Below are 115,343 nucleotides of genomic sequence, written 5' to 3' on the forward strand. Positions count from 1 at the left end.
CCCGGGTGGTGAAATTGGTAGACACAAGGGATTTAAAATCCCTCGCTGGTAACAGCGTGCCGGTTCAAGTCCGGCCCCGGGCACCATCTCAAAAATATTTTTAGTTTGTTACACTTCGGCTATTGCTTTCCGCCACACTCAGCGCAATATAAAAGACTAGTTAACAGTGAATAGTTAACAGTGATTAGTCAACAGTGCACCCTAAAACATCACGATCTTTTCTGTTCACTGTTCGCTATTAACCATTCACTTTTCCGAGTTGAGGGTTTGATGCGTTGGTTGCGCTTTAGTTTATTGGTTCTGATCCCGGGGTTACTCCTCGGCGCTGCGCATGCCTCCACGTTGACCCCGCAGGGTGATGGTTACCTCCAACAATCGGCAGCAAGCACTGCATCCTGTCAAAGCCAAACGAATGCCGACGATTCCGATGTTGCCATTATTGTATCGCGTCAAGCCACTGTGGCGCTGCCAGACTGTTTGGTTGCTGCACCTTGTGCTAGCGCTGATGCGCCAATCTATTCAACTTCCCAAGCGCGAGCGCCCCCTATTTTTCTCTAATCGAATTCCGCGCCAACGCGCATCATCATTGTTCGAATAGAGAGGAAGTTATGTCTGAGTTTCATCAATTGACGTGGACCAAGCCGTCCTCGTTACAACGCTTAGCTGTTGCACCCGCAAAGGCCAAAAATCTTATTGATTGGCATGAGCCTGCGTTAAAAGTCGCCGAGCCGTTTGCGGAAATGGCGCCGCTACAACTATCCCAATCGTTAACCTTACCCGAGGTTGAACGCGAAATGCATGAGCATGGCGTACGTTTCGCATGTATCCATGATGCTCAAGGAGAGTGGGTAGGCATCATGCAAGCACGCGAATTGCATAGCCGCCACAGCACAGCGGTAGCTGGACTGCTTCAATTGAGGTGGAGTGAGTTACCGGTGCAATATGTCATGCAGCCGATTAAAGCGCTACCGGTGTTAACCTATCAGCAGGTGAAAACTGCTCAAATAGGCGATATTGCGGCAACCTTGCAAGCCGCTGGGCGTGATTTTGCCTTAATTGAAAAGTCAGGAGAACTATGGGGCTTATTATCGTCCATGACGATATTACAACGAACCGGCGAGTCGATTCGGTTGTATCCCAAAGCAACCACCTTCGTTGAAGTATTCAGTGCGTTACGTCACCCCGAAATAGCTGACAATTAATATCTGTCAGCGTACAGTAGCCCTATAAGGAATTGCTTATAGGGCTATTTTTATGACAGTTGACCAGTCTACGATATTCATCATTTTACAATGGCTCGTGAGTCTTTTTGTCCTCGCAATGATGCTGGGCGTTCTGTGTGTATTGGTTATGTATGTGGTTGATAAAACGCAAACTAAGCATACTATTCGCCATAATTTTCCAGTTATTGGCCGGTTTCGCTACGTTTTTGAGAATCTCGGCGAGTTTTTTCGTCAGTATTTCTTTGCGATGGATCGAGAGGAAATGCCGTTTAATCGAGCGCAGCGCAGTTGGGTTTATCGTGCTGCCAAAAATGCCGATCGAAACTTAGCCTTTGGGTCTACTCGCGATTTGACCAAGCAAGGCACCATCATTTTTGCGAACAGCCCGTATCCCCCGCAAGAAGAGGAACAAACCAAACCTGAGCCGCTCACAATTGGCCCTCATTGCAGCCAACCTTATGCGCCGCGGTCCTATTTTCATATCTCGGGTATGAGTTATGGTTCGCTGTCACCGGTAGCCTTAAAAGCGCTGTCGAACGGCGCGCAGCAAGCGGGTTGTTGGTTAAATACAGGCGAAGGTGGTTTAAGTGCTTACCACTTGGATGGTAACTGCGACATTGTTTTTCAAATCGGCACCGCCAAATATGGCGTGCGCGACAAAGACGGTAATCTGAACGAATTGCGGTTACAAGAACTCGCTAATGATCAACGCATCAAAATGTTTGAAGTGAAACTGAGCCAAGGTGCCAAACCCGGCAAGGGTGGTATTTTGCCAGCTATTAAGGTGAATAAAGAAATAGCTGAAATCCGCGGCATTCCCGAGGGACAAGACTCAATCAGTCCGAATCGACATCGTGATATTAGTAATAACGCAGAGCTGCTCGACTTTATTCATCGTGTGCGGTCTATTACTGGCAAACCTGTGGGTGTGAAGTTTGTGCTGGGCGACCCTAATTCACTGGATGATCTGATCTCAACGGTCCTTGAGCGAGGTCAAGAATCGGCACCAGATTTTATTACCTTAGACAGTGCTGATGGTGGTACTGGATCTGCTCCGCAACCACTGATGGATTATGTCGGGTTGAAGCTCACTGAGAGTCTACCAATATTGATTGATAAACTTACGGCGGCGGGCTTAAAGGAACGTATTCGCGTCATCGCCTCGGGTAAAATGATCACGCCTGCTGACGTGGCTTGGGCTATTGCAATTGGTGCTGATTTTGTGGTTTCTGCACGTGGTTTTATGTTCGCACTGGGCTGCATTCAAGCGATGCAATGTAACAAAAATACTTGTCCGACCGGTGTAACGACCCACGATCCAAAGTTGCAACGTGGGCTAAACCCAATTGATAAAGCGACGCGGGTAGCCAATTACCACAAGTATCTCGAGTATGGCGTCAATATTATCGCGCATTCGTGTGGTGTTTCCGATCCTCGTCAACTCAATCGTCAGCATGCACGAGTTGTCACCAATACCGGCGATACGGTGAGTTTAGCTCAACGTTATCCGCTCCCGCAGCCACCACAGAAGTAATGGCTTAGGCGCGCTGAATACGAGCTTCAAGCCATTTAATAAAGGCGACGAGGGCGACAGGTTGACGTTGACGCGAGCGGATCGACGCAATAACAGGTTGCGGTAATTGCACTTGTTGGCTGGCCAATTGACTGACTTCACGCAACGATGGATGACTCAAGAACAAGCGGTCTAAGAGGGTTATTTGGCTGTTTCCGGTCAACAAATCAACCGCAATATTGCTGTTCGACACTGGAATCGTGGCGAGCTGTTTCGTCATCTCCACATGCGCTTCACTAAATGCTCGCCAGTACGGGCTCTCAAGATCAACCAGCCAAGGCTGCTGTTGGGCATGCATTTCGTCGATAGGTTGCATACAGATTGGCACATAAGTGGGCTGGTAAAGCGGGGTTTGCCGCACTGATTTTTCCCGTAACTTGCCGTAATGGATCGCAAGGTCGAGTGTTTCATGCTGCAACTGAGTCGCAATATCCGCGCGTTCATGACTATCTGGAAATAATGAATGCGTGCTAAAGTACAGCCGTATGTGCGGGTAAACACTATAAAAATCAGGGAGTCGCGAGGCTAACCACCACCGTAAAAAACTCTCTGGAACAGCAATTCGAAGCGTCGTTAGTTCATCATCTCCGACCGTTCGACTGCGATTGACCACACGATCCAATTCGCGAAAAATACGCTGTAGTTCCGGTGCCAGGACCAAACCAGAGGGTGTCAGTGCATGCACGCGATTATCGCGTTGAAAGAGTCGCGTACCGAGTTGTTCTTCGAGGTTTTGAATTTGCCGTGTAATTGCCGACTGCGAAACCCCAAGTTGTTGTGCCGCAGCCTTAAAAGAGTGGGCTTGCGCTGCAACGGTAAAAACACGTAATGCATTTAGAGACGGTGATTTAGCAGACATATGAACTCACAATTTAGAATTTGAATTAACTAAAAGTAAACTTAGTCAAAAGTAAACCCAGAGGGCAATGAACGCAAATGATTTTAACTGAATTTTTAACCATTGCCGTGCTGCATTTTTTAGCCGTGGTAAGTCCAGGTCCTGATTACGCTGTTGTCACTCGCTACAGTATCAGTGAAGGGCGTCGAGTCGGCCGTTGGGTAGCCGTAGGTATTGGTTGCGGCATTTTGCTGCATGTCGCTTATTCCTTGTTGGGGGTGACACTGATTATTCACCGCTACACTTCAGTGTATCTGACGTTATTGGCGGTCGGTGCTGCTTATTTGGGTTGGTTAGGCTGGGGAGCGATTCAAGCGCGAGCGCGCGAACCTTTGCCGATTGATGCTGCGCCGCCAGAGGGTGATACGTCGCCGCGTAAAGCTTTCTGGATTGGCTTTATGACGAATGGCCTTAATGTCAAAGCAACGTTGTTCTTTCTGGCTATCTTTTCAACAGTGATTGCACCGCAAACAGCTACCTTAGTCAAAGCTGGTTATGGCCTTTACATGGCTGTAGCAACGGGAGTGTGGTTCGTTACACTGGCAACGTTAATCACCTGGCAGCCTTTTTACCGCTGGCTATGGCGTTTTAGTCATTGGATTGATCGTGCTATGGGGCTTGCGTTACTGGCATTTAGTGCACATTTAATCTGGACACTCCTACAAATTTTAACCGGTTCAGAAAGCACCCCAGTCGTTTCTTAGCGGGTCTAAATTGGTGTATACTAGCGCGCTAATCCCCGCGGTGGGTAAGTTAAGGATTCGAGTATTCGCATGCAGTTATTTGTCAATGATTTGACCGTGATCGATTTTTCATATTTATGTCCCGAACGAGGCATCGTCGGGGAAAGTTGGATCGTCGATATTATTTTGGATGGTTCGTTAAACGAGCAATCGATGGTTTTGGACTTCGGTCGTGTTAAAAAGCAAATCAAGCGAATCATCGACGGAGCCGTTGATCATAAACTCGCGGTACCTGCTGAACATGCTTATACCCAAGTAACACATGATGCCGACGACACCTGTTATTGGGTTGATTTTATGCGCCCAAACCAGAAATCAATTCACTTATTTTGTCCAGCAGACGCCTTCGCATTTATTGATGCTGATGCCGTGACCATCGCAACAGTGACAGACTATCTGCGCGCCGTTATCCAGCGCGAGTTACCGGATAATGTCGATGGTTTGACGTTACTGCTCAGAGCAGAAGACATTCCTGGAGCTTTCTACCATTACACCCACGGTCTGAAAAAGCACGATGGCAATTGTCAGCGCATTGCTCATGGGCACCGTTCACGACTCTACATTGCGCTTGATGATACACGTCAACCGCAGCTTGAAGCAGAGTGGGCACAGCGTTGGCAAGACATCTATTTGGGCTCGCAAGAGGATGTAAAGCCCATCAGCGCGCTCCAACGTTCTGCTGCAGCGACGAACTGCAATGACAAAACACATGTTGGCTACAGTTATGTGGCGGATCAGGGGCTATTTGAACTGTTAGTTCCAGAATCTGAAAATTACGTCATTCCGACAGACTCGACGGTTGAATGCATTGCAGAGTATTTGGCGCAACAGGTTAAGTCTGCGCACCCGCTGGCAAAAGTGACCGTAACTGGCTTTGAAGGCGTCGGGAAAGGAGCGATTGGTTATGCTTAAGCGCTTGTTTTTAATTGGTTTATTGGTGGTTAGTCCCTCGCTGCTTGCACAATCCATTGAGTTACGCGGCGCAGCAGCACCAGGTGGCTTGATGATTGGCAAAGTTGATGCGGATACTCAGGTGTTCTTCAAGGAACAAGAGCTCCCCAAAACTCCGGCTGGTTTTGTGGTGTTTGGATTCGGGCGCGACGACACTGGCGTTCACAAACTGAGACTTCTCAGCAAAGACGGCGAAGAACGAATCGAGCGAATCACGCTTGCAGCGCGTGAGTATAAGATCGACCGTGTCGAAGGTGTTCCGCAAGAAACGGTCACGCCTGATCCTAAGCAGGTGCAACGAGCTCGAGAAGAGGCGGAACGGGTGTGGTTGGCGCGCAATAAAACCAGCACGAGGACGGACTTTTTGACGCCATTAATCATGCCAGCAGAAGGCCGAATCAGCGGTGTCTACGGCAGCCAACGCATCTTCAACGGTACGCCGCGGAACCCGCATTTCGGACTTGATATTGCAGCACCTACAGGGTCACCGGTCAACGCACCTTGGTCGGGTAAGGTGGTTTTTGCTGATCCTGACTTGTTCTACTCAGGTGGTACGCTCATCTTAGATCACGGGTATGGTGTAACAAGTACCTACATTCACCTGCACAAACTTCACGTTGAAGTTGGACAAGAAGTTGAGCAGGGTGAGTTTATAGCGGAAATTGGTGCAACGGGTCGTGTAACTGGGCCACACTTAGATTGGCGTATAAATTGGGGCCATGAGCGCCTGGATCCGGCGCTCGCCCTCGAACATTTTAAGTAATTCGTAACCAGGTTTTGGCTTTGCCAGCATCGGTCACTTTTAAGATCCGATTGTTGGCTTTTGGCGCTTGGAAACACAGCTCCAACTGCAGTAGCTCATCTCTTCTGAACGCATGAACAGTGACCGTTTGTTCAGGTTTAAAGCGTTCCAACACCTCACGAACCGTTGTATCCGTAACCTGCAGATAATCGATCGCGATGATCCGATCCAAAGCGCTTAAGCCCGCTTGATGAGCGGCTTCGTCATTATAGACCACTTGCAGCTCAAGACCGTTTCCAGACGCTTTATATTTGGCACCCAGAGCGACCGGGAGCTTTTGTGGGCTAGCTTTACCGCCGAACGTATTGTCATCTGCCGCAATTTCAGCACTTAAAGTGACACCAAAACTGGCTAATAGCTCGTCAATGGGAAGTGGTTCAGTTGTATTTAAAGCGCGCTCTAAAAAGCTGTGCACATTGACGTTGTATTGCTCCTTTAGGAATGCGACCAACGTTGATTCTTCTGTACCTACGCCCGTTTTGCCATAGCGCAACCAGAGTTCACGCATCACGTCCGCAAACGTCACTCGCAGGTCTGTTTGCTGACGAATCAACAAATCCAAACAGAGCGTGATCAGCGCGCCTTTGGTGTAGTAACTCACTATAGCGTTCGGTGAATTCTCGTCCTGCTTGTAGTATTTGGTCCACGCATGTAACGACGAGTCTGTGACGGTTTGTCGCTCGACACCTTTGCCACGATGAACGCGCGCAATCGTATCACCTAACAGACCGAGGTAGGTGGGAGCATCAATGAGTCCAGCTTGATGAAGAACATAATCATCATAGTAGGAGGTGACACCCTCATAAAACCATAATTGCCGTGTGTAATTTTCATGCTCCAACTGATAAGGAATGAACTCTTTGGGTTTCAAAGATTTCACGTTCCAGCTATGGAAATACTCATGGCTACACAAACTCAAAAAGGTTCGATAATCGTTATCTATCAATGTTTTGCCCGGAGCGGGGAGATCTTTGCGACTACAAACCAATGCGGTTGAATTGCGATGCTCTAAACCACCAAAGCCCTTGCCAACCACCATGGTCATGAATAGGTAGTGTTGGAACGGTGGTTCATTGCCAAACAGTTTGATTTGGTATTCGCAAATGCGCGCCAAATCGCCACAAATGCGTTCCATATCTGCATACTGCCGACCAGCAAACACGAGACTGTGCTTCACACCACCCGCAATAAACTCGCCAATGGCTAAATCGCCCATTAAAACGGGGTGATCGAGTAATTCGTCATAGGTTTGTGCGGTAAAACGACCTGCCTCAAAAGCTTCGCCTGAGAGTCGTTGTAATCCAGTCGCAATCCGCCACTGCGGATATTGAGGTGGTGTCTCAATTCTGATTTCACAGGGTTTTTCCAGAAAGCCTTCAACACCGAGACATAAACTCGAGTGGTTATAAAAACCAAACTGTTGATCCAAATAGGCGGTTCGGACCGACAGATCGAAAGCATAGACTTGATAGGTTACGGTCAAAACACCCTGATGCGGTGGTAGCTGCCAAGTTTGTTTATCAAGTGCAACGACGGGAACGGACTGACCGTTGCAGCTGGCTTGGATTCCGATCAAGTGCCGTGCAAAATCACGAATCATATAGCTTCCCGGTATCCATGCTGGAAGGCGTAATCGGGTGCCTTCAGGCTGGTCTTGATCGAGTGTCATTGTGACCTCGAACAAATGAGCATGAACATCGCGGGGAACAATATGATACTGCAGCATGAGAACCTCGTATTTGAGCGCCAGTAGACAGACGCACTAACTATCGAAGATGTTATGCTAGCATGTCTCCAACACGCTATATAGCAGTTCGTTTGCGGTAAAGTGCGATGATCCTCATCGGTAAAAGCGTATAATTTGAACTCAAGAAGCCAATATAAATAGGTGGCGAATAGCCAAATCTGAATGATGCAGTGGAAAACTATTTTAGAAGACCGTAATCGCTTTTTCTGGGTCCTTCAGGGCGCCGGCTGGAGTGGTTATGCGTTAGTGCATTACATTGGCTCACTCATGCATGAAATGCGTGATATCTACGCACTGGTGTTGATTCTAGGAGCTTACGCCGGCTTTCTCTTGACGGTACCGTTGCGCTATATGTACCGCCGCATTTGGGATTCACCGCCGTGGTCTTTAATACTTATCGTGCTGGCAGCATCGTACGCCATGGCCGCGTTATGGGCAGTTGTTGACAACGCAACCTACTGGGAAATCTACAAGTTTGGATTCCGACCTGAGAGCAACTGGTTCTATTTCAAAAATACCATTGCCAAGTTCTACATTATGTTGAGCTGGAGCGGCTTGTATTTTGGTATTAAGTATTACCAAATGCTGCAGGACGAAAAACAAAAAGCGTTGATGGCCACCTCGATGGCACACCAAGCACAGTTGAAAATGTTACGGTATCAACTGAATCCACATTTTTTGTTTAATACGCTGAATGCTATTTCAACCCTGATTCTGGTGAAGGAAAACGAATTAGCCAATCGAATGATGTCGAAGCTAAGTCTGTTTCTGCGATTTTCGCTCGATAACGAACCGATTAAAAAGATTCCTTTGGCACGCGAAATTGACGCCCTAATGCTGTATCTGGATATCGAAAAGGTGCGTTTTGATGAGCGTTTGAACGTGACCATTGATTGCTCGAAGGAATCAGAAAGTGCATTAGTGCCTAGTCTATTTCTGCAACCTTTGATCGAAAATTCAATCAAGTACGCGATTGCTCGGCTGGAGCAGGGTGGTGAGATTATAGTCTCGGCAAAGCGCTTTGGTTCCGATCTACTCGTTCGCGTGGAAGACAATGGCCCAGGCTCCAAACTTCCTGTTGATCAATTGGTTGATAGTGGTGGCGTCGGCCTTGCCAATACTCGCGATCGACTTCAAGCCTTGTATGGAAAGAATTACTCATTTACAGTAACCAACAATGAACCCCATGGGTTACGCATCGATATTCGGATCCCCTTCGAACAGGTTGAGACGGCATGAGTAAAACAATTCGGACCTTGGTCGTTGACGACGAGTCGTTAGCGCGTCGTGGTCTTGTTGTACGACTTCAAGATTTTCCAGAAGTTGAGTTAATGGATGAATGTGCGAGTGCACGTCAAGCGCTACAACTTATTGGCGATCTGCAACCAGATTTGGTTTTTTTAGATATCCAAATGCCGGGCATGAATGGTTTCGAGTTACTTCGTGAAGTGCAGGCGCATGGTTATAAGATGCCGCTGATTGTCTTTGTGACTGCTTATGATCAATATGCCATCAAAGCCTTTGAGGTACGCGCGATTGATTACCTTTTGAAACCCGTGGATCACGAACGTCTGGCGACAAGTTTGGCGCGAATTGGAAAAACTCTCGAATTGCGTGAACAAGAATCACAACATGAACGTATCTTAAACTTATTAGCCGATGCGACTGGTGAAGACTGTGAGGAAATCCTCAAACGTCTGGCTAGCGGCGAAGAGATAGGTTCAGCGCGATATCCTGAGCACATTGCAATCAAGGAGAGTGGCGAAATTACTCGGGTAGCTATCAATTCAATCGAATGGGTTGATGCAGCGGGTGATTACATGTGTATCCACGCCAGTAATGAAACTCACATTCTCCGCCGGACGATGAAAGAGCTTGAAGAAGAACTGAATCCGCAACGGTTTCAACGTATTCATCGTTCAGCTATTGTGAATCTCGACCAAGTCGAGAAACTGTGCAGTCGTCAAAATGGCGAATATCATCTTGTCTTACGTAATGGCAAGGAACTTAAAGTGAGCCGTAGCTACAAAGATCGCATCAAGAAACTAATTCTCAATCCGTAAGGATGTCTTTATGCGTAAGTGGTTCGCTGTCGTCGCTGGGTTGGTACTGCTCACTGGTTGTTCGACTCAACTTGGCTATAAGTTTGCAGACACGCTGATTGAGTGGCGACTCTCTGAATATGTCGATTTAACTTCCGAACAAGAACAGCGCATTGATCCTGTGATCGATGAACTCCATCTGTGGCACGCGCGCAGCGAACTTCCTCTTTACCGACAACAATTAATGACATTGCGGCAGCGAATCGCTAACGATGAGCTGGTCGAAGTGGATATGCAACTGCTCCTAAACGACGCTTATAGCCTGTGGGATCGTATTCGCTATCAGATCGAGCCTTATGCCCAAGAGTTTCTGCCCATGCTGTCTGCAGAACAGCGCCAGCAGGTTTACGAAAAACTTGCCGAACAATTGGACGAACGTCGTGAGCGTATCGCCGAACGGACGCAAGAGGAGGCATACGAACGCACACAAGAACGACTCGAAGAAAATGTCGAGAGCTGGCTGGGTTCGATTCGGAGTGGTCAGCGGCGCTATCTTGCTCGTTGGTTACAAGAACGTGATGATATGCGGCTCGATTGGTTAGCATACAATGAGCGTGTGCAAAGCGAATTTCGCGATGTGCTCGAAAACGCAGAAGGGGAAGCCTACCAAGTGCGGTTGCGGGAACTCATCCTAGACCCCCAGCAATTTCGCTCGGAGCAGTTACAACGCCAATTAGTGGTCAATCAGGCCGCAACCGCAACATTGATGTTTGAGCTGTATCAATCGATGGATGACCGGCAACGTCGCCATCTACTGCGAAAAATAGATGGCTACATTGCCGACTTAGATGATTTGATAGCCTACTACGCAGAGAGCGAATAGACCTTATTTCACTTCGATAATTTTGCAGGTGTTGGTGGATCCCACGGTTTCCATCACGTCGCCATGGGTCAAAATCACTAAATCACCCACATTCAAATGACCACGCAACTTAATCTCGTTGATTGCATCATTCACAAGCTGCTCAGGCTTGCTCTTGGTCGAATCAAAAGCGATAGGGTAGACGCCACGATACAAGGCACAGCGAGCGCGACTTTCCGCATGACGCGACAGTGAGAAGATCGGTAACTGTGAGGTGATGCGTGACATTAATTTCGCGGTCGAGCCTGATTCGGTCAACGCGATAATTGCCTTCACGCCAGTCAGATGCGTCGCCGCATACATCGCGGTGATAGCAGTAGCTTCTTGAATATTATTGAAAGTTTCGTCCAAATCATTGCGATCCAGAGCTGTGCTCGGGTGCGTCTCTGCGCCCAAACAGATTTCTGCCATCGCTTTCACGGTCGCAATTGGATGTTTCCCGGCTGCAGTTTCTGCTGACAACATCACCGCATCCGTGCCGTCGAGTACCGCATTGGCTACGTCCATAACTTCCGCCCGCGTTGGCATTGGGCTCTCAATCATCGACTCCATCATCTGCGTGGCTGTAATGACAACTTTATTGCACTGACGTGAGCGCTCGATAATACGTTTCTGCTTACCCACCAACTGGGCATCACCAATTTCAACACCGAGGTCACCCCGGGCCACCATGACCGCATCAGACGCTCGAATAATATCATCCAACGCTTGGTCGGTTGCGACGGCTTCAGCACGCTCGATTTTAGCGCAAATCAATCCTTTACCGCCTGCATCACGCAGCAAACGACGCGCTTCGTGAATATCAGCGCTGGTGCGAGGAAACGATACTGCCAAGTAATCCACACCCATTTCTGCCGCAGTTTTAATATCTGCGAGATCTTTTTCAGTCAGTGCGCCGGCCGACAATCCACCGCCAAGCCGGTTGATTCCTTTATTATTTGACAGCCGTCCACCCACAACCACTGTGGTCGTAATTTGGTTACCCGATACATCTTCGACGACAAGTCGAACACGACCATCGTCCAGTAATAAAATATCACCGGCATTGACATCTTGCGGGAGTTCTTTGTAGTCAATACCGACGCGTTGCTGGTCTCCAGCATCTGTTGCTAGGTCAGCATCCAATACAAATACGTCGCCCTCATCAAGCGTGATGGCATCATTCGTAAATTTTGAAATTCTAATTTTAGGGCCCTGTAGGTCACCTAAGATGGCTACATGAGTCCCTAAACGCTGCGCAATTTCTCGAACTTGCTGCGCGCGTTGAATGTGATCATCAGCCTTACCATGTGAAAAATTCATCCGTACCACATTTGCACCGGCTTTGATCAATGCTTCAAGTACATTGGGGCGGTCAGTTGCGGGGCCTAAGGTAGTGACTATCTTGGTACGGCGTAACATGGATAACTCCTCAAATGAAAGTGCTTACATTATATCACGGTGCGCTCAGGGTTACAGACCTTGTAGCACTACTTGCTGGTTTTCAGTACAATAGCGCCCAATTTTTACAGTTATATTGACCTATCCACTGTTAATAAAGGTAACCGCATGAGTGATCAGCCGCAGGATTTGACTCTAACTAGTTGGCAGGAACGCCAAGAATACGCAGAAATGATGCAACCTTTAATTGGTCGTCTGTACCGTAACTACGGCGTCGAGATACTCGTATACGGTCGTTCACTGCTGAACGTCGATACTATCAACATCATTAAAGCACACCGCTTGATTCGTCGTCATGAGGGCATCAAGCTGCGGTTACGCGAGAGCTTTCCGTTCATCGAAGCCCTGAGCAAAATGAAGCTTGCCCCAGCGCGTGTGGATTTGGGGAAACTTGCGTTTAATTATCTCCATAAAGGCGCCGCCAATGGTGATTCTGTTGAAGCTTATTTACAGCGTGAATTGGTCGATATCATCGATAAAGTAGATGAAATCCCAGCGCAAGACATCGTGCTGTACGGCTTTGGACGTATCGGTCGTTTGTTAGCACGCTTACTCATTGAGCGTAATGGCAGCAATAACAAAATGCGCTTGCGGGCAATTGTCGTTCGCGGCGGTCGTGAAGGTGATTTAGAGAAACGTGCTAGTTTATTACGTCGCGACTCGGTTCACGGTGCCTTCAACGGTTCTATTACAGTTGATTATGAAAACTCGGCAATCCGCGCCAACGGTACCAGCATCAAAGTCATTTACAGCGATGGTCCTGACCAAGTGGACTACACCCAATACGGTATCAATGACGCGATTGTGATTGATAACACGGGTATATGGAAAGACGAAGCGGGCTTGGGCCTGCACCTGAAATCGAAAGGTGTTAAGAAAGTCTTATTAACGGCTCCAGCGAAGGGCGATATCAAGAATATTGTCTACGGCGTCAATCATCAGGATTTATTACCGAACGATTTGATTGTGTGTGCGGCAAGTTGCACCACCAACGCAATCACGCCTGTACTCAAAGTCATCAATGATGAGTACGGTATTCGTAACGGTCATGTTGAAACGGTACATTCCTACACCAACGACCAAAACCTTATCGACAACTATCACAAGGCAGAACGTCGTGGCCGCTCAGCTGCATTGAACATGGTTCTAACCTCTACCGGTGCTGCGAAAGCAGTGGCGAAAGCGCTGCCTGAGCTATCTGGCAAGTTGACTGGTAATGCCATTCGGGTGCCGACCCCCAACGTTTCCATGGCTATCATGAATCTCAACTTAGAAAAGTCGACTAGCAAAGATGAAATTAACGCATTCTTGCGTGATACTGCGCTACATTCGGAATTCCAAGCGCAAATCGATTTCACAGCGTCGACCGAGATCGTTTCAACCGACCTCGTGGGATCTCGCTATGCAGGCGTCGTTGATTCACAAGCGACCATTGTTGATGGCGACCGTGCAGTGCTTTATGTTTGGTATGACAATGAGTTTGGCTACAGCTGCCAAGTGGTTCGCGTTGCCGAGCAAATGGCAGGGCAACAACTCCTGAACCTACCGAAATAACAGTGAAGAAGCGCCATCCGGCGCTTTTTCTCTTTTTAAAGGTTGGACATCGGTTAAAGTTTAAGCACACTACTAAAAATGATTATAAAAGGTAATAGCATGTTGATAACGGCACAATTTGACAGCGGCAACATCGATATTCTCGAAGCTGCTGATCCGGAGAACATCCGCCTCTCGATTCGCAAAGACAACCAATCTGATTTCTATCAATGGTTTCACTTTAAACTTTATGGTGAAGCAGGCGTTGAGCATGTCATGCACATTGAAAATGCAGGGCATTCTGCCTATCCAGATGGCTGGAAAGACTATTATGCGGTGGCCTCCTATGATCGTGACGTCTGGTTCCGAGTGCCAACGGAGTTTGATGGAAAGACCCTAACTATCCGTCATGAACTCGACCAAGAAAGCTGCTACTACGCTTACTTCACGCCATATTCCTATGAGCGTCATCAAGATCTAATCCAATGGGCACAGCAATCCACATTGTGTGAACATGTGTTGTTGGGTCAAACATTAGATGGTCGTGATATGAATTTGCTCGTTATTGGCGAGCAGAGTGAAGAAAAGCAGAAAATTTGGGTTACTGCACGCCAGCATCCAGGTGAGTCGATGGCAGAGTGGTTCATCGAGGGCTTGCTTGGACGATTGCTCGACGATGAAGACGGGGCAGTACGGAAACTACTGCAAAACAACGTGTTCTATGTGGTTCCAAATATGAATCCGGATGGCAGTCTGCGTGGTCATTTGCGTACGAATGCCATAGGTGTCAATTTGAACCGTGAATGGGAGCAGCCATCGCTTGAACAAAGCCCTGAGGTCTATCATGTGCTGAAAGCCATGGACCAAACGGGAGTCGATATGTATTTAGACATTCACGGCGACGAAAATTTACCGTATAACTTTGTAGCGGGTGCAGAGGGTGTACCATCTTACAATGAACAGATGGATGCGCTCGGTAATCGTTTTAAAGCAGCTTTAGTTGCGATTACCCCTGAATTTCAGACCGAGTTTGGCTATGATGTTGATGCGCCGGGTGAGGCCAACATGACCGTAGCAAGTAACGCGGTGGCAGAGCGTTTTCAGTGTCTGGCGTTTACCTTAGAAATGCCATTTAAAGATAACGCGAATTTACCAGACGCCGATTTCGGTTGGTCAGCCAACCGCAGTCAGCAATTAGGTGCTGATGTAATCAGTGCTATCTATGCAGTAGCGGATGACCTGCGTGCTTAAGTACGTCGAGTCATAATAATAACGATAATAAGGCGAGGGGGTCTCCTTGGAAGCCATCAATAACTTCTTACTGCTGCTCGACAGCTATCTTGGATCTGCCGGCTGGTTCCCATATGTTCTTTTGGGTGTCGGTGTGTTTTTTACTTTGTATTTGGGCTTCCCCCAAATTCGATTCTTTAAACATGCGTGGAAAGTAGTCACTGGACGCTTTGATAAGAAAGGTGCGCAAGGTGATACCAGCCATTTCCAAGCATTATCGACAGCGCTATCTGGTACTGTCGGTACTGGTAACATCGGCGGTGTTGCACTCGCTATCTTCTTGGGTGGCCCCGCAGCATTATTCTGGATGTGGATTACCGCATTTTTGGGTATGACCACCAAGTTTGTCGAAGTCACTTTATCGCACAAATACCGCGTGCAAACGGAAGACGGCACGATGGCCGGCGGCCCCATGTATTACATGGATCGTCGATTGAATATGAAATGGCTTGCGGTGATTTTTGCAATTGCGACCATTATTAGTTCATTTGGCACGGGTAATATGCCGCAAATTAATAACATCGCGCAAAGCATGGAAATGAGCTTTGGCTTAGATCCAATGCTAACCGGTGGTGTGCTCGCAATCTTGCTAGCATTGGTCATTATCGGTGGTATTAGTCGGATTGCTGCGGTGACCTCGAAGATCGTACCTATTATGGGTGTGCTCTACATTATCGGCTCACTCAGCGTAATCTTGTTTAATTTAGATCAAATTGGACCGTCATTTGCGGCTATTTTTACAAACGCATTTACCGGTTCTGCTGCCACGGGTGGCTTCCTCGGGGCTACGTTTGCATACGCCTTTAACCGTGGTGTTAACCGTGGCTTGTTCTCGAACGAAGCGGGGCAAGGTTCAGCGCCTATTGCGCACGCGTCAGCGCGGGCGGATGAGCCGGTATCAGAGGGCATGGTTTCTATTCTCGAACCCTTCATCGATACCATAGTGATCTGTACCTTAACTGGTTTGGTTATTCTGTCTTCGGGTGTTTGGTCAGAAAAGCACGAGAATACTTTCTCTCGTACCGATTTAGAGATTGTAGCGGGTGCTTATGTTGATACCAGTGAGGCTGATCGGACGGCGCTATATCATTATCTGAACGGTACTGAAGAAAACACGATTGAGAAGTACACCGGTACTATCGCGGTTGAGAACGGTAAAGCGGTATCGAATGGTTACACGATCTTGCACGCGCGTTCGGTTGCAGAAAACGTACGTTTCATTGTTGCTGGCGAAGACCCTTACACGGGGACGCTGCGCATTGATAACGGGCAACTGCGAAAAGATGACATTGTGATCGTTGGTGATTCGTTAGTTCACTCCGCGGCTTTAACATCATTGGCATTTGGTAAAGGCTTTTTAGGCGACATGGGTGAGTATATTGTACCCATTAGCTTGTTGTTGTTTGCTTTCTCGACAGCCATTGCTTGGTCGTACTATGGTGACCGCGCAGTGGTGTACTTGTTCGGTCAGCGCGGCGTCATGCCATATCGAATCATCTATGTGGCGGGTTTCTTTGTCGCATCGTTCGCCGATACAACCTTGGTCTGGACCTTGTCCTATGTCGCTATCGTATTGATGACATTGCCAAACTTGTTCGGAATTATGCTACTGCGCCGCGAGATGAAGGATACGGTGAAGGCGTATTGGCAAGATTTTGACGCCGAGAAAGCGAAGACGAAAGAGACAAAATAATGACTTGATTTAAAATTGAGTCCTTGTGTAAACCCGCTTTTAGCGGGTTTACTTATTTTCAGATGTTCGCCGGCGAGACTTGAAATATAAAGTGGATCACTTATATTGCCTAGTCTGTAGTCTGTATTTCGAGGAATAGTATGGCGCTGATTGAATGCCCTTCATGCACGAAACGTATCTCTGACAAATCAACTTCTTGTCCATTTTGTGACTTCAAACTGGCTGGCTTGTCGCCGCAAGATCAAGATCGCGAGTGGCAGCGTATACAACAAGAGAAAAAAGACAAACTCCTAAGCCAATCGATGCTCGCATTGATTATTGCAATCGGGGCCTTTGCGTACATGTATCTGGCGCAACCTTATCCCGAAAGTTGGCAAGCGCAAGTGGCATATGGTTTGATCATTGTCTCGGTGATTTGGTTTGTCGCCAATCGTATTCGTTTATTATTTATCAAAAAGAAGCGTCGTTAATGGAATTTGAACAGCTCGTTGCAAGTATAACCCCTGCAACTTTTGAGAAACTTATTCAGGCCGTTGAGACTGGACGTTGGGCTGACGGTGTTCAGCTGAGCGACCAGCAGAAAGAGCACACGGTTCAGCTGGTGCTAGCTTACCAAGCTAAATACCTTCCATCTGATGAACCATTCCGAGTTGGGAAAGACGGTTTGCTGGTTACCAAAAGCAAACGTGAAATGCGTGACTCTATTCAGCCCAATCAAACGATTGCCACTTTTAACTTAGCTTCTGGTGATTAATTTATGCAAACGACGATCGCTTCCGAACCAACATCGACCGGTGAATTTGACTATGCCATGTTGCTCGAGCAAGCACGCGCGATAACTGCCGGTGAACCTGACCTTATCGCAAATTTGAGTAATCTTTCAGCCTTGGTCTACGATCAATTAGCGGATGTGAATTGGGTCGGATTTTATCTGGTCCGTGAACCGGAATTGTTGGTGCTAGGACCGTTTCAAGGCAAGGTTGCCTGTATCCGCATTCCATTTACTCAGGGTGTTTGCGGAGCTGCTGCACGTACCCATGAAACACAATTGGTCCGCGATGTGCATGAATTCCCTGGGCATATTGCCTGTGATGCGGCATCGAATTCAGAAGTTGTAGTGCCACTGATCGTGAATGGACGTGTTGTTGGTGTCTTTGACCTCGACAGCCCCAGTGTGGGTCGCTTTAATGAGCAAGATGCTGCAGGACTGACTCAACTCGGTCGCTTTATCGAAACACTAAATTGGGCCTCGTTATAAATGCTGAGCGATTTCGACATCTATGCGTATTTGGTCTCGCAGCAAGATATGATTTTCTTTGACGAGAATGCAGAGACTGCTACTGACCAACTCAATGAAATGTTACATTACATCACGGATTATAGTGATGCAGATGATACACTGGAACAACTTGAAGAAGTGGTGCGTCGCACCTTGTTTGAGTGGATTGAAAACCCCGAACTTTTAGCTCTTGATAGCGAAGAGATGCAAGTTTATATAATGGACCAACTGGCGGATGTCCGTCAGCAGGACGTGGAAGAAGATGACTGAAGTAAAAAAATTGTCGAACAACAAGGAAGTATTGGCGTATTTGGTGGAAAAATTTCCTGCCTGTTTCTCTATTGCAGGAGAAGCAAAGCCTCTTAAAATCGGAATTTTTGAAGATCTTGCATCACGACTTGAAGACGATGAGGCAGTCAGCAAAACTCGAATTCGAACTGCGTTACGGCACTACACCAACAGTTGGCGTTACTTGCGTGCGGTGAAAGAGGGTGCGATGCGGGTTGACCTTGATGGCGCCGATGCGGGTCTCGTTGAGGCTGATCACCAGCAACATGCTCAGGAAACGCTTGCGCAGTCGAAAGCAGTGGTCGCTGAACGTAAAAAAGAGGCGAAACCGGCCAGTACTGAAAAGTCGACGCGGCCCCCAGCTAAGCGCAAAGAGCAGAGTAAACCGCCACGGCGTGCAAAAACGAAAGCGGCGCCACCAAAACCAAAAATCCAAACTGAACTGGCAACCGAATTCCCAGTTGGGAAAGCTGTGTTTGTGAACGCAGGTAATACCCCGGTTGCAGGTGAAATTATTGAAACAATTGGTAACGATGTTCAAGTGCAACTTCACAATGGCCTCACGGTCAAAGTGAATAAAGCGGCTATATTGGTCGCCAAATAGGAGTTGTTGTTATGAAATATGGGTTATCCAGCCTTGCGTTTGCAGTTGCCGTTGTCTGTCAAAGTGCCGCAGCCATTCCTCCTGCGCATGAGCCGTCCGATTTACCGCTATTAGAGCAAGCGGATCAGCACGCTACGGTGAGTCAGCGGGTAACAACCTATTTCACGCGCTACCATTTCAAGCAAATGGAGCTCAACAACGAGTTATCGAGCGAAATTCTTGACCGCTACTTAGAAATGCTCGACTACAACAAAATGTTCTTGTTACAAGGCGATGTTGAAGCCGCAGCGGAATATGAAAACCTGTTCGATGATATGATTTCGACAGGTAAGTTGAAGCCAGCCTATAGCTTATACAATTCTGCTTTAAAACGACGTTTTGATCGCTATGTTTATGCGTTGTCTCTACTCGATCCTGAGCAGCCATTCGACTTCACGGTTGCCGATGACAAATATCATTACGATCGTGAAGATGCTCAATGGGCAGCGACAGAGGCCGAACTCGACGAATTGTGGCGGCAACGTGTGAAATACGATGCGTTGAATCTCACCATGACCGGAAAAGAGTGGCCAGATGTAGTTGAAACCTTAGAGCAACGATACAACGGTGCCTTGAAACGTCTCACGCAAACCAACAGTGAAGATGTTTTTCAAACTGTTATGAATGCGTTTGCGCGCAGTGTGGAAGCGCATACCAGTTACCTATCACCGGCAAATTCTGAACGCTTTGAGCAAAACATGAATTTGTCGCTGGAAGGCATTGGTGCGGTGTTACAAGCAGATTACGACTACACGGTTATCAGTAGTTTGGTACCAGGTGGACCAGCAGACAAGTCTGGGGAAATTGCTCCTGAAGACAAAATTGTTGCGGTTGCGCAAGGTGATGACGAAGATGCCGACTTCGTCGATGTAGTGGGTTGGCGCTTAGATGAAGTGGTTGAACTCATTAAAGGACCAAAAGGCTCAACGGTTCAGTTGCAAGTCATTAAAGCCAATCAGAGTGTCGGATCACCACCGCAAGTCGTCTCAATTGTACGTGATGAAGTGAAACTAGAAGATCGCGCTGCTAAAGCTGAAGTGAAAACACTCGAATCAGGACCTTATGCAGGTCGGAAGATGGGTGTCATTACTATTCCTGGGTTTTACAATCAACTGACTCGTGATGTGATGGATCTTATTGATGAGATGACCGCAGCCGAAGTGGAAGGCCTGATTGTCGATCTTCGTGGTAACGGCGGTGGCGCTTTAAGTGAAGCAATCACCTTAAGTGGCTTGTTTATCGACAAAGGTCCAGTAGTACAAGTTGCAGATGGCAGCGGTCGTAAAGAAATCAACGGCGACCGAGATAACGTGACCTACTATGACGGTCCACTAGTGGTGATGGTCAATCGTTACAGTGCTTCAGCCTCAGAAATTTTTGCAGCTGCAATGCAGGATTATGGCAGAGCTGTGATTGTCGGCGAAAATACGTATGGGAAAGGAACCGTTCAGCAGCATCGTGGACTGGCACGTCGGTTTGATTTTTTCGACGAGCCATTGGGTAGTGTGCAGTATACTATCGCGAAGTTTTATCGGATTAACGGTGGCAGTACGCAGATGCGTGGCGTCAATCCAGATGTGTCCTTCCCATCATTCCTCAGCGCCGATGAGTTCGGTGAGAGTAGCCAAGATAATGCTTTACCATGGGATCAGCTCGAATCAGCGCGATATGCTCCATTGAAAGAGTTCGAACCAACACGTATTAATCAATGGCAACAGACTGTTGATGAGCGCATTCAGGAAAACCCAGAATTTGTTTATGTGCTTGAAGACATTGAAGAGTTCAAAGCCGATCAAGATCAAGCGTGGATTAGCTTGGTACTAGCCGAGCGTAAGGCCGAGCAAGAGCGCGAAGATGCGAAGAAGCTAGAACGAGCTAACGCGCGTTTGGTGCGACTCGGTAAAGAGCCAGTGGAAAAACTGGAAGACCTACCGAATGAGATTGAAGTTGAAGATCCTTATTTGACTGAAACCATCGCATTAAGTTTTGATATCATTGACGACTTAAAGCTAGCTATGAATTAAAGGTTTGAAGCAAGGGCCGCGTTAAGCGGCCTTTTCTCATTCTATTTACTCATCATCAAAATAATAACGAGAGCTAAGATGCAGCCCGAAAATGCCACGGCACCGCGCCAACCCACAATCTTTCAAGCTTTTATCCCACTGATCGTATTAGTTATTTCACTCGGCACTTCTGTTTATTTATTCGGTGAAGATTCGTCCTACGGCCCCAATCAAATTGCATTGTGGGTTTCAGCAGGCGTTGCGGTGCTTATCGGTTTTTACAATAAGTACAGTTGGGAACAAATAGAGAATGGTATCAAAGAGGGGATCTCAGTCGCGCTTGGTGCGATGTTGATTATCCTCGCTGTAGGTTCTTTGATTGGTACTTGGATGCTCTCAGGCACAGTACCAACCATGATCTATTATGGTCTTGAATTGATTAACCCCAATTTATTTTACGCCGCGACAGCACTAATTTGCGGCATTGTCGCATTGGCGATTGGTAGCTCATGGACAACTGCTGCAACCATTGGTGTCGCGCTGATGGGTGTCGCAGCGGGAATGGATCTATCACTACCCATTGCTGCTGGGGCTGTCGTCTCAGGATCTTATTTTGGTGACAAAATGTCACCACTTTCGGATACGACCAACTTAGCACCGGCTGTTGCAGGCAATGAATTGTTCGCACATATTCGTTACATGAGCTACACCGCCATTCCTGCTTATGTTATCGCGTTAGGTATCTTCCTCATTCTCGGGCTGAATACAGATACCAATGTCAGTTTGATGCAACTTGAGCGCATGCAGCTGGACTTAGCCAACTCGTTTGAAATCAGCTGGTTGATGTTAGTACCACTGGCCGTATTGTTGTACTTAGCAGGGACCCGTAAACCAGCATTGCCAACGGTATTCTTCGGCGCCTTATTGGGCGGCGTCTGGGCGGTATTCTTTCAACCTGAAGTTGTGGTTGGTATGGCTGACGGTGACAGTTCTGCTGTTGCTCAACTGAAAATTGTTTGGTTGGCGTTAACCTCGGGATTTTCGATTGATACTGGCTCAGCGCAATTGAACGATCTATTGAATCGTGGCGGCATGGAAAGCATGATGAACACCATTTGGCTGATCATCAGCGCCATGGCTTTCGGCGCCATTATGGAAAAACTAGGTCTGCTTGAACGTTTATTTATGGGCGTTCTGAAAATGGTGAAAAGCACCGGCAGCCTCATTACAGCAACTCTGTTTACGTGCTTTGGCGCCAACGTATTGACCGCTGATCAATACATGGCCATTGTCATTCCAGGACGTATTTTCCGTGAGGAATATGCGCGTCGTGGGCTAGATTCACGCGTATTATCTCGAACCTTAGAAGATAGTGGTACGCTCACGTCTGCATTGATCCCTTGGAATACCTGTGGGGTATTCATGTTTGGTGCACTTGCCGTGAGCCCATTAGAATATGCACCATTCGCCTTCTTTAATTGGCTAGTACCGTTGATCGCGATTATCTACGCCTATACCGACTTTAGAATTCTGAAGATAGAACCGACTCCAACTACTGCTGTGTGAGATTTGTATGAGTAGTCAAAGCCAAGCACAAGCCAAATTCCGTGAGGATTACCAAGCGCCGCGGTTTCAAATTGAAACCGTGGATCTTCATTTTCGTCTCGACGCGACAACCACTCGCGTCACTAATCGGATGCAGTTGCAGCGGTTAGCTGCAGGACCTCTTGAACTCGATGGTGAACAGCTGGAATTAGAATCGGTTGCTGTCGACGGGATTGAACTTGATGCTTCACGATACGAAGTTTCTCCTTCGAAACTCGTCATTGCAGACCTGCCGGATCGTTGTGAACTGACGGTCATCACGCAAATCAATCCGAGTGCAAATACCGCCTTAGAGGGGTTGTATTTAGCTGCGGATTCATTTTGTACCCAATGTGAGGCCGAAGGCTTCCGCCGTATTACCTACTACCTCGACAGACCTGATGTGCTCGCTATCTTCACGACAACCATTCACGCTCCTCAAGATTATCCCTATTTGTTGAGTAATGGCGATAAGGTCGGCGAGGGAACTGATGGTGACGGTTGGCACTGGGTGAGTTGGCACGATCCACATCCTAAGCCTGCCTACCTTTTTGCCTTGGTAGCGGGTGATTTCGATCGCTTAGAAGATACCTTTGTCACCCGGAGCGGACGTCAGGTTGCGTTAGAACTCTATGTAGACCGCGGCAATAGCAGCCGTGGCACTTATGCCATGGAATCATTGCAACGAGCTATGCGCTGGGATGAGGAAAGGTTTGACCTTGAGTACGACCTTGATACCTACATGGTCGTAGCAGTCGATTTCTTTAATATGGGCGCAATGGAAAATAAAGGCCTGAATGTCTTTAATTCGCGCTACGTGCTAGCCGATCAAGCAACGGCTACCGATACCGATTTCGTCAACATTGAGGCGGTGATTGGACACGAATATTTCCATAACTGGACGGGTAACCGTATTACCTGTCGAGATTGGTTCCAATTAAGCCTGAAAGAGGGATTAACGGTCTTCCGTGACCAAGAATTTAGCTCTGATCTGGGTTCTCGTGCCATTCATCGTATTCAAGCGATCCGAACTATTCGTGGTCGCCAATTTGCTGAAGATGCCAGCCCAATGGCACATCCGATCCGTCCTGACAAAGTAGTGGAAATGAATAATTTCTATACGGTGACGGTCTACGACAAGGGTGCAGAAGTGATTCGGATGCTTCACACTTTGTTGGGTGAAGCCGGTTTCCAGAAGGGCATGAAGCTTTATGTTGAACGGCACGATGGCCAAGCGGTCACCTGTGAAGACTTCGTTGCAGCGATGGAAGACGCTAACGACTTTGATTTGCAGCAATTTCGTCGCTGGTATAGTCAAGCAGGCACGCCTGAGGTTGTGGCACGACTCAACTATTCTAAGACCAACAAAACCGCAACATTAAAACTCACGCAATCGACACCGGCAACACCGGGCCAAAAGAATAAACAACCTATGGTGATACCGATTCGGCTGAGTGCTTATTCAAAAGCGGGGTACAAGCTTGCTTTGCAGTCGAATAACGCGTGCACAGGTTCTGAGTCAGAAGGCTATATGTATACGCTGACGTCTGAAACTGCAGACTTAGTGTTTACTGAGGTACTCGAAGAACCCATTTTTGCACTATTGGAAGATTTTAGTGCGCCCGTGCGCTTCGATTATCCGCAAACGAGTGCGGAACTGACGGTATTGATGGCTGCGGCGGATCGTGAAGTGACGCGTTGGGAAGCTAGCCAAAAGCTGTTTACCCAATACATTCTCACTGCCGTTCGCAAAAATGCAGACATCGCACTCGATTTGCAAACCGTATCGGCACTAGAAGAATTCTTAGCTGCTGACATTGATCCAGCTTTACAAGCGTTGGTTCTGCAACCACCAGAGCTGGAAGAGTTGGCGGAACATTTCGATGCGGGTATTCCACTGGAAGCCTTAGATCGCGCTCGACGTCAATTAATGCAGCAAATAGCGGCCAGTCTAGCACCCCAATTTGAGCGTTTTGTCAGTGATTATCGCGAGCGTCAACCGCACTACACAATAGCAAGTGACGCTATCGCGGAACGGGCTCTAGTGAATTTGGCGCATTATTATTTAGCGCTGCACGAACCTGATCAGTTCGGGCCTTGGGTTGTTGAGCACTTCGAGCGAGCAGATAATATGACAGTGCAGAATAGTGCACTGAATTCGCTCATTCAGCTTGATCTGGAGGGGCGCGAGGACTGTTGTCAGAAATTTAGTCAACAATGGCGAGATACTCCACTAGCTTTAGATAAGTGGTTTGCTGCTGAGGCGTCATCACCACAACCTGATACAGTCGAGCGTGTCACTGCATTGCTGTCGCATCCTGGCTTTTCATTGCAGAACCCCAATCGAGTGTATGCTTTGGTCGCCAGTTTTAGTCGGAATATGCTGCAATTTCATCGGGCGGATGGTGCCGGCTATGCGTTAGTGGCCGACGTCATTCAACGTTTGAACACCAGTAACCCGCAGGTTGCAGCGCGTCTGATTACACCATTCTTGTCGTGGCGACGGTTTGATTCGGAACGTCAGCAACTGATGAAACAGCATCTTGAAGCACTGAGTAAACTACCGCAGCTTGCGCGCGATTTAGATGAAAAAATTTCGAATAGTCTTGCTGCCTAGTGAGCGCTTTTTAGATAAACATGCAAAACCTTCTCATAATCATGTTCAGGCCACGAATTTCGTGGTCTGAACACTTGTTTTTCCTCGTTTAAAGCATTGAATAACAGCGGTGAATGTCCGACAATATCGACACGAATGGTCTATGCTATGAAAGCATAGTCACTTAGACACTACCCTCGATGACAAGGACACCAGCATGACTGCGTTTGGCGATAGCCAGATTCCCGTAATTTTGCAGAAAGTGGCCGATCTGATTCAAAAGCGAGCGACGGATCGACCAGAGATCATCAAAGATTTTGCCTTGAGGTTATTCAAGAACATTTCACCGAATGATCTGGCACTGCGGAATGACAGTGATCTGTACGGTGCCGTAGTAGGGTTGTGGCATAGCTTCAACGAGTACCAACCGAGCGAGAAAGCACTGATTAAAGTGTTTAACCCCGAGGTGGCTCGGCATGGCTGGGAGTCCTCTCATACCATCATCGAAATTATTCAGTCGGATATGCCGTTTATGGTGGATTCGATTCGCATGGCGTTGTCGCGGCTGGGTATTAACTCGCATTTGTTATTGCACCTTCCTATCAGTCACAAACGCAATGACAAGAATGAAATCATTGAATTACTGAAAGCCGGTACGCGCAACGAAGATAACGAAGTTGATACGGTCTTTTTGATCGAGGTGGATCGACAGAACAGTAAAGAAGCTATTGCGTTGCTAAAGCGTGAATTGGCATCGGTGATGGATGAAGTCACATTAGCGGTAGCCGATTGGCAGCCGATGCGCGCGAAACTGGAAGAAATCGCTCATAGCTTGAGTGATATCAAATATCCAGGCCCGAAGCAGAAACTGAAAGAAGCACAAACTTTCCTGAAATGGCTGTCACAAGATAACTTCACCTTGATGGGGTATCGCCGTTACGACCTCGCCGCCATTGAGGGTGATTACGTGATTCGGCAGCAAGCGGAATCAAGCCTTGGTCTGATGCGCAAGTCAGCGATTAATAAAGAGCGTTTGGTCTCATCGTTGCCCGAAGTCGCGCGTGACCTGACCTTTGACGATAACTTATTACTGGTCACGAAAACGAACTCCAAGTCACGAGTTCATCGCCCAGCCTACAGTGATTATATCGGCGTCAAACGCTTTGATAAGAACGGTAAAGTCATTGGCGAAGACCGCTTCATCGGCCTGTATTCGAGCTCGTTCTATAATAATAGCGCGCGCGATGTGCCGCTGGTAGGCGACAAAATTCAGCGCGTCATGGAAGCGTCTGGTTTTGCGCTGAATTCGCACGCAGCAAAAGCATTACTCAATATTCTCGAAACCTATCCGCGTGACGAAATCGTTCAGGCGAGTGAAGAAGAGCTGCTGGACGTGGGCTTAGGAGTGTTGCAAATGCAAGAGCGCGACATGACGCGTTTATTTGTGCGACGTGACATCTTTGGCCGCTTCGCATCTTGCATGGTTTATGTTCCCAAAGAACGTTACAACACGCTGTTACGACAGCGTACACAAGGCATTTTATCCACGTCACTGAAAAGTGATCGTGAAGTGGACTTCACAACTTATTTTTCGGAATCTTCTTTGGCACGGACGCATTACACCGTGCGCATTGGTGACCACGTACAGGACATTGACGTGAAAGAACTTGAACAGAATCTAATTGAAGCAGCACGCACTTGGGAAGATAACTTCGAACGTATTCTTCGTAGCACTTTCGGCGAGGCTCGAGCGAATGGCTTGAACAAGCGTTACGCGAATGCATTCCCGCGTGCTTATAAGGAGGAAGTTCTGCCGTCTATCGCTATTGCAGATATTCAGCAATTGGAAGCGTTGGATGAAGATAACAAACTCGGCATGCTGTTCTATCGACCGCGTGAAGAAAATGAAAATAGTAAGAAAGTTCGCTTAAAATTGTTCCACAAAGACGAACCAATTCACCTGTCTGATGTGCTGCCAATGCTCGAGAACTTCGGTTTGCGAATCATTGGTGAAAGCCCATACCAAATCAAAACTACTGACGGCAAAGTCTATTGGGTACTTGATTTCCAGATGTTGCACAGCAACACCAAACTAGATTTAGAGGCAGCTCGTGACTTGTTCCAAGATGCCTTTGCCAAAGTATGGTCAGGACATTTTGAGGACGACGGTTTCAACCGTTTGGTACTCAGCGCCGGCTTGACGGGGCGCCAAGTCGTCATTTTGCGGATGTTTGCAAAATATATGCGTCAAATTGGCACCACCTTTAGCCAAAGCTACATTGAGAGCACTTTTAGTAAATATCCGTTGATTTCAAAACTGGTGGTGAAGTTGTTCTTTACCAAATTTGAGCCAGGTACGAAGTCACGCGATAAGAAAATTGAAGCGCTCGAAACCCGCATCAACAATGAGCTTGAGAATGTTGCAAACTTAGATGACGACCGCATCATTCGACGTTACGTTGAATTGATTCTGGCCGCGCTGCGCACGAACTTCTTCCAAGCTGATGCGCAAGGAAACGAGAAGTCCTACATATCTGTGAAGTTTCTTCCAGAAATGGTGCCGGAAATGCCGCTACCATTGCCTAAATATGAAATTTTCGTGTATTCACCAGCGGTTGAAGGCGTACATCTACGCGGCGGTAAGGTTGCGCGGGGTGGTTTACGCTGGTCGGATCGTCGCGAAGACTTCCGTACTGAAGTGTTGGGCTTAGTGAAAGCGCAACAAGTGAAGAATACTGTGATTGTTCCCGTTGGCGCGAAAGGTGGTTTCTTCTGTAAACATTTACCAGAAGATCGCGAAGGAATGCTGGAGGAAGGTAAGGAATGTTACCGCACCTTTATCCGTGCATTACTCGACATCACCGATAACATCGTCAATGGTGAAGTGATTCCACCTGAAAATGTAGTTCGTCATGACGAAGACGATACCTATTTGGTAGTCGCCGCTGACAAAGGGACGGCTACATTCTCCGATATCGCCAATAGTATTTCAGCTGAATATAACTTCTGGCTGGGGGATGCGTTCGCGTCGGGTGGTTCTGTTGGTTACGACCATAAGAAGATGGGCATTACCGCACGCGGTGGCTGGGAATCGGTTAAACGACACTTCCGTGAAATAGGCGTGGACTGTCAAACAACTGACTTCACTGCCATTGGCGTGGGTGACATGGCGGGTGACGTATTCGGTAACGGGATGTTGTTGTCGAAACACACGCGCTTAATTGCTGCATTTAACCATATGCACATCTTTATCGACCCAGATCCGCAGGCAGCAAAATCGTTCAAAGAACGTGAGCGCCTGTTCCATCTGCCGCGTTCAGGCTGGGACGACTATGACAAATCACTGATTTCTCAGGGTGGAGGTGTCTTTTTACGGAGCTTAAAAGCCATTGAGCTGACTCCGGAAATGAAGAAGCTGTTCAATACTCAGAAGAAGTCGATGACACCGACTGAGATGATCCGAGCCATTCTAACCATGCCGGTTGATCTGCTTTGGAACGGCGGTATTGGTACCTACGTGAAAGGCTCGAAAGAAACTGACTCAGATGTCGGCGACCGCGCGAATGACGCCTTACGAGTCAACGGTAAAGAGTTGAAAGCCAAAATTGTGGGTGAGGGTGGTAACCTAGGCTTTACCCAATTGGGACGTATTGAATACGCTCGCAATGGTGGCCGAATCAATACCGATGCAATCGATAACGTCGGTGGCGTAGATTGCTCGGATAACGAAGTAAATATCAAAATATTGCTGAACGGGCTAGTTCTGAACGGTGATTTAACGCGTAAGCAACGTGATAAATTACTGTATGACATGACCGAAGAAGTTGCGCAAATTGTCTTAAAAGACTGTCACCGCCAGTCACAATCAATCTCTGTAACCGGATTGCGTGGGCCTGACCAGATCAAAGAAATGCAGCGCTTTATTCATCATCTCGAGCGAGAAGGCCAGTTGAATCGTTCACTCGAATTTTTGCCAGATGACGATGAATTGGCAGAGCGCCAAGCAACGGGTAAAGGACTCACTCGACCTGAGTTAGCCGTGATCACTGCATATGGCAAGATGGTTCTGAAAGAACAATTGCTGGACGATGCGATTATGGCGGATCCTTTCCATGCTCGCTCGTTACTCAATGCATTCCCGAAACCGTTGCAAGAGCACTACGCTGAAGCGATGCAGGCACATCCACTGCGGGCACAGATTATTGCAACACGTCTAGCGAACAATATTGTCAACGACATGGGGCCAAACTTTGTGTTCCGCAAGCAAGATGTGACCGGGGCAACGGTTGCTGAAGTCGCGTCAGCTTATGTGGTTGCGCGTGAGTGCTTTAATTTACGTGGCCTGATGGAGCAAATTGAAGCCGGGAACAACAAGATCCCTGCAGATGTTCAAAACCAAATGCTGTTCCAATTACGTCGGGTCGTGCGTCGAGCGACACGCTGGTTCTTACGGCATCGCAAACCTAACCTAAATACCATCCAAGAGCATCTTGATTTCTATCAGGCGAGCTTCAATGACCTGCGCAAGAATGCATTGGATTATTTAGTGGCAGATGAGCGTAGCCAAATTGAGAAGAATATCGAAAAGTTTGAGGCTCAAGGTGTTCCAGCAGCACTCGCTAAACAGATCGCCTTATTAACCACTGTATTCTCGGCGCTCGATATAGCCGATATTGTCAACGAATCGGGGCGTAAAGTGTCTGTGGTGGCAGAAGCTTACTTCAATCTGGGTGCCAAAGTGTCATTGCATTGGTTCTTGGATCAAATCAATGGTCAACCGGTTGATAACCACTGGCAGGCGCTTGCTCGTGCAGCGTTCCGTGAGGAGCTCGACTGGCAACAGCGTTCATTAACCATGAGCATGTTGAACACGGCAGATAAGAAAATGGATGCTCAAGCAGCTCTTGCGGCTTGGTTGGATCGGAATCAGGTATTCGTAGAGCGTTGGCAGCATATGCTGACTGATTTCAAAACTACCAAGACACACGAGTTTGCGAAGTTCTCAGTGGCACTGCGTGAGTTGATGTTGCTCAATCATAACTGTTTGACGACTGCGCCGGCAGCACCAAACGCATGATGTATGATCTCGCCCGCGCGTTGCTGTTTCGTCTCGACGCAGAGCGCGCGCACGATCTAACTATTGGGATGCTCAGTCGGGGGCAGCGTACCCCGCTAGCATCACTCTGGCGTCAGCAAGTCAGCGGGCGATCGCTACAAGTCATGGGGCTCACATTTCCAAATCCAGTTGGCTTAGCCGCCGGTCTTGATAAAAATGGCGCCTGCATCGATGCTTTTGCGGAGATGGGATTTGGCTTTATTGAAGTGGGCACGGTCACGCCACGCCCGCAGTCCGGCAATCCCAAGCCACGCTTGTTTCGCTTGCCTGCTCATGAGGCGATAATTAACCGTATGGGTTTCAATAACCTCGGTGTTGATGCCTGTGTGGAGAACATCAAAACAATGCGCTTTCGCGGCATTCTGGGCGTGAATATCGGTAAGAATAAAGATACTCCAGATGAACAAGGGGTGGATGACTACCTCTACTGCATGCGTCGGGTATATCCGTACGCTAGTTACATTACTGTGAATATATCATCACCGAATACGCCTGGTTTGCGTGCGTTTCAACACGGCGCGGCATTAGCTGATTTACTGGCGCAGTTAAAAGCAGAGCAAGGAAAACTTCACCAAGAGCACGGACGTTACGTGCCGTTGGCAGTTAAAATAGCTCCAGATTTGTCTACCACTGAAGTGGCGGATTTTGCGGCTGCTTTGCTGTTGCACGACATTGATGCCGTTATTGCTACCAATACGACGTTAGATAGAACCGCAGTAGTTGGGGCAGAGCACGCTAAGGAAGCCGGCGGTTTGAGCGGTAAAGTTCTTTTTGACGCCAGCACTAAAATTGTTGCTGCACTAGCCGAACACTTAGCTGGAAAAATTCCCATTATCGCCGTTGGCGGTATTGATAGTGCTACAACCGCTCAAGCCAAACTGGATGCCGGCGCGTCACTCGTACAGATCTACACAGGCTTTATTTATCACGGCCCTAAACGTATCAAAGAAATTGTTGAGGGCTTGTAAAATGCATGAGAATTCGGTAGCTTACTACCACTTCAAATAACAACAACAGGGACACACTGTGCAGGCTTCGAGTGCATGGCGCTGGGTCTATAACCCAGAGCAGCAACAGCTCAGCATCGAATTGGGAGATGGTCTCAGCCATCTGTGTCCTTATAAAACGTCTCGTTTAGCTCCTCTGTACGCTATGAATGCCGCATTTACTCTGGAAGATGCGCAGGCTTTTCAAACCATTTACGACGCATTACATGCTCTCGACCGTTGGTCACCCACGCTGATTATGCAAGCAGCACTCAACCATTCGATTTTGCAACGGTTTGGTCGACCGCAGATGCCACAAAGTTGGCACTTTCAACAAGCAGAAGAATCGACGTTTGATACCTTTGAAGCTGGAACACCACTGTGTTTGAATTCTGGCTTTGCTAACGCTGAATTTGTACTGTTAGCCGCCGATGACGAATTTGCCGAGTGTATGTTATTAGACGACGCTATGGCGTTATCAGAAATTAAACAGATCCGTCAATTTGATGTCATCAAAGTTCTGCATAATCGTATGCAAGAACATCCGCTCATGCGTTCCTCACAGCAGCTCGATATCGTTCCCAAGCAAGCATGAGCGCTACACTGGGTTACACATACCTTGGAGTGCTTAGCTTAGTTACCATGCTAGCGTCGACATCACCCGCAACAACTCCCATTTCTGCGACCTTGAGACTCATTGAAACGAGTGATGTCCACGGTGAGGTGACAGGCTTTGATTACTTTACCGGTGCAGTTGTTCAACGTGGCTTGGTTCACTCCGCTGCAACCATTCGTGATGCGAAGGCGGAACAACCTAATCATATCTTGATTGACAATGGCGACCTAATTCAAGGCTCGCCGCTGGCAAGTTGGGCGCAGCAACATAGCCCCGATCAAAACCCCATCATTCAGGTACTGAATCATTTGCAGTTTGATGTTGCCAATATTGGCAATCACGAATTCAATTTTGGTCTGGATGCATTGTGGCAAACCTATGCGCAAGCGGATTTTGCGGTGATAAGCGCAAATATAGAGGCACTTGAGTCGGCTTCCACTCGATTTCCAAAGTGGTTGCGTCAAACCGTAGTACTCGATCGTACTCTGCAAGCTTCAGATGGTTCAATGCAGCCAATTAAAATAGGCTTTGTGGGCGTCGTACCGCCACAAATCATGATGTGGGATCAACAACACCTGCAAGGCAAGATTCGTAGTCAGGATATGGTCATAGCAACCGCGCGAGGTGTAGCGGAAGTGCAAGAGCAGGGCGCTGACGTTGTCGTGCTCGTGGCGCACACCGGAATGCCCAAAAATACTGCGCTTCCAACCGATGCCGAGCAAGCGCTGCATCTGATTGCACAAACGCCCGGTATTGATGCCATTTTGTTTGGTCACCAGCATGAAGTGTTCCCCGGTACTCAGGTGTATGATCAATTACCAAACGTTGATAGTGTGAACGGTAAGATACAGGGTATCGCAGCGGTTCAACCTGGGGTTTATGGCTCCCACATTGGAATCATCGATCTTCAGCTACAACATCATGATGGCGAATGGCAGGTACTATCAAGCCACAGCGAAGCGCGGCCGATTTCAGCAGCGAAAGCCAAGGATATCGAAGCATTGGTTGCTGCTGCGCATCAACAAACCTTGGAATACGTCAAACAACCGGTCGGGACTACAGCGATTGACTTGGATCATCGCTATGCTCGGATCCAACCGACAGCATCGCTGCAATTCATTCATGAAGCGCAACTTTGGCATCTACGACAAATCCAAGATCCCGAAATTCGGCAACAGCTCGGCACACTTCCTGTCGTGAGCGCCGCAGCACCTTTCGTGACAGCTCTGAGCGAAGGCGATACCAGCTATACACTTATCGAAGCGGGCGCGGTCACGTTAGGGGATATTGGCGATTTGTATCGCTACCCGAACACGCTGGAGCTCGTTCGCATCAGTGGTCGTGAGTTGAAACTGTGGTTGGAGCGCAGTGCTGAAGGTTTTGTGGCTGGTCAGTCTGAATCGCCCTTTAGTTACATTAACACCAAGATACCAAGCTATAACGTTGATAGTTTTTATGGGCTCGAGTATCAGATAGATCCAACGCAACCCATAGGCGAGCGCATCACTAGTTTACGTTATCAGGGCAAGCCTATAGCCGGTGAGCAACTCATCTTAGTGGCTACCAACAACTATCGTGCGGCTGGTGGGGGTGACTTTGCGGATTTGAACGGCAGTCAATCGATCTATCGCAGTCCCGATGAAATTCAAAAGATTTTGGTCGATTTTGTGCGCCAGTTACCCAATCAAAATTACCAACCTGATTTAATCAAGAATTGGGCGATTGAAGGCTTATCAAGCGAATAGATAGAAGGGTATTCAGAAGACTCAGAAGATTGGTTGCGGGGGCAGGATTTGAACCTACGACCTTCGGGTTATGAGCCCGACGAGCTACCAGACTGCTCCACCCCGCGTCCGAGTGAAGCGCATACTACGGGGTTCATTGATCGAACGCAAGCGCCATTTCACCCAGTTGCCTACTTAATCAACAATAGTGCTGTCAACCGCTGGTTATTTGAGCGTTTTGCTGATTCCAGCCGCAATATTACCGCCATGGCATACAGACGAATCGAATTTCGGTATACTAGCGCCGATTCTCAATTCAGCTAAAATAGTACGTTTTTACGTCTGCTCGCTACAGGAAAGAACTAGCCCTATGTCCCAACACCTGCAACTATTTGCCACCTGTGCTAAAGGTTTCGAACCCTTATTGTTCGATGAATTAATCGAAATAGGCGGTATTGAAGTCAAACAAACACAAGGCGGCTGTTGGTTCCAAGGCACGCAGCGTGAAGCTTACTTAGCCAATCTCTGGAGTCGCTTTGCAAACCGCATCCTCCTGCAGCTAGGCCAATGTCCAATTACACAAGTCAGCGCGATTCCTGCAGAGGTGCAAGCAACCAATTGGAGTCAAGTGTTTGACCCAACCGAGCCCTTTATCGTGGATTTTCATGGGCGTCACCCAGAAATTCGGCACACCCAATTCGGCGCTCAACTGATTAAAGATGGCATTGTCGATTACTTTCGAGCAGAGGGTATTGAGCGCCCATCGGTCGATAAGCATGCCAATGTTCGCATCTATGCACACGTCCACAAAGATACACTGACGTGGTATTTGGATTTGTCGGGTGAAAGCCTGCATGTGCGCGGCTATCGCCAACAACAGGGCAGTGCACCATTACGTGAAACTCTTGCGGCTGCTGTGTTAAAGCGCGCGGGGATGTCAACAACGGTCAATACGGTTTGCGATCCATTTTGCGGCTCCGGCACCTTAGTGATAGAGGCGGCGATGGTAGCGCTCGACCGTGCGCCGGGTCTAACCCGCTCTCATTGGGGTTTCACCAGTTGGCAGCAGCATCAACCAGCGTTATGGCAGTCTTTGCTGACAGAAGCACAAGAGCGCTTTGCGGCGGCCTGTGCACAATCTTCATTCCACGGTTATGGCAGTGATTATGATGCACAAGTGGTCGGAATTGCTCGGACCAATGCGCAACGTGCAGGCGTAGCAGATTTCCTAACCTTTTCGACCCAGGAGATGACCAACGTAGAAGCACCTGCAGAGCAAGGATTGCTCGTGTGTAATCCTCCGTATGGAGAACGATTAGGTGAAGAAGTAGAAACATTGCTGCTGTATCGACGCCTCGGGCAGCTATTAAAGCAGCAATTCCATGGTTGGCAGGCTTCTGTTCTTGCCGGTGATGAGACCTTATTAAAACGTTTAAAATTACGCAGCAAGAAAAAATATAAATTAATGAATGGTGCGTTAGAGACATCATTAGCAAACTTCGATTTGACGGAAGAGCAAGTAGAGTTTACGCAATCGCAATCAAATGATTTAGGCAACAGGCTTAAAAAGAACTATCAAAAGCTCGAGAAATGGGCTGCGAAAGAAGGTGTTAGTGCTTGGCGTCTCTACGATGCGGATTTACCTGAGTACAATGCGGCAGTCGATGTTTATAACGACTATCTGGTGATTCAAGAGTATGCAGCACCGAAAGATATCCCCGAAGCGGTAGCCAAAGACCGGTTATGGCATCTGATTGATACGCTCGCGCAAGAACTGCCGTTTGCAGCAGACAAAATGACGCTAAAAGTACGTCAACGGCAAGCAGGCAAGCAACAGTATCAAAAGCAAGAACCGCGCGGCTTAACGACTGTGGTGCATGAGTACGGTGTCCAGTTTGAAGTGAATTTGAGTGACTATTTAGATACAGGTCTATTTCTTGACCATCGCTGGGCACGCCGTGAGTTGGGACGCTTGAGTCAGGGGCGTCGTGTCTTAAATTTGTTTGCTTACACGTGTAGTGCTTCCGTACATGCTGCATTGAGTGGTGCTGAAGAGGTCGTTTCGGTTGACTTATCCAGAACCTACTTACAATGGGGCGAACGTAACTTTGCACTCAATGGTTTACGTGGTCGGCAGTATGACTTTATTCAAGCCGACTGTATCCAATGGTTGCGTGAACAGCGACCACAGCAACGTTTCGACGTGATCTTTCTCGATCCTCCGACGTTTTCAAATTCCAAACGCATGGATGACGTGCTTGATATCCAGCGAGATCACATTGAGCTGTTGAAGCTGGCAGCGCGCTTACTAAGCAATAATGGGGTCATTCTGTTCTCGAATAACAAGCGTAAATTTAAGTTGGACGAAGTGGGGCTTGCTGAAGCGTTTTTGCAAGCTGAAAACCTCACAGAACGGTCCATTTCAACAGACTTTGCGCGCCACAAGGGTATTCACTATTTGTTTAAGGTTACCCATAGTGAGTGAGTTTTATTTATTAACCGGTGAATCGTGCCCGCTTTGCACACAAGCACTGCAGTTGCTCCATGGCTTGCCATTGGACGAACCGATTCGTCTTCATGTTGTGGCTATTGAGCAACAACCGGAGTTGTTCGAGGAATACCGTTGGTTAATCCCGGTATTAGTGCATGGCGCCACCGACCAAGAATTGCGCTGGCCATTTAGTGCCGAACAAGCACAACAATTTATTGAAGAGTTATAAGATTACATGAGTATTTTACGAATTCAGAATGCCCAGCTCGCGTTCGGTAATGAAGCCATTTTCGCTGGTATCGACCTCGTTATTGAAGCTGGCGAACGGTTGTGTTTAGTCGGCCGTAATGGTGCGGGTAAATCGACATTGCTTAAAGCAATTTCCGGTACCGTGCAGCTAGATGAAGGCAATATTCAGGCTATCAACGACGCCGTTGTCGCAAGGTTACCGCAAGACCCGCCAGCGAATTCGGCTGATTCAGTTTATGATTATGTTGCCGAAGGCTTAGCTGATGTGGGTAAAGCACTCAAGCGTTATCATGCGGTGTCGCAACAACTGAGTAGTGACGTCAGTGATGCGCTCATGCGTGAATTGTCGCAATTACAAAGTGAAATTGAGGCTGCCAACGGTTGGGTGTTGCAAACGCGTATCGAGAATATCCTGACTCAGCTCGAGCTTGATTCGGATATGACCATGCAAAGTTTATCAGGGGGCTGGTTGCGCCGGGTTGCACTGGCGCGGGCCCTCGTTGTCGCACCTGATTTGTTGCTGCTCGATGAGCCGACCAACCACCTCGATGTTGAGATGGTGCAATGGTTAGAACAAACATTGCTTGAGTTCAAGGGAGCGGTGCTCTTTATTAGCCATGACCGTGAATTTATCCGACGCTTGGCGACGCGAATTATCGATCTCGACCGGGGTCATTTAGCGAGCTATCCCGGCAACTATGATCGCTACTTAGAGATGAAGCAGGAAGCGTTGGAAGTTGAAGCCAATCAGGCTGCAGAATTTGATAAGAAGTTAGCGCAAGAGGAAGTTTGGATTCGTCAGGGCGTGAAGGCGCGGCGGACGCGTAATGAAGGTCGGGTGCGCGCATTACAAGCACTGCGCAAGGAACGTGCCAAGCGGCGTGAATTGCAAGGGTCGGCGAAACTGTCCGTGCAAGAAGCTCAGCGTTCCGGCAAGCTGGTGTTTGAAGGGGAGAACTTATCTCTAGCGTTCGCTGGTAAAGTCATTCTCGATGATTTTGGGTTGCAATTGCAGCGCGGCGATAAAATTGCGTTAGTCGGCCCTAATGGTTGCGGCAAAAGTACGCTCATACGCGTCATTTTAGGACAACAGGCTGTTGATGCTGGACAATTAAAATTCGGTACCAATTTAGAAGTTGCTTACTTTGACCAACATCGTGCAACGCTCGATCCCAAGTTATCCGTTGCTGAGAATGTCGGTGACGGTAAGCAGGACGTTACTTATAACGGTCGAACGCGGCATATTCTGAGTTATCTGCAAGACTTTCTCTTTTCTCCTAAACAAGCTCGCACACCGGTTCACGCGTTGTCTGGCGGCGAGCGCAATCGAGCTTTGTTGGCAAAGCTATTTCTGACGCCAAGCAATTTGTTGATTCTCGATGAACCAACCAATGACTTAGATATCGATACGTTGGAGTTGTTGGAACAAATTGTCGCGGAATATCAAGGTACTGTGATTCTGGTTAGCCATGATCGTGAATTCGTCAACAACACTGCAACCAGTGTCTTGCTCTTTGAAGGCGAAGGCATGATTACTGAAATTGTTGGTGGTTTTACTGAAATCAATCATTACCTCGACCGAAAAGCTCAACAAAGCGCGCAAAACCAGGGAACTAAAGCGGTATCAAAGCAGTCAGAATCAGCGAATTTGGGTACACAGGCTTCTTCTCAACCCCGGAAAAAGTTATCCTACAAGTTACAACGTGAGCTTGAACAATTACCGACGCAAATAGAAGCGTTGGAGCGCGAGCAAGAAGAACTCACAGCAATTGTCAGTGAGCCCGAATTTTATTCAAAGCCGCAAGCTGAAACTGGTCCTGTGTTAGACCGCCTAAGCGAACTCGAAGTCATGCTCCTAACTGCACTTGAGCGTTGGGATGAACTTGAAAATTTACAAAAAGAGAGCAGTTAATTCCGCTATGAAATATTTCACGAGATGCACTTTATCGGTAGCCATTTTAATGGCTACAACGCAGTCGGTGAACGCCGATGTTTTCACCGTAACGGAACTCGAAACTCCGAGTAAAGTGCGTAATCTGTTCCCAGTTGCGATCAATGATCAAGGGCAAGTCAATTTGCTCGGCCGCCTGCCTGAAGATATCGAGATTGATCTCGATAGAATTTCTGCCTCTACCCGAAGTCAAACGGGTATCCCGCTTGACATCGAAGATCCTGAAACTTACGAGTTGAGTTACGCGCAATATACAAATCTAGTGACTGCGCTTGAAGACAATCGCAACACTTTTTTGCAAAATCAGCGAATTGGATACAACTATCCAGCTATATATAACGGCCAAGACATCACTTTAGTGACACCCTTCAATGATACTGATCCGGATACTGCGGAGCGTGAGTCTACCAGCGATCATTATTTGTATGGTTTAAATCAGAACAATATTAGTGTCGGAGTAGGAACTGCACCGTATCGAGATCTAGAGCATATCTACACCCCAGATGAAGACGCAGATCCAGCAACGATCCTTTATTCTGAGCGTGATTTTACCGCACGGGCTATTTGGACCGATGGCACCAGCGTAAAAACCTACGAACCTGTTGCTACAGATATACTGGGTGGTGAGTCATTTATGTTCGACATCAATGACACCAACCTTGCGGTAGGTCACATGAGCATGGAGTTATCGCCACTTGCGGTTGAACGTATTGCCGAATGTGAAGAAGAAGCTGCAGACCCAGCGTCACCCGATCCGCTCTATGTCTGCGTTTGGGAATATTGGCATCAGTTACAACGTAGCTCTGCTGCCAACATTGCTCCTAGCCCATTTCAGCCGTCTAGCGTACGTACCAATCAAAGCATCTATGACATGCGTGCAACCTTGTGGCAATTAGATGCAAACGGCAATGTTGTTTCTACGGAAACACTCGGAACCCTAATGGATCGCGTTGAGGAAGTAGACGGTGAAGATGCGGACCTAGGTAACTGGTCTAGTTACGCCTATGCAGTAAACAACAATGGTATTGCTGTCGGGCAAAGCTGGACTTACCTAGATGCCGATGGTGATGTTTCAACACGTCGGATTAAAATGCCTGCCATTTATGTCAATGATGAAGTGATTCCAGTCACCACAGAAAATAAATACTTGTGGGGCAGTGCGGATGATATCAACGATGAGAATATTGCCGTCGGTTTCCTGTTAACGAACATTCAAGGTGTACAGCGCTACGTTGGTTACAGTTTCGATGTAGAAACGGAAACTCTGTCACTCATGCCAGGATTCTTCAATGGCTCGAGCACTATTCCTACTGCTGTTAACAATGCCGGTATTGTAGTTGGTAGTGCCGAAATTGAAGCGTCGTTGTCGACCCAACGCCGCCGTGTCGGTTTTATGTATGATTTGAACAATCCAGACGCTGGATTTATCAACTTAAATGACGCCGTTGCGTGCGAGTCAGGCTATTTTATTGTCTCGGCTGAAGGAATTAATGAGCAGGGTGATGTAGTCGCGACTGTGGTAGAACCGAGTGAATACACTGATGAAGATGGCGAAGTTCAAACTGAACAACTCGCGAAAACTGTCGTGCTGACGAATGTGGGTGGTGAACTGAACAACTGCGATGCTGAAGAGCAACTTGTTGAGCGTCAAGGCGCAAGTTCTTCGCCCTTTGCTTTCTTCGGTATGTTGTTGATTGGTGGTCTTATTACGATTCGTCGGGCTATCGCAAAATAGACGATAAATTGTTCTAAAAAAATCAGCTCATTTAACCAGCGGTATTTCATGGACTTAGTTCCATTCTCGAAATATCGCTGGTTTTTTACATTGAACTCCCGTCCAGAATTGCTATCTATTTAATAGAGCCGACAGAAAAACGTCATGCTCTTGTCATGAACGCAATGTAAGAAAAATCTGGACGAGGAAGTGAACATGAAAAGACAAAAACGCGATCGCCTCGAGCGTGCACATGCACAAGGTTTCAAAGCCGGAGTATCTGGTCGTTCCAAGGAGTTGTGTCCATACCAAAATCAGGACGCGCGGTCCCAGTGGCTAGGCGGTTGGCGCGATGCAATGGAAGCACGCGGCGTAGGGCTTTATCGATAAGAGTCCACACTTCGATACAGCAATAAAACTTACGAAATATCTTCTCTAGAAACTTTAAAGCCCGCTGATTTAGCGGGCTTCTTATATTCGGTCACTCAACAGTTAGAACGTTGATGTATCGGTAAACAAACCAACTTTAAGGTCTTTGGCGATGTAGATAGGTTTGCCATCTACTTCAACGCGTCCATCGCCAATACCCATATATAATGAACGCTTTAATACACGCTTCATATCAATGAAATAACTAACTTTTTTCGCCGTCGGTAGTATTTGACCGGTGAATTTCACTTCACCAACACCGAGGGCGCGACCGCGGCCAGGGCCACCTAAACAGGCCAAAAAGAAACCTGTTAACTGCCACATGGCATCTAAGCCAAGGCAGCCGGGCATGACTGGATCACCTTTAAAGTGGCAGTCAAAAAACCACAAGTCAGGGGTGATATCGAGCTCTGCGTGAATGTAACCTTTGCCGTGGGCACCGCCATCCTCATTGATAGTAAGGATGCGATCCATCATCAACATGTTAGGCAGTGGCAGTTGGCTATTGCCCGGGCCAAACATCTCACCCCGACCACATGCCAAGAGTTCTTCGCGGGTATAACTCGACTGTTTCATAAACACCTTAGATCAGTAACGACAGTAAAAGTGCCGCTAGCTTAGCGAACACTTGTACGCTTAACAAGTCCGACTAGTTTTTAGGAGCCAAACCAGCGTTGCCAAAGAGACGGAGGCGGCTCTTGTGGCTGCAATTCGCGCAATCGCTGTTCGATCTTTTCGTACAAACCTTTTTGATCCGCTTGCGTCAGTAATTCCAAAGCTTCATTCAGATGCTGCACTGCATAGACTGTGAAATCACCGCGTTCAACAGCAGCAATAACGTGCGGCTCTAGATTCAATTGACTCAAGTTCGCTGCGGGAATAATCACTCCTTGTTGACCGGTTAAACCACGCGCCGCACACAACTCGTAAAAGCCTTCAATTTTTTCGTTTACAGCACCAATAGCTTGTACCTGACCAAATTGGTCAACGGCGCCAGTGATTGCTAGACCTTGCTGAATGGGCGCTTCAGCCAACGCCGAGAGTAAACAGCACAGTTCTGCCAAAGAGGCACTATCACCATCAACTTCATGATAGGACTGCTCAAATACAATAGTTGCAGACAAGGCCATGGTCTCATTACGCGCAAAAACGTTGGCAATATACGCAGAGAGAATCATCACGCCCTTGGTGTGAATGTTTCCACTCAGTTCCGATTTGCGATCAATATCAATGATATCGCCATCACCATAGTGAACCGTTGCAGTGATGCGCGACGGCTCACCAAATTCACTGCCACCCGCAGTCACAACGGTTAAACCGTTGATTTGCCCAACTACGGCGCCTTGGGTTTCGATATAAACCTGACCTTCCAAAATCGAACGACGGCTCAATTCGGCAATATAGCCATCCCGTTGCTGGCGTTGCTCGAGCACTTGCGCTAAATGTTGGCCAGATATCGCTTGGTCTTGAGCAGCTGTCGCTATGACGTTCGCTTCACGCAAAAACTGCATCAGCGCGATAGTATCGAGTGATAATTCCGTTTGGTAATCGCTCAGGCGCGAAGCGAACTTTAATACCAGTGGTAGCGCATCGGCTTGCAATGGCAATACATCCGCTTCATGTTGGACGTACGCTAAATAATCAAAGTATGGCTTCAACGGCAGCGTACTCAGCGGATAGTGTGCTGAAAAATCACAGAGGTATGGAAATAAATTATCGAAATCCCGATCGAGTTCACGTAGTTGAGCATAGATATCGCGATCACCGAGCAACAGAATTTTGATTTGAATGGGTACCGGCTCTGGCTGATAGAAAGCAGCAATATTAGCATCACCAGGTTGTGGCCAATGAAACTGACTGGTCTTCAAAATATACTTTAACTTACGCCACAATCCCGGCTGTGACAGGAGTTCTTCGGCATCAATTGCCAATACGCCGCCGTTGGCTTTGAGTAGGGCGCCTGCTTCAATCAAATGTAAATCAGAACTAATGGTTCCTTGTACCGACTGCAAACGGATACTACCAAACAGGCTTGCTTCGGTGACGCGGTCACACAGCACGAACTCTTCCTCATCGTGATGTTCAACAATGATTGTTGCTAATTCATTACCCGGCAAATCGGTAAAGCTCAGTTCAGCTACTTGCGCAAGGTAGGCAGTCAGACGAGGCGTCGAAAATTTGGCCTGAAGTTCTTTTAATGAGTTTTCCCGAGCGTCAACAGGAGCCTCCAAAATAGCCCATAGCTCGGTTAAAAATTCGCTTGCGGTTCCTGCAGGCAAATTTACACAAACGGGCTCGTGCGCTGATTTAGGGTTCGCTAAGTAGACCCAGTCAAAGAGTTGCGCATGTTGCCAACGCTGCTGTTGTTGTAATTCTTTCAAGACGTCATAGGTTCGCAACCCGGCTGGGGTTACAATAAAACCATGTGCATAGCGACCAGCGCTATTCAACGCTTGTTTTACGGCAGTGACCGCACGAGTTTGTCCAATCAGTGCACTCGCATGAGTTTCTGCGTTATGCTCAGCGGCCCAAACATGAATAGGGGGTTGAAGGGCGGTTACAGGTACGCGCATGGAAATCGTTCTCCTTGATTCAGCCTGTCATGATAGCTGATATAGTCAGCGTCTGACTATGACTTATCCGTTTAAACGGTGACTTAGACCCTAGTATTTGAGAGAAGGTGTAACATTGGTGCAGCGTTTTCATTCTAAATTTACTTTGCTGGCAGCTGTTTTATTGACTGCGGTCACATCTACAGCGCATTCGGTCGAAACCGAGCAATCAGCCACTGTCACGCCAGTTATCGTGATTTCCCTTGACGGCTTCCGACACGATTATATTGCTAAGTTCAATCCGCCGCATATAAGTCAACTTGCGGAGCGCGGCACGGTTGCTCACCTTGAACCTGTGTACCCATCCAAGACATTCCCGAATCATATTTCGTTGGCAACCGGTTTGTACCCAAGCCGTCACGGCATTATTGATAATTATTTTTATGATACCGAACGCAATGATTTTTACGGTATGGGTAAAGGTTACGATGACAGCACCTGGCTGGATGGCATTCCGATTTGGAACCTAGCTGAACAACAAGGGCTGCGCGCTGCAACGTATTTTTGGCCGGAATCAGACGCTCGGGTCAATGGCATGTCACCGAGTTATTTTTATCGTTACAGTCACAATGCCAGTCCGAAAAAGCGGATAGAACAAATCATCCGCTGGCTACAACAACCCGATGAATCCAGACCTGCACTCATTATGAGCTATTTCCATCAAATCGATAGCGCAGGGCATCGCCACGGGCCTAATGGCGCAGGGACACGCGCGGCCGTTCATTATATTGATGGATTGATTGGGCAACTGGTCGATGAATTAGCGCGGCTCGAGCTGGAGGCAAATATTATTTTGGTCGCTGATCACGGCATGCTAGAAACTCGTTCTGACGACGCCATTCATGTTGATACGTTGCCGTTACCGGATGGCTTTGAACGGGTTCATAATAGTACTCGAGTAATGTATTACGCCAAAAATGATGCGGCCAAAGCCCAACTGAGTGCGTTGAAGCAGCAACTCGATTCGCTCGAACTGGCGGTCGACATTAATACTATTGATGCAATGAATCGGGCGGGCTACCAGGAGTCGAGTCGCTCGGGTGATCTGATTATCGACGCGCGTCCGCCTGTGACTTTCTCGGGACGTGAAATTAAGCCCGGCCGAGTGAGCGGAACCCATGGCTATAGCGGAATTGCTGAGATGGATGCGGCATTTATTGCAGTTGGTCCGGCATTTTCTCCAGACCGAAAAATCGAGCGGCTGGGTGTTATCGACGTATATCCGTTGATTGCAAAATTGCTTGATCTTCGCGTCGTCGAGCCTATTGATGGAAATGAAAACGCTATTCTGCCGTTATTAGAAACGACAGAATAGCTTTCTTTAACTACTCGATTGTCATTATTCGACCATAGTGACTGAGTAACCGGCGTCGCGCAGCAACTGCAAGACGCCGCGTTCACCGCCTAAGTGACCAGCGCCAACGGCAACAAATGTTGGTGCTGATTGAAATTCCGTTTCCAATTGGTCAATCCAGTTTTCATTGCGCTGATACAGCAACATATCCGTATACTCTTCATATTCAGGTTGATCGACGATCAACTGATGCAATTGCTCAGCGTCTTCTGCTAAATAGGTGTCTTTTAACTTAACCAGCAGATTCTTTGATTTTTCAGGATCTTCTGCCATCTCCCACAGCCATTGCGTTTGTTCGCTGAGTGGAATTTGATCAAAAATACCAAACTGATATTCAACCGTTTCTAAACCGATAATCGGCTTTTCATTCGATACGGCTTGCATGGTCAGAAACAGCTCATAAGAGGCGGTTTGGGCACAATCTAATTGCTGAGTAACCAGCATGCTTGATATCACAAAAGGGCGCATCGCCGCTATTTGCGCAAGCTCAACACCAGCTTCGGCTTGAACGAAATCACCCAAAGTGGTGAGCTGTTCTGGTGATAAATACTGATCAAGGTAAGGACCTTCAGGATTCATAACCATCTGGTTCATCTTTTGTGCGACGCTGGAGTCACTCAAATTAAGCTCCATGACCACTTGCTCAGAGTCGGCGAACGCTTGGAGCAGCGCATCACCGGTTTTAAAGTCCTGCTGACACAACACATGCATAGTGCCAAACACATACGAAGGCTGTTCGAGGTTATTTCCTTCAACCTTGTAGAGTAACGATGCTTGGCTTGTTAATGGGAGCAGCGCGAGAGGACTCAATAAAGTGCTCAGCAGAGCGGCGTTACAAAAGGTCCGTAAAGTTTTGCGATGAGTAGTTTTGTTGACTGACATAACTGTTTCCTTATTGACTGTTACAACACTGTTGTTTACGCAGTGAATCGACTGACTCACCGACAGCGCTCATATTAGGTTGAGCAGGGTGATGAAGTGACGACAGTTTACCGCCTGTCGCCTGTAATGTCGTATGTGTCATGTTTCTGTCGGACGCCGTGTTGTACAAAAAGACACGACAGGTACATGACAGTTGCGACATTTTTTATGACAGACGGTAAACTGTCGTCACAGCAGGTTAAAAATTGGAACTAGAGTAGGTCCTGACAACGAGTTACCCAACTCATTTGCACAAACCATACTCAAGTAAGGAACAATTATGTCACCCAGTAAAAGTATCGATTCTAAAAGTGTCAGTATGATGAACGCTTTACGTCAGGGCTTCTGGTTCTACTGCCACCACAATGGTCATCATATTGCTGCACATGCATCTGGTGTCAGTGGTCGTGAGACCATTTATGTTGATGATACCAAAGTATCCACGAAAGTTTCTTGGCGCTTTATCAGTAGCCAAGAATTCAGCATCGATGGTGTTCAGTATCGGGTTGAATTTCACGTGACCAGTATTTGGCAAGGCCGCATCGTTTGTCGGTTTTATGCTGACGATGTGCTCATTGAAGAAACCGAAAATGCGATGGCCGTTGGTAGCTCGAAGTTAAGTTGGAAAACGTTCGTAATTTTCTTCTTAGCCGGTGCGGTATTTGGCTATGTCTTTGCGAAAGCCATTATTGAGCTCTTCATAGGAGCCTAATGTGGATATTCAAGCTGAACAAGTACGCTATTTGCGTGCACAAAAAGGTTGGACTCAGCAACATCTCGCTGAAGCCTGTGCAGTTAGTTTGCGCACCATTCAACGCGTCGAAAAAGATGGCAATGCCGCGAATGAGACCGTTGCAGCACTCTGCGCTGTTTTTGAAGTCGAGCGCGAAGAGTTATTGGTGGTACCAAGGTTGCAACCCGGTGAACTCAAACCGGCACAGATGCGCGACCAAAACATTAAATTTCTGATCGCGCTCAGCATCGGTTTCGCACTTGGAGTTGCAGTGATGCTTATTGCCAGCTATTAGCTGGCTTTAAGCGTCCATTGCGTATCAAGGTCACGCAACAGATACAATGCGATGCAGGCCGCCCACATTGGCCATGCAGCAAAAAACAACAGATTATTAAATGCATCAAAATAGAGCGGCAATGGAGTGAGGGTCGACACACCATGCAATACCGCGATTAAGCCGTAGGTCGCACGCTTCCAAAGTCCACTAACGAACGCTAATACCAGCGCGAGTTGCAACACTCCTAAGACGATGAACACATTGCCTTCAAGCCCAGGAATTAAATAAAACGTCTCGAATACCGCGGCAGAATGCGCTGGGTTGACGAACTTATCCAGTGTCCACACCAACATCACAATAAACACACCCAATCGCAGTAATAAAAGCGACCAACGAATACGCGGCAAATAAGCATCCAATGATGAGTTAGGGGTCGTCATGTTAATTCTCCTGTGGGGTCCAGCTAAACTTATCGAACGGTTTGTCGAGCGGTGTTTGCGCAATATGATTGGTATAGTTACTCATTACCTTCTGCGCAACTCCCAAAATAATCATTAGCACATGTTTCTGCTCATAACCTGCACCGTAAAACTTCTCTAACTGGTCCTGAGATACCTCGCCACGACCGCGAACTAGAGCCAGCGTGAATTGACGCAGGGCCTCTAACTTACTGTCACCAACAATCTCTTCGTTACGCAAAGCATCAATCAACCCATCATCGACTTCCATTTGCTTAGCAATTCCGGTGTGAGCGGGAACACAATAGTGGCAACGATGTTCAACATTGATGGTCTGCCAAACGACCGTGAGCTCGTCATTGGAAAAACCAGATTGTGCGAATAGCTCGTGCAGTTTTTGATATCCCTCAAGTAACTGAGGCGAAGCCGCCATCACAGCGTGTAAATTTGGAATCATGCCGAAATTTTGCTTCGATTTTGCGAGTAGGGACTTGCTAGCTTCTGGTGCATTTGAATCATCAAATAAAGTAAACGTAGTCATATCAACCTCTTTTTGTTGAGTGTTTGCTCAATTATGGTAAGCAGTGTAGACTTTATTGAGTGATCATTCAAGAAAGAGAAATAATTGTATGCCCAGACCAGCTAAGTTTGTCCGTACAGAGGCAGTCGCGAGAGCGCTGGAGGTCTTCTGGCAGCGCGGCTACCATGCGACCTCGTTGAAAGACCTAGAAACTGCATTAAGTATGCGCCCCGGCAGTATTTATGCCGCCTTTGGAAGCAAAGCAGGGCTTTTTGATGAAGTTTTATCCCATTATGCGGAGCAGTCTTTAGTTTTGTTGCGACAAAAACTGTTAAACCACCCAAGCGCTATGCAAGGGCTTCGAGAATACCTGCATTCACTCGCGAATCTAGGGGTACGTGAACCCGCTGAATGTGCATGCATGCTTGTTAAGACGATGCTTGAGTTAGCGTCGACAGAACCGCAACTGAGCGCACGGGCTGATGATTATTTAGCAGCAATGGAAAACGTATTCTGCGAAGTTTTTATGGCTGCTATGCAACAAAATGAGCTTGAAAAAGATGCAGATCCACGCTTTTTAGCGCAACAACTGCAGGTCGCAATTTTTGGGCTAAGAGTATTTTCACAAAGACAAACAAGTCCAATGCGAGTTCGATTATTAGCGGAACAAATTGCGAATCAGTTTACACAGGTTGATAAAATAGCATGAATAAATACGGTGTTTTCCACCTAATTTACGCGTTTATACTGTCAATTTTGCTACTGGTTTCACCCCGCAGCGCAACAGCAGTAGAGGTGTTTGATCATCAACATAATACGTGGTCTCGAATTCTAGCGGACAACGTAGTTGTGAAGCAAAAGGGCGCTTGGACGCGAGTCAATTATCAGCAACTTGCAGCCAATCCTGAGGCATTAGACGACTATTTGGCTCAGCTTACTGCCGTAGAGGCAGTAACTTTTGAGAAATGGAGCCAAGCTGAACAACTGAGTTTCCTTATTAATGCCTATAATGCATTCACGCTCGAGCTCATTCGCAGCCATTACGACAAATTCGCTGCTGGTAACGCAGACTCCATACGTGATCTTGGGTCATGGTTGACGAGTCCCTGGGAGCGCGAGTTTTTTACGTTGCTCGGTGAACCTCGCACCCTCGATTGGCTTGAACATGATGTCATTCGACCCAATTACGCAGAGCCCAGAATACACGCGGCTTTGGTGTGCGCAGCCGTCAGTTGTCCGCCATTGTTGAACACAGCCTACACAGCAGAGCAATTGGATAGTCAGCTAGAAGGTCAAATGACCGTGTTCCTCAACGACACAGCCAATAACAGCTTTGACGCTGCAACAAACACCTTGTATTTGTCATCAATCTTTAAATGGTACGGTAACGATTTTCTAGAAGATAAATCCTATTCAGCCTTAACTGATGTAGCAGCGCGCTACATTAAAAACCAAGCACTCACACAAGCATTATCTGAATCGAGAGACGTAGCGATACGCTTCAACGACTATAACTGGGATCTCAACAGCACTGATGTCCCAGATTAACTACATTTTGTGATTGCGCATAATGTATATTATGTTAAATCAATTATTGATAAGGTAAAGCCAGCAACAGTGATTGCTCACATTATGCTGGCTTTCTCAGGCGCTTCTACGTTAAATCTGCTGTGTAATCTGTACTCTGGCCCTGCAGAATTTAAATTCTTAATTGGCTTCTACGAATGTTTGCATCGCTCTCATTTGCTGCTGCAAGACATTTGCGACTGGCGCTGCCCACGCTGACAAATCATTCGGCGAATAGCCGCCGACACGATAAGACACTCTGAATGTGACCTGTTGTTCAGTGGTCGATAGAATCTGCCAATCCATCACTCCTGATAATCCTTCACCTTGTAACGGTCCCAAACCGCCAGACAATCGAATCAATTGATTCGGCTCGACCTTCACCACACGCAAATGCTCGGTTTCGCGTCCGTCCGGTGCTATTTCACAAAAACACCCACCAGCTTTCGCTGCGAGCGTCATTTGTGCTGACGAGCCATACCAAGTGTGTGCGGCTAACCACCACTGACCAATATCTTGCGTTAAAGCCTGGTAAACCTGTTCAGGTGTAGCGCTGATGTTCTGTTCAAATTGAAGACTAAAGCCGTTCGATGCGGCATCCACCACAGGGCTTGATGTGGTTTCCGCTGCAAAAACGGTTTGAACACTGAGTGCTGCTGCAATAAAAACGCCGGCAACAGCCAGCGTTTTTGGAGTATTTCTGGGGTTCATCGGCCCGCTTCCTAATACTATTCGTTAATCTGGAAACTCGCTTGCTGATTCCATTTCACGTTCCAAACGTTGTGATTCATCAGCGCGAGGCTTTGTGAATCGTGCTAACGCCAAGTATAGTACAGGTGCTAAGTACAAGGTAAAGAGGATCGCAAATGCGAGGCCGCCAAAGACAACCCAACCGATAGCATTCCGCGCTTCAGCACCTGCACCAATCGAGATAATGAGCGGCACCGAGCCCAGCAACGTTGAAATCAAGGTCATCATAATGGGACGTAAGCGGATTTGAGCCGCCTGCTCTACCGCTTCACGAACCGACTTGCCTTGATCACGTAGTTGATCTGCAAATTCTACTAATAGAATCGAGTTTTTCGCGATGAGACCAATCAACATAACCAAACCAATCTGCGAGAATATATTGATCGACGTGCCTGTTACGTACAATGCAAAGAAGGCTGCTGCAATGCCAAAAGGTACTGTCGCCATGACTACCACAGCTGAATTGACGCTCTCAAATTGCGCCGCCAATACGAGAAACACGATGACGAAAGCAAGCACATAAGTCAGCATGACTTCACGCGCTGTTTCTTCATAGGCTTCTGCTTCGCCTAGCAACACCATACCGACGTTCGATGGAAGCTCTCGATCAGCTATTTCGCGCAATTTCTCAACGGCATCCTCGATTGCCAATTCTTCTGGTAATGCCATATCGATTTCAATAGCACGGCGCTGAGCACGTCGCTCAAGCTCAGCCGCAACACCTTCTTCAGTGATAGAGGCCAACGATGACATCGGCACTAATTCTCCAGAGCTCGAGCCCACATAAAGGTTTGCCAAGTCAGACGGGTCATTAACCTTCTCTCGTGACGCCATTAACATGACGGGTACAGCTTGGTCTCCAATATTTAAATCGGTAATATCGTCACCATTGACTGCAGCACGCAAGGTAGTTGATATGTCACTCAGCGGCACACCAAGCTCTTCAGCTCGCTTCCGGTCGATATTTACCCGCAATTGCGGCTGCGTCGGTTGGAACGAAATCCGTGGGAAGCCAACTTCCGGCATTTCCCGTTGCAAGGCTGCTGAGAACTTCTGCGCGGCCTCAAAGATCTCTTGATAGTCTTCACCAGTTAACGCGACTTCCAGACCACCACCCTGCCCACGCAGATTCAAACTGTTTGAACCAAACGCTCGTGCCGGAGAGCCAGGGATCCGGCTCAGAGGTTCACTTATTTCATCAATAATTTCCTGTTGAGAAATATCACGTTCTTCCCAATCGGTCAGACGAACCGTAATGAACAACATGTTTGGATCCCACTGACCCACTGAAGTACTGATACTCTCTACTGCGCCGCCATCCACATAAGGCAATAGAATATCTTCCATTTTTTGCGCTTGTCGATCCATGAAGTTCAAACCGACGCCATCGGGACCACGAGCAAATATGCGCACCATTCCACGGTCTTCGCTTGGCATAAGCTCATTATCGACCGAGGTGTAAAGATAAGTAGCTGTACCAGCAACCAGCGTGCTGGCGATAAATACCCACCATGCTTTATCCAATGCCACATGGAGTGATTTTCGATAGCCGGCGAGGAATCGCGAACCCACTCGGGTTAAGAACGTTTCTTTGTGCTCTTTGAGGGGCAACCTTGCAGTTAATGCGGGTACTAATGACAATGCCACGAACGATGAGATGATGACCGCAGCCGCTAATACTCCACCAAACTCACGGAATAAGCGCCCCGCTGTCGATGGCAAAAATGCAATCGGTACGAACACAGCAACTAAAACTGCTGTAGTGGCAACTACAGCGAAGAACACTTCTCGCGTACCGATAACAGCAGCGGCACGCGCCCCCATTCCCATCGCACGTCGGCGTTGAATATTTTCCGACACCACAATGGCGTCGTCGACAACAAGTCCAGTGGCCAAGACCAGGGCAAGCAGCGTTAGGATGTTAACTGAGAATCCCATCAGCCAGATTACTGAAATAGTACCAACCAAAGCTACGGGAATAGCCGCGGCAGGGATAATCGTTGCGCGTCCAGATCCGATAAAAATCCACAAGGTCGCGATGACGAGTAGTATGGTCAGACCCAAAGAGGTAATCACTTCTTCAACAGAACTGCGAATAAATTTGGCATCATCGGACGTAACTTCAATGTTGAGGTCTGTAAATTGCTCATCTAGGCGCTTTGCTAATGCCAACACATCATCCGATATCTCAATAGTATTCGAGCGTGCTTGGCGAATAATACCGAGTCCTAGCACAGGCTTACCATCTAAACGTTGATATGAACGAGCATCCGCTGGTGCAAAGTAAACATCGGCAACATCACCGACTCGTGTTGTATCATTGATCATGATATCGGCGACTTGTTGCTCAGTAACTGAGCTCGCATCAGCACGCACAATGACTTGCTGATCGGTCGACTTCAAACTACCAGCAGGCACATCAAACGCAGCTTGACGAAGCACGTTCGAGACATCTGTAACAGCCAAGCCGTAACTGCTTAAACGAAGCGGATCAATCACCACCCGCATCACACGACGGCGATCACCAGTTAACCGCACATCGGCAACACCACTGACGCTAAGAAAATTGGGGGCTAGATCAACCTCTACGCGCTCGGTCAGCGCTTCGAGCTCTATTTCATCACTCCAAATAGAAAGGCTTACCACCGATTCAGCGTCGTTATCAGCTTTAATAACAGCTACGTTTTCTACTTCTTCAGGAAGCTGCCGCTGCACACGACTCACCGATTCACGCGTCTCGTTAGCTGCATTGTCAAGATCGATACCAGGCCTAAACTCCACCACAATACGCGCATTACCTTCTTCACTCGATGCGCGAATGGATTTAACGCCACTAACTCGTGCCACCGCACCTTCTAAATGTCTAGTTACTTCCGTATCGACAGTTTCCGGTGCAGCACCTGGAAAATTAGCGGTAACCGTTATGATCGGTCGGTCAACGTCAGGTAGTTCTCGAACTTCCACGCCATTAATTGCGGCAAGACCCGCTATGATGATCAACAAGTTAAGAACCACAATAAGTACGGGTCGGCGGATAGCCGTAGACGGTAAATCAGTTAGTTGAGTGTTGAACTTCATGGCGTTTGCTCCGCCGATAAGACTTCAATATTTTGGCCTTGACGCAGCTGCTGTACTCCTTCAACAACCAGTTCATCACCAAGCTGAATTTCACCGGCAACTAAAATACGGCCCTGCAAACGTTGCTTAATTTGTACATCAACACGGAATGCTCGGCCATCGCGATTCAGCCACACATAGGCTCCTTCAGCGCCCCACATCAGCGCAGCCTCTGGCACCACAGCATAACTGTCGCCTTCAATCATCAAGTTCACTCGAAAACTCATTCCAGGCCGGAATTGGTCATCAGTATTATTTAGTAGCGCACGCACACCAATGGTTCTGGTCTGAGTGTTTATGCGGGAGTCTACATCAACCAGTCTCGCCTGGTACTCAGCGCTTTGGTCATTCCAAGGCCGTACTGTCAACGTGGGCTCTTGTTGTAATAAGGGTAACGCTACCTCTGGAGCATTAAAGCGAACATACAATTGATCGCGCTGATCTATACTGGTGATCATTGTTTGCATTGTCACTCGATCACCCGGTTCAACCTCAGTCAGCCCGACAATCCCATCGAAAGGCGCACGTACTTTTCTATCCTCTACCTCAACTTCAGCTTCACGTACCGCAACTCTCAACAGATCTCGATTGGTAATTGCATTATCTAATTCACTTTGCGGTATTGCTCCTTGTTCACGACTAGTTCGTAAACGCTCTACCGTTCTTTCTGCATCGGCTAACTGAATTTTTGCCCGTTGTAACGCGGTTTGCTGACGTCGATCATCTAATTGCACCAGCACATCGCCTTCGCTGACCGAATCACCAGGGGCAAAGTTTACAGCTAACACTTCATCACCAACGGCAGGATACAAATCTACCGAACGTAAGGCCTGTGCATAGCCAACAACGTCAACCCGAGTCGTTGTTCGCTCGAAGCCTGCAGGTTGTGTAATCACCAATGCGGCTCGTTCACCTCCCCAACGCTGTGCAACAGCTTGGGGAACTTGCGTAACGACAAACAAACAAAGGCATCCAGCGATAAAACGACCGCTATACTTCATGAATTCAGCTTCCTTTCGGTTTCGATGGGCAACAAAGACAGGCTGCGCACTACTAATTAGGTATGACATCAAGTATGCATATTTCATCAAACTCGATCAAAAAAGACCGCTCGCCTTCGACGAACGGTCTTTTTCATACGTTAGACGTTGTTTTTCTTAACGTCTGATGGAGTTTTTAGCCCTTCGTCGGCGCTTTTTTCAGAACTTCAGTTAGACCTGCGACAGCCCCACCAATATCACTCAGTTGTGCTGGCAAAATCAACGTATTAGTTTCTTTCGCTAAACGGCCAAACTCACGGACGTATTGTTCCGCTACGCGCAAGCTCACCGCAGATTCGCCACCTGGCTCTTGGATAGCTGACGCAATTTCCCGTAAGCCTTGAGCCGTAGCCGTCGCAATCATCTCAATTTCACGAGCCCGACCTTCGGCTTCGTTGATTTGTTTCTGCTTCTCCGCTTCCGACAAGTTGATGATCTCTTGTTTCTGACCTTCTGAAACGTTGATCATTGCCTGCCGCTCACCTTCGGACTTAGCAATGGCTGCGCGACGCTCACGTTCCGCACGCATTTGTTGCTCAAGCGCATCTTTAATCGAGGCAGGCAGCTCAATATCAGAAATTTCGTAACGAAGCACCTTAATGCCCCAAGGTGCAGCAGCTTCATCTAAAGCTTGCACAACCACTTCATTGATTTGTGCGCGTTCCTCAAAAGTTTTATCTAAGTCTGTTTGACCGATAACCGAACGCATGGTGGTTTGTGCGAGTTGCGATGCCGCATAACGATAGTCGTTGATTCCATAAGAAGCCTTGTGGGCATCAACAACTTGAATATACAGCACACCATTAATACCGACCTGGATGTTGTCGCGTGTTACACAAGCTTGCCGTTCAACGTCAATCACTTCCTCTTTCAGAGTGTGTTGATAAGCAACCTTATCGATGAATGGAATCAGTAGGTGAAAACCGGAATCTAAAGTGCGGTTATACCGCCCTAACCGCTCAATTACGAAATTAGAACGCTGCGGCACAATCCGTGCGGTTTTCAGGATGATAATAATTACGGCTAGTGCAAAACCTAGCGCTAAAACGGTACTGACATCAAAGTCAAATGGCATCGAATTTTTCCTCTAGTATATTAAACTTATTCGGCGGCTGGCGGCTGTACACGACTGACAGTTAGCTGTATTCCCTCATTAGATACTACCCACGCGGTTTCACCTGCTTTCAATTCGTCCTCTGAATAGGCAGACCAGCGTACACCGTTCAAAGTGACTCGACCCGTACCATTCACAAAATCGTTAACGACGGTTACGCGAGAACCAATGTCCTTTTGGAAATTAGGTTTTCCTTCGTCATCATCAGCTGTATATCCCATAAACCATTTTTTGATGCGCCCACGAGCCAGCAGCAACAAAATCAAACTAACAATTCCGAAAACTGCAAACTGACTTGCTGAACTGTCAATTAATCCCCAGTTCAACAGAAGTCCCGTAACTATCGCACCAATACCTAAAAATACTGCTATTACACTAGTCAGCAATAATTCAGATAAAATCAGTAGTACTCCAATGATGATCCAAATAAGCGCGACGCTCATGGCAGCTCCTAATTGTTATGCTTATGTAATAAAATGACTATAGCACGTCACTTCCTACAATCGAGAGCGTTAATTGTATCAATTTGCTACTCGTCAACGTCGCCAATATAGGTCATCAAAGGAAAGAAGAGAAACTCTTGGCCATGAGGCGTTTGCAACGGCACGCGCAGTTGCCACTCCATTTGAGGCTCTGCACAAGCACCCACTTGAAACGTGGTATGCCACACTCCGGCGCTATCATCAGCTTCCCACACTACGGGAAGACTTCCCATGTACATGGTGATCGCGACCAACTGACTCGCTTGTGGCTGCCAATCAGCCGGTAACGTCAGTTGAATGGAAATCGGCTGTTCGGGCTGCGGGCGTGCCGGAGTGATCGAAAACTTCACCGCAGCGGTATCCATGTCTGTAGCGTTGTCTAATCCATTCATTTGGCTCGCTTGCTGCCGTTCGGTTGCAGGATCAGAGCAGCCCCCCAAGTAAGTAAGAATGAGAACTGTAATCATTCCACGGAGCCAAATGTTCATTTGTTCAGTTTCCTATACAAATTACTGTCGAATAATTCAGCAAATACTTGCCACCACGAGAAAAACAAGGCTTTTGAACTGTATTTTTTTGTCTTTTCAGCTTAGTATATAAGAGCTTCCTGAACTATGAGTGAAGTACCACTTATTGTCACGTATCACTGTCGCCTTTGAGCGATCAGACGCGGAAACCAATGATGAGTCATACGAGTCCACAACAAATGGAATATAACCTCAAAGTCGTACGGCAGTTTGCTGTAATGACTGTCGTTTGGGGGATTATTGGCATGGGTTTAGGCGTGTTTATCGCAGCCCAGCTAATTTGGCCCGAATTAAATTTTGATACCCCTTGGCTAACCTATTCACGGTTACGCCCGCTACACACGAATGCTGTTATTTTTGCATTCAGTACGTCAGCGCTGATGGGAACGTCTTTTTATATCGTGCAAAAGACCTGTCGGACTAACCTATTCTCCGACAAGTTAGCTGCCTTCGTTTTCTGGTCTTGGCAAACGGTCATCGTACTCGCAGTGATTACCTTGCCACTTGGCTTTACCTCAAGTAAAGAATACGCCGAGTTGGAATGGCCGATTGATATCTTAATCGCCCTCTCCTGGATTGCCTACGTCATCGTATTCTTCGGTACCTTGATGAAGCGCAATACCTCACATATTTATGTCGCGAACTGGTTCTATGGTGGCTTTATTGTCACTATCGCAGTGCTGCACATTGTCAATAGTATGGCGATACCGGTGTCGTTCACTAAGTCGTATAGCCTCTACGCAGGTGCTGTCGATGCTATGGTGCAATGGTGGTACGGTCACAATGCTGTTGGATTCCTGTTGACAGCTGGCTTCTTGGGTATGATGTATTACTTCGTGCCGAAGCAAGCGGAACGGCCAGTGTACTCTTACCGACTGTCGGTTGTGCATTTCTGGGCACTGATTTCGCTCTACATCTGGGCAGGTCCTCACCATCTGCATTACACCGCGCTTCCAGACTGGACTCAGTCGCTAGGCATGGTGATGTCGGTCATTCTCTTCGTGCCCTCTTGGGGCGGTATGATCAACGGTATTATGACCTTGTCAGGTGCCTGGCACAAACTGAAAACCGACCCAATTTTGCGGTTCTTGATCGTCTCCTTGTCGTTCTACGGCATGTCGACGTTCGAAGGCCCAATGATGGCAATCAAGTCGGTGAATGCCTTGTCGCATTATACAGACTGGACCATTGGTCACGTGCACTCAGGCGCACTAGGCTGGGTAGCAATGATTACCATTGGTTCCATGTATTACTTGATTCCACGTTTGTACAATCAAACGTCGATGTACAACGTACGTTGGATCAACACGCACTTCTGGTTACATACCATTGGCGTCGTACTCTATATTGTTGCGCTCTGGATATCCGGCGTTATGCAAGGTTTGATGTGGCGCGCGGTGAATGCCGAAGATGGCACCCTGACCTACAGTTTCATTGAGAGTGTCGAAGCCTCTTATCCGTTCTGGTTCATCCGTTTTGTCGGTGGCCTGTTTATCGTTGCCGGTATGCTCTTGATGGCATACAACACATTCCGGACTATCCGCCAAGGTAGCCCGACGGTGGAGTATGTCGATCTTCCAGCGAAACCAGCTAAACCAGCGGAACAGCCAGCGTAAGGAGTCGAAAGATGAGCAAAAATTGGAAACACGACTTTGTTGAGAAACGCATTGGCTTATTCGCGATTTTGACAATTGTCGCCATCTCAATTGGTGGATTAGTCGAAATCACGCCGCTACTGTTTCAGAAGCAGACCAATGAGCCTGTAATTGGACTGAAACCTTATACAGCGCTGGAGATGGAAGGTCGCGATATCTATATTCGCGAGGGCTGTAATAACTGTCATAGCCAGATGATCCGTCCATTCCGCGCAGAAAGCGAACGGTATGGCCATTATTCACTGGCAGGTGAACATGTATGGGAGCGCCCTTTCTTGTGGGGTTCTAAACGTACTGGTCCTGACTTAGCGCGCGTTGGCGGACGATATTCAGACGAGTGGCATTACGTGCACCTCATGAATCCGCGTGACGTGGTGCCAGAATCCAACATGCCCGGATTTCCGTGGTTAGCAGAAGCAGAGCTGGATGGCGAATTAACCGCTAAGAAATTAGCGACATTCCGCACTTTTGGTGTGCCTTATACCGATGAGGACATCGCCGGCGCTAAAGCTGCTGTACAAGGCAAAACCGAGATGGAAGCCCTGATTGCATATCTGCAAGCCTTGGGTACCGGATTACAACAGCAGGCTAATTAAGATGGACTACATCACTTGGCGTGCGTTTTATACAGTATTAGTTTTTGTTTTGTTTATTGGTGTCGTGTTGTGGGCTTACAGCAAAAGTAGCAAAAAGAACTTTGATGAAGCCGCCCGTTCTATCTTCGAAGAAGATGAGCTGAAAGCTGTGGACCAGAACAAAACTAAACAGGAGTCGAAGAACCATGAGTAGCTTCTGGAGTGCATGGATAATTGTCCTCACCCTCGCCTTTTTAGTGGCCATTATTTGGCTGCTTCGCTGGAATATGAAAAATTATACCGGCATCAAAGAAGGCGAGCTAATGGACCACGAGTTCGATGGCATTGTTGAGTACAACAACCCAATGCCAACCTGGTGGACCTATTTATTCTGGGTTTGTATCGTGTGGGGTTTCCTTTACTTGGCTCTATACCCAGGTTTGGGTAACTTTGCTGGATTGTTAGGCTGGACCAGTTCGAACCAAGAGGTGTTATCACTCGAGGAATCGGAACAAGCGACAGTTGCGGCACGAGAAGCTGGCCTGATTGTTCAATATGACCGTGAAATGCAGCAAGCGGATGAAGTGTTTGGTCCGATCTTCAAAGCTTATGCTGAGCGCCCTATCAAGGAGCTCGCAAAAGACCCCGATGCGTTAAAAATTGGGCAACGTTTATTTTTGCAAAACTGTGCTCAGTGTCACGGCTCGAATGCACAAGGCGGTAACGGATTCCCGAACCTTACCGATGATGATTGGTTGTATGGTGGCGAACCAGAAGACATCGTCTACAGCCTGGTGAACGGTCGTCGCGGTCAAATGCCTGGCTGGAAAGAACAATTTTCAGAAGAGCAGATCACGGAACTTGCTGTTTACGTACTGAGCTTATCAGGTCGTAAAGTCGATCCTGAGCTAGCCAGCGCCGGTAAACAAAATTATGCGGTATGTGCTGCCTGTCATGGCCAAGATGGTAAAGGAAATCAACAGCTTGGAGCGCCGAATCTAACGGATAATATCTGGTTGTATGGCGGTGGTTCACAAGCGTCAATTGAAGAAACCTTACGTAACGGTCGCAACGGTGTGATGCCAGCCTGGGATGAGATTCTCGGTGAGGATAAAATTCACATTATCAGCGCTTATGTCTACGGGCTATCGCAAGAGTAATGCTGAAACCCCGCTCCGGCGGGGTTTTTTCTAATTGATGGAGAATCTATGACAGTCAAACCTTGGTACAAGCAGTTCTGGCCGTGGTTTCTGATGGGTCTGCCCTTTTCGGTCATTATCGCCATGATCATCACCCTGACAATTGCGAGCCAGTATGGTGACAACCCAATGGTGGTCGATGATTACTATAAGAAAGGTCGCGGCATCAATGTGCAAGTTGAGAAGGTCCAAGTTGCGCAGCAATTGAATATCAGTTTTTCTTTTCAGCACACAACCGAGCAATTTACGCTCGCTTATGCGTCTGGCGCTCCAGCTGAACTCACGGCATTACGGGTTAGTTTTTACCACAGCACGTTGTCACAACGTGATTTCGAGCAAGTGGTCACGGCTGATGCTGAAGGCGTCTTTCGCGGTCAGCTGCCAGCAGAGCTCGAGGGGAAATGGACGGTTACCGTTACCCCATTTGACAACGCTTGGCGCCTGTCGCAAAGCATTCAGTTACCCACCGTGAGAGCACTCACGTTAAAGCCTCTGACGTACGGAGTTTAAGATGAGCAAGCAGTTGCCAGCAGTTCCAGTAGGACTGTGTTACCACTGCTTGCAATCCCTCCCGCAAGACGGCGTCATTACGCACTCGTTAGCGGGTCAAACTGTGGAGTTGTGTTGTTACGGCTGTCAGGCTGTTGCCAGTACCATTGAAGAACACAACCTGCTGCACTTCTATCAATTCCGCGATACCTCGAATCCACTGCAAGTCCCATTGCTGCCTGAAGAGTTACAAGAGCTCAAAGCCTACGATGATGAGCGGCTGCAGGAGCAACTCAGCCATGCTATGGACGATGGTCGCGAAATTACGCTCTCGGTCGAAGGGATGACTTGCTCCGCTTGCGCTTGGCTGATTGAGCGTGAACTCGAACATCTCTCTGGGCTGTACTCAGTCCGCGTGAATGCAACGACCGAACGCGTGACAGTTCAATGGTCTCCCGAGCGCGTTCAACTTAGCGAGATCTTACAAACTATCGCTGGACTTGGTTACCGAGCACTCCCGTTTCAAGCTGCACAGCAAGAGTCCGATTTTAAAAAACGCCGTCGCTATTTCGTCAATCGACTCGGCGTGGCGGGCCTTGCAACGATGCAAGTCATGATGATTGCAATCGCGCTCTACTTTGGCGTCGTTAGTGATCTCGACGATTCGCTGCGGCAGTTCATGTGGTGGATTAGTCTATTTTTTGCGACGCCTGTGTTGCTCTACTCGGCACAACCGTTCTACTTGAGCGCATTACGCAGTATTCAAGCACGACAGCCCAACATGGATGTTCCGGTCAGTCTTGCACTACTCGGCGCCTACGGGGCGAGTGCTTATGCCACAGTCACGAATCAGGGCGAGGTCTATTTCGAGTCGGTCAGCATGTTCACCTTTTTCTTGCTTGCGGGAAGGTATTTAGAACTGCTCGCAAAGCAAAAGGCGATGAGCCATGCAGCGAACTTAATTAAGTTACTCCCAGCGATAGCTAACCGAGAACGTGCAAACGGGACTTATGAAACCATACCAGTGCACCAATTAGCACTGGGCGATGTCATTCAAATACCTGCTGGAAATACGATTCCGGTGGATGGTGAGTTGCTCGACGAAACGGCTCAGGTCAACGAAAGTTTGTTGACTGGAGAAAGCCGACTGCAAACTAAATCGACGCACGAAGTCATGCTGGCTGGCAGTATTCCACCGCTGCAAAGTATTCGGATTCGGGTGACCGCGAGTCAACAGCAGACGGTACTTGCCAGTATTATTGCATTGCAAGATACGGCGCTGTCGCGAAAACCAAAATTGGCAGCAACCGCAGAAGCCCTCGCCAATAAATTTGTGATTCGGCTCCTGGTACTGGCAGGGGCGACTTTCTTTGCCTGGTCATTCATTGATCCCCAGCAGGCGTTCTGGATCACCCTCGCGGTGCTAGTTGCGACCTGCCCTTGTGCATTGGCCTTAGCAGCTCCAACTGCTGTGACGGGTGCGATTCACCGACTCAATCGAGCTGGCATTATTGTTCGGAATGCCGACGTCTTTACTCGTGTTGAAGAAGCTAAGACTTTATTAATCGACAAAACCGGTACCCTCACCACAGGTCACTTCCGCGTCGTGAACTGGCACAATCATCAACCCACAGTGTATTCCGATACCGAAATACAGCAGTGCATTCGTGAGCTTGAACGTGATGCTGTACACCCTTATGCACACTGCTTAAAACAGTGGGCAATTGAACACGCTCAAGCATCTGGAGAGCGTCTATGGCAGCGTTTAGAACAAGTGCACGGCGCTGGGGTCTGTACATCAGCTGCGCAGCCTGAACATTGCTATCGACTCGGTTCCTTGAGTTGGATCCAAGAATGGCATCCGGATTTCGTTCCAATGCATCCGCACAGCCAAGTATTTTTAGCCAATCAGCAGGCGGTACTTGCTGAAGTCGAACTACAAGATGAACTGCGACCCGAAATTGAAAGCACTATTGCAGCATTGAAAGCGAGTGGTGTCCAAGTGGTCATGTTAACAGGCGACCGTGATGTCTATGCACAGCCGGTGGCTAATCGCTTAGGCATTGATATCGTTCACGCACAGTGCATGCCTGCTGATAAATTACGTTGGCTCGAACATTATCAATCGCAAGGTGCTGTGATGATGATTGGCGATGGCTTGAATGATGGTCCGGTGCTCGCACAAGCAGATATTGCCATCACCTTCAGTCAGGCTGCAGATTTAGCTCGCATTGCAGCTGATGTCATTCTAATCAACCAAAGTGGTGATGGCATCTCAACGTTTCGCACGACCGCGCTTCGTTGCCGCAGTATCATGAATCAAAATATTCGTTGGGCATTGCTCTATAATGTCATCATTATTCCGGTTGCAGTCGCTGGGTTTCTTACTCCGTACATGGCTGCAATTGGCATGTCCGCCAGTTCGCTGCTGGTCTTATTGAACTCACTCAGGCTCTATCGCTAATGGAAAGTTTGTATATTTTGATTCCAATTGCCCTTTTCTTCGTGGTCTTGGCTGTAGGTATCTTCCTCTGGGCGGTTCGCTCTGATCAGTTTGAAGACTTAGAGCGTAAGGGTATGGACGTCCTGCTCGACGACAAACCAGCGCAGAAAACGCGGCAGGATGACGATGCTAGATAGTTTCGCCGCCTTGCTGATGGGGCTTGCCGGAGCTGGCCATTGCATTATGATGTGTGGTGGTATTGCCGGCGCTTTTGGTCAGTCCGTATCGACCACAACACTCCTCTTCTACAATTTAGGTCGAATTACCTCCTACTGTATTGCTGGTGCACTGGTTGGCTATGCAGCGAGTGTGCTGACTTTATTAATGCCAGATGCGCTTTTGGTACTGCGATTCGTATCCGGACTTTTACTCATATTATTTGGACTTTACTTAGCGGGTTGGTGGCTGGTGTTACGTCGACTTGAGCGTATTGGCATGCCGTTATGGCGTCGCTTACAGCCCTTTGCACAGAGAATCAGACAACGGCAACAACTGCCCGCCATTTTCGGCGCTGGCATGCTTTGGGGCTGGCTACCCTGCGGCTTAGTTTACAGTGCGCTCAGCTGGGCCGCCCTCAGCGGCTCTGCCAGCCAAGGCGCCTGGATGATGCTGATGTTTGGATTCGGTACCTTTCCCGCGATGTTCGCCTTCGGCTGGTTCAGTAAAGCACTGCAAAGTATTCTAAAATCTCAAGGCTTCCGCCAAGCCATGGGTATCATCATGATTCTGTATGGTGCTTGGGTTATTCAAATTGCGTTACGACAAATATCACTTTTCAGTTAGCTTGAACTACACTAGATAATGTTGTGGTTTAGGTTTGGAGGTGAAAAATGAGCTGCGTCAACAATATCTTAGTTGTGCTTGATCCTGAAGGTACTGAACAAAAGGCGCTCAACCGCGCGCTACAACTCGCCCGTATTTCCGGCGCGAAACTCACACTATTACTCTCCATTTATGACTTCTCATACGAAATGACGACCATGTTGGCCGCTGAGGAACGTGATCTCATGCGCGATAGTTTGATCGATGATCGACGCGTGTGGATCCGTGATCTCTTGGAAGATTACAACACTCGCGATCTTCACATCGACATTCAAGTGGTTTGGCACAACCGGCCGTTCGAAGCCATTATTGAAGCTGCCATTGCTGGCAAGCATGACATCATCGTGAAAGGCACGAAGCAACGTGAGGGGCTTGCTGCATTGCTGTTTACTCCAACCGACTGGCATTTGTTACGGAAAGCACCCTGCCTCGTCTTGCTCGTCAAAGAACACGATTGGCCAGAGCGTGGGCAAATTCTGGCCGCAATTCATACCACCGGTGAGAACAATCAGCACCAAGAACTCAACCAACGCATTACCGAACAGGCGCTGCGGTTTGCGCAATGCTTGAGTAGCACGGTGCACCTCGTGAATGCTTACCCTGGAGCACCGTTGACCATTGCCGCAGAAATTCCCGAGTTTGATACCGGTAATTACCGCGAAAGTATCGCTGAAAACCACCGTCAAGCACTGGCAGAGCACGCCACGCCTTTTGCTATCCCTCCAGCTCAACAACACGTGCAAGAAGGTCTCCCCGAGCAAGTCATTCCAGCCTTGGCGAAAGAACTCGACGCAGAGCTTGTGGTCTTGGGAACCATGGGGCGGACAGGATTCAGTGCAGCATTACTGGGCAACACCGCTGAGCATGTTATTGAACAGCTCAATTGTGATTTACTCGCAGTAAAACCTGCGGGATTTCAATCGCCGGTTAAGGTATAATCGCGCCGTTTTTTCATCAAGCGGTAGTGAATATGTCGACACCACAAACAATAGCCAGCTTAGGTCCTACGGCCAAGAAGCAAAAATACGCCTTGAATAAGTTACAAAAACGTCTGCGTCGTGACGTCGGGCGGGCTATTGAAGATTTTAATATGATCGAAGACGGTGACCGTGTGATGGTCTGCCTGTCAGGTGGCAAAGATAGTTATACGCTGCTCGATATTTTACGTTTCCTGCAGCGAATTGCTCCGATCAAATTTGAGATCATTGCGGTGAATCTGGACCAGAAACAACCCGGTTTTCCAGAGCATATTTTACCCGAGTATCTGACCCGTGAGGGCGTCGACTTCCGCATTATTGAAGAAGATACCTATTCAATAGTGAAAGAAAAGATTCCTGAAGGAAAAACCACCTGCTCGCTGTGCTCGCGGTTGCGGCGCGGCATTCTCTATCGTGTCGCCAACGAGCTAGGCGCAACCAAGATTGCACTCGGTCACCATCGCGATGACATGCTGGAAACTTTGTTATTGAATATGTTTTACGGTGGCACCATGAAATCAATGCCGCCTAAGTTGGTCAGCGACAATGGTCAGCATGTGGTGATTCGTCCACTGGCCTACGCCCGCGAGAAAGATATTGCGAAATACTCCGAAGCATGTGAATTCCCTATTATTCCTTGCAACCTCTGTGGCTCGCAGGAGAATTTACAACGCAAAGTTATTAAAGACATGTTGAAACAATGGGATCGCAATCATCCTGGTCGTATCGAAAGTATGTTTTCGGCACTCCAAAACGTCGTCCCATCGCATCTAGCCGACGCAAGTTTGTTTAGGTTTAAGTCGATAACCGCAACTGGGCAAGAGAATCCGGATGGTGATACGGCGTTTGATCACAGCACGCCGACCACCTATCTCAACTTCCGCGACGAAGATGACCAAGCGGAGGACGTTACTCCGATCCAGGTGCTGAATCTAAGTTAGATTCGGCATCCGAGTTCGCGTCAGACTCAATCACATCAACAATAATCGGGCGATTGACCCGAATCATAGAGTTGAGTTCGTCAATATAGTCTTCGCCACGCTCGGAATAACTGAGTAAGCCTGGAGTCAGGTCAAGCGCTCGGATATCAGCACCCTCGAGACGTTTTTGCTCGCGCAACACGCGCAAGTCCAAATAAGCCGGGTGCGTATTGATGTTACGCAAATAACTGCGCACCGACGCATTCACCGTAGCGAACTTCTGTACCTCATGATTCGCCCCTTCTGGACGCGAATCCGGCACAATTCCGCAGCCTTCACTAAAGCACCATTGGCCGAAAAAATTCAACCCATCGCGCGCAAACCGTGACGTACCCCAACCTGATTCATTGGCGGCCTGTACGAGGACCAGAGCCTCTGGCACGACATCGACACGCCGCAATAACAGATCAAACTGTGTACCGAGCGCAACAGAATCAGTTTTGACTCGATAGAGACTCGCTAATTGCTTTAACCACGCCAACTCACCAGTCTTCAGTGCATTGGAATCAACTTTCCAGCGTTCATGTAGACGCAGTAAGCGATCTCTTTGAACCTCAATCCGACTATTTTCGGCCTGAACTAGGGGGGCTAAAAAAGCAAAAAATGCCTGCTTTTTATCTCGAGTGTCTGTGTAGGAAGTAAAGTCTGGAACTTCGGTATGGACAGGTGCTTCCAGCAAGACCACAGGCTCGCCGGGACGTAATGATGGTACGTCTGCCAGCGTGTTGTGCAGTTGGATGGGAAGATAGACGCACACCGCAACCGCGCTGAGCGTCATGACCAATAGACTACCGTGCCAAAATTTTTGACTCTGCATAGATCCTCTATTCGTTGTGAGTTTCATTATTGACGGGTGGAGTTACCTCGTCCTGACCTTCAGTAATGACAGGTTCAGACTCTTGCTGATCATGGTCACCCAACAATGAGATGTAAACCACACCTGTCAGGTTAAACATCATTGGAAGTGTAAAAAGCAAACCTAGAAATAACGGCAACGCACTGATAATCACAATAATGCTCATAATAATGACCAAGCCCAACACCCGCCAGAAGTATCGGCGAAGCACCAGCACTGAGCCCATAATCGATTTAAAAACGCTAGTTTGACGATGCACGACCAAAGGTATCGCCAACATGAATGTAATGTTGATGATAATCAGTGCAATAATCCCAATTGCACCTGCAGCTGACGGACTAAACTGACCAATACTCATAAACGCTAAGAATGTGATGACGGCGGGTAAAGCAATCCTGAAAAAGGTCACAGCCATGACTTGAAATGACCGCTGTAATACAGATAACGCGGCAGAAAACGTTAACTTGTCATCATTCGCATTGAGGATGCCGAGTAAAGTCAGGCCCCCCCATAACGGCGCAAGAATGATTTGCGTGACGATACCGATCCACTCGTTGTCACTTTGCAATTCAGGGTCCAGCATGACCTCAAACATCGTCATGCCTTCTGGAACCGGAAGGAACAAACTGTTCAACACCATCGCAATCAGAAAGTATGCGATCATCAACGGCAGCATGATCGGCAGACTGCGCACCGTAATTTCCCAAGCGCGCTGCAAAACTGCGCCTATAACGAAGGGTTCCTCACCCCGTAATGCTCTGCTGAAATTTCCCTGTCGTTTAACTAGTTTGTCATCACTCATGTCGGTTCCATTCTATTTTTAACTGTTTAATCATCGACATTGTTGCACTGAAATGCCCGAGTCGCTACGAAATAGTTTATCATTGTCGCCGCACGAGCGCACTTGCCGCTGCTCGGCAGAACCTCAGGGTTCTGTGCTATTTATTGGAGAGGAATTATGCCCGCCCCACAACGCCGTCGTTCACGAGTTCGCTCACCGACTAAGGACGCGATGAAAGTTCGTCCAGCCAACCCCAAAATCGTGTTGTTGAACAAACCGTTTGGCGTGTTAACGCAGTTTTCGGGTGACGACAATGAGCAAACATTGAAATCATTCGTGCCGTTCAAAGATGTCTACCCTGCGGGTCGCCTTGATAAGGACAGTGAAGGACTCTTGGTGTTGACCAACGATGGTGTTATTCAGCATAAGATTACGGATCCGAAATATAAAATGCCTAAGCTTTATTGGGCGCAAGTGGAAGGCATCCCGTCCACAGACGTGCTAAAAGCGTTGCGTGATGGCGTTGAATTGAATGATGGCGTAACAGCGCCCGCCGAAGTGTTCCTGATGGACGAACCAGCGGAATTATGGCCACGAGTCCCCCCGATTCGCGAACGGCAAGCCATTCCAACCGCATGGTTATGTTTGCGAATTACCGAAGGCCGCAATCGACAAGTTCGCCGAATGACTGCCGCGGTAGGCTACCCAACACTGCGTTTAATTCGAGCCGGTGTTGGACCGTGGACATTACGCGGAATGCAGCCTGGCGAGTGGCGTGAAGAGCCCTCTGTATGGTAGAATTCGCCGCCAGAAGAGTAAGGGTCAACTGAGTAGTTATGAGCACAGAAAAACACGACAATTCGCACCAAAAAGTCATCGTCGGTATGTCCGGCGGGGTTGATTCATCGGTATCTGCCTACTTACTCATGCAACAAGGCTATCAAGTTGAAGGCTTGTTCATGAAAAACTGGGAAGAAGACGATACTGACGAATATTGTGCGGCCGCAACAGATCTAGCCGATGCTGAAGCCGTCTGTGAAAAGCTCGGAATACCATTGCATACCGTGAATTTTGCGGCGGAATATTGGGACCACGTATTTGAATACTTCCTAGAAGAGTATCGCGCGGGTCGTACGCCAAATCCCGACATCATGTGCAATAAAGAAATCAAATTTAAAGCCTTTCTCGAGTTTGCGGCAGACGCGCTCGCGGCTGACTATATCGCCACTGGACACTACGTACGGCGTCGAGAAGTGGACGGAAAATGCCAATTATTACGTGGTCTGGACGACAACAAAGACCAAAGTTATTTTCTGTATACCCTCAGTCATGAGCACATTGCGCAAACGCTTTTTCCAGTTGGAGAACTCGAAAAGCCGGAAGTTCGCCGAATTGCTGAAGAACAAGGCCTAGTGACTGCAGACAAAAAAGATTCGACCGGCATTTGTTTTATCGGTGAACGTAAATTTAAAGATTTCCTGCAGCAATATTTACCCGCGCGGCCCGGCATCATTGAATCGGTCGATGGCGTCGAATTAGGCCAGCATGAGGGGTTGATGTATCACACCTTGGGCCAGCGTAAAGGCTTGCACATTGGCGGCGTCGCCGCTGCGGGTGATGAGCCTTGGTACGTGGTTGATAAAGACCTCGGGCGGAACGTGTTGATCGTCGCTCAAGGAGCGCAACACCCTCGGTTGATGTCAACCGGTCTTATTGCCGGTCAGTTACATTGGGTCAATCGCACCACACCAGCAGATAGCTTCACCGCAGTGGTAAAGACGCGTTATCGTCAACAGGACATCCCGTGTACGGTGAAACGTCTCGACGATGGTCGCGTCGAAGTTCAGTTTGACGCACCGGTCGCTGCGGTGACCCCAGGCCAGTCTGCTGTTTTTTACCAAGATGAGGTGTGTCTTGGAGGTGGAATCATCGAACAACGCCTAGCGAGTCACCTATCACCCTCCGAGGTACTGCTGTGAGACATGATGAATGGCAACAACGCGTATTATCGCTGGCAGCCATTGCACAAGCCGCAGCAGCGGTTAAACAGATAGCACGTGAAGGGAGCTTGCGAGATCCCGCGCATGGCCAGCCGTTGATTGACAGTGTTCTAAATCAGAGTCCAAGTGGCTTTGATGCGATTTATCCTGAGCCTCGAGCGCTACAATGGGGGCTGGAACAACTCCTCCAACAAATTGGCGCCACCCGTGACAAAGACGTTGAAATCACACGTTATGTTGTTGGTATTCTTGCACTGGCACGAAAATTTCTGCGCACAGAAAAAGCGCAACAGCAATTGGGACAGCGCATCGAGCAACTGTATCGTCAGCAACATGACTTTCATTTCAACACTGACACCGTTATTGCTGGCATGGCGAGTGCCTACAGCGACTGTATATCACCGCTCAGTCAACCATTAAAAATTAATGGTAAACCTGATTATTTAAAGCAAGCGACTGTTCAAAATCAGATTCGCGCATTCTTACTAGCCGGCGTTCGCAACGCCGTGCTGTGGAATCACTTAGGCGGCAAACGTCGTCATTTCTTGTTTTCGCGCCAACGTATGGTGCGTACCGCACAATCCCTTTTACGCACTTTACATGAGCAATCGGAGCCTCAATCATGATGAATTTGTCCGCCCTCACCGCTTTGTCCCCAGTCGATGGCCGCTACGGCAGCAAAGCTGCTGCATTGCGCCCTATGTTTAGCGAGTATGGACTCATTCGCAATCGCGTTGTGGTTGAAGTGCGTTGGCTCCAGCATTTAGCCAGCATTCCAGCCATTGCTGAAGTGCCGGCATTCAGTGCAGCGGCAAACGCGCATTTGGAAGCGCTGGTCGAAAACTTCACGGAAGAACATGCGGAACGGATTAAGACCATTGAGCGCACGACCAATCATGACGTGAAAGCGGTCGAGTATTTCTTGAAAGAATACGTGGCTGACCACGCCGAATTGGCTGCAGTCAGCGAGTTTATCCACTTTGCCTGTACCTCTGAAGACATCAATAACCTATCGCATGCACTGATGTTGCGTGAAGCGCGTGATCAGGTCATGGTGCCGGTCATGACTGAGCTACATAATGCTGTTATGGCGTTGGCAGTAGAACACAAAGCCGTACCTATGATGGCACGTACTCACGGCCAACCCGCTACACCAACCACACTTGGTAAGGAAATGGCTAACGTAGCAGTTCGTCTACAGCGGCAAATCGAGCAGTTCAGTGCTGTGCCATTGCTCGGCAAGCTCAACGGTGCAGTGGGTAATTACAACGCGCACATAGCCGCTTATCCAGAAGTCGATTGGCATCAAGAATCAGAGCGTTTTGTCACGAGTTTAGGTTTGCAGTGGAATGCCTTTACCACGCAAATTGAACCGCATGATTATATTGCGGAAATCTTCGCTGCTGTTGCACGTTTCAACACTATAGTAATCGACTTTGATCGTGATGTTTGGGGCTACATTGCTCTGAATCATTTCAAACAGCGCACGGTTGAAGGCGAAGTTGGTTCATCCACCATGCCGCACAAGGTCAATCCGATTGATTTCGAAAACTCTGAAGGCAATCTGGGCTTGGCGAATGCCATCATGGACCACCTTGGCAACAAATTGCCGGTCAGCCGCTGGCAGCGTGACCTCACTGATTCGACAGTCTTACGTAATTTAGGTGTTGGTTTTGCCTATGCACTGATTGCTTATCAAGCCACCTTGAAAGGCATCAGCAAACTTGAAGTGAACGCAGACAACCTACTCCGCGAGCTGGATCAAAACTGGGAATTGCTGGCAGAGCCTATTCAAACCGTCATGCGCCGTTATGGTATTGAAAAACCATATGAAAAGCTGAAAGACCTCACCCGCGGTAAACGCGTCAACCAACAAGCGATGGCAGTCTTTATAGACAGTCTCGAATTACCTGAAACGGTGAAGGCTGAGCTGAAATTACTGACGCCAGCATCGTACATTGGTCGCGCGATTCAGTTCGTCGATGACTTAGCGAGTTAACATGACTGTACGCCTGAACCTCGATACGAAAGAGTTTTTACAACAGTATTGGCAACGCCAGCCCTTGTTAATTCGTGGTGCGTTTGCGGATTTTAACGATCCCATCGAGCCCGAATTGCTCGCTGGCCTTGCGATGGAAGATGGTGTGGACTCGCGGGTCATCGAGAATCATCAGGGCGAGTGGAACGTTCAGCACGGTCCTTTCACCGACTACGAAGCCTTTGGCGAGAGCGGTTGGACCTTGTTAGTTCAATCCGTGAATGAGTGGTTCCCTGCGGTACAGAGTCTACTCCAACCGTTTCGGTTTTTACCGGATTGGCGCACCGATGATGTCATGGTGAGTTTTGCAACGGAGCACGGTGGTGTTGGCCCTCACTTGGACCAATACGATGTGTTTATTATCCAAGGCACAGGTACCCGTCATTGGCGCGTTGGTGAGCGCGTAACAGCAGCGGCAGAAAACTGCCCGCATCCTGATCTAAAACAACTCCAGACTGATTTTGTCGCCACTATTGATGCGGTTTTGACACCGGGTGATATGCTCTATATTCCGGCTGGCTGTCCGCATGAAGGGATTGCGCTCGAACCGAGCCTGAATTACTCCATAGGTTTTCGAGCACCGAACAGTGCCGAGTTCATTGCTGCACTTGCCGACGTATTGCATCAAACTGAGCAAAACTATCCGCGTTATCGAGATCCAGAAGCACTTCAAGCTGGCAGTGCGTTTCGCGTCGATTCGGACCAATTGAATTCAGTGAAGTCGTTTGTCCAGCGTGGCTTGAGTGAAGCACAACTCGAGGTCGCGCTGCTACAGGTTATGTCACAAAGTAAGCGGCCGTTACCACAGCCCGATGAAGCAATATCTGAAGCGGTATTAGCTCAAGCATTAGTAGCCGAACTGTTGCTCTGCCGTACGCCTGGTTCACGCATTTTGTTGGGACCGCAAGAAGAGGCGCTTTACTTTGCCGGAGAACGCTGGCCACTCGAAACAGTGCAGCGGGAGTTTGTCACGCAACTGGCGGAACAGTGGGAAGATTGTGAGCTCACGGACTACGCCAGCCAGCTCGCTCACGACCACAATCGCGAACTTCTGTGCGAGCTATTGCAAACTGGCGTGTTTTATTTGGTTCAAGAGGAAGATGAGCCTAGCTAACGGGCTCATCTTTCCATAAGTCGTCTTGCTCAGTCATTTCATACAGACTTTCGGCACGACCGACTAAGAAACTCGCATAGCGTTGCTGTTCTGGGTCTTTTGATGCTTCAGGATCCTGAACAATACCCTCAGCGCGCAGTTGCCACTGCAACGCAAAATGTTTCAGCGCATCACGAGCAGTTTCTGCCACTTTCGCACTCACGAAATCACTCGGAACATCACCGTTGATAGCCCAAATTTCTTTCTTATCTTGCGTGGTTAAGCGCCAAACCGCGACCAAAGGTACCAAGTAACGACACCGCTTCGTTAACACACGATCAACGATAATACCCTGCTCTGCCAAATACTTATTTGCTTTCTGAAAGTGCTCGCGGACCCATGCAGAAACATCTGCATCATTCGGCGGCGTAGTTGCTTCAGCCATAGTGAACCTATTTGTTTTAACTGGTCTAGTTACCGTATTGAAAGGCTGCCTCAACGAGGTGCCAAAGGGTCGTTATAGTAACGCGAAAGGCTGATTTGGCAAAGCCCAAAGCGCTGTAAACTTTGGTTGCAAAAGTTGACGTTTACGTAAACGAAATATTTTTTCCAGTTACTAGCGAAAGCAAGAACAAAATGGTAATGTGCGCGCACTTTATTGGGATAAACGAGGACTGATTACTCATGTCTCTATTTGAGCACACAGAGTTCGACCAACACGAGCAAGTCGTGTTTTGTCATGACAAAGAAACTGGTCTTAAAGCCATTATAGCTATCCACGATACTACTCTTGGCCCCTCTCTTGGTGGCACCCGTCTTTGGAATTATGCCTCTTCTGCAGAAGCTCTCACGGACGTTCTACGTTTATCGCGTGGCATGACCTATAAAAGCGCTCTCGCCGGACTGCCTTTAGGCGGCGGCAAAGCGGTTATCATTGGTGATGCAAAAACGATTAAGAGCCCTGAATTGTTCCGCGCTTATGGCCGTTTCATCAACTCACTCAGTGGTCGCTACATTACTGCTGAAGATGTGAACATCCGCACCAGCGACATCGCAATTGTGGCCGAAGAAACCACTTTTGTTGCTGGTACAGCTGAAAAAGCTGGCGACCCATCACCGCACACCGCTCTAGGAACGTATTTAGGTCTGAAAGCTGCGGCTAAACATAAGCTCGGTAACGAGAATTTGCAGGGTGTTAAAATTGCCGTGCAAGGTTTAGGTGCTGTCGGTTATGACTTCGCCGAATATTGCCATAAAGAAGGCGCCGAGCTCTTCGTGACCGATATCAACGAAGAAGCCTGTGAACGCGCAGCGCGTGAACTCGGTGCAACCGTGGTTGGTTTGGATGAGATCTACGGTTTAGACGTCGATGTTTATGCCCCTTGTGCGCTGGGTGCGACCATTAATGATCAAACACTCGCGGTACTGAAAGCAAAAATCATTGCTGGTAGCGCGAATAACCAGTTGGCAACACCTGCACATGACCAGATAGTGATGGATCAAGGCATCTTGTACGCTCCAGACTATGTGATCAATGCCGGTGGTGTCATCCACGTCTGTAGCGAAGCTGCGAACATGTCGCGCGTCGAGACCGATAAACGTGTTCGTGACATCTATGGCACCTTAGATACCATCTTTACTCGTTCTACTGCCGAGAATCGTCCGACCGGTCAAATCGCAGATGAGCTAGCTCGCGAAGTTATCGCCAAAGCCAAAGCCGCGAAGGCAAACGCTTAAGCTTAACTACCGCAGTGGCAATAAAAAAAGCGACGTTTCAACGTCGCTTTTTTGTATCCAGTCTTTCTCTTGTCCTATTCACTATTCACTATTCACTTTCTCTTACACTACTCGACGCGCTAGTATTTGAATAGGATGTTCGACTGCTTGTCCTGCGAATCGCTTCACTTGTGATCGACACGAGAAGCCTGTTGCCACATGCCCGACGTCATCGCGCGCCAACGGCTCTTGCCAACTCATTTCAAACAGCCGTTTGCTCGTGTCTTGATGCGTTTGTTCATGGCCAAAAGTACCCGCCATACCGCAACAACCGGTAGCGGTCACTTCAAGCTCTAAATTCACGCGCTCGAATATATGTTGCCAGTGTTTCGCAGACTCCGGCACCGCTGTTTGCTCAGTACAATGCGACAGTAATTGCCATCGTTTATGGTCAAGTGTGTGATTCTCTGCTGACGATAACTTCTCACCATGTTGCATCAACCACGCTTGCACACCGTTGACAGTAAAGGTGAACGACTGGCCTGCCGGAGCAAACTGCCGATATTCATCTTGAAAGCACAAAGCCGTCGAGGAATCTAAACCCACCAGTGTAACATTAGCATCGGCCAACCGTTGCAACTGTGGTCCCACAGTCGCCACCGTTTTCGAAAATTCGTTCAGAAAACCTTTCACATGCTGAGCCTTACCGTTGCCGATAAAGCGCAACAGTATAGGTACGAAGCCCAGGGCTGCCGCAACTTGTCCAAACGCCTGTACGACCTTCGCATCATAAAAGCTGGTGAACGGATCTTGCACAATGACCACCGACTGCGCTAACTTCTCCGGTGGCTTTGCCAAAATTTCATCGACATCAGCCGTCAACCACTGCCATTGTTGACGCAATGCCGGAGTTGATAACCGCGGCGCATCCACATAACCCACCACCCGTTTTAAAAACCACTCAGTCACCGGATTATGCGTGAGGACGTTGCTCATTCGCGGTAATTTCGCTAGTAACGGTGCTAGACGCTCAACATCGCGAACGAGTTTATCTTTGGTAGGCCGCGCATAGCGCTGGTGATACCAGCTCAAGAACCGAGCTCGGAAATTGGGCACATCAACCTTAACTGGACATTGTGTCGCGCAAGCCTTGCACGCCAAACAGGTATCCATGGCTTGCTTCACTTCATGGTTAAAGTCATTCGGACTGAGGCGCGGTTTGAAACGATTTTCGAGCCAAGTGCGCTGCGGTGGTAAGCCACTCACATCCATGTCTTGCCCGCTATTCAGACGTAACCATTCACGAATTAACGTCGCTCGTCCTTTCGGCGAATATTGACGATTACCCGTTGCTTTGTAGGACGGACACATAGCCGACTCAGGCACATAGTTAAAGCACAATCCATTACCATTACAATTCATTGCCGGTTGATAGGCCTCGCGCATGGTAATCGGAATTTGCCGATCATAATGCCCGCGTAATTCAGCTTGTACGCCCTGCAACGACTCATCGCTGCCATATGGTGTCGCCAACTTACCCGGATTGAGCCGGTTCTCAGGATCAAACGCACGCTTCACTTTCTGAATTTCAGGATACAGCTCACCAAAAAACTTTGGTGCATACTCTGAGCGGTAGCCCTTACCATGCTCGCCCCACATCAGGCCGTGGTATTTAGCTGTTAGCTCAGCCACTTGATCACTAATGGTTCGAACTAGTGCTTCGTCGGTTGGATCAGTCATATCCAGCGCTGGCCGCACATGCAATACACCCGCATCAACGTGGCCAAACATACCGTAATGGAGTTGGTGGCTATCGAGAATGGCGCGAAACTCAAGAATGAAGTCCGCTAAATGTTCCGGTGGAACTGCGGTATCCTCAACAAAAGCAATCGGCTTGCGTTTCCCTTTCGTCGCACCCAATAGCCCTACTGCCTTCTTCCGCATGGCGTAAATGGTTTGAATGCTTGTGGCATCCGCACAAATTTGATAACCAATCAGTCCTTTGGGGTCCGCACTATTCAGCTGCGCATCAAGCGTGGCAATCAGTTCCTCGACCTTATCGTCAAGCAGCGTTGATTCCGTTGCAGTGAACTCAACCATGTTAATGCCGTTCATGGTTTGCCCATCGACATCCTGCAAATGCTCGGCAACCTGATGCCAAATGATATCTTCGCGAGCGAGATTTAAGACATTGCTATCTATGGTTTCTACGGACGTCGCTTGCGCTTTGACCAATGTTGGCGCATGCCGTAATGCGGCTTGGAAATCACTGTATTTAACATTCACTAAAACCTTGCAACGAGGTATGGGGGTCAAATTCAAGGTTGCTTCGGTCACGATCGCCAAGGTGCCCTCAGAGCCTGCAATCAACCGCGACAAATCAATAGTGTCCTGCTGCGGATCATAGCAATGCTTGAGGTCATAACCGGTTAGAAAGCGATTCAGCGGCGGGAACTTAGCGTCAATAGCCGGACGCTGCTCAACACAACTTTCAATGGCCTGTCGATACAGCGCAGCTTCTAGAGAGTCACCGGTTGCACGATTGCGAGCTTCAGACAACGGTACTGGAGCCGTTTGGATAACCTCACCATTGGTTAACACTGCCGTCAAACCGAGGATGTGGTCGCTGGTTTTGCCGTACACTAAGGAGCCCTGCCCGGACGCATCTGTATTGATCATGCCGCCAATAGTCGCGCGATTCGATGTCGATAAATCGGGAGAAAAGAAGAAACCTGATGGCTTTACACGATCATTGAGCTGATCTTTAATCACACCCGCCTGACACACCACTTGTGCGTTCTCGACATCGACCTTCAGCACTTCTCGCATGTGCCGACTGAGATCAATCACTAACCAATGCGTCAGCGATTGCCCGTTAGTGCCAGTTCCACCGCCACGCGGAGCAAACCGAATGGGGCGAAACTCATCCGACTGTGCCAACTGGAAAATGAGCTGAACCGCAGCGGTTGTCCGTGGATAAACAACACCTTGTGGGAGCCGTTGGTAAATACTGTTATCGGTAGCAGCAATCAAACGCTGACCATAAGTATTTTCAATGTCTCCCGCGAAGCCTTGTTGTTCAAGCTCAAGTAAAAAGCGTTGATACAGGCTGTCTGATCGCGTTTCACGGCGATCAGCCGGTGTATGTTCGGGTAACTGCTGAACCACGGACGCCAAGTTGGCTATGCTCCTACAACTGTTTGGCTAAATACAACCAAGTTTCGACAACGGTATCTGGATTCAGTGATACGGAATCAATGCCTTGTTCGACCAACCAAGCAGCAAAATCGGGATGATCAGAAGGACCCTGCCCACAAATACCGACGTATTTGCCTTTCTTCTTCGCTGCCTGAATAGCCATCGATAACATCGCTTTGACGGCTTCATTGCGTTCGTCAAATAAGTGCGCAATCACGCCAGAGTCTCGATCAAGACCCAAGGTGAGCTGCGTTAAATCATTCGAGCCAATTGAAAAACCATCAAAAATATCAAGAAATTGTTCTGCTAGTAAGGCATTCGACGGCAGTTCACACATCATAATCACGCGTAAACCGTTCTCGCCTTGATAAAGACCTTGCTCACGCAACAACTCGATCACTTGACGGCCTTCATCTAAGGTCCGCACAAACGGAATCATTATTTCAATATTGCGCAAACCCATGTCGTTACGAACCCGCTTAATGGCCTCACATTCCATCGCAAAACATTCGCGGAAGTCTTCTGAGATATAGCGTGAAGCACCGCGGAAACCTAGCATTGGGTTTTCTTCATGAGGCTCGTATTGGCGACCGCCTACTAGGTTGGCATACTCGTTCGATTTAAAATCAGACATGCGGACGATGACTCGCTCAGGCGCAAAGGCCGCACCTAACGTTGCAATGCCCTCAGCCAGTTTGCTGACATAATATTCGCGTGGGCTCGAGTAACCCGCCATAAAACCAGAGATTTCTTTCTGTAGTTCGGGTGTTTGTTGATCAAAGTTCAAGAGTGCTTTCGGATGCACACCAATCATTCGATTAATGATGAATTCCAGGCGAGCTAAACCCACACCCGCATGCGGTAAACCTGCAAAATCAAAAGCACGGTCTGGGTTGCCCACGTTCATCATAATTTTTAGCGGCAGATCCGGCATTGCACCAATATCCGATTGCGTCACATCAAACGACAATTCGCCGTCATAGATGAAACCAGTATCGCCCTCAGCACAGGACACCGTGACCGCTTGACCCGCAGCAATTCGCGTGGTCGCGTCGCCACAACCCACCACGGCTGGAATGCCGAGTTCACGTGCAATAATGGCCGCGTGGCAGGTTCGCCCACCACGATTCGTCACAATAGCGGCAGCCCGCTTCATGATCGGTTCCCAATCAGGGTCGGTCATATCGGTGACCAGAACATCACCGGGCTGCACTTGATCCATCTCTGAAATATCGTTCAGCACACGCGCCACACCCGCACCGATGCGTTGACCAATAGCACGACCGGTTGCGACCACTGCGGTCTTTTCTTGTAACGCATAGCGCTCGACTGACTGGCCTGACTTATTCGACTGGACGGTCTCTGGACGTGCTTGAACAATGTATAACTTGCCATCGATGCCGTCTTTCGCCCACTCGATGTCCATAGGGCGACCATAATGCTTCTCAATAATGACCGCTTGTTTCGCTAACTCTTGAACTTCATCATCAGAAATGGAGAAGGTTTGACTTAATGTAGGGTCAATATCGACAATCGCGGTTTGCTGGCCGTGCTCTTGGCTATCGGCATAGATCATTTGGATCTTTTTACTGCCGAGGTTACGGCGTAATACGGCTGGTTTCTTGCGTGCGAGTGTCGGTTTATGGACGTAGAATTCATCTGGGTTTACGGCGCCCTGCACTACCATTTCACCCAACCCGAACGACGAGGTAATGAATACCACATCTTCAAAACCAGATTCGGTATCAATGGTGAAGAGCACACCGGAAGCGGCGATGTCACTTCGGACCATACGCTGGATGCCAGCTGAAAGCGCAACGCCTCTATGGTCATAACCTTGGTGCACTCGATACGAAATCGCTCGATCGTTGAACAGCGATGCAAAAACGTGCTTGATCGCTTCCATAATGGCGTCAATGCCGCGCACATTCAGGAATGTCTCTTGCTGTCCTGCAAACGAGGCGTCCGGCATATCTTCCGCTGTTGCGGAGCTGCGTACCGCAAAACTCACTTCAGCATTGCCGTCGCTGAGTTGTTGATAGGCGTCGCGAATGGCTTGATCTAATGCAGGTTGAAAGGGTGTTTCAATAACCCACTGTCGAATTTGCTTACCAGCTTCTGCCAGTGCTTTGACATCGTTGGTATCAAGTGTATCGAGCAACGCGTAGATGCGATCATTCACACCGCTTTGCTCAAGGAATTCGTTAAATGCATCAGCGGTGGTGGCAAAACCATTTGGAACCGATACGCCGACTCCGGCCAGGTTGCTAATCATCTCACCTAACGATGCGTTTTTTCCACCAACGCGACCGACATCATTCATCCCTAATTGATCGTACCAAAGCACATAATCTTGCACGTTATTCTGCACCGTAAGTTTCCTCGTGAGTTAGACTAGAGTGCGACCTCACTGCGGCCACGTCGTTGGAAAAACTGCGGTTTATTTTACACGTTGCTATGGCACAAGTTAACATCCGAGACGAATTAACTGGGGATACTTTCTATGCGCACGGTATTTTATATTTCAGATGGCACTGCACGAACCGCTGAGGCCTTTGGTAAAGCGATGTTATCGATGTTCCCGTTGAAAGTGGAACATCGAACTCTGGCGTTTATTGATTCACCGGAAAAAGCAGATGCAGCCGTGAAACGTATTAATTCCGCCCATCAACAAAGTGGTGAACGGCCGATTATCTTTCACACCTTTGTGAGTGTGGATATCAAACGTATCATCACCGCCAGCCAAGGCAGCTGTTACGACTTCTTAGATTACTTTGTTGCACCACTAAGCCGTGAATTAGGTATTCCAGCCCAACCTAAGACGCATCGGACTCACGGTATTCAAGAGGACTATGACTTTCGTATTGAGGCCATCAACTACACGCTCGCCAACGATGATGGCAGCAATATTGCCGATTATGATGAGGCCGATATTATTTTGCTGGGCGTCTCACGCACGGGGAAAACACCCACAAGTCTTTATTTAGCCCTGCAATACGGTATTAAAGCGGCCAACTACCCCATTACCGATGATGATGACTTTGAGCATTTGCAATTACCGCGCGCACTGAAGCCGCATCGGCACAAAATTTTTGGTTTGACCTTAGAAGCCCAGCGTTTGCATGAAATTCGGAGTAAACGTCGCGAAGGCAGTAAATATGCGTCAATGCAACAATGCCGCTTTGAATTAAATGCAGTGGAACAGCTCTACCGCCGCGAGGCCATTCCATTTCTGGATAGCACCCGCTTCTCGGTCGAAGAAATTGCAGCGAAAATACTGAACGAAACCAATCTAGAGCGGCATCGCTACTAGCAAGTAACCAGTGAACAGTGAATGGTTAATAGCTAGTAGCGCTTACGATTATTTAGCGTTCGTGCTCTCGAAGATTTTGTCGGCTGAAGCTGCGACGAAACCAGTGTAGAGCTGATTTGGAGCAATTTCATAGCGCTTCGCGAACTCATAGAAGCAACTCGGAATCACTTTTTCCATATCACTGAAACGCACAGCCGTGTGATCAGCCAAGGTTGACGATTGCTCGAGGAATACTTCGCTAGAGCCTTTGATTTCGCCGCCCGAAGTGTTGAGTCGGAAGCCGGCATTCTTCAGTGTTTGGTTCACTTGTTCGAGTGAATCATAATCAGGCAATTCATTCACGTTGACCGTGAAATGGTTCGCACGGAAACCAAACGCAGCCATCCACGCTGCATACTCACTCTCTTCGAGGAGACGCTCATAATCCGTGCTGCTGATTTGCCAATGAGCGCCGGAATACAGGAAGTCTTCTGCTGTAACCGCAGTTGCAGGGACTTGGTCGACCAAGTTCTTGACGATGCGCTGCAGCTCTGGGGAAAAGCTTTCCACCAATAATTCACTGATGAAAATTTTCGGCAGGCGCGGGTCACTGTGCTCGTAATGCTTTGCCACCAAACGCTTTTCTTCAAAAACGTAATCGCCTTTTGCTTCATAGCCCATCGCAATAAAATGCGCGGCCAGAGCCTCTAAACCTACTGGAGCCAGGTTGAAGGTACGGAAGGCAACATGATCATTGATGATGTCGCGCCCTTTCCCTAAAACCTCGTGCACTTTTGCAGCAGAGGGAGTTAACTGAATGTAATCTTGCCAAAGGTTCTCAAAAAACTGCATCACAGATTGTGACATAGACTGCTTTAACCTCGAAACTGTCGACGATAGACTTAACCACGGCCATTGCGTGCATCACGCAAGGAATCCGCTACCAGAAACGCTAACTCAAGAACTTGATCGGCATTCAATCGAGGATCGCACTGTGTTTTGTAACGCTGCGTCAAATCATGTTCACTGATTTGATAAGCTCCGCCCGTACACTCAGTGACATCCTCACCCGTCATTTCGAGATGCACACCGCCCGGGTATGTACCCTCAGCCTGATGCACCGCAAAAAACTCACGTAATTCCGTATGAATCGCATCGAAATTACGCGTTTTCAGGCCGTTCTCAGCTTTGACGGTATTGCCGTGCATCGGGTCGCTCGACCACACCACATGCCGTCCTTCGGCTTTCACACGCCGCAGAATTTTCGGCAAGTTATTGGCCAAATTATTGGCACCCATGCGGGTAATCAGAGTCATTCTTCCCGGCTCGTTGAGCGGGTTTAGAATGTCTAACAAGCGAATGACGTCATCAGGTTCTGTTGTAGGGCCTATTTTAACACCAAGCGGGTTATGAATACCACGCATAAACTCGACGTGAGCGTGGTCAGGTTGCCGTGTCCGCTCACCTATCCACACCATGTGTGCAGAGCAGTCATAAGGTAGACCCGTGAGCGTATCAATACGTGTCAGAGCTTCTTCATAAGACAGCAACAAAGCTTCATGCGATGTGAACAATTGAGTTTCATGAATAGTTGCGTTGGTATCGGAATTGATGCCCAACACTTCCATGAATTGCAACGCCGATTGAATTTGCTCTGCTACCTCTAAATACTTTTCTTTCAGCGGATTAGCAGCCACAAAGCTCATATTCCACTTGTGTACTTTGTGCAAATCAGCCAAACCACCCTGCGCAAACGCCCGCAACAAGTTCAATGTTGCTGCCGAGTGGTGATAGGCTTGAATCATGCGCTGCGGATTAGGCTGACGCGCTGCCGCTGTAAAATCAGAACCATTGATGATGTCACCGCGGTAAATCGGTAGTTCCACCCCATTAATAGTTTCGGTACCACTGGAACGCGGCTTTGCGTATTGTCCCGCCATCCGAGCCACTTTGGTGACCGGACAAGAGCCTGCAAACGTCATGACAATCGCCATTTGTAAAATGACTTTGAACGTATCCCGAATTTTAGGTGCATTAAAATCAGCAAAAGACTCCGCACAATCGCCACCCTGCAGCAAGAAACCCTTGCCTTGACTGACTGCCGCAAGATTTTTACGTAACGCACGAATTTCCTCCGCGAAAACCAGCGGCGGAAATTGTTTCAACTGCTGCTCAACGGCTTGAAGTTCGCTTGGGGAAGCATAGTCGGGTTGTTGTAAAATTGGCTTTTCTCGCCAACTCCGCGAGTTCCAATTCGTCATGCGGTTTTCCTACTGCTTATATGAAAACACCAATGTACCGATTTCAGGCGCTTGTTACAACGCTTTAACGGCTATTTTCAAGCGCTTGAATACGTTTTTCCAACGGCGGATGACTCATAAATAATTCGCTGAACGAACGTTTACTTTGAATCCCAAATGCCATCATGGAGCCATCCAGTGTCGATTCTTGTGAACGCTGCAACCGCCGTAGTGCTGCAATCATCTTCTGCCGACCCACGAGTGTCGCTGCACCAGCATCAGCACGGAATTCACGCTGGCGTGAAAACCACATCACAATAATGCTCGCCAAAATGCCAAACACCACTTCCAATGCCATCACAATCCCAAAATAGGCAAAGCCACCGAGACCCTGACCACCGGACTGATTGCCACGTAACGCGTTATTAATAGCGCCAGCAATCACACGCGCGATGAATATCACGAAGGTGTTCACCACGCCTTGAATAAGCGTCAACGTCACCATATCGCCATTCGCAATATGACTGACTTCGTGAGCTAACACAGCTTCAACTTCGTCTTCACTCATGGCGCGCATCAAACCGGTACTGACGGCCACTAGCGAACTACTCTTGCTAGCGCCAGTGGCAAAGGCATTGGGCTCCGGAGAGTCATAAATTGCCACCTCCGGCATTGGAATGCCGGCCTTGCGGCTTTGTTCTTCAACCTTACGCAGTAACCATGCTTCAGTATTGTTCCGAGGTTGCGTGATGACATGCGCACCCACCGAGCGCTTCGCCAGCCATTTCGACAGAAACAGCGAGACGAACGCACCACCAAAACCAAACAGCGCTGCAAATATCAGCAGCCCTTGATAACCCGAAGGATCCAGGCCAAACGCTGGCATGATCAAATTCATGACCACACCAAAAACCACCAAAATAGCCAAGTTGGTGGCTAAGAATAAAACAATACGCAACATGCTGAGATCCTCATGCAAGACAACCGATACTGGAGATATATATGGCGATCTCGAATCTGCTTTTCAATTCCTTGATAATTATAATTTACGCTGGCATTTCTATTATCGGTTCACTGTTCACTATCAAGTGAACAGTGAATAGTGAACAGATTTATCGGCGAGTAAGGAGTTTGAATAGGTGTGTAGCTAGTGGCTGGAACGCGGTCTGGCTCGCTTCAGGGCATTCTTGGTATGTTATTTCACCGAGCAGTGGCGCGGCAATCGTTGCTTGCAAGGTTGCCAGATTTTCTGTGTAGCGCGCCATCGATTCGGGCTGACAGGTATTCGCCACCCACCCTAACAATGGCACGCCCCGTTGTTCGAGGCTTGCTACCGTGAGTAATGCATGATTAAGGCAGCCGAGGCGCATACCCACCACTAAGACCACAGGGATTTTGTGCTCGGCAATCACGTCTGCTAAGGAATCTTCTTGCAGCGGCAATAACCAACCGCCAGCGCCTTCTACAACCAATAGTCGTTGTTTCGCGATGGCTCGAGCGCGTTGTTCCCTTAGCAAGGTAGTTACCCGCTGAACGGTCAAATCAACGCCCTCTTCTTGCGCCGCAATGTGCGGGGCAATTGCAGCTCGCAGGCAGATAGGATTAACTTCGGTATAACTGGCATCGTCCGTACACGCATTGCGGAGCGCTACGGCATCCTCATTCACCCAACCGTCAGCGGTGTACTCAGCGCCAGCTGCGATCAATTTGCTGACCGCACACGATACTCCTTGGCGCTCTAGTTCACGAACGAGCCCCGTGGTGACGAAAGTCTTACCAATTTCGGTATCTGTACCTGTAACAAAAATAGAATCATACTTGAGTTTTTGTAATTCACTCATTTGTTTTAAATACCTTTATGAGTCCAATATTCCATTCTAACTGAATAAAACCCTGTTCATTTCGATAAGGTTCTAATGCAGCCTCAACTGCCGCTAACCAAGCTCGGGAACGCAAGCCATTCGCATGTCTCGCCGTGTAATTTGCACCGATGCCGCGTAAGTGAGCGAACATATCTCGTGCCGAGGCATAACTGTAATGAAACTCATGTTGGGTCAACTGATGACGCGTCGATTCCAGTGCGCTTAAGGCTCGTTGCACCTCAGCAACTTGCAGAAAGCGATTGCTATGTTGCCCGCCATCAACCAGCCGCATCACCGTTGCTAACGGCTCTAATGACCCAGCGAGTACTGTCGTTGCGAGTACATAACCGCCACTGCGAAGTGTCCGGGTCAATTCCGCTAAGGTTTGCTCAAGATTGGTACACCATTGCAACGTCAAATTACTGTAGATGCAGTCTACCGATTGCTCGGTAATCGGCAGTGCATCGGCATCCGCACAAATGAACTGATTTGCTAGTGCACTATGTTCCAGACGCGCTTGGGCTATCATGCTCGGCGCAATGTCGATACCGAGGTAGTGCTCACACCGATTCGCCAGATATGCGCTCGCGACTCCAGGTCCACAACCAACATCAAGCACTGCGCTGGTTGGCGGGAGTGGCAGTGCCTCAAACTCTTGTTGCAGTAATGCTGCGCAATCACGTTGCAAATGATTGTGTTGCTGATAGCTCTGAGCCGCACGGTTAAAATGCTGGGCGATGCGGCGCTTATCAAATGCGAGGACTGCTTCTGCATCACTCATGACCGCAACTCCACGCGCGCGGCCAAACCATCGATTGCGGCAGCCAACCTATCCACCAAATGCGTCACGTCAGACGGTTGATGCGCGGCAGTTAAGGTAATGCGTAAACGTGCAGTATGCTCCGGGACTGTCGGGGGTCGCATGGCCGTGCACCAAATGCCAGCCTCACGAAGCTGGTCGGCGACCCACAGGGCATCCGCGTCGGCGCCAATAATCACGTGTTGAATCGCAGTACTGCTTGTAGCCACAGGTAAACCACGCTGTTTCGATAAATGCTGAAAGCTTTGAATCGTTTCGGCAAGTCGTTGTCGTAAACGCTGCCCCTCGTCACCCACAATGAGATCCACTGCAGTGTGGATGGCTGCAGCTTGCGCCGCCGGGAATTGAGTGGAATACACAAGCTCACGACAGTAGTTCGTTAAATAGTCAGCCACCTCTTGGCTGGTGGCCACAGCTGCACCAGCAACGCCTACGGCCTTACCGAACGTCAGCGTGAGCAATGGCACTTGCTCCGCACTGAACGTACCGCCAATACTTAATCCATGTTCACCTTGAGTCCCAAAGCCATGGGCATCATCCAGCCACAGGTCGCGCTGGACGCCTTTGGGAATTGTTGCGTTCAGAAGTTCCTGCACCGGCGCTTGATCACCATCCATACTGAATACACTTTCAGACAACACTAAGACCGACGTATTTTGTTGCTGTTGCGCAGAAACCTGACTCAAGCGTTGCTCATAAGCATCCACATCGTTGTGTTGAAATCGCTGCAGTCGCACCCCAGAGAGCCACGAGGCATGCACTAGTTTGTCAGCGAGAATGGCATTGTAATGAGGAGCTAAGGTTTGCAAAACACCGTGATTGGCAGCGAAACCCGAGGAAAATAATAGAACTTGCTCACGGTTTAGGTATTCCGCTAAACAGCGTTGCAAATTCGTGTGGGGTTGCGACAAGCCAGTGACCAAGGGCGACGCTCTACCGCCACTGCCATAGGTTACTACCGCGTCGGCAAACGATCGCTTAACCAACGGATGATCACTGAGCCCCAAATAGTCATTGCTGGCAAAGTTGACAAACCGGCGGCCATCAGCAGTTTCCACGAATCGCGCATCGGCACGAACGAATTGGGGCAACTGCCGCCAGCGTTGCAATTGCTCGCGTTGCTGTCGCGCTTGTTGCAACCGCGCGCGAATGGCGACCATGGCTCAACTCACTTCATAATAACGAACAGGTTGTTCTTGTTCAGCCACCGCATCGGCAATCACCGCCTCTTGCACAGCATCACTGTAATCTTCGTGTTGCAGTGCATGCAGTCCTAACCGCTCAAACAATTGCTGATCTTTGTCGGCTTCAGGGTTCGGCGTAGTCAGTAGCTTCTCACCGTAGAATATGGAATTGGCGCCAGCCATAAAGCACAAGGCTTGTAGCTCATCATTCATGGTCTCGCGCCCAGCGGACAGTCGCACAAACGACTTTGGCATGAGAATACGCGCAACCGCAATAGTACGGACGAATTCAAACGGATCCAGATCGTCTAAATTCTCAAATGGCGTTCCTTTCACCTTAACCAGCATGTTGACGGGAACACTTTCCGGATGTGCCGGTAAGTTAGCCAACTGCTGCAATAATCCAGCTCGATCGCGACGGCTCTCGCCCATACCGACAATACCACCCGCACACACTTTCATTCCCGCCGTTCGCACGTTCTCCAGCGTCTGCAGGCGGTCTTGATAGGTGCGTGTTGTGATCACATCACCATAAAACTCCGGTGACGTATCGAGGTTATGATTGTAGTAATCGAGACCAGCTTCACGCAGCGCTTCCGCTTGATGGGGATTGAGCATACCTAGTGTCATACAGGTTTCGAGTCCTAAAGCTTTCACACCTTTGACCATCTCAATGACATAGGGCATATCGCGGTCTTTTGGATTGCGCCAGGCGGCACCCATACAGAAACGACTGGCACCCTGAGCTTTCGCCGCTTCAGCTTCTTCCAGCACTTTCTCCACTGCAAGCAACCGTTCCCGATCCAAGCCTGTGTTGTAGCGCGCACTTTGTGGACAATATTTACAGTCCTCTGGGCACGCTCCCGTTTTTATCGACAAGAGTGTGCTGACTTGAACCGCGTTTGGATCAAAGGTTTCACGATGAACGCTCTGTGCCCGAAATAACAAATCGTTAAATGGCAACGCGAATAGCGCCTCAATTTCTTGGCTACTCCAGTCGTGACGAACGGCACTGGTCATGGGAACTCCTTGCTACGAAAAGGTGATGCGCTTCAAGCACGATACTGAGTGGACTAGTTTAGGGGCATTACGTACACTGTCAACTTATTGAAAGTCTAAATATAGACATCTGTATATTTTTTAATCTATTTCATGACTAATCGGATCACTTCATGACCATGGACTTAGAATTCGACCGACACCATATCTGGCATCCCTACACCTCTTTCAAGAACCCGCTCCCCGCCTATCCGGTCGTTGCTGCGGCAGGCTGTGAACTCAAGCTCGAAGATGGACGCCAGTTGATTGATGGGATGTCGTCGTGGTGGGCCGCAATTCATGGTTACAATCATCCCGTCCTGAACGCTGCTGCGCATGGTCAAATTGACCAAATGAGCCACGTCATGTTCGGAGGTATTACCCATCAACCTGCTATTGATCTCTGCAAGCAATTAGTCGCCATGACTCCTGCGGAACTCAATCGGGTGTTTTTGGCCGATTCAGGTTCAGTATCCATAGAAGTCGCGATAAAAATGGCCGTGCAATACTGGTTCAGTCGTGATCTTCCGAACAAAAATCGACTCGCAACCATTCGCGGCGGCTATCATGGGGATACCTTCGCAGCCATGTCGGTGTGTGATCCCGTCAATGGTATGCATGCCCTCTTCCAAGGCAGCCTGCGCGAGCAATTGTTTGCGCCCATTCCACAATGCTCACCGACCGACGAGTGGAATCCGAATGACCTCGACGCCCTGCAGCAACTCCTTGAGACGCACCAGCATGAATTGGCTGCATTGATACTCGAGCCCATCGTTCAAGGCGCTGGTGGTATGCGCTTTTATCATCCGCAGTACTTAGCTGGCGCACGAGCCCTTTGCGATCGCTATCAAATACTCCTGATTGCGGATGAGATCGCGACTGGATTTGGTCGAACGGGTCGCCTCTTCGCATGCGAACACGCTGCGATCACGCCTGATATCCTCTGTGTTGGCAAAGCCCTGACCGGCGGCTATCTCACCCAAGCTGCGGTCATTACCACGGATGACGTCGCCCTCACTATTAGTGACGGTCCGGCTGGCGGCACCTTTATGCATGGTCCGACGTTCATGGGAAATCCGCTCGCTTGTGCGATTGCGAGTGCAAATTTGCAGCTGTTAGCCACCGGTGATTGGCAGCAGCAAGTGGCTGCCATTGCAACACAACTCGCACACGAGTTGGCACCTGCACGCTCCTCGAAACGCGTCGCCGATGTGCGAGTCTTTGGCGCTATTGGCGTGATTGAAATGCACGAGCCGGTGGATGTGGCGCAAACGCAACGCCAGGCCGCAGAACTGGGGGTATGGATCCGGCCATTTGGACGACTCATTTATGCAATGCCGCCCTTTGTGATTTCATCGACGCAATTGAGCCAACTTTGTCGCGCGATGGTCGCTGTTTCTGCTTGAGTTGTGCGCAAAGCAAGGTAACATAGCCACTTCATTCGTTTTTTGTCATTTATTCACTATGGAGTTGGTTGGCTAATGTCCTTCGCTACTGTTGTCGATGTGTTATCGGGGAAAGTTGCCGTTGGTGATGAAGTAACCGTGCGTGGCTGGGTCCGTACCCGCCGTGATTCGAAAGCCGGTATTTCATTTATCAATGTGCACGATGGTTCGTGTTTTGATCCTATTCAGGCCGTGGTCCCCAATACCCTGAATAATTACGACAATGAAGTGTTGAAGCTAACCACAGGTTGTAGTGTTGCTATTACCGGTACGGTTAGTGAATCTGCTGGTAAAGGCCAGTCGTTCGAGCTCCAAGCGACCGCAGTGGAAGTGTTTGGGTTTGTTGAAGATCCAGATACCTACCCGATGTCACCAAAACCCCATTCGATGGAGTATTTGCGTGAGTTTGCTCACCTGCGTGCGCGAACTAACGTCACTGGCGCCGTAATGCGAGTGCGTAACTGCCTTGCACAAGCACTGCATCGTTTCTTTCATGAGCGCGGCTATTTGTGGGTGGCAACACCAATCATCACCGCGTCTGATGCTGAAGGCGCCGGTGAGTTATTCCGCGTCTCCACGCTCGACCTCATGAATCTGCCGAAGACGGACAAAAACGAAGTCGATTTTTCGAAAGACTTCTTTGGCAAAGAATCCTACTTAACGGTTTCTGGTCAGCTCAACGTCGAGACTTATGCTTGCGCATTGTCGAAGGTCTATACCTTTGGCCCAACATTCCGCGCAGAAAACTCGAATACCAGTCGCCATTTAGCCGAGTTCTGGATGGTCGAGCCGGAAGTCGCATTCGCGTCACTGGATGACATCGCGTATTTGGCGGAAGATATGTTGAAGTACGCCATTCGCGCTGTGCTTGAAGAACGCGCCGACGATATGGCGTTTTTCCAACAGCGTATCGATAAAGAAGTAATCAACCGTTTGGAACATGTCGCCAATAACAAATTTGTGCACATGGATTACACCGATGCGGTCGAAATCTTGCAAAACTGCGGCAAGAAATTTGAATACCCAGTGTCTTGGGGCACCGATTTACAGTCCGAGCACGAGCGTTATCTCGCTGAAGTGCACGTGGGCGCTCCTGTCGTGCTGAAGAATTACCCGAAAGGTATCAAAGCCTTCTACATGCGCCAAAACGACGATGGCAAAACAGTCGCAGCCATGGATATTTTGGCGCCTGGTATCGGTGAAATCATCGGTGGTAGTGCCCGTGAAGAGCGTTTAGACGTGTTTGATGCACGCCTCGCTGAAATGGGTCTGCCCGTCGAAGAATACAGCTGGTATCGCGACCTGCGTCGCTACGGCACAGTTCCTCATGCCGGCTTCGGCCTCGGTTTTGAGCGTTTGGTGAGCTACGTCACCGGTATGACCAACATCCGCGACGTCATTCCATTCCCACGCGCACCCAAGTCAGCTGACTTTTAGTGGCAGTAAAAGTAAATAGTGAACAGGTAACAGTTACTAGAAAACACGGATCTGCGGTTTTCTAGTAACTAATATCCAATAGCCAGTAACACTTTTGTCTTGTCTATTCCCTGTTCACTATTCACTGTTTACCAGTACCTAATATTGCTAGCGATGTCTTTCATCGGCTTGATGGGCGTCGGCACCGCTGGTGTTCCCACATACAAGAAACCGACTATCGCATCCGGCTCAGCGCATCCCAGTTGTTCTTTGACCCAGTTGTCTTCGGCGAACCAGCCAGTTCGCCAAATGGCGCCTAGATTCTGCGCAAAGGCCGCTTGTTGTAGCAGCAAGGTGGCACAGGCTGCGCTGGCAAACTGTTCATCGCGCGGTACTTTGTCGTGTGGCTGATACGCCATGCTCACCACAATGACTGTCGGGGCGCGCAACGGCAACTGACTTGCTGCCAACTGCTCGTCGTCTGATTTATTGCGACGTTCAGCTGCTTGTCTAAAAATTTCGCCCAATTGCTGTCGCGCTGAGCCAGCAAATATTGCAAACTGGTACGGTGTTAATGCGGCATGATCCGGAGCTCTCGAAGCAGCTTGCAATAACAAGTCGAGCTGTTGTTTAGATGGGCCGGGTTCAATAAGTCGCGGCATGGATGAACGGGTGAGCAGCAATTCAAGTGCTTGCATGAAAACCTCAAAAGAATGAATAAATGACTGCGTCTAGCTTAACAAAGATCACGCTCTGTTACATTGTCGCTCTAGTCTATCGGTTTGTTCTAAAGTATGCTCGCAACGTGTACAAATCTAAATCTCAGGATAGTGGCCATGAGCGGAATTCGTAATGTGTTTGGCAAGTTGTTTGGTTTTATCAATGGCATCAGAAAAGTCATTGTAAACCTTGTGTTTTTTATCGTCCTTTTTGTCTTTGTGGGCTTCCTCATGAGTGGTGAAGAAACCATTGAAGTGCCAACTGACGGTATATTGGTCTTAAACTTAAATGGTTACATCGTTGAGGAAGAAACCTACGTCGATCCAGTCGATGAGTTTTTTAACCAAGCTTTGGGGTCAGGCCCAAGCATTCCAGAAGTCTTGTTGAGCGATGTGATTGACAGTATTGAACAGGCAGCGAGCGACGAGCGCATCAGTGGTATCTACCTCAACTTGTCCAGTTTTATGGGCGCGGGCATGAACAAGCTCGAACTCATCGGTAACGCACTGTCCGAGTTCCGTGACAGTGGTAAACCTATCTACACATACGGTGACTACTTTAGCCAACCTCAATACTATCTTGCTGCACATGCTGATGCGATTTACCTGAATCCTCTCGGTGGCATGATGTTTGACGGTATGGGTGGAAACAACCTGTACTACAAAGACCTATTAGACAAGCTGAAAGTGTCTACCCATGTGTTTAAAGTCGGCGATTATAAGTCAGCTGTAGAACCCTACATACGCAACGACATGTCAGACGAGGCTAAAGAAGCAAACGGCCAACTCTATGGTGAGTTATGGGAAACCTATAAGTCACGTGTCACTGCCCTGCGCAACATCGATCCACGGATGCTGAGCGGAACCATGGCTGACTTCCAAGCTTTGGTTGCTGAAAACAACAACGACCTAGCACAGCTGACCGTCACCACTAACGTGGTCGATGAATTGAAAACGCGTGAAGCGTTTCGCACTCAGATGATCGAGTTAACTGGACTCGATGACGATGAAAAATCGTGGAAGCGCATTAATCACGATGCTTACCTAGAGGCTATCGAGCAAGAATCACTCGTGGCTGAGGAGAATAGCGAAGACAGCAATAGCATCAAGGTTATTGTAGCTCGCGGCATTATTGTCGATGGTTATCAAAAAGCCGGTATGATCGGTGGCGATAGTACTGCTGAATTATTACGCCGTGCGCGTCAAGATGAATCCACCAAAGCAGTAGTATTGCGCATTGATAGCCCCGGTGGCAGCGGTTTTGCGTCGGAAATTATCCGCCAAGAAGTTCTTGAGCTGCAAAAAGCAGGTATTCCAGTCATCGCATCCATGAGCTCTGTTGCAGCGTCAGGCGGCTATTGGATTGCCGCCTCGGCAGATGAGATTTGGGCAGCACCCACCACAATTACTGGCTCTATCGGCGTGTTTGGAACCTTCTTCACCATCGAAGATTCGTTGGCTGAAATTGGTGTCTACAGTGATGGCGTTCGCACGACTGAAATGCCAGTGATGGATATCACTCAGCCACTGGGCGATGATGCGAAGCAAATCATCCAGTTGAGCGTTGAGAAATTCTACACCGACTTCGTCCAAATGGTTGCGGATAGTCGCGAGATGTCTTACGAAGAAGTTCATGCTGTTGCCCAAGGCCGCGTATGGACCGGAACCAAAGCATTAGAGTTTGGATTGGTTGACCAATTGGGTGATTTCGAGGATGCTATTGCCGCTGCTGCTGCAAAAGCAGACTTGACTGAATTCACCGTCGAGACGCTGACCCAAGAATTGTCGCCGCGTCAACAAATGCTGGCTAATTTCTTCGGTACTGCTCAAGCGTGGTTCCCACTGCCTACTGTGGCTGCGAAGAACCCACTGGAAGCAGAGTTAATGCGAGTATGGTCTGACTTACAACTCACAACCAAATTCAATGATCCGAATGGGATCTACGCGTTGTGCGAGTTATGCCCCACGTATTAATGTTCGCGTCTGACCGCAACCGATAAGGTTAGTCGTTTGACCCGCAAAAAGATTTACGTCGCTTATACGGGCGGCACCATAGGAATGCGAAAATCGGCACAGGGCTATGTACCTGTGCCCGGTTTTTTGACCGAGTGTGTGCAGAAAATGCCCGAGTTCTTTCGGGATGAAATGCCTGAATTTACCATCTCAGAATATGACCCACTGATGGATTCATCGGATATGTCGCCACAAGACTGGCAACATATTGCGGAAGATATCCAACACCATTATGACGAGTACGATGGTTTCGTGGTCCTTCACGGCACTGATACCATGGCTTACACCGCGTCAGCGCTGTCCTTCATGTTCGAAAATCTCGGTAAACCGGTCATTATTACCGGCTCGCAGATCCCGCTCGCAGCTTTGCGCTCTGACGGTCAAACCAATCTATTGAATGCACTCTACATTGCAGCCAACTACCCGATTCATGAAGTGGGCCTGTTTTTTAATAATCAGCTGTTCCGTGGTAATCGTGCGACCAAGGCTGACGCCAACGGCTTCGATGCATTTGATTCGCCCAATTTTCCGCCTCTGCTCGAAGCAGGCATTCAAATTCGTCTGCAAGCGGGTGAACTTCAACCGGTCAGTTCAGCCCCTCTGCAGCTCACCTCGGTGACACCACAAGCAATTGGGGTCGTAACACTCTACCCTGGTATTTCATCGGTCATTTTCGATAACCTGCTGCAACAACCCGTCCGCGCGCTCATCATGCAAAGTTATGGTGTGGGGAATGCGCCGCAAGACAAGAAATTGCTCGCCAGTATCGAACGTGGAATAAAAGCCGGAACGACCATTTTGAACTGTACCCAATGTTTTAAAGGGAAAGTAAATATGGGTGGCTACGCGACGGGCAATGCGCTGGCAGAAATGGGTGTGGTGAGTGGTTTTGATATGACCATAGAAGCAGCATTGACTAAGCTTCACTACTTGCTATCCCAAAACTTACCGCAAGCCCAGCTTGAGCACCAACTACAACAGAATTTACGTGGCGAATTAACGCTGTAAATGATGCTATTTTAACCTTCTCTCTATGCGGTACTCACTATGACAGCTACGTCACCAGCATTTTCTTCTCGACTCGGTTTTATCCTCGCCGCCGCCGGTTCCGCGGTAGGTCTCGGTAATATCTGGGGATTTCCCACACAAGCCGCAAGCAATGGCGGTGGTGCCTTTGTCCTCGTCTATTTACTCATGATCTTAGTCCTCGCCTACCCGACTTTGGTGGCTGAACTCACCATTGGCCGGCTGCGTCAACAAAACCCAGTCGCCACTATGCGTACAATGAGTCATAAGCCATTGTGGCGGCGGACAGGCGTTATCGCTGCGGTCGTAGCTCTAGCAACGCTCGGCTTTATTCTTGCTTTTTATGCTATTGTGGCGGGTTGGCTATTAGGCTATTTATTTGCTGCTGTGTTTGAAATCTTTGGCCAACACAGCGTCGCCGAATGGTTTGTCAGCTTCAGTATCGAACGCAACCTGATCATGATGGCTTTGTTTATGGTCATGACCGTCCGTGTGGTCCGCTCCGGCGTAAAAGAAGGTATCGAGCGATGGTCTAAGCGTTTAATGCCGTTGCTGTTCGTGCTGCTCATTGCAATGGCTATCTATGTGCTGACACTCCCGGGTGCATGGCAAGGACTAGTGATGTATGTAACCCCAGATTTCAGTCAAGTAACTGATCCGGAGTTAGTCATTCGCGCCATGGGCCAAGCGTTTTTCAGTCTATCCATTGGCCTTTGTTGCATGATGACGTACGGCGCTTACTTATCTAAGGATGAGAATTTGCCGAAAACAGCAGGTTGGGTTGCTGGGGTCGACAGCGCGGTCGCGTTACTTGCTGGGATGCTGATTTTACCTGCAATGTTCGCAGCGCAAGACATGGGCGTCACCATCTACTCCGAGACTGGCGAACTGTTGTCGGCCGATACACTAGTCTTTACCGTGCTGCCTGCCATGTTTGATTCCATGGGTCCCATTGGCAACTGGATCGCTGTCGCCTTCTTCGTTTTTATGGTGATTGCCGCCATTACCTCTTCGATTTCTATGCTCGAGGCACCGGTGAACACTATTCGTGAAGAACTCAGTATTGAACGTGCGACTGCGGCGCGCGTATTGGGTCTCGTGATCACCGGCATCGCAGCAACGATCATTTATCATTTTGATGCGCTGTTCGGTTTGGTGATTACCGTAACGACCGTGTATATGCAGCCGCTGATGGCGATCATTTTTGGTTTCTTTCTCACCTGGATTTTGCGTCAGCATCTGCTCTTAAAAGCACTGCAAGGTGGCGCACCGAATATCGAGAAGACGTGGTTTTGGAAGCTCTGGCCGGGCTACGTGAAATTTGTCTGTCCGATGTTGATATTACTGGTTATTTTCGTCTAAACAGGGATTCAGCGAGCTTAAAAGCAAGACAAAAAAAAGCTCGGGACGAATCCAGGATGTCCCGAGCTCAGGGGAATGGCTCAAGGGATTGAGCCGTGCGCTAACTCGATATAAGTCGAGGGTAAGATCAAGTGTAGACAATAAATAATTTATTGCTAACCATTTGCACGTTTTTTGTGCATTTTTATCGAGCGCGCTGAAATAACTGGTAAAAATTAGCCGTTGTTTGCTCGGCAACAGCCTCTACCGAGATACCCTTAACCTCAGCCACACAGCGTGCTACATCAGCGACATAAGCCGGTTGATTTTGTTTGCCTCGATGCGGCACGGGCGCCAACCATGGGCTATCCGTTTCAATCAGTAGTTGAGTCAATGGAATCGCTTCAATGACAGAACGCAATTCATCCGCATTACGAAAACTGGCGATACCGGAAATCGAAATGTAGAAACCCAAATCAGCAATCGCGGCCTCAGCCATGGCTAACGACTCGGTAAAGCAATGCAGCACGCCACCGCACTTCTGTGCCTGCCCTTCGCGTAACATAGACAATGTATCTTCACGCGCGTCACGCGTGTGAATGATCAGCGGTTTGTCCAACTCCACGGCAAGATCGATATGTTCGGCAAAGCTGCGTTGCTGAATCGCCTTCGACTCTTTGTCGTAGTAATAATCGAGACCTGTCTCACCAATGGCGACGACATCTGGCAGGCTCGCGTACTCTCTGAGTTGTTCGCTGGCGTAGGGATTTTTGGCAACGTATAAAGGATGAGCTCCGCAGGAAATATTGATTTGCGGATAATTGCGCGTTAATTCACGCATCTGCGGGAAATCTTCCAACGTCACACCAATGCACAACATGCGTTCAACTTGCGCGGCCTCAGCATTGCGCAAGACTTGGCTGAATTGCCCATCAAATTCGGTTAAATCAAGTTTATCTAGATGACAATGTGAATCGACAAACACAACGACTCCAATCTGAAGAGAAAAGAATGGCGAACTACATGGTGGCGGTTGGCAAGCCCGACTCACCTAAATGGCCGAGCAAGGTTTCAATGCGATTTCTTAAATGCGATTTATCATCGATAAATTGTACGCCCACACCTTGCTGGTCGGTTCGACCAGGGCGAGACGGTGCTAACCAGACCACCTTGCCGCGAACTAACGTATCCTCTTGGTCACGCGGTAGGCGCAGCACTAGCTTCATCTCATCGCCTAAGGTATAGGGATCTTCCGTTACAATAAACAAAGCGCCGCCTTTAATAAACGGCATGTACAAGCGTCGTAATTGTTCTTCCGACTCTATCATGATGCGCTTGGTACTCATCCTATCTGCCACTCCGCCCACAAATCTTGTAATAACAATACACCATTTAAGCCACTTTGCTCAGTAGTCCATCGGCGAATAGCATAACATGTTTGCAGCCAATCGTTGAGTTGCTGCTGGTTCAAATGACGCATCTGCAGTTGCCGCCGCAGCTCACTTTGCTGGTCAGGATGATGCAACTGCACCTGCGGTAATTGCAGGTAGATGCGTACTAATTCCTGAATAAAGTATTCGCTGGCGGTGAGCCACAACCGGACTTTGTTTTTATCGACGGTCGGCCATATGCCGGCCCCACAGAACGCTTGAATCAGTTGTTCAACTGCTGCATGCGCGTCGGCCTCAAATGCCGCCGGCGACTGACTGTCGACCTCTCCGCGGAGTTTAGCCAGCAAAGTCAGTGGCGCATGCTCTAAACGTTGCAACCAAGGCTGCTCATCAGCGGTCAATGTACGCCCAAGCTGTTGCTGCAACCAAACCTCGACTTCGGCCCTTGCAGGGCTGCTAACGGTGTGCTTTTGCATACGACTCAGCAACGTCGGTAATAACAGGCGTGGACGGCTTGCTGAGACAATCAGAATAGTTTCTGCGGTTGGCTCTTCCAATGTTTTTAAGAGTGCGTTGGCGGCAGCTACGGTCAATAATTCAGCATCACGTATCCATGCGACCTTACGACCCGCTTGATTGGCTGTTTGTTGAAGACTCATAGTCAGACTGCGCACTGCATCAATGCCAATAGCTTTGCCGTCGTCACTGCTGAGTTCATAAAAATCAGGGTGCGTCTTTGCTTTGCCCAGCAAGCAACTTTTGCATTGTCCGCAAGCGCGTTGGGATGGCTGTAAACACAGCAACATCTCAATCCAGGTTTGAATGAATCGGTCGAGTCCCAATTCCGGTTGCCAGGGAAAACAATGGGCATGGCTCAAACGGCCACTGTGCAGATCTGTGTTGAGTTGCTGCCACAACGGGCGTAACCAAGGTAGGCTCACCGAAATAACTCCGCTTCAACGCAGGCTAATAAATCACGATGCACGGCTTCCATAGCTTGCCCACCGTCGATGACATGGATAGAGCGATCAGCCTCAGCAAGCTCAAGATAGCGCGCACGCGTTCGCTCAAAAAAGCTCAAATCTTCTTGTTCAATCCGATCCAAAGCACCCCGCGTTCGAGCCCGCTCCAAACCGAGTTTGGGCTCAACGTCAATCAACAGTGTGAGATCGGGCCCAAAGGCACCGAGTACTTGGTGTTTCAGGACTTGTAGCTTGTCATCGCCTAACTGGCGTCCACCGCCTTGATAGGCCCGTGACGACAAGTCATGACGATCGGCAATAACCCAGGTGCCTTGCTGCAACGCCGGTTTGATCACATTCTCCACTAGTTGCACCCGACTGGCATACATAATCAGTAGCTCGGTATTCGCATGAACGGGCTCAGCCCAGTCTTGCTTAACCAGTTCGCGCAAAGCTTCTGCTAAGGGAGTACCGCCGGGTTCACGGACAGTCGTTGCGGCAATATTTTTCGCTTGTAGATGCGTGACGATGCTGGCTATCGCTGAGCTCTTCCCTGCTCCTTCGAGCCCTTCAACAACGATAAACTTCCCAGTCATAGTTAATTTATTCCCCGTTGATAGCGATTTACCGCACGGTTGTGTTCAGTTAAAGTTCGAGAAAACACGTGTCCGCCAGAGCCATCGGCCACAAAATACAAGTAATCGGTTGTTTCTGGATTGGCTGCTGCAACTAAACTCGCTGTACTCGGCATGGCAATAGGCGTCGGTGGTAAAGCCGGAATTCGATAGGTGTTATACGGTGTTTCCGCGCGCAAGTGTGCACGTGTTAAATTCCCGTCGAAATTCTCAATGCCGTAAATAGTGGTTGGGTCAGATTGCAACCGCATTCCCAACCGCAGTCGGTTCACAAACACCGAGCTCACTCGGTCTCGCTCCGCCTTGATGCCCGTTTCTTTCTCAATAATGGATGCCATGATAAGTAATTCATACGGCGTTGCATAGGGTAAATCACGGTCGCGATTAGCCCATAACTCTGCCAACTGCGTGTCCATGGCTGCAGCTGCCTTTCGCAACACCGTCGTTGCCGACGTATAGGCTTTATACGTATAGGTTTCGGGGAGTAAGAGCCCCTCCAGCCGAGCGTACTCAGCCAAACCGAGTTCACTCAAAATGTTCGCTTCTGATTGTTCCAGTAAACTGTGGTCGAGATACGGTGCTCGCCGCAAAACTTCTACCCACTGCGACCATGTATGTCCCTCAATTAACGTCACTTGAAACAAGTGCGCACGCCCTGCAGTCACTTGCGACCAGAACTGGGTTAACGAGCTATTGGGTTCAATGGCGTAGACGCCGGCTTGTATGGAATCGGATGGCGTAAAAACCCGCAGCGCATAATAAGCGTGCTGAACGGAGCCCTGCAAATAGCCTTGCTCATGGAGGAGCTGCAACACGGACCGAAGATGTGAACCTGCGGGGATCTCAATCAACGCAGGCTCGTCAGTGCTCATGAGCGCAGCAGGCATTACTAGTGGCTGCTGCAGCGTTTTCTGGGCCCACCAGTAACCGGCCCCTGCCACAATCAACGTGCCACAAACTAAAACGAGAGCGATATTTCGGATTGCCACCACGTACTCACACCTTTTGGTAGTATCGGAGCGCTAAATGGATGCCCCTGGAACTCAGCAACAGGACGCGGGCCCATGACACTGTTGACCAAGAATACTTGATCCGCAGTAAATAGCACATCGGTTCCGGCACGAACAATCTCAACCGTACCGAGAATGTTCTCATTCAACAACTGGGTTCGGGCGACGCCGTTAATTCCAGCATGGACTAAACTGGGCGTAAACCATTGCTCACCGCAACGCCAAAACACATTACTGCTAATGCTCTCAACTACAGCCCCCGATTGATCTGTCACTACCAGTTCATCGCAATCCCGTTGGTTGAGCTCTTGAGTCAACATCACTTGCTCTAACCGATTCAACGTTTTTAAGCCAGCAAACGCGGGTTGTTCAGCTAATTTTAAGCGCGCCAGTTGCATCTTTAACGGCTGTGTGGGCACTTCTGGAATGGGGCTGACACTCGCGTACCAATGGGATTCAGCTTGGCTTTGACGGGCATAGCCGCGACTGGAATCTCCTGCCGTCATCATCAGTTTAACGACACACTGCGGCTGGGTTGATGCAATAGTTTGGAGAAAATCTGTGATTGTAGCTTGCGGGGGAAGCGGTAGTACAAGCTTGTCTGCTGCTTGGCATAATCGTTGCCAGTGGAGAGGCCACCAGAGCACTTGGCCATGGCGAATCGTTAACGTAGTAAAGTGCCCATCGCCGAACTGAAGTCCACGATCAAAGGCAGGTGCCGTTAGCAGTTGGCCATTTTTCCACAGCATCGTCTGAGCAGAACAAAAAAAGGCGGAATAAAAATTCCGCCTTCTTCAATTCATTCGCTTAGTCGTTCGCGTGATTGGTCACGTAATCGATAGCTGATTGAACCGTTTTGATTTTCTCAGCTTCTTCGTCTGGAATTTCAGTTTCAAACTCTTCTTCCAGAGCCATCACCAACTCAACAGTATCCAGAGAGTCTGCACCGAGGTCGTTTTCGAAAGAAGCTTCTGGTTTTACTTCTTCTTCTTTAACACCAAGTTGCTCGATGATGATTTTTTTAACGCGTTCTTCAATAGTACTCATTGTATTAAGTTCCCTTCACTTTAGGTCACGATCTAAAAATTGGGCTTAGTGTAGTGAATGCCGCTTCAATAATAAAGCAATAAATGGTACTACCACTAGCCAGTACACAGTGCCAACTGTTGGCAACTGCGGGTTAAACCATTGCCATGCCGCCATTCACGTGAATAGTCTCGCCGGTAATGTACGCTGCCCCTGGCGACGCAAGAAACGTCACAGCGGCTGCAATTTCTTCAGGCTGCCCGAGTCGGGCCGCTGGGATATTAGCAAAAATGGCTTGTTGTTGGTCTTCTGTCAATGATTTGGTCATATCCGTATCAATAAAACCGGGTGCCACACAATTGACAGTAATACCGCGGGCCGCAATTTCCTTCGCTAACGCCTTGGTAAAGCCAACTAAACCAGCTTTCGCCGCACAGTAATTCGCTTGGCCTGGATTGCCCGTGGTGCCAACCACAGACGAAATATTGATGATACGACCGCTACGTCGTTTCATCATCCCGCGCATTACGCCTTTACTGAGTCGGAAGACCGCTTTGAGATTGGTATCTAAAACGCTATCCCATTCGTCTTCCTTCATACGCATCAATAAATTATCTCGGGTAATACCCGCATTATTGACCAAGATATCCAATTGACCGTAACGCTCATCAATATGCTTGAGCACCGCATCAATACTTTCTGCATCGGTCACATTGAGCGCGACGCCCTCACCTTGGTCAGCTAAGTATGCTGAAATCGCATCAGCACCCTGTTGCGTGGTAGCGGTACCTACCACAGTGACACCTTGAGCAACGAGCGCCTCGGCGATGGCTTTACCAATGCCGCGACTAGCGCCGGTGACTAATGCTACTTGTCCTGCCATTGTCATCATTATACTCCTACTCTGAACTCGCTGAGTTCGTTAAACTGTCCACCCCTGCTGGGGTATTGATGGCATCGACGACTGGATTATTGGCGATGCGTTTAATGAGACCTGTGAGTACTTTGCCAGGGCCAATTTCGAAAAACTCAGTGACCCCTTGTGCGGCCAAAAATTCTACCGTTTCTGTCCAACGCACCGGTGAGTACAACTGTCGGATCAATGCATCTTTAATAGCACCCGCATCAGTCTCGATAGCTACATCCACATTGTTGACCACAGCTAGCGTTGGGGTGTGGAACGTAGTTTGTGCGAGCAATTGCTCGAGTTTTTCTGCCGCTGGACGCATTAACTCACAATGTGACGGCACACTAACTGGGAGCGGTAATGCACGCTTTGCACCGGCGGCTTTACAAGCTTCGCCAGCACGAGTGACGGCTGCTGCATGACCAGCAATGACAACCTGACCTGGCGAATTGTAATTTACCGCCGCGACCACTTCAGAGCCCGCAGCTTCCGCGCAACATGCTCGAACTGCATCATCGTCAAGGCCAATAATAGCGGCCATTCCACCAACGCCAGCAGGCACCGCTGACTGCATAAATTCGCCGCGCTTCGCCACAATAGCGACGGCAGCTTCGAAATCAATCACACCAGCGCACACCAGTGCAGAATATTCACCGAGTGAGTGCCCAGCAAGATACGCTGGCGCAGCTACGCCCTGTTGCTGCAATAACCGATAGATAGCGACGCTGGCCGTTAATAAAGCAGGTTGCGTTCGCTGAGTTTCATTCAGCGCGTCGCTCGGCCCTTGACTTACTAGTTCCCATAAATCGTAACCCAACACGTCACTTGCCGTGGCAAAAGTAGACTGGATCAACGGGTACTGTGCCGCTAACTCCGCCACCATGCCAACACTTTGGGAACCTTGTCCCGGAAAGACCATTGCTCGCATCTGTTGTCCTTAATAATCGATGAGTGCTGAGCCCCAAGCGAATCCACCGCCAAAGGCTTCTAATAAGAGTTTATGACCTCGTTGTATTCTGCCATCACGCACGGCAACATCAAGCGCAATAGGTACTGACGCGGCAGAGGTATTACCGGTATAGCGCAATGTCGTTACCACCTGCGCCATCGGCATTTTCAGCTTCTTCGCGGTCGCGGTAATAATGCGCATATTGGCTTGATGGGGTACTAACCAATCTAACGCATCGGCTTCAAGCGCATGCGCAGCCAATGTTTCTTGTACCAATTCACTGAGTTTTGTCACAGCCACTTTGAATACTTCATTGCCCTTCATGTACATCCAGGCTTCGCTGAGCTCTTCGGCGCGCTCACTCCACTGCCGGTGTGCATGTTTGGCGCCGAGTAAGTCAGCGAACTCACCTGCACTATGTAAATGCGTGGATAGAATTCCCGGTGTTTCGCTCGCTTGCACCACTACGGCACCGGCACCATCACCAAATAAAATGATGGTATTGCGATCATCTGGCCGGCACAGGCGTGACAGCACATCCGTGCCGACCACCAGAACATTCTTGTACATACCACTGCGAATGTATTGATCTGCCACCGACAGCGCGAAAATAAACCCTGAACAGGCGGCCGCTACATCAAATGCGGGAATATTTTGATCGGTTAATGCTGCTTGGATTTCGCAGGCGACGCTTGGGAAGGCATTTTCGCCAGATGTCGTCGCGACCACAATCAAATCGAGCGCGTCAGGCGTGATCCCTGCTGCTTGAAGGGCTTGGCTCGCTGCGGCAGCACCCATAGTCACCGCGCTTTCGGCGGGACCGGCAATGCGCCGTTCGTGAATGCCTGTACGCTCGACAATCCAATCATGAGACGTGTCGACGCGCCGCTCGAGGTCAGCGTTGGTCAGGCACTGGTTCGGTAAATAGTGACCAGTTCCTGCAATTCTTGAATACATGGGTTGTTTTTATTCCTGCTCTAACAGTACTTGCTCAACCCGATCCTTAATTTGGTTCGGGAGCGACCGCTGTGCAGCTTCTATGGCTTGAGCAATGGCGCTTTCAAATGCGCGCGCATTGGCATCACCATGGCTTTTAATCACAACGCCCCGCAATCCTATCAGACTCGCGCCGTTATAGTGGTCGGGCTTCAACCAATCCCACGAACGTTGCAGGCGTTGATAAAACAGTTTGACGAACCATCGGGTCAGCCAATGCGCTTCTATATTCGCGCGTATATTGGATAACAGCAGGTCTGCTAAACCTTCGCAGCTTTTCAGAGCGACATTCCCGACAAAGCCGTCACACACGATGACATCGGCCTTTCCGGCAAACAAATCGTCACCTTCGAGGAAGCCGATATAGTGAATATGCGACGATTGCTGAAATAGTGCGGCCGCCGCTTTCACGACATCATTCCCTTTCGTGTCTTCTTCACCAATATTCAGCAGAGCCACCCGCGGTTGTGCAATGCCCAAAACTTCTTGAGCAGCAACAGAACCCATCACGCCAAACTGAAATAAGGTGTCCGAATCACAGACAGGATTCGCGCCTAAATCAAGAACAAAGGCAGAGCCCCCTTGATGTTGCGGAATCGCCGACATTAATGCCGGACGCAACACGCCTGGAAGGGTTTTCAAAGCAAAATAGGCTTTCGTCATCAAAGCACCGGTATTACCAGCACTCACGCACGCAGCGGCTTGCTCATTAGCAACGAGTTCTAAGGCCACACGCATCGATGAATCAGGTTTAGCACGCAGAGAATAGCCAGGCTTATCCGTCATTTCTACGGTTTGGCTTGCATGTGCGATAGTCACACGAGGATGCTCAGAAAGCTGAGCAGAACTGAGAAGAGATTGAATTTCGGCTTCGTCACCTACCACGATAAACTGAACCGTTGGGTGTGTGGTGAGTGCCTTTTTCAGTGCCTCAATAACAATAGAGGGGCCATTATCGCCCCCCATTGCATCAAGTGCCAGAGTCAGTGTGGCCATAGCCTCACTTCCGCTTCTGGTTTACTTGTTAATTACTTTACGGCCTTTATAAAAACCGTCAGCTGTTACATGGTGACGACGATGCGTCTCACCAGAGGTAGAGTCAACCGACAGTGTAGGGCCGCTCAGGGCATCGTGAGAGCGACGCATATCGCGCTTCGAACGAGTTTTCCGATTCTGTTGTACAGCCATTTACGCTATCTCCTAAATTAGTGACGTAAGTTATTTACGCTTTAATGCTTGCAACACAGCGAACGGGTTATCTTGTTCGCTTGAGGATTCGTCGAGCTCACCCCATTGCATTGCTTTGCTATCGATTTGACATGCTTGCTCATCGTGTTTCACGAACGCAGGCATGGCCAATATTAATTCATCTTCCACGATTCGATGCAGATTTACTTCATTGAGCTCATCTAGCTCAATGGGCTCGTAGTCCTCAGGCATATCGTCGGCGGCTTGGCGTTTCGTTACTGGAGCGTAAATAAACGACGTATCTAACGTAAGCGCCATCGGCTCACCACATCGTTCACACGCAGCAACAACGTCAACAGTTGCAGAACCTTGTAAATACTTCAGTTTTTGTGGGTCAACATCAAACTGCAATTCCACATCAACATCAGGACAAGGTTCAACGAGCATTTCTTGCAATCGCGCAAGCGCATTGCCAGGAACAAGTCCCTGATAGCTCAACTGTTTGCCGGCACTTTTGACCGGATCGACCGAAATCGGAATACGAACCTTCTGCATAGGGCGCGAATGTTAATGGATTCGGGGGTTGAACACAAGTCCTTTGTGGAAATTTAGCTTACTTTTGCGGGCTCTAGTAGTGGGTTTATGCCCCACTCTCGCAACATCTTTAAGAGTGCGATTAATGGTAACCCAATCAGACTATTCGGATCCCGTCCCTCGAGCCGCTCAAACAAACTAATTCCGAGAGCTTCGCTCTTAAAACTTCCTGCACAATTCAGCGGTTGTTCGAGTCGCACATACCCTTCTATTTCGGCCTGTGTTAACGAACGAAAGTGCACCGCGTATGGCTCGACAATGTGTTGCAGAGCACCATCACTACTGCGATACACAGCTAGGCCGGTCAAAAAGGTTACAGTCTTGCCGCTCATTTGTGTGAGTTGTGCCACCGCCCGCTCACTTGTTCCTGGCTTACCGAGAATTTCCCCATCAACAACGGCAACTTGATCAGAGCCAATTAAAATATGCTCGGGGTATTGGCTGGCAAGTGCTTGCGCTTTAGCTCCAGCTAACCGAGTCACTAACTGTTCGCCGGTCTCTCCGGCTAAGGGGGTCTCATCCACTTCGGGCGCCGCAACCGCAAACTGCAATCCGGTTTTTTCCAGTAATGCGCGACGATACGGTGACGTGGAAGCCAAAATAATGGGTAATGAGTACATACTAGGAACCTACAACCTGATGAGTCAAAGACGGATTATATTGAGTCAAGACTGACTGTAATTCGGTCCACGAATCGACTAAACACAGTGCCGTTTCTGCTTGGAGCCGTTCCCGCGGATGCGCACCAAAAGTCACACCAATGGCTGCCATGCCCGCATTGGCTGCCATCCGTAAGTCATGCACGGAATCGCCAATCATAATGGCTTGCTCAGCTTGAAAGCCGCTTTCATTTAATAAGTCATGTAACATTTTCGGATGAGGTTTCGACTCGGCTTCATCGGCACACCGCGAATAATGGAACCAAACATCAAGTCCAGTCTCCGCCCAGACGCGCTCCAGACCATGGCGAGCTTTGCCCGTCGCGACTGCTAATTGAAAACCTTGCGTGTGCAACTGTTGGAGAACAGTTTCAGCATGCGGAAACACCGGAGACGGGGTTTGGTCCGCATCAATGTAATAGTGCCGATAGACCGCAAAAAAGCGTTCTAACTGACTCTTTGACAACGTACCAAACAGACGATCAATGGCTGGCATTAAACTAATGCCGATAATATCCCGCACCGCCAGCGCAGTTGGAATGGGCAAATCTAGATCGCGCGCGGTCAGTTGCATCGAAGAGACAATGCGGCCCACCGAATCCATGACGGTGCCGTCCCAATCGAAAATAATTAAGGGAGTCGTCAGTTGCAAATTCATCGGCGTAAACTTTTTAATACCTGCAGCAATGAAGGTTCCAGCGGCGCAACCACCTGAATCATGTCGCCCGACTGTGGATGTTCGAAGCGTAAACTTTTGGCGTGAAGAAACAACCGTTGTAAGCCGCGTTCACGCATTTGCTGGTTGAACCCTTCATCACCATACTTGGGATCTTGTGCCAATGGATGTCCGGCATGCAGCGCATGTACGCGAATTTGGTGCGTTCGCCCCGTCAACGGCGACGCTTCGACTAAACTGCAATCCTCGAATCGCTCAACTACACGAAACTTGGTTTCAGATGGCTTTCCTTCTGCGTCGACACGAACTACTCGTTCCCCGGACTTCAGCGTATTCTTTAATAGAGGTGCAGCCACTAATTTCACATGATCTTGCCACTGCCCCCGCACCAAGGCCACGTATTGCTTGTCCATGGTTTTATTGCGTAACTGTTCATGCAAATGACGAAGTGCCGAGCGCCGTTTAGAGATCAAGATACAGCCACTGGTCTCGCGATCCAAACGATGCACGAGTTCCAAGTGTTTTGCTTGTGGACGCAACGCGCGTAAGCTCTCAATCAATCCAAATTGCAGCCCAGAACCACCATGCACTGCCATACCTGCAGGCTTGTTCAAGACGATGAGAATATCGTCCTCATAGAGCACCTGCTGGTCGAGGGCTTGCACGCTGCTTAAATTGGCACTGGGTAATGGATTTTGATCCGCCACACGAACCGGTGGAATTCGAATTAAATCGCCGGCTTGTAACCGATATTCGGGTTTCACTCGTTTTTTGTTTACGCGCACTTCGCCCTTACGCAAAATTCGGTACACCAATGACTTGGGCACCCCTTTTAATTGCGCGAGCAAATAGTTGTCGATGCGCTGGTCAGCATAATCCGCTTCAACGGTTTGCCAACTGACGCCTTGATTTGTGGATTGGGTATCTTGCATGGGCGTCAGTTTATCATGAAACTGACGCCCACTGCCGCAGATTTTTCGGCGGTTTGATTAGAAAAGATTAATTCGACGTCTCAGCAGAATATACGAATTCAAGTCCACGCAAACTCAGGTCCAATGTCAACGAGGACACGGTATTCTGTCCCATAAACGACTGCAGCTCCTCTGGGACGGGTTGCCCCTGTGCAGTGAATTGGGCCTCGATCAGCTCGCTGATCTTACCGTTATCCACACTCACGGCTAACAAGCCGCGCTCTTCGATTGACGTTTGGTTCAGTTGCTCTCGATATTGCTGCGCAACAGCATCCATGGTCGCGATGGTTAACTGATGTTCACCGCGTGACATATTAGCGCTAATAGAGACGCCGATACCCATCGCCATCACTGGGGAAATATCAATCGTGTCCCCTATTGCTGGCAAATTAACGCCTGCCAACGGTGGGAATGAAGCTTGCAGCACGCTGTAAAACGATGCGACGTCATTCAAAGAGGTGCTGACCACCACTTGTTGACCGGAAAAATCGCCCTGAGTCAGGCCATTCACATCGATATCGTTGACCAGAACTTGTAATCCGAGCAGGCCATTTGCCATGTTGGTCATGGCAAAAGCACCACCAATAGGCTGCTGTTGCATGCTGACTTGCAGTTCAACCAACGGCGCACAGGAAAAGTCCGCTTGAGCTGTCGCATTCCACAGATCACTTGCCACTGGCCCGAGTTGACTCGCATCGATACCCAGTGCCATAGCAATAGTGACGTCATCCAATGTACGTTGCATGAAGTTTGGCACGACACCGCGTAGCTTCTGTAGCGCACCAACAGTATTTTCATGCACAACAGGTAGAACCATGCGCGCATCGATACGCATGTTGTCTGCATCAACGCTTGTTACTTGCATATCCGAGAAGAAACCTGGGAAACGCTCACTAATGGTTTGCAAGTCAGCCTGACACGCGGCATCAGTCCATTGACTGAGCTCGGGTTCAGCAAAGGCTTCTGGGAAAATCGTGCGCAAATCACGACCGAGTCGATTCGATTGACGATCACTTAACGCATCTGTCAGCACTTCCGATAGCATCCAGCCAACGCTGTCGTACTCCAAGGCATAACGCTCACGGATAGCGTCAAAACTGCCATCCGCAATCACATTTTCAGGCGCGGCTTCGGCACCGATCAGCAACGCATGATCAACAGTTGGTGTTGCGGAGGAATGCACGCTCAATGTCGTCCAGTCATTATTTGTGCTCAACCACACCGACCACTGCTGTTCGCTGCCGGTATCGATGGCATAGGAACGCACAGTTTCACCGGCTACTGTCAGGATGTCTGGCGTCACACTGTATTCATTTTCAAGGCTCTCGATGAAGGTAACAACACGGGCGCTATCGGCGGTCTCCCAACGAATAACTGGAGCAATACCCACCATATACGAAAGAACACGCGTATTTTGCGCGTAACCCATCTGTTCCTCGAGCGATACATCACCACTAATGACCTCGAGCATAGCGTTGGCATAAGCAAACAAAAACTTCAGACGATTGATGTTCGCAGTCGATTCAGCATCAGCGCCCTGTTCCGAATTTTCATGTTCCGAGAGGCTATTCATCAGCTCAGTAAAGTCGCTTTGCAACTGCTCCAGCAGTTCGGGTGTTAAACCGCCCACCTGACGCATGTATGCGACCATATCGATCGGTTCTAAATAGGCTGATAGCACAGCAGTGTCACTCGGCACCGCGCTCAGTGCTGTCGTTAACTTCGAGTCGATACTGGAATCTGTACCCAACCACTGATATCCGGCAACAGCTGCCACCCCAATGACAGCTGCTCCGATGAAAAATTTACGCATGAACCCGTACCTTTGTTTGTTATTTGTAAATGAAGTGTATCGTAGAAATTCTGACGCCAACAGTCTTGACAATATTGTATCTTGTCATGTGAGGGCTATTCGTGGGATAATCCTGTGTCGGAAAAATCCGCACCGACACAACAGAGAGCGGTAGAGACAAAGAATTTACGAGTGATTTGAGCGGTCTGAGTGGTGACAGCGAACGACACTTCCACCTCGGAATACGCACAAATGCGGGCCAATAGCCCCCATCAGCGAGATTTCGACGGCACGGATAAACATCTGCGAAGATGGTCGCAACGAGTACGCGAACCCGCCTTTATTAATCAAATCACGTTTTAAACCATCGCTACGGCATGGTACGAAAGTTTCGTTTACAAGTGCATTTCGGCTTGGTAACCAATTGCAACCTCACGTCGCAAAGCCATTACGACGGGGGGCGTCAGTACACGCTGTGAGAGCGCTATGGCACACTACAATTTGAACTCGAAATCGCGACGGCTGTAAGCCTTTCGTGCCGTGTTGTGGCTAAGTATGTGAAGAGTCACAACTATGAAAAGAATGCTCATTAATGCGACCCAGCAAGAAGAATTGCGGGTTGCGCTCGTTGACGGACAACGTCTATATGACCTCGATATTGAATCGCCAGGTCATGAACAGAAAAAATCCAATATCTATAAAGGTAAAATTACCCGTATCGAGCCCAGCTTAGAGGCTGCGTTCGTTGATTATGGTGCAGAGCGCCACGGCTTTTTACCTCTCAAAGAAATCGCTAAAACGTATTTCCCCTCTGGTTATAGCTTTTCCGGTCGCCCTAATATCAAGGAAGTGATCAAGGAAGGCCAAGAAGTCATCGTCCAAATCGATAAAGAAGAACGCGGCCAAAAAGGCGCTGCGTTAACTACCTTTATTTCACTCGCTGGTAGCTACTTGGTGTTAATGCCAAACAACCCGCGTGCAGGTGGTATTTCACGACGCATCGAAGGTGATGAACGGACCGAATTAAAAGAAACTCTCGACGCGCTCAATATCCCTGACGAAATGGGGTTGATTGTGCGTACCGCGGGCGTTGGCAAATCGACCGAAGAATTAGAATGGGATTTGAACGTACTGAAGCATCATTGGGCGGCTATCGAACAAGCTGCACAATCACGCCCTGCTCCATTTTTGATTCATCAAGAAAGCAATGTTGTATTCCGCGCTATTCGTGACTATTTACGTCGCGACATTGGCGAGGTACTGATTGATAAAACCGAAATATTTGACCAAGTTCGTGACCATGTCCGTCTGATTCGTCCGGACTTCGTGAACAAAGTGAAGATGTATCAAGGCGATGTGCCTTTGTTTAATCACTACCAGATTGAAAGCCAAATTGAATCCGCGTTCCAACGTGAAGTGCGATTACCTTCTGGTGGCTCTATTGTGATCGATCCAACGGAAGCATTGACTTCTATCGATATCAACTCAGCCCGCGCCACCAAAGGCGGCGATATTGAAGAAACCGCGCTACAAACCAACATGGAAGCGGCAGAAGAGATTGCTCGCCAGTTGCGCTTACGTGACGTCGGCGGTTTGGTCGTCATCGACTTCATTGATATGACACCCGTTCGCCATCAGCGTGAAGTTGAAAACCGACTCCGCGATAGTCTGAAACACGACCGCGCTCGTGTTCAAGTAACGCGTATCTCACGTTTCGGTTTGTTAGAAATGTCACGTCAACGCTTACGCCCATCTTTAGGTGAAGCGTCGAATCACGTGTGCCCGCGTTGTAGCGGTCACGGTACGATTCGTTCTGCCGAGTCATTAGCGCTGTCTATTCTGCGTCTAATCGAAGAAGAAGCACTGAAAGACAACACCATTCAAATTCAAGCACAGGTGCCGGTCACGGTTGCTACGTACTTATTGAATGAAAAGCGCCAGTCTATTTTCGATATTGAAAAACGCCACAAAGTATCGGTTCTCGTAATTCCAAACCCTCACCTTGAAACACCACATTTCGACGTACGTCGTTTACGCCAAGATGAAGCGGATGAAGCGAACAGCTTTACGCTCATCGAGAATGCTGAAGAAGCACGTACTGAAATTGTGTTGAATAAAGACAAGCCAAGTTTTGAAGAGCCAGCCTTGAAAGGTTTGCAGGCGCCGCCTGCACCAGCACCAACCCCAGCTGCACCTGTTGCAACACCAACCGCAACTACGCCTTCGCTATTCAGCCGTCTGGGCAGCTGGTTAGCAGGTTTATTTGGTGACTCTGAAGAAGAAACCAAGAAAAAGCAGCAGCAACGCGAGCAAGAGTCGAACAATCGTCGACCGAACCAGCGTCGTGGGAATGGTCGCGGAAATAATCGTCGCCGTAACAACAATCGTCAACGCACCAATCGCGATGATGAGAGCACTTCAGCGGCAACTCCAGCAGCGGATACCAACAAAGATACCTCGAAAGACGAGCGTAACGAGCGTGGCAATTCGCGTCGGGGCGGACGGAATCGCAATCGTAATCGGCAAACCAACGCTGATGACAAAGCGACGACACCAAAAGCTGCTGAAGCTGTTGAAGCAGCGACTGAAGCAAAAGCTGAAACCAAAACAGAAGCGAAAGCAGAGTCGAAACCGTCAACGCCTAAGCCGCGTCGACAACGTCGCAAATTGGAACGTTCAGTCCGTCAAGGCACTGAACTATCGGCAGCGGCCAGCGGCACTGTAACAGACACAACTGGTAGTACCGATAATAAGCCGGTACCAGAAGCATCTGAATCAGCCGCCCCAGCCGTTCAACCTGCAGCAGGGCCAGAACCGGCAGAGACTGCAGTGAAAGCACAGGATCAGGCATCTGAAACTGATGCAGTCGAGTCGAAGCAAGCCAATGCAGCGACCGAGCAAGCCGAAGACAAGCCACAGAAAAATCGTAGCCGTCGTTCTCCACGTCATCAACGTGCTGCTGGCCAACGTCGAAAAGCTGAAGCCGAGGCTGAAACTGCGACGGAAGCTACAGAAAATACAGCGGCCAAAGATGATGCGGAGACGCCAGCAGCGGCTGAATCAACAGCGACCGAAGAATCAGCACCAGTTTCTATTGAGACGGCTACTGATGTTGCGGAAGCTCCAGCAACGCAACCTGAAGAAGCAGTGACTGAGACCAAGTCAGAGCCTGCTGTTGCGTCTGAGTCAAAAGCTGTTGAACCAAAAACTGCTGAGCCAGTTGTCGAAGAGGCTCCTGCTGAGACCAAGCCAGAGGCTAAAGTCGAAGCAGAGCCAGAAACAGTGCCTGAACCTGCAGCAGTGGAAGCACAGCCGGTGAAAACAGCGAAGGCAGAGAAAGCCGACAAAGCTGAAAAGAAAACCAAGACGGCACCAAAGGCCCGTGCAAAGAAATCGCAAGTAGCAGCCACTGCCACTGAAGCTAAGGTGAAGTTTACGACCGCACCTATGGCTAAAGCCAGCGCGGTTGCACGTACGGAAGCATTCCAGCCATTGCCCGTTGCAAGCGGTGAAAGAAAACCGTTGGTGCGCGATGAACGCACGAGCAGTTTAAGCCAAGCTCGCAAGGTCGTGACGTCAGAGATGACAAAGTGCTAACTTACAGCGAACAGTGCCTAGTGAAAAGTAAATAGTGAACTGTGAATAGTAAAATCAAGTACGCAATAAAAAGCCCCTCTCGGGGCTTTTTTGTTGGTCTTAGGGTTTCATCTGTTCCCTGTTCACAGTTCCCTGTTCACCAATCACTTCAGGTTTTCTTCGAACAGCTTGTAGATTCGGCGATATTCGTCCAGCCAGCTCGATGGTTGACGGAAGCCATGTGGCTCGACCGGATAGATAGCCGTTTCAAAGTCCTCTTTCTCGTGTTCGATGAGGCGTTGAACCACACGCACGCTGTCTTGGAAGAAAACATTGTCATCCACCATCGGTGAATTAATCAGTAGCGCATCTTCCAGTCCTTCCGTAAAGTACAACGGTGAACTACGACGGTAGGCAATAGGATCATCATCGGGCAGATTCAAGATATTCGACGTGTAGCCGGTATTGTAATGTGCCCAATCTGATACTGGACGCAATGCAGCGCCCGCTTTGAATAGGCCCGGCTCTTTGAATAACGCCATGAAGGTCAGGAAGCCACCATAAGAACCACCGTAAGTACCTACTCGGTCAGTATCCACATTGGCATTCACACCCGCCCAATTCACCACATCAATCAAATCTTCCACTTCAGGAGTGCCCATTTGACGGTAAATGGCAGTACGCCAGTCACGTCCATAGCCTTTAGATCCTCGATAATCTAAATCTAGAACCACATAGCCTTGTTGCGTTAAGAAGGTGTGGAACATGAATTCACGTTGGTAATTTGACCAGCCGCTATGCGCGTTTTGCAGATAACCAGCACCATGAATAAAGACGACTGCTGGATATTTTTCTGCGCGATCCGCATCGTAGTCGTCCGGGTAGTAAACGCGTGTATAGATCGGATGGTCAACATGACTCGAATCAATCGGGACAATTTCCGGTGCTGACCACGGAAAACTCAAATAGGTGTCGGTAGCGGTGAACGTTAACCGTTCCGCAGTATCAGTGCCAATTGCTTGAACATAGAGCTCAGGCGGGTTCAGTGCATTGGAGTGGGTAATCAACAGCTGATCTTCTGCTGGGCTTAACTCATAATTATTAATGCCGCCCAATTCAGTCAGTTGTTCTAACTCGCCATCTGCCACAGCAACTCGATAAATCTCGTAGTTACCCGGATGTGGCTCGTTTGCACTGAAGTAGATGTGTTGCCCATCAGCGCTCAATTGCGGGTCTTCAGTTACATACTGACCCGACGTTAACTGTCGTGCCTCGCCATCTAACGTCTTGGCGTATAAATGCGCATAACCATCTTCCTCAGACTGATACCAAATGGTGTCTTGAGTACCGGTTACGAAACCGAATTCGTTATGGGTATAGTTAATCCAAGCTTCATCGTGAAGACGGTGTTGATTCACCAATTGCTTACCGGCGAAATCCAACGAGGCGATCCAGCGATCTTTGTTATCCCAAGCTTCGAGCATGACAACTGCTTCGGTACCCTCAGAATTCCAACGAACCGCACCGCTCTGCCAACCCCAATCTTGCATTAAGGTAATCGCACGTGGCTTCTTCTCACTCGTGTAAGTTTTACCTTGGGCTTCATGATTTTCTCGTTTAACGTCTGCCAATACATCTTCATCCCAACCAGGCAACGTATTGTAGGTCAACGTGGTCTGCTCGCCCGACTCCAGGTCCAACATCATCAATTGGTGTTCAACAGGCTTCGCATCAGCCACTCGGCGACGAACATTTTCCGCTTTAACGCGGCCGTCTTCGCCAATGTAATTCGGCATGATGTCACCATCATCGCGCCATGAATTTGGCGCTGAAACCGCGACAATCAATTTGTCACCGGCAGGCGATAAGCTGGCAGCAACAATTTGTTTATTGGTTCCGAGATAAAACGGTTGCGGTGCGAGTGATTCATTCGCCGCCCGAAGTTCTTCTTGCTGGTTGAACCGATCCGCGCGAATTTTGCGTTCATTTTGCACAAACTCAATCAATTCAAGTTGTTCGCGCGCAATGAAATCTTTCGGTTCTTCATTGGCCTTAGGGGCATCGCGCGTCTCGAGACTCGCTAACTGCTCCGTTAAACCTGACGCGGTATCTACTGCAAAGAAGTCATTCCCCTGCCGATACGCAACCCGACCATCGGTCATAAATAGAAGCTGGGATTGTCTCGCCTCATCACGCGTTAGTTGACGAATCTGTCCGGTCGCCATCTCCCGCACGAAGATATTTCCTTCAAAGGTATACGCCAACAATGAACGGTCCACGTTATAAACACCGTCGTTGTGCGCATAACGATGCAAACGATCCAGTGGTATGGTGTGTGCTTCAGAAGGATTTTCTAATGCCAAATGATACCAATCATTGAGTTCACTGTTCTCGCGCTGTTGCTGATAGATCACGCCGCTGCCATCTGCCATCCAATAAGCGTTGCTGGGCGAACGAGCAACCCACTCCTGATCGGCCATGATTTGATTGAGCGTGAGCACGCTATCAGCCGTTGCTTGCGAATTAGCAGCCGTTTGCACAACCGCAGGACGCTCAGTCGTTTCGTTTTGTGCGTACGATTGGGTGCTTGCACACGAGGCTGTCAACAAGGCCGCGGCTATCGCCACCGCTAACTTGGTTTTCATAGTTGATCCTTCCTTTCTGATGAGGCTTTTTAATTAGTCTTCACGCATTAAAGCAAAACGCCCGACAACATGCGAGCCGGGCGTTTCGTGT

At 48.8% G+C, this 115,343-nt stretch carries 102 protein-coding genes and 1 tRNA gene; 57 read left to right on the forward strand and 46 right to left on the reverse strand.

Annotation, left to right across the window (positions count from 1 at the left end):
* Positions 1–270: 270 nt before the first annotated feature.
* From ACN0S4_RS00005 to ACN0S4_RS00015, 3 genes are read left to right on the forward strand one after another with little or no spacing between them, the layout of a single operon-like run.
* Complete coding sequence (locus ACN0S4_RS00005) at positions 271–558, forward strand: hypothetical protein (RefSeq protein WP_417655712.1); 288 nt, start codon at positions 271–273, stop codon at positions 556–558.
* Between the two features lie 50 nt (positions 559–608).
* Positions 609–1,202 (forward strand): hypothetical protein, encoded by a 594-nt coding sequence (locus ACN0S4_RS00010; RefSeq protein WP_417655713.1) that lies wholly within the window; start codon positions 609–611, stop codon positions 1,200–1,202.
* A 52-nt stretch (positions 1,203–1,254) separates the two neighbouring features.
* Complete coding sequence (locus tag ACN0S4_RS00015; RefSeq protein WP_417655714.1) at positions 1,255–2,757, forward strand: FMN-binding glutamate synthase family protein; 1,503 nt, start codon at positions 1,255–1,257, stop codon at positions 2,755–2,757.
* A gap of 4 nt (positions 2,758–2,761) precedes the next feature.
* On the opposite strand, the gene ACN0S4_RS00020 is transcribed toward ACN0S4_RS00015, so the two are convergent.
* A complete protein-coding gene (locus ACN0S4_RS00020; RefSeq protein ID WP_417655715.1) occupies positions 2,762–3,655 on the reverse strand; it encodes a LysR family transcriptional regulator in 894 nt (297 codons plus the stop codon).
* Between the two features lie 77 nt (positions 3,656–3,732).
* Between ACN0S4_RS00020 and ACN0S4_RS00025 the strand changes: the two genes are divergently transcribed.
* The 3 genes from ACN0S4_RS00025 to ACN0S4_RS00035 all read left to right on the forward strand — a co-directional run bounded on the left by ACN0S4_RS00025 (position 3,733) and on the right by ACN0S4_RS00035 (position 6,151).
* Positions 3,733–4,398 carry a LysE family translocator gene (locus ACN0S4_RS00025; RefSeq protein ID WP_417655716.1) on the forward strand — a complete coding sequence of 222 codons (666 nt, stop codon included), beginning with the start codon at positions 3,733–3,735 and terminating at the stop codon, positions 4,396–4,398.
* 69 nt (positions 4,399–4,467) lie between these two features.
* Positions 4,468–5,349, forward strand: coding sequence for a 6-carboxytetrahydropterin synthase (locus ACN0S4_RS00030; RefSeq protein WP_417655717.1), 882 nt, complete (start codon positions 4,468–4,470; stop codon positions 5,347–5,349).
* Positions 5,342–6,151, forward strand: a complete 810-nt coding sequence (locus tag ACN0S4_RS00035) for a M23 family metallopeptidase (protein ID WP_417655718.1) — start codon at positions 5,342–5,344, stop codon at positions 6,149–6,151. Before ACN0S4_RS00030 ends, ACN0S4_RS00035 begins: the two co-directional genes overlap by 8 nt.
* On the opposite strand, the gene ACN0S4_RS00040 is transcribed toward ACN0S4_RS00035, so the two are convergent.
* The gene (locus ACN0S4_RS00040; protein WP_417655719.1) at positions 6,144–7,916 is read right to left on the reverse strand and encodes a M61 family metallopeptidase; all 1,773 of its coding nucleotides are present in this window, start codon (positions 7,914–7,916) and stop codon (positions 6,144–6,146) included. The two genes, ACN0S4_RS00035 and ACN0S4_RS00040, sit on opposite strands and share 8 nt — an antisense overlap.
* A 186-nt stretch (positions 7,917–8,102) precedes the next feature.
* Here ACN0S4_RS00040 and ACN0S4_RS00045 point away from each other — a divergent pair, with 186 nt between their 5' ends.
* The 3 genes from ACN0S4_RS00045 to ACN0S4_RS00055 are packed head-to-tail and all read left to right on the forward strand — an operon-like array spanning position 8,103 to position 10,862.
* A complete protein-coding gene (locus tag ACN0S4_RS00045; protein ID WP_417656535.1) occupies positions 8,103–9,176 on the forward strand; it encodes a sensor histidine kinase in 1,074 nt (357 codons plus the stop codon).
* Positions 9,173–10,000 carry a LytR/AlgR family response regulator transcription factor gene (locus tag ACN0S4_RS00050; protein WP_417655720.1) on the forward strand — a complete coding sequence of 276 codons (828 nt, stop codon included), beginning with the start codon at positions 9,173–9,175 and terminating at the stop codon, positions 9,998–10,000. The genes ACN0S4_RS00045 and ACN0S4_RS00050 overlap by 4 nt, the downstream gene beginning before the upstream one ends.
* 10 nt (positions 10,001–10,010) lie before the next feature.
* Complete coding sequence (locus ACN0S4_RS00055) at positions 10,011–10,862, forward strand: DUF6279 family lipoprotein (protein WP_417655721.1); 852 nt, start codon at positions 10,011–10,013, stop codon at positions 10,860–10,862.
* Between the two features lie 3 nt (positions 10,863–10,865).
* Here the strand turns inward: ACN0S4_RS00055 and pyk are convergent, their stop codons facing one another.
* A complete protein-coding gene (pyk, locus tag ACN0S4_RS00060) occupies positions 10,866–12,302 on the reverse strand; it encodes a pyruvate kinase (RefSeq protein WP_417655722.1) in 1,437 nt (478 codons plus the stop codon).
* Positions 12,303–12,449: 147 nt separating this feature from the next.
* Here pyk and ACN0S4_RS00065 point away from each other — a divergent pair, with 147 nt between their 5' ends.
* From ACN0S4_RS00065 to ACN0S4_RS00135, 15 genes are all read left to right on the forward strand, one after another.
* Positions 12,450–13,895, forward strand: a complete 1,446-nt coding sequence (locus tag ACN0S4_RS00065; RefSeq protein ID WP_417655723.1) for a glyceraldehyde-3-phosphate dehydrogenase — start codon at positions 12,450–12,452, stop codon at positions 13,893–13,895.
* Between the two features lie 99 nt (positions 13,896–13,994).
* Positions 13,995–15,125 carry a M14-type cytosolic carboxypeptidase gene (locus ACN0S4_RS00070; RefSeq protein WP_417655724.1) on the forward strand — a complete coding sequence of 377 codons (1,131 nt, stop codon included), beginning with the start codon at positions 13,995–13,997 and terminating at the stop codon, positions 15,123–15,125.
* A 46-nt stretch (positions 15,126–15,171) separates the two neighbouring features.
* Positions 15,172–16,857, forward strand: coding sequence for an alanine/glycine:cation symporter family protein (locus ACN0S4_RS00075; RefSeq protein ID WP_417655725.1), 1,686 nt, complete (start codon positions 15,172–15,174; stop codon positions 16,855–16,857).
* Positions 16,858–16,997: 140 nt separating this feature from the next.
* On the forward strand, positions 16,998–17,327 hold the full coding sequence (locus ACN0S4_RS00080; protein WP_417655726.1) for a hypothetical protein: 330 nt from the start codon (positions 16,998–17,000) through the stop codon (positions 17,325–17,327).
* Entirely contained in the window at positions 17,327–17,611 is a 285-nt protein-coding gene (locus ACN0S4_RS00085; protein ID WP_417655727.1) for a YeaC family protein, read from the forward strand. Before ACN0S4_RS00080 ends, ACN0S4_RS00085 begins: the two co-directional genes overlap by 1 nt.
* Before the next feature lie 3 nt (positions 17,612–17,614).
* Positions 17,615–18,115, forward strand: coding sequence for a GAF domain-containing protein (locus ACN0S4_RS00090; RefSeq protein WP_417655728.1), 501 nt, complete (start codon positions 17,615–17,617; stop codon positions 18,113–18,115).
* Positions 18,116–18,406: a hypothetical protein gene (locus tag ACN0S4_RS00095; protein WP_417655729.1), complete on the forward strand. Its 291-nt coding sequence runs from the start codon at positions 18,116–18,118 to the stop codon at positions 18,404–18,406.
* Positions 18,399–19,028, forward strand: a complete 630-nt coding sequence (gene proQ / locus ACN0S4_RS00100; protein ID WP_417655730.1) for an RNA chaperone ProQ — start codon at positions 18,399–18,401, stop codon at positions 19,026–19,028. Before ACN0S4_RS00095 ends, proQ begins: the two co-directional genes overlap by 8 nt.
* 11 nt (positions 19,029–19,039) lie before the next feature.
* Complete coding sequence (gene prc / locus ACN0S4_RS00105) at positions 19,040–21,091, forward strand: carboxy terminal-processing peptidase (protein ID WP_417655731.1); 2,052 nt, start codon at positions 19,040–19,042, stop codon at positions 21,089–21,091.
* Between the two features lie 78 nt (positions 21,092–21,169).
* Positions 21,170–22,636, forward strand: a complete 1,467-nt coding sequence (nhaC, locus tag ACN0S4_RS00110; RefSeq protein ID WP_417655732.1) for a Na+/H+ antiporter NhaC — start codon at positions 21,170–21,172, stop codon at positions 22,634–22,636.
* A 7-nt stretch (positions 22,637–22,643) separates the two neighbouring features.
* Complete coding sequence (pepN, locus tag ACN0S4_RS00115) at positions 22,644–25,271, forward strand: aminopeptidase N (RefSeq protein ID WP_417655733.1); 2,628 nt, start codon at positions 22,644–22,646, stop codon at positions 25,269–25,271.
* 196 nt (positions 25,272–25,467) lie between these two features.
* Positions 25,468–30,327, forward strand: a complete 4,860-nt coding sequence (locus ACN0S4_RS00120; RefSeq protein ID WP_417655734.1) for an NAD-glutamate dehydrogenase — start codon at positions 25,468–25,470, stop codon at positions 30,325–30,327.
* Entirely contained in the window at positions 30,327–31,334 is a 1,008-nt protein-coding gene (locus ACN0S4_RS00125) for a quinone-dependent dihydroorotate dehydrogenase (RefSeq protein ID WP_417656536.1), read from the forward strand. Before ACN0S4_RS00120 ends, ACN0S4_RS00125 begins: the two co-directional genes overlap by 1 nt.
* Positions 31,335–31,392: 58 nt before the next feature.
* Positions 31,393–31,947 carry a cell division protein ZapC domain-containing protein gene (locus ACN0S4_RS00130; RefSeq protein WP_417655735.1) on the forward strand — a complete coding sequence of 185 codons (555 nt, stop codon included), beginning with the start codon at positions 31,393–31,395 and terminating at the stop codon, positions 31,945–31,947.
* Positions 31,944–33,713: a bifunctional 2',3'-cyclic-nucleotide 2'-phosphodiesterase/3'-nucleotidase gene (locus ACN0S4_RS00135; protein ID WP_417655736.1), complete on the forward strand. Its 1,770-nt coding sequence runs from the start codon at positions 31,944–31,946 to the stop codon at positions 33,711–33,713. The genes ACN0S4_RS00130 and ACN0S4_RS00135 overlap by 4 nt, the downstream gene beginning before the upstream one ends.
* 30 nt (positions 33,714–33,743) lie before the next feature.
* Here the strand turns inward: ACN0S4_RS00135 and ACN0S4_RS00140 are convergent.
* Positions 33,744–33,820 (reverse strand) — tRNA-Met (locus tag ACN0S4_RS00140).
* Positions 33,821–34,062: 242 nt separating this feature from the next.
* On the opposite strand from ACN0S4_RS00140, the gene rlmKL reads away from it, so the two are divergent.
* The 5 genes from rlmKL to rmf all read left to right on the forward strand — a co-directional run bounded on the left by rlmKL (position 34,063) and on the right by rmf (position 40,487).
* Entirely contained in the window at positions 34,063–36,177 is a 2,115-nt protein-coding gene (rlmKL, locus tag ACN0S4_RS00145; RefSeq protein WP_417655737.1) for a bifunctional 23S rRNA (guanine(2069)-N(7))-methyltransferase RlmK/23S rRNA (guanine(2445)-N(2))-methyltransferase RlmL, read from the forward strand.
* The gene (locus ACN0S4_RS00150) at positions 36,170–36,412 is read left to right on the forward strand and encodes a glutaredoxin family protein (RefSeq protein ID WP_417655738.1); all 243 of its coding nucleotides are present in this window, start codon (positions 36,170–36,172) and stop codon (positions 36,410–36,412) included. The genes rlmKL and ACN0S4_RS00150 overlap by 8 nt, the downstream gene beginning before the upstream one ends.
* A 6-nt stretch (positions 36,413–36,418) precedes the next feature.
* The gene (locus ACN0S4_RS00155; RefSeq protein ID WP_417655739.1) at positions 36,419–38,344 is read left to right on the forward strand and encodes an ABC transporter ATP-binding protein; all 1,926 of its coding nucleotides are present in this window, start codon (positions 36,419–36,421) and stop codon (positions 38,342–38,344) included.
* A 7-nt stretch (positions 38,345–38,351) separates the two neighbouring features.
* Positions 38,352–40,118 carry a DUF3466 family protein gene (locus tag ACN0S4_RS00160; protein WP_417655740.1) on the forward strand — a complete coding sequence of 589 codons (1,767 nt, stop codon included), beginning with the start codon at positions 38,352–38,354 and terminating at the stop codon, positions 40,116–40,118.
* A 195-nt stretch (positions 40,119–40,313) separates the two neighbouring features.
* Positions 40,314–40,487: a ribosome modulation factor gene (rmf, locus tag ACN0S4_RS00165; RefSeq protein ID WP_169929815.1), complete on the forward strand. Its 174-nt coding sequence runs from the start codon at positions 40,314–40,316 to the stop codon at positions 40,485–40,487.
* A 102-nt stretch (positions 40,488–40,589) separates the two neighbouring features.
* On the opposite strand, the gene fabA is transcribed toward rmf, so the two are convergent.
* Positions 40,590–41,102 (reverse strand): 3-hydroxyacyl-[acyl-carrier-protein] dehydratase FabA, encoded by a 513-nt coding sequence (gene fabA / locus ACN0S4_RS00170; protein ID WP_417655741.1) that lies wholly within the window; start codon positions 41,100–41,102, stop codon positions 40,590–40,592.
* An 80-nt stretch (positions 41,103–41,182) separates the two neighbouring features.
* On the reverse strand, positions 41,183–43,099 hold the full coding sequence (locus ACN0S4_RS00175) for an AAA family ATPase (protein WP_417655742.1): 1,917 nt from the start codon (positions 43,097–43,099) through the stop codon (positions 41,183–41,185).
* Positions 43,100–43,217: 118 nt separating this feature from the next.
* Between ACN0S4_RS00175 and ACN0S4_RS00180 the strand changes: the two genes are divergently transcribed.
* A complete protein-coding gene (locus ACN0S4_RS00180) occupies positions 43,218–44,453 on the forward strand; it encodes an ectonucleotide pyrophosphatase/phosphodiesterase (protein ID WP_417655743.1) in 1,236 nt (411 codons plus the stop codon).
* 24 nt (positions 44,454–44,477) lie between these two features.
* On the opposite strand, the gene ACN0S4_RS00185 is transcribed toward ACN0S4_RS00180, so the two are convergent.
* Entirely contained in the window at positions 44,478–45,374 is an 897-nt protein-coding gene (locus tag ACN0S4_RS00185) for a TraB/GumN family protein (protein ID WP_417655744.1), read from the reverse strand.
* A gap of 319 nt (positions 45,375–45,693) precedes the next feature.
* Between ACN0S4_RS00185 and ACN0S4_RS00190 the strand changes: the two genes are divergently transcribed.
* Both ACN0S4_RS00190 and ACN0S4_RS00195 read left to right on the forward strand, forming a co-directional pair.
* Positions 45,694–46,125 (forward strand): hypothetical protein, encoded by a 432-nt coding sequence (locus ACN0S4_RS00190; protein ID WP_417655745.1) that lies wholly within the window; start codon positions 45,694–45,696, stop codon positions 46,123–46,125.
* A gap of 1 nt (position 46,126) precedes the next feature.
* On the forward strand, positions 46,127–46,441 hold the full coding sequence (locus ACN0S4_RS00195) for a helix-turn-helix domain-containing protein (RefSeq protein WP_211618593.1): 315 nt from the start codon (positions 46,127–46,129) through the stop codon (positions 46,439–46,441).
* On the opposite strand, the gene ACN0S4_RS00200 is transcribed toward ACN0S4_RS00195, so the two are convergent.
* Positions 46,438–46,863, reverse strand: a complete 426-nt coding sequence (locus tag ACN0S4_RS00200; protein ID WP_417655746.1) for a hypothetical protein — start codon at positions 46,861–46,863, stop codon at positions 46,438–46,440. The genes ACN0S4_RS00195 and ACN0S4_RS00200 overlap by 4 nt on opposite strands.
* A gap of 1 nt (position 46,864) precedes the next feature.
* Positions 46,865–47,422 (reverse strand): carboxymuconolactone decarboxylase family protein, encoded by a 558-nt coding sequence (locus ACN0S4_RS00205; protein ID WP_417655747.1) that lies wholly within the window; start codon positions 47,420–47,422, stop codon positions 46,865–46,867.
* A gap of 55 nt (positions 47,423–47,477) precedes the next feature.
* On the opposite strand from ACN0S4_RS00205, the gene ACN0S4_RS00210 reads away from it, so the two are divergent.
* Together ACN0S4_RS00210 and ACN0S4_RS00215 are read left to right on the forward strand one after the other, a co-directional pair.
* On the forward strand, positions 47,478–48,110 hold the full coding sequence (locus tag ACN0S4_RS00210; RefSeq protein ID WP_417655748.1) for a TetR/AcrR family transcriptional regulator: 633 nt from the start codon (positions 47,478–47,480) through the stop codon (positions 48,108–48,110).
* Positions 48,111–48,250: 140 nt separating this feature from the next.
* Positions 48,251–48,949 carry a DUF547 domain-containing protein gene (locus ACN0S4_RS00215; RefSeq protein WP_417655749.1) on the forward strand — a complete coding sequence of 233 codons (699 nt, stop codon included), beginning with the start codon at positions 48,251–48,253 and terminating at the stop codon, positions 48,947–48,949.
* Positions 48,950–49,108: 159 nt separating this feature from the next.
* On the opposite strand, the gene ACN0S4_RS00220 is transcribed toward ACN0S4_RS00215, so the two are convergent.
* From ACN0S4_RS00220 to ACN0S4_RS00245, 6 genes are all read right to left on the reverse strand, one after another.
* Positions 49,109–49,678, reverse strand: a complete 570-nt coding sequence (locus ACN0S4_RS00220; RefSeq protein ID WP_417655750.1) for an SRPBCC domain-containing protein — start codon at positions 49,676–49,678, stop codon at positions 49,109–49,111.
* Between the two features lie 24 nt (positions 49,679–49,702).
* Positions 49,703–52,795, reverse strand: a complete 3,093-nt coding sequence (locus ACN0S4_RS00225; RefSeq protein WP_417655751.1) for an efflux RND transporter permease subunit — start codon at positions 52,793–52,795, stop codon at positions 49,703–49,705.
* A complete protein-coding gene (locus ACN0S4_RS00230; protein WP_417655752.1) occupies positions 52,792–53,835 on the reverse strand; it encodes an efflux RND transporter periplasmic adaptor subunit in 1,044 nt (347 codons plus the stop codon). The genes ACN0S4_RS00225 and ACN0S4_RS00230 overlap by 4 nt, the downstream gene beginning before the upstream one ends.
* Before the next feature lie 175 nt (positions 53,836–54,010).
* Complete coding sequence (locus ACN0S4_RS00235) at positions 54,011–54,949, reverse strand: SPFH domain-containing protein (RefSeq protein WP_417655753.1); 939 nt, start codon at positions 54,947–54,949, stop codon at positions 54,011–54,013.
* A 26-nt stretch (positions 54,950–54,975) separates the two neighbouring features.
* The gene (locus ACN0S4_RS00240) at positions 54,976–55,431 is read right to left on the reverse strand and encodes an NfeD family protein (RefSeq protein ID WP_417655754.1); all 456 of its coding nucleotides are present in this window, start codon (positions 55,429–55,431) and stop codon (positions 54,976–54,978) included.
* Between the two features lie 86 nt (positions 55,432–55,517).
* Positions 55,518–55,958: a hypothetical protein gene (locus tag ACN0S4_RS00245; protein WP_417655755.1), complete on the reverse strand. Its 441-nt coding sequence runs from the start codon at positions 55,956–55,958 to the stop codon at positions 55,518–55,520.
* A 194-nt stretch (positions 55,959–56,152) separates the two neighbouring features.
* Here ACN0S4_RS00245 and ccoN point away from each other — a divergent pair, with 194 nt between their 5' ends.
* Genes ccoN through ttcA form a run of 10 tightly spaced genes read left to right on the forward strand, consistent with a single transcriptional unit; the run spans position 56,153 to position 65,158 of the window.
* Positions 56,153–57,613: a cytochrome-c oxidase, cbb3-type subunit I gene (ccoN, locus tag ACN0S4_RS00250; RefSeq protein WP_417656537.1), complete on the forward strand. Its 1,461-nt coding sequence runs from the start codon at positions 56,153–56,155 to the stop codon at positions 57,611–57,613.
* Between the two features lie 11 nt (positions 57,614–57,624).
* Positions 57,625–58,248: a cytochrome-c oxidase, cbb3-type subunit II gene (ccoO, locus tag ACN0S4_RS00255; RefSeq protein ID WP_169929831.1), complete on the forward strand. Its 624-nt coding sequence runs from the start codon at positions 57,625–57,627 to the stop codon at positions 58,246–58,248.
* Between the two features lies 1 nt (position 58,249).
* Positions 58,250–58,441, forward strand: coding sequence for a cbb3-type cytochrome oxidase subunit 3 (locus ACN0S4_RS00260; RefSeq protein WP_417655756.1), 192 nt, complete (start codon positions 58,250–58,252; stop codon positions 58,439–58,441).
* Positions 58,434–59,387 (forward strand): cytochrome-c oxidase, cbb3-type subunit III, encoded by a 954-nt coding sequence (ccoP, locus tag ACN0S4_RS00265; RefSeq protein WP_417655757.1) that lies wholly within the window; start codon positions 58,434–58,436, stop codon positions 59,385–59,387. Before ACN0S4_RS00260 ends, ccoP begins: the two co-directional genes overlap by 8 nt.
* Positions 59,388–59,435: 48 nt before the next feature.
* Positions 59,436–59,936: a FixH family protein gene (locus ACN0S4_RS00270; protein ID WP_417655758.1), complete on the forward strand. Its 501-nt coding sequence runs from the start codon at positions 59,436–59,438 to the stop codon at positions 59,934–59,936.
* Between the two features lies 1 nt (position 59,937).
* The gene (locus tag ACN0S4_RS00275; protein WP_417655759.1) at positions 59,938–62,379 is read left to right on the forward strand and encodes a heavy metal translocating P-type ATPase; all 2,442 of its coding nucleotides are present in this window, start codon (positions 59,938–59,940) and stop codon (positions 62,377–62,379) included.
* Positions 62,379–62,555 (forward strand): cbb3-type cytochrome oxidase assembly protein CcoS, encoded by a 177-nt coding sequence (gene ccoS, locus ACN0S4_RS00280; protein ID WP_417655760.1) that lies wholly within the window; start codon positions 62,379–62,381, stop codon positions 62,553–62,555. Before ACN0S4_RS00275 ends, ccoS begins: the two co-directional genes overlap by 1 nt.
* The gene (locus ACN0S4_RS00285; RefSeq protein WP_417655761.1) at positions 62,545–63,201 is read left to right on the forward strand and encodes a sulfite exporter TauE/SafE family protein; all 657 of its coding nucleotides are present in this window, start codon (positions 62,545–62,547) and stop codon (positions 63,199–63,201) included. Before ccoS ends, ACN0S4_RS00285 begins: the two co-directional genes overlap by 11 nt.
* 47 nt (positions 63,202–63,248) lie before the next feature.
* Positions 63,249–64,178 carry a universal stress protein UspE gene (gene uspE, locus ACN0S4_RS00290; RefSeq protein ID WP_417655762.1) on the forward strand — a complete coding sequence of 310 codons (930 nt, stop codon included), beginning with the start codon at positions 63,249–63,251 and terminating at the stop codon, positions 64,176–64,178.
* Positions 64,179–64,210: 32 nt separating this feature from the next.
* Entirely contained in the window at positions 64,211–65,158 is a 948-nt protein-coding gene (gene ttcA / locus ACN0S4_RS00295) for a tRNA 2-thiocytidine(32) synthetase TtcA (RefSeq protein ID WP_417655763.1), read from the forward strand.
* Here the strand turns inward: ttcA and ACN0S4_RS00300 are convergent.
* Together ACN0S4_RS00300 and ACN0S4_RS00305 are read right to left on the reverse strand one after the other, a co-directional pair.
* Positions 65,127–66,014: a glucosaminidase domain-containing protein gene (locus tag ACN0S4_RS00300; protein ID WP_417655764.1), complete on the reverse strand. Its 888-nt coding sequence runs from the start codon at positions 66,012–66,014 to the stop codon at positions 65,127–65,129. The two genes, ttcA and ACN0S4_RS00300, sit on opposite strands and share 32 nt — an antisense overlap.
* Positions 66,015–66,021: 7 nt before the next feature.
* A complete protein-coding gene (locus ACN0S4_RS00305; protein ID WP_417655765.1) occupies positions 66,022–66,855 on the reverse strand; it encodes a hypothetical protein in 834 nt (277 codons plus the stop codon).
* Positions 66,856–67,011: 156 nt separating this feature from the next.
* Between ACN0S4_RS00305 and ACN0S4_RS00310 the strand changes: the two genes are divergently transcribed.
* From ACN0S4_RS00310 to ACN0S4_RS00330, 5 genes are read left to right on the forward strand one after another with little or no spacing between them, the layout of a single operon-like run.
* Positions 67,012–67,632 (forward strand): pseudouridine synthase, encoded by a 621-nt coding sequence (locus ACN0S4_RS00310; protein WP_417655766.1) that lies wholly within the window; start codon positions 67,012–67,014, stop codon positions 67,630–67,632.
* 38 nt (positions 67,633–67,670) lie between these two features.
* Entirely contained in the window at positions 67,671–68,813 is a 1,143-nt protein-coding gene (gene mnmA / locus ACN0S4_RS00315) for a tRNA 2-thiouridine(34) synthase MnmA (protein WP_417655767.1), read from the forward strand.
* Positions 68,810–69,460 carry a high frequency lysogenization protein HflD gene (gene hflD, locus ACN0S4_RS00320; RefSeq protein ID WP_417655768.1) on the forward strand — a complete coding sequence of 217 codons (651 nt, stop codon included), beginning with the start codon at positions 68,810–68,812 and terminating at the stop codon, positions 69,458–69,460. The genes mnmA and hflD overlap by 4 nt, the downstream gene beginning before the upstream one ends.
* A complete protein-coding gene (gene purB / locus ACN0S4_RS00325) occupies positions 69,460–70,833 on the forward strand; it encodes an adenylosuccinate lyase (protein WP_417656538.1) in 1,374 nt (457 codons plus the stop codon). The genes hflD and purB overlap by 1 nt, the downstream gene beginning before the upstream one ends.
* A 1-nt stretch (position 70,834) precedes the next feature.
* The gene (locus ACN0S4_RS00330) at positions 70,835–71,986 is read left to right on the forward strand and encodes a cupin domain-containing protein (protein WP_417655769.1); all 1,152 of its coding nucleotides are present in this window, start codon (positions 70,835–70,837) and stop codon (positions 71,984–71,986) included.
* On the opposite strand, the gene ACN0S4_RS00335 is transcribed toward ACN0S4_RS00330, so the two are convergent.
* A complete protein-coding gene (locus ACN0S4_RS00335; protein ID WP_417655770.1) occupies positions 71,979–72,410 on the reverse strand; it encodes a DUF4826 family protein in 432 nt (143 codons plus the stop codon). The genes ACN0S4_RS00330 and ACN0S4_RS00335 overlap by 8 nt on opposite strands.
* A 239-nt stretch (positions 72,411–72,649) precedes the next feature.
* Here ACN0S4_RS00335 and ACN0S4_RS00340 point away from each other — a divergent pair, with 239 nt between their 5' ends.
* Positions 72,650–73,702, forward strand: a complete 1,053-nt coding sequence (locus tag ACN0S4_RS00340) for a Glu/Leu/Phe/Val dehydrogenase dimerization domain-containing protein (RefSeq protein WP_417655771.1) — start codon at positions 72,650–72,652, stop codon at positions 73,700–73,702.
* Between the two features lie 102 nt (positions 73,703–73,804).
* Here ACN0S4_RS00340 and ACN0S4_RS00345 read toward each other — a convergent pair whose 3' ends face one another.
* Both ACN0S4_RS00345 and ppsA read right to left on the reverse strand, forming a co-directional pair.
* On the reverse strand, positions 73,805–76,849 hold the full coding sequence (locus ACN0S4_RS00345; protein WP_417656539.1) for an FAD-binding and (Fe-S)-binding domain-containing protein: 3,045 nt from the start codon (positions 76,847–76,849) through the stop codon (positions 73,805–73,807).
* A gap of 22 nt (positions 76,850–76,871) precedes the next feature.
* Positions 76,872–79,238 (reverse strand): phosphoenolpyruvate synthase, encoded by a 2,367-nt coding sequence (ppsA, locus tag ACN0S4_RS00350; RefSeq protein WP_417656540.1) that lies wholly within the window; start codon positions 79,236–79,238, stop codon positions 76,872–76,874.
* A 144-nt stretch (positions 79,239–79,382) separates the two neighbouring features.
* On the opposite strand from ppsA, the gene ACN0S4_RS00355 reads away from it, so the two are divergent.
* Positions 79,383–80,192 carry a pyruvate, water dikinase regulatory protein gene (locus ACN0S4_RS00355; RefSeq protein ID WP_169929848.1) on the forward strand — a complete coding sequence of 270 codons (810 nt, stop codon included), beginning with the start codon at positions 79,383–79,385 and terminating at the stop codon, positions 80,190–80,192.
* Between the two features lie 48 nt (positions 80,193–80,240).
* Here ACN0S4_RS00355 and ACN0S4_RS00360 read toward each other — a convergent pair whose 3' ends face one another.
* From ACN0S4_RS00360 to bioB, 7 genes are all read right to left on the reverse strand, one after another.
* On the reverse strand, positions 80,241–81,038 hold the full coding sequence (locus tag ACN0S4_RS00360) for a DUF1338 domain-containing protein (RefSeq protein WP_417655772.1): 798 nt from the start codon (positions 81,036–81,038) through the stop codon (positions 80,241–80,243).
* 35 nt (positions 81,039–81,073) lie between these two features.
* On the reverse strand, positions 81,074–82,432 hold the full coding sequence (locus ACN0S4_RS00365) for a class II 3-deoxy-7-phosphoheptulonate synthase (protein ID WP_417655773.1): 1,359 nt from the start codon (positions 82,430–82,432) through the stop codon (positions 81,074–81,076).
* Positions 82,433–82,496: 64 nt separating this feature from the next.
* Positions 82,497–83,372 (reverse strand): protease HtpX, encoded by an 876-nt coding sequence (htpX, locus tag ACN0S4_RS00370; RefSeq protein WP_417655774.1) that lies wholly within the window; start codon positions 83,370–83,372, stop codon positions 82,497–82,499.
* A 151-nt stretch (positions 83,373–83,523) separates the two neighbouring features.
* Positions 83,524–84,252: a dethiobiotin synthase gene (bioD, locus tag ACN0S4_RS00375; RefSeq protein ID WP_417655775.1), complete on the reverse strand. Its 729-nt coding sequence runs from the start codon at positions 84,250–84,252 to the stop codon at positions 83,524–83,526.
* The gene (locus ACN0S4_RS00380) at positions 84,245–85,054 is read right to left on the reverse strand and encodes a methyltransferase domain-containing protein (RefSeq protein WP_417655776.1); all 810 of its coding nucleotides are present in this window, start codon (positions 85,052–85,054) and stop codon (positions 84,245–84,247) included. The genes bioD and ACN0S4_RS00380 overlap by 8 nt, the downstream gene beginning before the upstream one ends.
* Positions 85,051–86,253: an aminotransferase class I/II-fold pyridoxal phosphate-dependent enzyme gene (locus ACN0S4_RS00385; RefSeq protein ID WP_417655777.1), complete on the reverse strand. Its 1,203-nt coding sequence runs from the start codon at positions 86,251–86,253 to the stop codon at positions 85,051–85,053. The genes ACN0S4_RS00380 and ACN0S4_RS00385 overlap by 4 nt, the downstream gene beginning before the upstream one ends.
* Positions 86,254–86,256: 3 nt before the next feature.
* A complete protein-coding gene (bioB, locus tag ACN0S4_RS00390) occupies positions 86,257–87,297 on the reverse strand; it encodes a biotin synthase BioB (RefSeq protein WP_417655778.1) in 1,041 nt (346 codons plus the stop codon).
* Between the two features lie 152 nt (positions 87,298–87,449).
* Between bioB and bioA the strand changes: the two genes are divergently transcribed.
* Together bioA and asnS are read left to right on the forward strand one after the other, a co-directional pair.
* On the forward strand, positions 87,450–88,721 hold the full coding sequence (gene bioA, locus ACN0S4_RS00395) for an adenosylmethionine--8-amino-7-oxononanoate transaminase (protein ID WP_417655779.1): 1,272 nt from the start codon (positions 87,450–87,452) through the stop codon (positions 88,719–88,721).
* A 75-nt stretch (positions 88,722–88,796) separates the two neighbouring features.
* Positions 88,797–90,197: an asparagine--tRNA ligase gene (gene asnS, locus ACN0S4_RS00400; protein WP_417655780.1), complete on the forward strand. Its 1,401-nt coding sequence runs from the start codon at positions 88,797–88,799 to the stop codon at positions 90,195–90,197.
* Between the two features lie 128 nt (positions 90,198–90,325).
* Here the strand turns inward: asnS and ACN0S4_RS00405 are convergent, their stop codons facing one another.
* Positions 90,326–90,874, reverse strand: a complete 549-nt coding sequence (locus ACN0S4_RS00405; protein WP_417655781.1) for a nitroreductase family protein — start codon at positions 90,872–90,874, stop codon at positions 90,326–90,328.
* A 138-nt stretch (positions 90,875–91,012) separates the two neighbouring features.
* Between ACN0S4_RS00405 and sppA the strand changes: the two genes are divergently transcribed.
* Genes sppA through ACN0S4_RS00420 form a run of 3 tightly spaced genes read left to right on the forward strand, consistent with a single transcriptional unit; the run spans position 91,013 to position 95,296 of the window.
* Positions 91,013–92,869, forward strand: a complete 1,857-nt coding sequence (gene sppA / locus ACN0S4_RS00410; protein ID WP_417655782.1) for a signal peptide peptidase SppA — start codon at positions 91,013–91,015, stop codon at positions 92,867–92,869.
* Between the two features lie 36 nt (positions 92,870–92,905).
* Positions 92,906–93,916: an asparaginase gene (gene ansA / locus ACN0S4_RS00415; RefSeq protein WP_417655783.1), complete on the forward strand. Its 1,011-nt coding sequence runs from the start codon at positions 92,906–92,908 to the stop codon at positions 93,914–93,916.
* Positions 93,917–93,955: 39 nt separating this feature from the next.
* Positions 93,956–95,296 carry a sodium-dependent transporter gene (locus tag ACN0S4_RS00420; RefSeq protein WP_417655784.1) on the forward strand — a complete coding sequence of 447 codons (1,341 nt, stop codon included), beginning with the start codon at positions 93,956–93,958 and terminating at the stop codon, positions 95,294–95,296.
* A gap of 184 nt (positions 95,297–95,480) precedes the next feature.
* Here ACN0S4_RS00420 and ACN0S4_RS00425 read toward each other — a convergent pair whose 3' ends face one another.
* The 17 genes from ACN0S4_RS00425 to ACN0S4_RS00505 all read right to left on the reverse strand — a co-directional run bounded on the left by ACN0S4_RS00425 (position 95,481) and on the right by ACN0S4_RS00505 (position 109,052).
* A complete protein-coding gene (locus ACN0S4_RS00425; RefSeq protein ID WP_417655785.1) occupies positions 95,481–96,260 on the reverse strand; it encodes a TatD family hydrolase in 780 nt (259 codons plus the stop codon).
* Between the two features lie 34 nt (positions 96,261–96,294).
* The gene (locus tag ACN0S4_RS00430) at positions 96,295–96,621 is read right to left on the reverse strand and encodes a PilZ domain-containing protein (protein WP_211618595.1); all 327 of its coding nucleotides are present in this window, start codon (positions 96,619–96,621) and stop codon (positions 96,295–96,297) included.
* Complete coding sequence (locus ACN0S4_RS00435; protein ID WP_417655786.1) at positions 96,618–97,607, reverse strand: hypothetical protein; 990 nt, start codon at positions 97,605–97,607, stop codon at positions 96,618–96,620. The genes ACN0S4_RS00430 and ACN0S4_RS00435 overlap by 4 nt, the downstream gene beginning before the upstream one ends.
* Complete coding sequence (tmk, locus tag ACN0S4_RS00440; RefSeq protein ID WP_417655787.1) at positions 97,604–98,224, reverse strand: dTMP kinase; 621 nt, start codon at positions 98,222–98,224, stop codon at positions 97,604–97,606. Before tmk ends, ACN0S4_RS00435 begins: the two co-directional genes overlap by 4 nt.
* 2 nt (positions 98,225–98,226) lie before the next feature.
* Entirely contained in the window at positions 98,227–99,255 is a 1,029-nt protein-coding gene (gene mltG, locus ACN0S4_RS00445) for an endolytic transglycosylase MltG (protein ID WP_417655788.1), read from the reverse strand.
* A complete protein-coding gene (pabC, locus tag ACN0S4_RS00450; protein WP_417655789.1) occupies positions 99,222–100,022 on the reverse strand; it encodes an aminodeoxychorismate lyase in 801 nt (266 codons plus the stop codon). The genes mltG and pabC overlap by 34 nt, the downstream gene beginning before the upstream one ends.
* Before the next feature lie 58 nt (positions 100,023–100,080).
* The gene (gene acpP / locus ACN0S4_RS00455; RefSeq protein WP_034774275.1) at positions 100,081–100,320 is read right to left on the reverse strand and encodes an acyl carrier protein; all 240 of its coding nucleotides are present in this window, start codon (positions 100,318–100,320) and stop codon (positions 100,081–100,083) included.
* Between the two features lie 133 nt (positions 100,321–100,453).
* Positions 100,454–101,191, reverse strand: a complete 738-nt coding sequence (fabG, locus tag ACN0S4_RS00460; RefSeq protein WP_417655790.1) for a 3-oxoacyl-ACP reductase FabG — start codon at positions 101,189–101,191, stop codon at positions 100,454–100,456.
* Positions 101,192–101,198: 7 nt separating this feature from the next.
* The gene (fabD, locus tag ACN0S4_RS00465) at positions 101,199–102,134 is read right to left on the reverse strand and encodes an ACP S-malonyltransferase (RefSeq protein WP_417655791.1); all 936 of its coding nucleotides are present in this window, start codon (positions 102,132–102,134) and stop codon (positions 101,199–101,201) included.
* A gap of 9 nt (positions 102,135–102,143) precedes the next feature.
* Positions 102,144–103,112 carry a beta-ketoacyl-ACP synthase III gene (locus ACN0S4_RS00470; protein WP_417655792.1) on the reverse strand — a complete coding sequence of 323 codons (969 nt, stop codon included), beginning with the start codon at positions 103,110–103,112 and terminating at the stop codon, positions 102,144–102,146.
* 9 nt (positions 103,113–103,121) lie between these two features.
* Positions 103,122–104,147: a phosphate acyltransferase PlsX gene (gene plsX, locus ACN0S4_RS00475; RefSeq protein WP_417655793.1), complete on the reverse strand. Its 1,026-nt coding sequence runs from the start codon at positions 104,145–104,147 to the stop codon at positions 103,122–103,124.
* 21 nt (positions 104,148–104,168) lie between these two features.
* Positions 104,169–104,339: a 50S ribosomal protein L32 gene (gene rpmF, locus ACN0S4_RS00480; protein ID WP_169929871.1), complete on the reverse strand. Its 171-nt coding sequence runs from the start codon at positions 104,337–104,339 to the stop codon at positions 104,169–104,171.
* A 30-nt stretch (positions 104,340–104,369) separates the two neighbouring features.
* A complete protein-coding gene (yceD, locus tag ACN0S4_RS00485) occupies positions 104,370–104,894 on the reverse strand; it encodes a 23S rRNA accumulation protein YceD (protein WP_417655794.1) in 525 nt (174 codons plus the stop codon).
* A gap of 53 nt (positions 104,895–104,947) precedes the next feature.
* On the reverse strand, positions 104,948–105,553 hold the full coding sequence (locus ACN0S4_RS00490) for a Maf family protein (protein WP_417655795.1): 606 nt from the start codon (positions 105,551–105,553) through the stop codon (positions 104,948–104,950).
* Between the two features lies 1 nt (position 105,554).
* Positions 105,555–106,250 carry an HAD family hydrolase gene (locus ACN0S4_RS00495; protein WP_417655796.1) on the reverse strand — a complete coding sequence of 232 codons (696 nt, stop codon included), beginning with the start codon at positions 106,248–106,250 and terminating at the stop codon, positions 105,555–105,557.
* The gene (gene rluC, locus ACN0S4_RS00500) at positions 106,247–107,200 is read right to left on the reverse strand and encodes a 23S rRNA pseudouridine(955/2504/2580) synthase RluC (RefSeq protein ID WP_417655797.1); all 954 of its coding nucleotides are present in this window, start codon (positions 107,198–107,200) and stop codon (positions 106,247–106,249) included. Before rluC ends, ACN0S4_RS00495 begins: the two co-directional genes overlap by 4 nt.
* 67 nt (positions 107,201–107,267) lie before the next feature.
* Entirely contained in the window at positions 107,268–109,052 is a 1,785-nt protein-coding gene (locus ACN0S4_RS00505; protein ID WP_417655798.1) for a hypothetical protein, read from the reverse strand.
* 552 nt (positions 109,053–109,604) lie between these two features.
* Here ACN0S4_RS00505 and rne point away from each other — a divergent pair.
* Positions 109,605–112,628, forward strand: coding sequence for a ribonuclease E (gene rne / locus ACN0S4_RS00510; protein WP_417655799.1), 3,024 nt, complete (start codon positions 109,605–109,607; stop codon positions 112,626–112,628).
* A gap of 143 nt (positions 112,629–112,771) precedes the next feature.
* Here the strand turns inward: rne and ACN0S4_RS00515 are convergent, their stop codons facing one another.
* Positions 112,772–115,252, reverse strand: coding sequence for a S9 family peptidase (locus ACN0S4_RS00515; protein ID WP_417655800.1), 2,481 nt, complete (start codon positions 115,250–115,252; stop codon positions 112,772–112,774).
* Positions 115,253–115,343: the final 91 nt, after the last annotated feature.

The sequence above is a fragment of the Pseudidiomarina aestuarii genome (assembly GCF_048263735.1).
Classification (GTDB): Bacteria; Pseudomonadota; Gammaproteobacteria; order Enterobacterales; family Alteromonadaceae; genus Pseudidiomarina; species Pseudidiomarina aestuarii_B.

What these genes read in the sequence shown, in the direction of transcription:
- acpP (WP_034774275.1), bottom strand. Translation starts at nt 100,320, where the DNA reads ATGAGTACTATTGAAGAACGCGTTAAAAAAATCATCATCGAGCAACTT.
- ACN0S4_RS00070 (WP_417655724.1), top strand. Translation starts at nt 13,995, where the DNA reads ATGTTGATAACGGCACAATTTGACAGCGGCAACATCGATATTCTCGAA.
- ACN0S4_RS00430 (WP_211618595.1), bottom strand. Translation starts at nt 96,621, where the DNA reads ATGAGTACCAAGCGCATCATGATAGAGTCGGAAGAACAATTACGACGC.
- ACN0S4_RS00495 (WP_417655796.1), bottom strand. Translation starts at nt 106,250, where the DNA reads ATGAATTTGCAACTGACGACTCCCTTAATTATTTTCGATTGGGACGGC.
- ACN0S4_RS00125 (WP_417656536.1), top strand. Translation starts at nt 30,327, where the DNA reads ATGTATGATCTCGCCCGCGCGTTGCTGTTTCGTCTCGACGCAGAGCGC.
- ACN0S4_RS00365 (WP_417655773.1), bottom strand. Translation starts at nt 82,432, where the DNA reads ATGACGAATTGGAACTCGCGGAGTTGGCGAGAAAAGCCAATTTTACAA.
- ACN0S4_RS00080 (WP_417655726.1), top strand. Translation starts at nt 16,998, where the DNA reads ATGGCGCTGATTGAATGCCCTTCATGCACGAAACGTATCTCTGACAAA.
- ACN0S4_RS00300 (WP_417655764.1), bottom strand. Translation starts at nt 66,014, where the DNA reads ATGCAGAGTCAAAAATTTTGGCACGGTAGTCTATTGGTCATGACGCTC.
- yceD (WP_417655794.1), bottom strand. Translation starts at nt 104,894, where the DNA reads ATGCAGAAGGTTCGTATTCCGATTTCGGTCGATCCGGTCAAAAGTGCC.
- ccoN (WP_417656537.1), top strand. Translation starts at nt 56,153, where the DNA reads ATGAGTCATACGAGTCCACAACAAATGGAATATAACCTCAAAGTCGTA.
- ACN0S4_RS00285 (WP_417655761.1), top strand. Translation starts at nt 62,545, where the DNA reads ATGCTAGATAGTTTCGCCGCCTTGCTGATGGGGCTTGCCGGAGCTGGC.
- ACN0S4_RS00305 (WP_417655765.1), bottom strand. Translation starts at nt 66,855, where the DNA reads ATGAGTGATGACAAACTAGTTAAACGACAGGGAAATTTCAGCAGAGCA.
- ACN0S4_RS00120 (WP_417655734.1), top strand. Translation starts at nt 25,468, where the DNA reads ATGACTGCGTTTGGCGATAGCCAGATTCCCGTAATTTTGCAGAAAGTG.
- ACN0S4_RS00240 (WP_417655754.1), bottom strand. Translation starts at nt 55,431, where the DNA reads ATGAGCGTCGCGCTTATTTGGATCATCATTGGAGTACTACTGATTTTA.
- ACN0S4_RS00355 (WP_169929848.1), top strand. Translation starts at nt 79,383, where the DNA reads ATGCGCACGGTATTTTATATTTCAGATGGCACTGCACGAACCGCTGAG.
- ACN0S4_RS00330 (WP_417655769.1), top strand. Translation starts at nt 70,835, where the DNA reads ATGACTGTACGCCTGAACCTCGATACGAAAGAGTTTTTACAACAGTAT.
- fabD (WP_417655791.1), bottom strand. Translation starts at nt 102,134, where the DNA reads ATGCGAGCAATGGTCTTTCCGGGACAAGGTTCCCAAAGTGTTGGCATG.
- ccoS (WP_417655760.1), top strand. Translation starts at nt 62,379, where the DNA reads ATGGAAAGTTTGTATATTTTGATTCCAATTGCCCTTTTCTTCGTGGTC.
- ACN0S4_RS00045 (WP_417656535.1), top strand. Translation starts at nt 8,103, where the DNA reads ATGCAGTGGAAAACTATTTTAGAAGACCGTAATCGCTTTTTCTGGGTC.
- ACN0S4_RS00505 (WP_417655798.1), bottom strand. Translation starts at nt 109,052, where the DNA reads ATGCGTAAATTTTTCATCGGAGCAGCTGTCATTGGGGTGGCAGCTGTT.
- prc (WP_417655731.1), top strand. Translation starts at nt 19,040, where the DNA reads ATGAAATATGGGTTATCCAGCCTTGCGTTTGCAGTTGCCGTTGTCTGT.
- ccoO (WP_169929831.1), top strand. Translation starts at nt 57,625, where the DNA reads ATGAGCAAAAATTGGAAACACGACTTTGTTGAGAAACGCATTGGCTTA.
- tmk (WP_417655787.1), bottom strand. Translation starts at nt 98,224, where the DNA reads ATGACTGGGAAGTTTATCGTTGTTGAAGGGCTCGAAGGAGCAGGGAAG.
- rne (WP_417655799.1), top strand. Translation starts at nt 109,605, where the DNA reads ATGAAAAGAATGCTCATTAATGCGACCCAGCAAGAAGAATTGCGGGTT.
- ACN0S4_RS00260 (WP_417655756.1), top strand. Translation starts at nt 58,250, where the DNA reads ATGGACTACATCACTTGGCGTGCGTTTTATACAGTATTAGTTTTTGTT.
- bioB (WP_417655778.1), bottom strand. Translation starts at nt 87,297, where the DNA reads ATGACCAGTGCCGTTCGTCACGACTGGAGTAGCCAAGAAATTGAGGCG.
- ACN0S4_RS00020 (WP_417655715.1), bottom strand. Translation starts at nt 3,655, where the DNA reads ATGTCTGCTAAATCACCGTCTCTAAATGCATTACGTGTTTTTACCGTT.
- ACN0S4_RS00135 (WP_417655736.1), top strand. Translation starts at nt 31,944, where the DNA reads ATGAGCGCTACACTGGGTTACACATACCTTGGAGTGCTTAGCTTAGTT.
- bioA (WP_417655779.1), top strand. Translation starts at nt 87,450, where the DNA reads ATGACCATGGACTTAGAATTCGACCGACACCATATCTGGCATCCCTAC.
- ACN0S4_RS00190 (WP_417655745.1), top strand. Translation starts at nt 45,694, where the DNA reads ATGTCACCCAGTAAAAGTATCGATTCTAAAAGTGTCAGTATGATGAAC.
- nhaC (WP_417655732.1), top strand. Translation starts at nt 21,170, where the DNA reads ATGCAGCCCGAAAATGCCACGGCACCGCGCCAACCCACAATCTTTCAA.
- rlmKL (WP_417655737.1), top strand. Translation starts at nt 34,063, where the DNA reads ATGTCCCAACACCTGCAACTATTTGCCACCTGTGCTAAAGGTTTCGAA.
- fabA (WP_417655741.1), bottom strand. Translation starts at nt 41,102, where the DNA reads ATGAAACAGTCGAGTTATACCCGCGAAGAACTCTTGGCATGTGGTCGG.
- ACN0S4_RS00005 (WP_417655712.1), top strand. Translation starts at nt 271, where the DNA reads ATGCGTTGGTTGCGCTTTAGTTTATTGGTTCTGATCCCGGGGTTACTC.
- ttcA (WP_417655763.1), top strand. Translation starts at nt 64,211, where the DNA reads ATGTCGACACCACAAACAATAGCCAGCTTAGGTCCTACGGCCAAGAAG.
- ACN0S4_RS00335 (WP_417655770.1), bottom strand. Translation starts at nt 72,410, where the DNA reads ATGGCTGAAGCAACTACGCCGCCGAATGATGCAGATGTTTCTGCATGG.
- pepN (WP_417655733.1), top strand. Translation starts at nt 22,644, where the DNA reads ATGAGTAGTCAAAGCCAAGCACAAGCCAAATTCCGTGAGGATTACCAA.
- ACN0S4_RS00175 (WP_417655742.1), bottom strand. Translation starts at nt 43,099, where the DNA reads ATGCGCGTACCTGTAACCGCCCTTCAACCCCCTATTCATGTTTGGGCC.
- ACN0S4_RS00405 (WP_417655781.1), bottom strand. Translation starts at nt 90,874, where the DNA reads ATGCAAGCACTTGAATTGCTGCTCACCCGTTCATCCATGCCGCGACTT.
- ACN0S4_RS00275 (WP_417655759.1), top strand. Translation starts at nt 59,938, where the DNA reads ATGAGCAAGCAGTTGCCAGCAGTTCCAGTAGGACTGTGTTACCACTGC.
- ACN0S4_RS00360 (WP_417655772.1), bottom strand. Translation starts at nt 81,038, where the DNA reads ATGTCACAATCTGTGATGCAGTTTTTTGAGAACCTTTGGCAAGATTAC.
- ACN0S4_RS00310 (WP_417655766.1), top strand. Translation starts at nt 67,012, where the DNA reads ATGCCCGCCCCACAACGCCGTCGTTCACGAGTTCGCTCACCGACTAAG.
- purB (WP_417656538.1), top strand. Translation starts at nt 69,460, where the DNA reads ATGAATTTGTCCGCCCTCACCGCTTTGTCCCCAGTCGATGGCCGCTAC.
- ACN0S4_RS00270 (WP_417655758.1), top strand. Translation starts at nt 59,436, where the DNA reads ATGACAGTCAAACCTTGGTACAAGCAGTTCTGGCCGTGGTTTCTGATG.
- htpX (WP_417655774.1), bottom strand. Translation starts at nt 83,372, where the DNA reads ATGTTGCGTATTGTTTTATTCTTAGCCACCAACTTGGCTATTTTGGTG.
- ACN0S4_RS00185 (WP_417655744.1), bottom strand. Translation starts at nt 45,374, where the DNA reads ATGTCAGTCAACAAAACTACTCATCGCAAAACTTTACGGACCTTTTGT.
- ACN0S4_RS00420 (WP_417655784.1), top strand. Translation starts at nt 93,956, where the DNA reads ATGACAGCTACGTCACCAGCATTTTCTTCTCGACTCGGTTTTATCCTC.
- ACN0S4_RS00090 (WP_417655728.1), top strand. Translation starts at nt 17,615, where the DNA reads ATGCAAACGACGATCGCTTCCGAACCAACATCGACCGGTGAATTTGAC.
- ACN0S4_RS00515 (WP_417655800.1), bottom strand. Translation starts at nt 115,252, where the DNA reads ATGAAAACCAAGTTAGCGGTGGCGATAGCCGCGGCCTTGTTGACAGCC.
- proQ (WP_417655730.1), top strand. Translation starts at nt 18,399, where the DNA reads ATGACTGAAGTAAAAAAATTGTCGAACAACAAGGAAGTATTGGCGTAT.
- uspE (WP_417655762.1), top strand. Translation starts at nt 63,249, where the DNA reads ATGAGCTGCGTCAACAATATCTTAGTTGTGCTTGATCCTGAAGGTACT.
- ACN0S4_RS00385 (WP_417655777.1), bottom strand. Translation starts at nt 86,253, where the DNA reads ATGGTCGCCATTCGCGCGCGGTTGCAACAAGCGCGACAGCAACGCGAG.
- bioD (WP_417655775.1), bottom strand. Translation starts at nt 84,252, where the DNA reads ATGAGTGAATTACAAAAACTCAAGTATGATTCTATTTTTGTTACAGGT.
- mnmA (WP_417655767.1), top strand. Translation starts at nt 67,671, where the DNA reads ATGAGCACAGAAAAACACGACAATTCGCACCAAAAAGTCATCGTCGGT.
- ACN0S4_RS00235 (WP_417655753.1), bottom strand. Translation starts at nt 54,949, where the DNA reads ATGCCATTTGACTTTGATGTCAGTACCGTTTTAGCGCTAGGTTTTGCA.
- ccoP (WP_417655757.1), top strand. Translation starts at nt 58,434, where the DNA reads ATGAGTAGCTTCTGGAGTGCATGGATAATTGTCCTCACCCTCGCCTTT.
- ACN0S4_RS00155 (WP_417655739.1), top strand. Translation starts at nt 36,419, where the DNA reads ATGAGTATTTTACGAATTCAGAATGCCCAGCTCGCGTTCGGTAATGAA.
- ACN0S4_RS00340 (WP_417655771.1), top strand. Translation starts at nt 72,650, where the DNA reads ATGTCTCTATTTGAGCACACAGAGTTCGACCAACACGAGCAAGTCGTG.
- ACN0S4_RS00230 (WP_417655752.1), bottom strand. Translation starts at nt 53,835, where the DNA reads ATGAAGTATAGCGGTCGTTTTATCGCTGGATGCCTTTGTTTGTTTGTC.
- ACN0S4_RS00160 (WP_417655740.1), top strand. Translation starts at nt 38,352, where the DNA reads ATGAAATATTTCACGAGATGCACTTTATCGGTAGCCATTTTAATGGCT.
- ACN0S4_RS00095 (WP_417655729.1), top strand. Translation starts at nt 18,116, where the DNA reads ATGCTGAGCGATTTCGACATCTATGCGTATTTGGTCTCGCAGCAAGAT.
- rmf (WP_169929815.1), top strand. Translation starts at nt 40,314, where the DNA reads ATGAAAAGACAAAAACGCGATCGCCTCGAGCGTGCACATGCACAAGGT.
- ACN0S4_RS00025 (WP_417655716.1), top strand. Translation starts at nt 3,733, where the DNA reads ATGATTTTAACTGAATTTTTAACCATTGCCGTGCTGCATTTTTTAGCC.
- pyk (WP_417655722.1), bottom strand. Translation starts at nt 12,302, where the DNA reads ATGTTACGCCGTACCAAGATAGTCACTACCTTAGGCCCCGCAACTGAC.
- ACN0S4_RS00085 (WP_417655727.1), top strand. Translation starts at nt 17,327, where the DNA reads ATGGAATTTGAACAGCTCGTTGCAAGTATAACCCCTGCAACTTTTGAG.
- ACN0S4_RS00200 (WP_417655746.1), bottom strand. Translation starts at nt 46,863, where the DNA reads ATGACGACCCCTAACTCATCATTGGATGCTTATTTGCCGCGTATTCGT.
- rpmF (WP_169929871.1), bottom strand. Translation starts at nt 104,339, where the DNA reads ATGGCTGTACAACAGAATCGGAAAACTCGTTCGAAGCGCGATATGCGT.
- ACN0S4_RS00030 (WP_417655717.1), top strand. Translation starts at nt 4,468, where the DNA reads ATGCAGTTATTTGTCAATGATTTGACCGTGATCGATTTTTCATATTTA.
- ACN0S4_RS00010 (WP_417655713.1), top strand. Translation starts at nt 609, where the DNA reads ATGTCTGAGTTTCATCAATTGACGTGGACCAAGCCGTCCTCGTTACAA.
- ACN0S4_RS00380 (WP_417655776.1), bottom strand. Translation starts at nt 85,054, where the DNA reads ATGAGTGATGCAGAAGCAGTCCTCGCATTTGATAAGCGCCGCATCGCC.
- ACN0S4_RS00065 (WP_417655723.1), top strand. Translation starts at nt 12,450, where the DNA reads ATGAGTGATCAGCCGCAGGATTTGACTCTAACTAGTTGGCAGGAACGC.
- rluC (WP_417655797.1), bottom strand. Translation starts at nt 107,200, where the DNA reads ATGCAAGATACCCAATCCACAAATCAAGGCGTCAGTTGGCAAACCGTT.
- asnS (WP_417655780.1), top strand. Translation starts at nt 88,797, where the DNA reads ATGTCCTTCGCTACTGTTGTCGATGTGTTATCGGGGAAAGTTGCCGTT.
- ACN0S4_RS00055 (WP_417655721.1), top strand. Translation starts at nt 10,011, where the DNA reads ATGCGTAAGTGGTTCGCTGTCGTCGCTGGGTTGGTACTGCTCACTGGT.
- ACN0S4_RS00490 (WP_417655795.1), bottom strand. Translation starts at nt 105,553, where the DNA reads ATGTACTCATTACCCATTATTTTGGCTTCCACGTCACCGTATCGTCGC.
- plsX (WP_417655793.1), bottom strand. Translation starts at nt 104,147, where the DNA reads ATGGCCACACTGACTCTGGCACTTGATGCAATGGGGGGCGATAATGGC.
- ACN0S4_RS00470 (WP_417655792.1), bottom strand. Translation starts at nt 103,112, where the DNA reads ATGTATTCAAGAATTGCAGGAACTGGTCACTATTTACCGAACCAGTGC.
- ACN0S4_RS00205 (WP_417655747.1), bottom strand. Translation starts at nt 47,422, where the DNA reads ATGACTACGTTTACTTTATTTGATGATTCAAATGCACCAGAAGCTAGC.
- fabG (WP_417655790.1), bottom strand. Translation starts at nt 101,191, where the DNA reads ATGATGACAATGGCAGGACAAGTAGCATTAGTCACCGGCGCTAGTCGC.
- pabC (WP_417655789.1), bottom strand. Translation starts at nt 100,022, where the DNA reads ATGCTGTGGAAAAATGGCCAACTGCTAACGGCACCTGCCTTTGATCGT.
- ACN0S4_RS00035 (WP_417655718.1), top strand. Translation starts at nt 5,342, where the DNA reads ATGCTTAAGCGCTTGTTTTTAATTGGTTTATTGGTGGTTAGTCCCTCG.
- ACN0S4_RS00225 (WP_417655751.1), bottom strand. Translation starts at nt 52,795, where the DNA reads ATGAAGTTCAACACTCAACTAACTGATTTACCGTCTACGGCTATCCGC.
- ACN0S4_RS00220 (WP_417655750.1), bottom strand. Translation starts at nt 49,678, where the DNA reads ATGAACCCCAGAAATACTCCAAAAACGCTGGCTGTTGCCGGCGTTTTT.
- sppA (WP_417655782.1), top strand. Translation starts at nt 91,013, where the DNA reads ATGAGCGGAATTCGTAATGTGTTTGGCAAGTTGTTTGGTTTTATCAAT.
- ACN0S4_RS00040 (WP_417655719.1), bottom strand. Translation starts at nt 7,916, where the DNA reads ATGCTGCAGTATCATATTGTTCCCCGCGATGTTCATGCTCATTTGTTC.
- ACN0S4_RS00015 (WP_417655714.1), top strand. Translation starts at nt 1,255, where the DNA reads ATGACAGTTGACCAGTCTACGATATTCATCATTTTACAATGGCTCGTG.
- ACN0S4_RS00050 (WP_417655720.1), top strand. Translation starts at nt 9,173, where the DNA reads ATGAGTAAAACAATTCGGACCTTGGTCGTTGACGACGAGTCGTTAGCG.
- ACN0S4_RS00245 (WP_417655755.1), bottom strand. Translation starts at nt 55,958, where the DNA reads ATGAACATTTGGCTCCGTGGAATGATTACAGTTCTCATTCTTACTTAC.